General features: G+C 27.3%; 95 protein-coding genes and 2 pseudogenes (2 of these 97 cut by a window edge). 63 read left to right on the top strand and 34 right to left on the bottom strand.

Features of this window, described 5'->3' with window-relative positions:
- From BMUR_RS12020 to pyrF, 3 genes are all read left to right on the top strand, one after another.
- A protein-coding gene (locus BMUR_RS12020) for a dihydroorotate dehydrogenase electron transfer subunit (RefSeq protein ID WP_013114810.1) crosses the window boundary here: on the top strand, positions 1–687 show its 3' portion. The gene continues 87 nt to the left of window position 1, outside the view; only the last 687 of its 774 coding nucleotides appear in the window; its start codon lies beyond the left edge, outside the window; its stop codon occupies positions 685–687.
- A 15-nt stretch (positions 688–702) separates the two neighbouring features.
- The gene (locus BMUR_RS12025) at positions 703–1,614 is read left to right on the top strand and encodes a dihydroorotate dehydrogenase (RefSeq protein WP_013114811.1); all 912 of its coding nucleotides are present in this window, start codon (positions 703–705) and stop codon (positions 1,612–1,614) included.
- Positions 1,615–1,675: 61 nt separating this feature from the next.
- Positions 1,676–3,031 carry an orotidine-5'-phosphate decarboxylase gene (gene pyrF / locus BMUR_RS12030; protein ID WP_013114812.1) on the top strand — a complete coding sequence of 452 codons (1,356 nt, stop codon included), beginning with the start codon at positions 1,676–1,678 and terminating at the stop codon, positions 3,029–3,031.
- Between the two features lie 69 nt (positions 3,032–3,100).
- On the opposite strand, the gene BMUR_RS12035 is transcribed toward pyrF, so the two are convergent.
- Together BMUR_RS12035 and BMUR_RS12040 are read right to left on the bottom strand one after the other, a co-directional pair.
- Positions 3,101–3,706: a metal-sensing transcriptional repressor gene (locus tag BMUR_RS12035; protein ID WP_013114813.1), complete on the bottom strand. Its 606-nt coding sequence runs from the start codon at positions 3,704–3,706 to the stop codon at positions 3,101–3,103.
- Between the two features lie 157 nt (positions 3,707–3,863).
- Positions 3,864–5,552 (bottom strand): FAD-dependent oxidoreductase, encoded by a 1,689-nt coding sequence (locus BMUR_RS12040; protein WP_013114814.1) that lies wholly within the window; start codon positions 5,550–5,552, stop codon positions 3,864–3,866.
- 282 nt (positions 5,553–5,834) lie between these two features.
- Here BMUR_RS12040 and BMUR_RS12045 point away from each other — a divergent pair, with 282 nt between their 5' ends.
- The 7 genes and pseudogenes from BMUR_RS12045 to BMUR_RS12075 all read left to right on the top strand — a co-directional run bounded on the left by BMUR_RS12045 (position 5,835) and on the right by BMUR_RS12075 (position 13,233).
- The gene (locus BMUR_RS12045) at positions 5,835–6,032 is read left to right on the top strand and encodes a hypothetical protein (protein ID WP_013114815.1); all 198 of its coding nucleotides are present in this window, start codon (positions 5,835–5,837) and stop codon (positions 6,030–6,032) included.
- Between the two features lie 199 nt (positions 6,033–6,231).
- On the top strand, positions 6,232–6,420 hold the full coding sequence (locus BMUR_RS12050) for a putative motility protein (RefSeq protein ID WP_013114816.1): 189 nt from the start codon (positions 6,232–6,234) through the stop codon (positions 6,418–6,420).
- A gap of 196 nt (positions 6,421–6,616) precedes the next feature.
- The gene (locus BMUR_RS12055; RefSeq protein ID WP_013114817.1) at positions 6,617–7,006 is read left to right on the top strand and encodes a helix-turn-helix domain-containing protein; all 390 of its coding nucleotides are present in this window, start codon (positions 6,617–6,619) and stop codon (positions 7,004–7,006) included.
- A gap of 251 nt (positions 7,007–7,257) precedes the next feature.
- Positions 7,258–8,343: pseudogene (locus BMUR_RS12060) on the top strand (ankyrin repeat domain-containing protein).
- Positions 8,344–8,470: 127 nt separating this feature from the next.
- Positions 8,471–10,161, top strand: a pseudogene (locus BMUR_RS12065) (ankyrin repeat domain-containing protein).
- 104 nt (positions 10,162–10,265) lie between these two features.
- On the top strand, positions 10,266–11,171 hold the full coding sequence (locus BMUR_RS12070) for an Rpn family recombination-promoting nuclease/putative transposase (protein WP_041750134.1): 906 nt from the start codon (positions 10,266–10,268) through the stop codon (positions 11,169–11,171).
- Positions 11,172–11,301: 130 nt separating this feature from the next.
- Positions 11,302–13,233: a lysozyme inhibitor LprI family protein gene (locus tag BMUR_RS12075; RefSeq protein ID WP_013114822.1), complete on the top strand. Its 1,932-nt coding sequence runs from the start codon at positions 11,302–11,304 to the stop codon at positions 13,231–13,233.
- Between the two features lie 433 nt (positions 13,234–13,666).
- On the opposite strand, the gene BMUR_RS12080 is transcribed toward BMUR_RS12075, so the two are convergent.
- Together BMUR_RS12080 and BMUR_RS12085 are read right to left on the bottom strand one after the other, a co-directional pair.
- The gene (locus BMUR_RS12080; RefSeq protein WP_013114823.1) at positions 13,667–14,647 is read right to left on the bottom strand and encodes a glycosyltransferase family 9 protein; all 981 of its coding nucleotides are present in this window, start codon (positions 14,645–14,647) and stop codon (positions 13,667–13,669) included.
- Positions 14,644–15,780, bottom strand: a complete 1,137-nt coding sequence (locus BMUR_RS12085; RefSeq protein ID WP_013114824.1) for an AI-2E family transporter — start codon at positions 15,778–15,780, stop codon at positions 14,644–14,646. The genes BMUR_RS12080 and BMUR_RS12085 overlap by 4 nt, the downstream gene beginning before the upstream one ends.
- Before the next feature lie 106 nt (positions 15,781–15,886).
- Between BMUR_RS12085 and BMUR_RS12090 the strand changes: the two genes are divergently transcribed.
- The 7 genes from BMUR_RS12090 to BMUR_RS12120 all read left to right on the top strand — a co-directional run bounded on the left by BMUR_RS12090 (position 15,887) and on the right by BMUR_RS12120 (position 26,551).
- Positions 15,887–19,261, top strand: a complete 3,375-nt coding sequence (locus tag BMUR_RS12090) for a UvrD-helicase domain-containing protein (protein ID WP_013114825.1) — start codon at positions 15,887–15,889, stop codon at positions 19,259–19,261.
- Positions 19,262–19,495: 234 nt separating this feature from the next.
- Positions 19,496–20,212 carry a tetratricopeptide repeat protein gene (locus tag BMUR_RS12095; RefSeq protein ID WP_013114826.1) on the top strand — a complete coding sequence of 239 codons (717 nt, stop codon included), beginning with the start codon at positions 19,496–19,498 and terminating at the stop codon, positions 20,210–20,212.
- Positions 20,209–21,489 (top strand): DNA-processing protein DprA, encoded by a 1,281-nt coding sequence (gene dprA / locus BMUR_RS12100; RefSeq protein WP_013114827.1) that lies wholly within the window; start codon positions 20,209–20,211, stop codon positions 21,487–21,489. Before BMUR_RS12095 ends, dprA begins: the two co-directional genes overlap by 4 nt.
- A gap of 38 nt (positions 21,490–21,527) precedes the next feature.
- Complete coding sequence (gene topA / locus BMUR_RS12105) at positions 21,528–23,675, top strand: type I DNA topoisomerase (protein ID WP_013114828.1); 2,148 nt, start codon at positions 21,528–21,530, stop codon at positions 23,673–23,675.
- Complete coding sequence (locus BMUR_RS12110) at positions 23,621–24,565, top strand: N-acetylmuramoyl-L-alanine amidase family protein (RefSeq protein ID WP_041750016.1); 945 nt, start codon at positions 23,621–23,623, stop codon at positions 24,563–24,565. Before topA ends, BMUR_RS12110 begins: the two co-directional genes overlap by 55 nt.
- 54 nt (positions 24,566–24,619) lie before the next feature.
- Positions 24,620–25,948 (top strand): AAA family ATPase, encoded by a 1,329-nt coding sequence (locus BMUR_RS12115; protein WP_013114830.1) that lies wholly within the window; start codon positions 24,620–24,622, stop codon positions 25,946–25,948.
- A gap of 3 nt (positions 25,949–25,951) precedes the next feature.
- The gene (locus BMUR_RS12120) at positions 25,952–26,551 is read left to right on the top strand and encodes a hypothetical protein (RefSeq protein WP_013114831.1); all 600 of its coding nucleotides are present in this window, start codon (positions 25,952–25,954) and stop codon (positions 26,549–26,551) included.
- A gap of 15 nt (positions 26,552–26,566) precedes the next feature.
- On the opposite strand, the gene BMUR_RS12125 is transcribed toward BMUR_RS12120, so the two are convergent.
- Positions 26,567–27,649 carry a glycosyltransferase family 61 protein gene (locus BMUR_RS12125; RefSeq protein ID WP_013114832.1) on the bottom strand — a complete coding sequence of 361 codons (1,083 nt, stop codon included), beginning with the start codon at positions 27,647–27,649 and terminating at the stop codon, positions 26,567–26,569.
- Positions 27,650–28,107: 458 nt separating this feature from the next.
- Here BMUR_RS12125 and BMUR_RS12130 point away from each other — a divergent pair, with 458 nt between their 5' ends.
- The 4 genes from BMUR_RS12130 (at position 28,108) to BMUR_RS12145 (ending at position 34,071) form a co-directional block, all read left to right on the top strand.
- Complete coding sequence (locus BMUR_RS12130; RefSeq protein ID WP_013114833.1) at positions 28,108–29,493, top strand: MATE family efflux transporter; 1,386 nt, start codon at positions 28,108–28,110, stop codon at positions 29,491–29,493.
- 208 nt (positions 29,494–29,701) lie between these two features.
- The gene (locus tag BMUR_RS12135) at positions 29,702–31,636 is read left to right on the top strand and encodes a methyl-accepting chemotaxis protein (RefSeq protein WP_013114834.1); all 1,935 of its coding nucleotides are present in this window, start codon (positions 29,702–29,704) and stop codon (positions 31,634–31,636) included.
- A 12-nt stretch (positions 31,637–31,648) separates the two neighbouring features.
- The gene (locus BMUR_RS12140; protein ID WP_013114835.1) at positions 31,649–33,601 is read left to right on the top strand and encodes a methyl-accepting chemotaxis protein; all 1,953 of its coding nucleotides are present in this window, start codon (positions 31,649–31,651) and stop codon (positions 33,599–33,601) included.
- The gene (locus BMUR_RS12145; RefSeq protein ID WP_013114836.1) at positions 33,601–34,071 is read left to right on the top strand and encodes a CvpA family protein; all 471 of its coding nucleotides are present in this window, start codon (positions 33,601–33,603) and stop codon (positions 34,069–34,071) included. Before BMUR_RS12140 ends, BMUR_RS12145 begins: the two co-directional genes overlap by 1 nt.
- Positions 34,072–34,119: 48 nt before the next feature.
- Here the strand turns inward: BMUR_RS12145 and BMUR_RS12150 are convergent, their stop codons facing one another.
- The 7 genes from BMUR_RS12150 to BMUR_RS12180 form a co-directional block, all read right to left on the bottom strand.
- On the bottom strand, positions 34,120–34,341 hold the full coding sequence (locus BMUR_RS12150; protein WP_013114837.1) for a putative Se/S carrier-like protein: 222 nt from the start codon (positions 34,339–34,341) through the stop codon (positions 34,120–34,122).
- Positions 34,335–35,453 (bottom strand): aminotransferase class V-fold PLP-dependent enzyme, encoded by a 1,119-nt coding sequence (locus BMUR_RS12155; protein ID WP_013114838.1) that lies wholly within the window; start codon positions 35,451–35,453, stop codon positions 34,335–34,337. The genes BMUR_RS12150 and BMUR_RS12155 overlap by 7 nt, the downstream gene beginning before the upstream one ends.
- 14 nt (positions 35,454–35,467) lie before the next feature.
- Entirely contained in the window at positions 35,468–36,037 is a 570-nt protein-coding gene (gene yedF, locus BMUR_RS12160; protein ID WP_013114839.1) for a sulfurtransferase-like selenium metabolism protein YedF, read from the bottom strand.
- An 89-nt stretch (positions 36,038–36,126) separates the two neighbouring features.
- Positions 36,127–36,933, bottom strand: a complete 807-nt coding sequence (locus BMUR_RS12165) for a metal ABC transporter permease (protein WP_013114840.1) — start codon at positions 36,931–36,933, stop codon at positions 36,127–36,129.
- A gap of 118 nt (positions 36,934–37,051) precedes the next feature.
- Entirely contained in the window at positions 37,052–38,137 is a 1,086-nt protein-coding gene (locus tag BMUR_RS12170; protein WP_013114841.1) for a serpulina hyodysenteriae variable surface protein, read from the bottom strand.
- Positions 38,138–38,253: 116 nt separating this feature from the next.
- Positions 38,254–38,994 (bottom strand): metal ABC transporter ATP-binding protein, encoded by a 741-nt coding sequence (locus BMUR_RS12175; RefSeq protein WP_013114842.1) that lies wholly within the window; start codon positions 38,992–38,994, stop codon positions 38,254–38,256.
- A gap of 31 nt (positions 38,995–39,025) precedes the next feature.
- Positions 39,026–39,931: a metal ABC transporter substrate-binding protein gene (locus tag BMUR_RS12180; RefSeq protein ID WP_013114843.1), complete on the bottom strand. Its 906-nt coding sequence runs from the start codon at positions 39,929–39,931 to the stop codon at positions 39,026–39,028.
- Between the two features lie 181 nt (positions 39,932–40,112).
- Here BMUR_RS12180 and BMUR_RS12185 point away from each other — a divergent pair, with 181 nt between their 5' ends.
- The 4 genes from BMUR_RS12185 to BMUR_RS12200 are packed head-to-tail and all read left to right on the top strand — an operon-like array spanning position 40,113 to position 42,359.
- On the top strand, positions 40,113–40,520 hold the full coding sequence (locus tag BMUR_RS12185) for an META domain-containing protein (protein WP_013114844.1): 408 nt from the start codon (positions 40,113–40,115) through the stop codon (positions 40,518–40,520).
- Positions 40,521–40,536: 16 nt separating this feature from the next.
- Positions 40,537–40,947 (top strand): META domain-containing protein, encoded by a 411-nt coding sequence (locus BMUR_RS12190; RefSeq protein WP_013114845.1) that lies wholly within the window; start codon positions 40,537–40,539, stop codon positions 40,945–40,947.
- Between the two features lie 7 nt (positions 40,948–40,954).
- A complete protein-coding gene (locus BMUR_RS12195) occupies positions 40,955–41,683 on the top strand; it encodes an ABC transporter permease (protein ID WP_013114846.1) in 729 nt (242 codons plus the stop codon).
- Positions 41,673–42,359 carry an ATP-binding cassette domain-containing protein gene (locus BMUR_RS12200; protein ID WP_013114847.1) on the top strand — a complete coding sequence of 229 codons (687 nt, stop codon included), beginning with the start codon at positions 41,673–41,675 and terminating at the stop codon, positions 42,357–42,359. The genes BMUR_RS12195 and BMUR_RS12200 overlap by 11 nt, the downstream gene beginning before the upstream one ends.
- 358 nt (positions 42,360–42,717) lie before the next feature.
- Here BMUR_RS12200 and BMUR_RS12205 read toward each other — a convergent pair whose 3' ends face one another.
- Positions 42,718–43,392, bottom strand: coding sequence for a suppressor of fused domain protein (locus BMUR_RS12205; protein WP_013114848.1), 675 nt, complete (start codon positions 43,390–43,392; stop codon positions 42,718–42,720).
- 144 nt (positions 43,393–43,536) lie between these two features.
- On the opposite strand from BMUR_RS12205, the gene BMUR_RS12210 reads away from it, so the two are divergent.
- Positions 43,537–45,600, top strand: a complete 2,064-nt coding sequence (locus BMUR_RS12210; RefSeq protein WP_013114849.1) for a tetratricopeptide repeat protein — start codon at positions 43,537–43,539, stop codon at positions 45,598–45,600.
- Here the strand turns inward: BMUR_RS12210 and BMUR_RS12215 are convergent.
- The 4 genes from BMUR_RS12215 to mtaB are packed head-to-tail and all read right to left on the bottom strand — an operon-like array spanning position 45,597 to position 52,508.
- The gene (locus tag BMUR_RS12215) at positions 45,597–47,966 is read right to left on the bottom strand and encodes a BspA family leucine-rich repeat surface protein (protein WP_013114850.1); all 2,370 of its coding nucleotides are present in this window, start codon (positions 47,964–47,966) and stop codon (positions 45,597–45,599) included. The genes BMUR_RS12210 and BMUR_RS12215 overlap by 4 nt on opposite strands.
- Before the next feature lie 24 nt (positions 47,967–47,990).
- Positions 47,991–49,379, bottom strand: coding sequence for an SMI1/KNR4 family protein (locus BMUR_RS12220; RefSeq protein ID WP_013114851.1), 1,389 nt, complete (start codon positions 49,377–49,379; stop codon positions 47,991–47,993).
- A gap of 32 nt (positions 49,380–49,411) precedes the next feature.
- Positions 49,412–51,232, bottom strand: coding sequence for a DUF262 domain-containing protein (locus tag BMUR_RS12225; protein ID WP_013114852.1), 1,821 nt, complete (start codon positions 51,230–51,232; stop codon positions 49,412–49,414).
- 22 nt (positions 51,233–51,254) lie between these two features.
- Positions 51,255–52,508, bottom strand: a complete 1,254-nt coding sequence (mtaB, locus tag BMUR_RS12230; RefSeq protein ID WP_013114853.1) for a tRNA (N(6)-L-threonylcarbamoyladenosine(37)-C(2))-methylthiotransferase MtaB — start codon at positions 52,506–52,508, stop codon at positions 51,255–51,257.
- Positions 52,509–52,784: 276 nt separating this feature from the next.
- Between mtaB and ftsZ the strand changes: the two genes are divergently transcribed.
- Genes ftsZ through BMUR_RS12250 form a run of 4 tightly spaced genes read left to right on the top strand, consistent with a single transcriptional unit; the run spans position 52,785 to position 58,118 of the window.
- The gene (ftsZ, locus tag BMUR_RS12235) at positions 52,785–54,779 is read left to right on the top strand and encodes a cell division protein FtsZ (protein ID WP_013114854.1); all 1,995 of its coding nucleotides are present in this window, start codon (positions 52,785–52,787) and stop codon (positions 54,777–54,779) included.
- A gap of 15 nt (positions 54,780–54,794) precedes the next feature.
- Entirely contained in the window at positions 54,795–56,732 is a 1,938-nt protein-coding gene (locus BMUR_RS12240) for a tetratricopeptide repeat protein (protein ID WP_013114855.1), read from the top strand.
- A gap of 2 nt (positions 56,733–56,734) precedes the next feature.
- Complete coding sequence (gene coaE, locus BMUR_RS12245) at positions 56,735–57,355, top strand: dephospho-CoA kinase (protein WP_013114856.1); 621 nt, start codon at positions 56,735–56,737, stop codon at positions 57,353–57,355.
- Positions 57,312–58,118: an SPOR domain-containing protein gene (locus BMUR_RS12250; protein ID WP_013114857.1), complete on the top strand. Its 807-nt coding sequence runs from the start codon at positions 57,312–57,314 to the stop codon at positions 58,116–58,118. The genes coaE and BMUR_RS12250 overlap by 44 nt, the downstream gene beginning before the upstream one ends.
- 68 nt (positions 58,119–58,186) lie before the next feature.
- On the opposite strand, the gene BMUR_RS12255 is transcribed toward BMUR_RS12250, so the two are convergent.
- The 5 genes from BMUR_RS12255 to BMUR_RS12275 form a co-directional block, all read right to left on the bottom strand.
- Positions 58,187–59,245, bottom strand: a complete 1,059-nt coding sequence (locus BMUR_RS12255) for a thiamine biosynthesis protein (protein WP_013114858.1) — start codon at positions 59,243–59,245, stop codon at positions 58,187–58,189.
- 312 nt (positions 59,246–59,557) lie between these two features.
- A complete protein-coding gene (locus tag BMUR_RS12260; RefSeq protein ID WP_013114859.1) occupies positions 59,558–60,796 on the bottom strand; it encodes a hypothetical protein in 1,239 nt (412 codons plus the stop codon).
- Positions 60,797–61,197: 401 nt separating this feature from the next.
- Complete coding sequence (locus tag BMUR_RS12265) at positions 61,198–61,740, bottom strand: epoxyqueuosine reductase QueH (RefSeq protein ID WP_013114860.1); 543 nt, start codon at positions 61,738–61,740, stop codon at positions 61,198–61,200.
- An 11-nt stretch (positions 61,741–61,751) separates the two neighbouring features.
- Positions 61,752–62,984: a DUF6175 family protein gene (locus tag BMUR_RS12270; RefSeq protein ID WP_013114861.1), complete on the bottom strand. Its 1,233-nt coding sequence runs from the start codon at positions 62,982–62,984 to the stop codon at positions 61,752–61,754.
- 185 nt (positions 62,985–63,169) lie between these two features.
- Positions 63,170–63,985: an ATP-binding protein gene (locus tag BMUR_RS12275; protein ID WP_013114862.1), complete on the bottom strand. Its 816-nt coding sequence runs from the start codon at positions 63,983–63,985 to the stop codon at positions 63,170–63,172.
- A 221-nt stretch (positions 63,986–64,206) separates the two neighbouring features.
- Here BMUR_RS12275 and BMUR_RS12280 point away from each other — a divergent pair, with 221 nt between their 5' ends.
- The 8 genes from BMUR_RS12280 to BMUR_RS12315 all read left to right on the top strand — a co-directional run bounded on the left by BMUR_RS12280 (position 64,207) and on the right by BMUR_RS12315 (position 71,530).
- The gene (locus BMUR_RS12280; RefSeq protein WP_013114863.1) at positions 64,207–65,223 is read left to right on the top strand and encodes a vWA domain-containing protein; all 1,017 of its coding nucleotides are present in this window, start codon (positions 64,207–64,209) and stop codon (positions 65,221–65,223) included.
- Positions 65,224–65,271: 48 nt separating this feature from the next.
- Positions 65,272–66,123, top strand: coding sequence for a tetratricopeptide repeat protein (locus tag BMUR_RS12285; protein ID WP_013114864.1), 852 nt, complete (start codon positions 65,272–65,274; stop codon positions 66,121–66,123).
- Complete coding sequence (locus BMUR_RS12290) at positions 66,092–67,822, top strand: BatD family protein (RefSeq protein WP_013114865.1); 1,731 nt, start codon at positions 66,092–66,094, stop codon at positions 67,820–67,822. Before BMUR_RS12285 ends, BMUR_RS12290 begins: the two co-directional genes overlap by 32 nt.
- 24 nt (positions 67,823–67,846) lie before the next feature.
- Entirely contained in the window at positions 67,847–68,530 is a 684-nt protein-coding gene (locus tag BMUR_RS12295) for a tetratricopeptide repeat protein (protein WP_013114866.1), read from the top strand.
- A gap of 26 nt (positions 68,531–68,556) precedes the next feature.
- Positions 68,557–69,615, top strand: a complete 1,059-nt coding sequence (gene mnmA, locus BMUR_RS12300) for a tRNA 2-thiouridine(34) synthase MnmA (RefSeq protein ID WP_013114867.1) — start codon at positions 68,557–68,559, stop codon at positions 69,613–69,615.
- 318 nt (positions 69,616–69,933) lie between these two features.
- Positions 69,934–70,260, top strand: coding sequence for a YbjQ family protein (locus BMUR_RS12305; RefSeq protein WP_013114868.1), 327 nt, complete (start codon positions 69,934–69,936; stop codon positions 70,258–70,260).
- A 17-nt stretch (positions 70,261–70,277) separates the two neighbouring features.
- Positions 70,278–70,940, top strand: a complete 663-nt coding sequence (locus BMUR_RS12310) for an LOG family protein (RefSeq protein ID WP_013114869.1) — start codon at positions 70,278–70,280, stop codon at positions 70,938–70,940.
- A gap of 2 nt (positions 70,941–70,942) precedes the next feature.
- The gene (locus tag BMUR_RS12315; RefSeq protein WP_013114870.1) at positions 70,943–71,530 is read left to right on the top strand and encodes a hypothetical protein; all 588 of its coding nucleotides are present in this window, start codon (positions 70,943–70,945) and stop codon (positions 71,528–71,530) included.
- A 233-nt stretch (positions 71,531–71,763) separates the two neighbouring features.
- Here BMUR_RS12315 and BMUR_RS12320 read toward each other — a convergent pair whose 3' ends face one another.
- Entirely contained in the window at positions 71,764–72,699 is a 936-nt protein-coding gene (locus BMUR_RS12320; RefSeq protein ID WP_013114871.1) for an SMP-30/gluconolactonase/LRE family protein, read from the bottom strand.
- 171 nt (positions 72,700–72,870) lie between these two features.
- Here BMUR_RS12320 and BMUR_RS12325 point away from each other — a divergent pair, with 171 nt between their 5' ends.
- Positions 72,871–73,311 (top strand): RrF2 family transcriptional regulator, encoded by a 441-nt coding sequence (locus tag BMUR_RS12325; protein WP_013114872.1) that lies wholly within the window; start codon positions 72,871–72,873, stop codon positions 73,309–73,311.
- A 27-nt stretch (positions 73,312–73,338) separates the two neighbouring features.
- Here the strand turns inward: BMUR_RS12325 and BMUR_RS12330 are convergent, their stop codons facing one another.
- A complete protein-coding gene (locus BMUR_RS12330; RefSeq protein ID WP_013114873.1) occupies positions 73,339–73,995 on the bottom strand; it encodes a Crp/Fnr family transcriptional regulator in 657 nt (218 codons plus the stop codon).
- Between the two features lie 279 nt (positions 73,996–74,274).
- Here BMUR_RS12330 and BMUR_RS12335 point away from each other — a divergent pair, with 279 nt between their 5' ends.
- From BMUR_RS12335 to lysA, 7 genes are all read left to right on the top strand, one after another.
- Positions 74,275–75,804, top strand: coding sequence for a sodium:solute symporter (locus tag BMUR_RS12335; RefSeq protein WP_013114874.1), 1,530 nt, complete (start codon positions 74,275–74,277; stop codon positions 75,802–75,804).
- Between the two features lie 12 nt (positions 75,805–75,816).
- Positions 75,817–76,968: a cyclically-permuted mutarotase family protein gene (locus BMUR_RS12340; protein WP_013114875.1), complete on the top strand. Its 1,152-nt coding sequence runs from the start codon at positions 75,817–75,819 to the stop codon at positions 76,966–76,968.
- Positions 76,969–77,152: 184 nt separating this feature from the next.
- Positions 77,153–78,307: an HPr family phosphocarrier protein gene (locus BMUR_RS12345; protein WP_013114876.1), complete on the top strand. Its 1,155-nt coding sequence runs from the start codon at positions 77,153–77,155 to the stop codon at positions 78,305–78,307.
- A gap of 14 nt (positions 78,308–78,321) precedes the next feature.
- Entirely contained in the window at positions 78,322–79,017 is a 696-nt protein-coding gene (locus BMUR_RS12350) for a metallophosphoesterase (RefSeq protein ID WP_013114877.1), read from the top strand.
- A 19-nt stretch (positions 79,018–79,036) separates the two neighbouring features.
- Positions 79,037–79,321, top strand: coding sequence for a hypothetical protein (locus tag BMUR_RS12355; RefSeq protein ID WP_013114878.1), 285 nt, complete (start codon positions 79,037–79,039; stop codon positions 79,319–79,321).
- Positions 79,322–79,393: 72 nt separating this feature from the next.
- Positions 79,394–80,302 (top strand): divergent polysaccharide deacetylase family protein, encoded by a 909-nt coding sequence (locus BMUR_RS12360; protein ID WP_013114879.1) that lies wholly within the window; start codon positions 79,394–79,396, stop codon positions 80,300–80,302.
- Between the two features lie 37 nt (positions 80,303–80,339).
- Positions 80,340–81,578: a diaminopimelate decarboxylase gene (gene lysA, locus BMUR_RS12365; protein WP_013114880.1), complete on the top strand. Its 1,239-nt coding sequence runs from the start codon at positions 80,340–80,342 to the stop codon at positions 81,576–81,578.
- A gap of 129 nt (positions 81,579–81,707) precedes the next feature.
- Here lysA and BMUR_RS12370 read toward each other — a convergent pair whose 3' ends face one another.
- Positions 81,708–82,130 (bottom strand): metal-dependent transcriptional regulator, encoded by a 423-nt coding sequence (locus BMUR_RS12370; protein WP_041750135.1) that lies wholly within the window; start codon positions 82,128–82,130, stop codon positions 81,708–81,710.
- A 241-nt stretch (positions 82,131–82,371) separates the two neighbouring features.
- Here BMUR_RS12370 and BMUR_RS12375 point away from each other — a divergent pair, with 241 nt between their 5' ends.
- From BMUR_RS12375 to BMUR_RS15100, 7 genes are all read left to right on the top strand, one after another.
- On the top strand, positions 82,372–83,055 hold the full coding sequence (locus BMUR_RS12375; protein ID WP_013114882.1) for a response regulator transcription factor: 684 nt from the start codon (positions 82,372–82,374) through the stop codon (positions 83,053–83,055).
- 7 nt (positions 83,056–83,062) lie between these two features.
- The gene (locus BMUR_RS12380) at positions 83,063–84,820 is read left to right on the top strand and encodes a sensor histidine kinase (protein ID WP_013114883.1); all 1,758 of its coding nucleotides are present in this window, start codon (positions 83,063–83,065) and stop codon (positions 84,818–84,820) included.
- Positions 84,821–84,901: 81 nt separating this feature from the next.
- Entirely contained in the window at positions 84,902–85,111 is a 210-nt protein-coding gene (locus BMUR_RS12385) for a cation transporter (RefSeq protein ID WP_013114884.1), read from the top strand.
- Complete coding sequence (gene ruvA, locus BMUR_RS12390) at positions 85,112–85,696, top strand: Holliday junction branch migration protein RuvA (RefSeq protein ID WP_013114885.1); 585 nt, start codon at positions 85,112–85,114, stop codon at positions 85,694–85,696. It begins immediately after the preceding gene.
- 85 nt (positions 85,697–85,781) lie between these two features.
- Positions 85,782–86,285 (top strand): GNAT family N-acetyltransferase, encoded by a 504-nt coding sequence (locus BMUR_RS12395; protein ID WP_013114886.1) that lies wholly within the window; start codon positions 85,782–85,784, stop codon positions 86,283–86,285.
- A 1,481-nt stretch (positions 86,286–87,766) separates the two neighbouring features.
- On the top strand, positions 87,767–89,560 hold the full coding sequence (locus BMUR_RS12400) for a phosphoenolpyruvate carboxykinase (GTP) (protein WP_013114887.1): 1,794 nt from the start codon (positions 87,767–87,769) through the stop codon (positions 89,558–89,560).
- Positions 89,561–90,435: 875 nt separating this feature from the next.
- Entirely contained in the window at positions 90,436–90,909 is a 474-nt protein-coding gene (locus BMUR_RS15100; protein WP_244833452.1) for a hypothetical protein, read from the top strand.
- 75 nt (positions 90,910–90,984) lie between these two features.
- On the opposite strand, the gene BMUR_RS12410 is transcribed toward BMUR_RS15100, so the two are convergent.
- Positions 90,985–92,160, bottom strand: coding sequence for an ankyrin repeat domain-containing protein (locus BMUR_RS12410; protein WP_013114889.1), 1,176 nt, complete (start codon positions 92,158–92,160; stop codon positions 90,985–90,987).
- Positions 92,161–92,320: 160 nt separating this feature from the next.
- Here BMUR_RS12410 and BMUR_RS12415 point away from each other — a divergent pair, with 160 nt between their 5' ends.
- The 6 genes from BMUR_RS12415 to BMUR_RS12440 all read left to right on the top strand — a co-directional run bounded on the left by BMUR_RS12415 (position 92,321) and on the right by BMUR_RS12440 (position 102,949).
- The gene (locus BMUR_RS12415; protein WP_013114890.1) at positions 92,321–92,986 is read left to right on the top strand and encodes an L-fuculose-phosphate aldolase; all 666 of its coding nucleotides are present in this window, start codon (positions 92,321–92,323) and stop codon (positions 92,984–92,986) included.
- Between the two features lie 747 nt (positions 92,987–93,733).
- Positions 93,734–94,813, top strand: coding sequence for a glutamine-hydrolyzing carbamoyl-phosphate synthase small subunit (gene carA / locus BMUR_RS12420; RefSeq protein WP_013114891.1), 1,080 nt, complete (start codon positions 93,734–93,736; stop codon positions 94,811–94,813).
- Positions 94,806–97,997, top strand: coding sequence for a carbamoyl-phosphate synthase large subunit (carB, locus tag BMUR_RS12425; protein WP_013114892.1), 3,192 nt, complete (start codon positions 94,806–94,808; stop codon positions 97,995–97,997). The genes carA and carB overlap by 8 nt, the downstream gene beginning before the upstream one ends.
- Positions 97,998–98,111: 114 nt before the next feature.
- Complete coding sequence (locus BMUR_RS12430; protein WP_013114893.1) at positions 98,112–98,735, top strand: Pr6Pr family membrane protein; 624 nt, start codon at positions 98,112–98,114, stop codon at positions 98,733–98,735.
- Between the two features lie 506 nt (positions 98,736–99,241).
- Positions 99,242–101,284 carry a GTPase ObgE gene (gene obgE / locus BMUR_RS12435; RefSeq protein ID WP_013114894.1) on the top strand — a complete coding sequence of 681 codons (2,043 nt, stop codon included), beginning with the start codon at positions 99,242–99,244 and terminating at the stop codon, positions 101,282–101,284.
- A 45-nt stretch (positions 101,285–101,329) separates the two neighbouring features.
- A complete protein-coding gene (locus BMUR_RS12440) occupies positions 101,330–102,949 on the top strand; it encodes a gamma-glutamyltransferase family protein (protein WP_013114895.1) in 1,620 nt (539 codons plus the stop codon).
- An 80-nt stretch (positions 102,950–103,029) separates the two neighbouring features.
- Here BMUR_RS12440 and BMUR_RS12445 read toward each other — a convergent pair whose 3' ends face one another.
- From BMUR_RS12445 to BMUR_RS12465, 5 genes are all read right to left on the bottom strand, one after another.
- Entirely contained in the window at positions 103,030–103,467 is a 438-nt protein-coding gene (locus BMUR_RS12445; protein ID WP_013114896.1) for an RbsD/FucU family protein, read from the bottom strand.
- Positions 103,468–103,546: 79 nt separating this feature from the next.
- Positions 103,547–105,328, bottom strand: coding sequence for an L-fucose isomerase (locus BMUR_RS12450; RefSeq protein ID WP_013114897.1), 1,782 nt, complete (start codon positions 105,326–105,328; stop codon positions 103,547–103,549).
- A gap of 35 nt (positions 105,329–105,363) precedes the next feature.
- A complete protein-coding gene (locus tag BMUR_RS12455) occupies positions 105,364–106,386 on the bottom strand; it encodes an ABC transporter substrate-binding protein (protein WP_013114898.1) in 1,023 nt (340 codons plus the stop codon).
- Positions 106,387–106,414: 28 nt separating this feature from the next.
- Positions 106,415–107,632: an ABC transporter permease subunit gene (locus BMUR_RS12460; protein WP_013114899.1), complete on the bottom strand. Its 1,218-nt coding sequence runs from the start codon at positions 107,630–107,632 to the stop codon at positions 106,415–106,417.
- Positions 107,633–107,675: 43 nt separating this feature from the next.
- Positions 107,676–109,172, bottom strand: a complete 1,497-nt coding sequence (locus BMUR_RS12465; protein WP_013114900.1) for a sugar ABC transporter ATP-binding protein — start codon at positions 109,170–109,172, stop codon at positions 107,676–107,678.
- 241 nt (positions 109,173–109,413) lie between these two features.
- Here BMUR_RS12465 and BMUR_RS12470 point away from each other — a divergent pair, with 241 nt between their 5' ends.
- The 3 genes from BMUR_RS12470 to fucO all read left to right on the top strand — a co-directional run bounded on the left by BMUR_RS12470 (position 109,414) and on the right by fucO (position 112,747).
- Positions 109,414–110,826: a rhamnulokinase gene (locus BMUR_RS12470; protein ID WP_013114901.1), complete on the top strand. Its 1,413-nt coding sequence runs from the start codon at positions 109,414–109,416 to the stop codon at positions 110,824–110,826.
- A gap of 30 nt (positions 110,827–110,856) precedes the next feature.
- Positions 110,857–111,525 (top strand): L-fuculose-phosphate aldolase, encoded by a 669-nt coding sequence (locus tag BMUR_RS12475; RefSeq protein WP_013114902.1) that lies wholly within the window; start codon positions 110,857–110,859, stop codon positions 111,523–111,525.
- Between the two features lie 73 nt (positions 111,526–111,598).
- On the top strand, positions 111,599–112,747 hold the full coding sequence (fucO, locus tag BMUR_RS12480; RefSeq protein ID WP_013114903.1) for a lactaldehyde reductase: 1,149 nt from the start codon (positions 111,599–111,601) through the stop codon (positions 112,745–112,747).
- Between the two features lie 73 nt (positions 112,748–112,820).
- On the opposite strand, the gene BMUR_RS12485 is transcribed toward fucO, so the two are convergent.
- On the bottom strand, positions 112,821–113,579 hold the full coding sequence (locus tag BMUR_RS12485) for an MBL fold metallo-hydrolase (protein ID WP_013114904.1): 759 nt from the start codon (positions 113,577–113,579) through the stop codon (positions 112,821–112,823).
- 320 nt (positions 113,580–113,899) lie between these two features.
- Between BMUR_RS12485 and BMUR_RS12490 the strand changes: the two genes are divergently transcribed.
- Positions 113,900–114,313 (top strand): flavin reductase family protein, encoded by a 414-nt coding sequence (locus BMUR_RS12490; protein ID WP_244833454.1) that lies wholly within the window; start codon positions 113,900–113,902, stop codon positions 114,311–114,313.
- Positions 114,314–114,320: 7 nt separating this feature from the next.
- Here BMUR_RS12490 and thpR read toward each other — a convergent pair whose 3' ends face one another.
- Entirely contained in the window at positions 114,321–114,866 is a 546-nt protein-coding gene (gene thpR / locus BMUR_RS12495; protein ID WP_013114905.1) for an RNA 2',3'-cyclic phosphodiesterase, read from the bottom strand.
- 35 nt (positions 114,867–114,901) lie between these two features.
- On the bottom strand, positions 114,902–115,343 hold the 3' portion of the coding sequence (locus BMUR_RS12500; RefSeq protein WP_013114906.1) for a hypothetical protein. 155 nt of this gene lie beyond the right edge of the window; only the last 442 of its 597 coding nucleotides appear in the window; its start codon lies off the right edge, out of view — the gene reads right to left on this strand; it ends in the stop codon at positions 114,902–114,904.

Genomic DNA, 115,343 nt, shown 5'->3' on the forward strand with positions numbered 1-115,343 from the left:
AAATATTCAAAAGCAGGGCAATTTTTCATGCTTAAAAGTAATACCTTTTTAAGACGTCCTATAAGTATTCACTATATTGATAATGATATATTAGAGTTTTATTATCAGGTAAAGGGTGAAGGCACAAAGTATTTATCGCAATTAGAAAAAGATGATATTCTTAATATTCAAGGTCCTTTAGGAAATGGATTTGACATATCTTTTAGAGATAAAAATATACTCCTTGTAGCTGGAGGAATGGGAATAGCACCTTTCAAACTTTTGATAGAAAAATTGTTAAACAATAATAACTCTATAACTTTAATAATGGGCGGAGCTAATGAAACTGCTATAAAAATAATAACAAGATTTGATACAAGCAGTGTTGACTTACACATTACAACTGATGACGGCTCTGTGGGTGATAAATGCAATACGGTAGATAAAACAAAAGAATTATTAAAGCAAAAAAGTTTTGATATTATATATACATGCGGACCTACTGTTATGATGAATGGAATAATGAATATAGCTAATGAAAATAATATACTTTGCTATGCTTCACTTGAAGAGAGAATGGCATGCGGAGTTAATGCATGTTTGGGATGCAATATAGAAATAAAAGATAATAATTCAGAAAGCGGATATACATTAAAAAAAGTTTGTCATGACGGACCAGTATTTGATTCTAAATTATTAAATATTTAAATAACGGATATTATTATGAGCAGATTGAATATAAATTTTTTGGGTAAAGAATTAAAAAATAATGTTATAACATCTTCAGGCTGTTTTGGTTTTGGAGAAGAGTACAGTAATTATTTTGATATTAATGAGCTTGGTGCTGTTAACTTAAAAGGAATAACTTTAAATAAAAAAGAAGGCAATAAAGGTACACGCATAGCAGAAACTCCATCTGGAATGATAAACTGTATAGGGCTTGAAAATCCGGGTATAGAATATTTTAAAAACAATATAGTTAAAAATATCAAATATAATTCTCCTATAATATTAAATATAAATGGTGCTGATACTGATGAATATGTTAAAGTAGCTGAAATAGCAAATGAAATAGAAAGAGTTGATTTTGTAGAGCTTAATATATCATGTCCGAATGTGAAAAATGGAGGCATGGCTTTTGGTGCAAGCTGTGAGAGTGCTGAATCCATTACAAAAGCTGTAAAAAAAGTGCTTAATAAAAAGCCTTTAATAGTAAAACTCTCTCCGAATGTAACTGACATAGCAAGCATAGCAAAAAGTGTTGAATATGCAGGTGCGGACAGTGTATCTTTAGTTAATACATTTTTGGCCATGAAGATAGATACAAAAACTAAAAAACCTTTGCTTGGTAATATATTCGGAGGTTTATCAGGTTCATGTATACGCCCTATAGCTGTAAGAATGGTTTATCAGGTATACAAAGCTGTAAAAGTACCTATTGTTGGTATGGGAGGGATTAGCAGTTATAATGATGCTTTGGAGTTTATAATTGCTGGGGCTTCTTTGGTTTCTATAGGGGCTGGTATATTTTCAAATCCTACTCTTCCTATAGAGGTTATTAATGGAATAGATAATTACCTTAAAGAAAATAGTATAAATAATGTAAAAGACCTGATAGGGGCAGCTCACTCATAAAATATAATAATATTTTGATATATACAAATTGAAGATATATAAATTATAAAGGATAAATCTTATGATAAAATTGACTGATAATCCAAAAGAGAGATTAATTATAGCATTAGACTTTAATTCTATGGGAGAGGCAGCTAAACTTATAGATGAGCTTGGAGATGAGGCGGTATTCTATAAAGTGGGACTTGAACTTTTCTTATATACTAAAGGAGAAATAATAGAGTATTTGGCGAGCAAAAATAAAAAGGTATTTCTTGATTTAAAATTCCATGATATACCTAATACTACAGCTATGGCTTCTCTTTTTGCTGCAAAACAAAATATATTTATGTTTAATGTTCATACAAGCGGCGGAAAAAAGATGATGGAAAGAACTGTTGAGGAGATAAAAAAATTAAACAAAGATAATCTTATAATAGGCGTTACAATACTGACAAGTCTTTCTGAAAATGATGTAAAAAATATGTTCAGCTCCAATTTACCATTAACAGATTTAGCAGTTAATTGGGCAAAATTGGGAAAAGAGGCAGGACTTGACGGGGTAGTATGTTCTCCTAAAGAGGCTAGTATAATAAAAAAAGAATGCGGAGAAAACTTCAGAACAGTATGTCCGGGTGTTAGACCTAAATGGGCTAGTACTGATGATCAGGAAAGAATAATGACTCCAAAAGAGGCTATAGAAAACGGATGCGATTATTTGGTTGTAGGAAGACCTATTACAAGAAGTGAGGACAGAGTAAAAGCATGTAAAATGGTTGTAGAAGAAATTGCAGAAGGTATAGAACATAATAAAAAATTAAAGGCAAGATTAATAGCCAGTGCTTTACTCGAAACAAAAGCTGTTAAACTTAATGTTAAAGAACCATTTACTTTTGTATCTGGGATAAAAAGTCCTATATACTGCGACAATAGATATGTTATAGGTTTTCCAAAGCATAGACAGGTTATAGTTGATGCTTTTGTGAGTTTATTAAAAGATAAAGATTTTGATGTTATAGCTGGTACTGCTACTGCTGGAATACCTTGGGCTTCTTTTATCGCTTATGAGCTTAATAAACCATTATGCTATATAAGAGCAGAGAAAAAAGAACATGGAAGAGGCAAGCAGATAGAGGGTGCTGAATGTGATGGAAAAAAATTGATACTAATAGAAGATTTGATATCTACAGGCGGAAGTTCTATAAAAGCATTTGAAGCTACTAAAAATGAAGGTGCTATCGGTCTTGAGATTATATCAATATTTTCTTATGAGTTTGAAAAGGCGTACAAAAATTTTGAAGAGGCAGGTATAAAATTCTCTTCACTTTCTAACTTTACATCTCTTATGGAAATAGCTAAAGATGAAAATTATATAACAGAAGATGAATTGAATAAAGCATTAGAATGGAATAAAAATCCCGATGAATGGGGAAAATAGATTTTTAATAATGAAATGGCTTTTAGTAGATAATATTAAAAGCCATTATAAAATACAACAATAATAATATTATTTTATAAGTTTTCTCATATATCTGAAGAAATCTTCTTTTTCTTTCGGAGAAATCATACAGGTGTTTAAAAATACTTCCATAATTTCCTGATTAACACTTCCCATAGCAGCTTTGACAGCTAGCGACTGATTAAGTATATCTCCGCAGTATTCTCCTTTAGCAAGCATCTTTTTCATTCCATTAATTTGTCCTTCTATTCTATTTAATCTTATTATAAGTCTTTTTCTTCTTTCAACAGCTTCTTCTCTGTCAAATTTAGATACTTTATTACTATCTCCGAAATGTTTATTCCAAGCCTTCAGTCCGCCTTCCAAAACATAAATATTATTAAATCCTTCTTCTTTCATGTATTCAGCCGCTTTAATACTTAACTTCCCTATGGAACAATAAAGCAGATATGGGGTATTTTTATCTAGTTTAGATATTTCTCTTTTAAATGCTCTAGGCTTAAGGAAATCCATAGAAACTGAATCTTCAATCATACCCTCATAGTTATGCTCCATTTCTGTTCTGACATCAAGTATAACTACATTTGCAGTATTTTTAATGATTTCACCAGCCTCCGAAGGCGATACTATATTTAACCCATTTTCTATTACCATAATTTAAATCCTTATAAAAATCCTCTTATTATTATATTTCTATTATATTTTATATTATATAAAAAAAATAGATTTTTACAAAATATTTTTTGAAATAAAAATGCAAAATGTTATTTATTATGAATAAAAATAGCTATCTTTATCACATATTTTACAATTATTTAAAATAACCTGTTAAAATAGGTTTTCTTCCGGTAACTTTGTCATTATAATATTCATATTGAGATAAACCTACAAATCCGCCGGAAACATTAATAACATTATTAAATCCTATATTTTGAAGTATTTTGCATGCAGTATAGCTGGTTAATCCAGTTTTGCAAGTAATGTATACTGGTCTGTCTTTAGGAACTTCATTGTATCTGCTTCTTAAAGCTCCAAGAGGTATATTAACTGCTTTTTCTAAGTGTCCTACAGCAAAATCTTCTGGAGGTCTTACATCTAGGAAATAAGCATCTTTTTCCACTAATTCTCTTACTTGGCTGAAATGAACTTGTTTGAAATCTCCGTTTCTTAAATTTGAAGCTACATATCCTGCAAAGTTTACAGCATCTTTAGCAGTACCAAATGAAGGAGCATAGCATAATTCTAAATCTTTTAAATCATCTATAGTACCGCCGAATTTTATTAAAGCGGCTATAACATCTATTCTCTTATCAACATTTCCTTTACCTATAGCCTGAGCACCTAAAACTTTTCCAGTAGGAACTTCATATATGAGTTTGAAATGAAGAAGTCTTGCAGAAGGCATTATTGATACGCCGTCAAATGGTATAATTTCAACTGTATCATAATCTATATTTAAGTTCATAGCTTTTATCAAGCCCTCAGAAAGTCCAGTAGAAGCTCCGTTATATCCAAATACTTTTATAACTGATGAGCCTATAAATCCTCTATTATCAACAGTTCTTCCATTAATATGGTCAGCAACTGCCCTTGCCTGTTTTTGAGCAGGTCCTGCTAAAGCCAATTTGAAATAATCATTAAATAAAGGACTGTAAACTTCTATGGCATCGCCTACAGCATAAATATCTTTGTCATTGGTACGGTAATTAGCATCAACTTTAATTGCTTTTGTTTTTCCTAATTCTATTCCAGCTTTAACTGCTATATCAGTTTCTGGAGCAACTCCTATGGCAAGAATAACAGCATCAGCCTCTATTTTTTTACCAGAACCTAAAATAACTGTATTAGTATCAAAACTGTCTACTTTATCATTAACAATCAAATCAACACCATTATCAATTAATTCTCTATGAAGAATTTGAACCATATCATAGTCAAAAGGCTTCATTATCTGCGGCAATGCTTCTACTATTGTTACATCATATCCTGCTTTTTTTAAGTTTTCAGCCATCTCTATACCGATAAAACCTCCGCCTATAACAGTAACTTTAGCATTAGGTTTTCCATTAAGAAAATTATGTATTTTGCTTATATCAACAACATTTCTTACAGTAAATACATTAACTTTATCCATTCCTTTAAAAGGAGGTACTATTGGTTTTGCTCCCATAGAAAGTATAAGTTTGTCATAGCTTTCTTTATATTCTCTTCCTTCAGCTACAACAGTAACTTCTTTTTTTTCTCTGTCTATTGCTACGACTTCACTGTTTATTCTAGCATCTACATTGAACTGCTTTAAAAATTTCTCAGGATTCATTAAAAGCAAAGTTTCTTCATTTGGTATTAATCCTCCTATATGATAAGGAAGTGAGCAGTTTGAAAAAGATACATGAGGACCTTTTTCAAACATTATAATTTTATCCTCTTCATTTAATCTTCTAAGTCTTGCAGCAGCAGAAGCACCTCCTGCTACACCGCCTACTATTAATATTTTTTTCATTTTAAAACTCCATTATTGTTTATATACCTAGTATATGTATAATATAAAAAGAAGTCAATATTTTTATACAAAAAAACACAAAAAATAAATTAACTTCTTCTTATATCATTTAATAATATTATTAATAGAAATAAGCAGCTTTAATAAAATACTTTAAATCACAAAATAATTTTTTAATATTTTTTACATTTTTTTATTGTAAAAATTGTATTAATTTTAATAAATAATCCATATATTCCGATACTTAATTGTGTATAAATAATAAGTCTCTGGAGGTTATAAATGGGAGTTTATTCTATTTATTCATCTGACATGTTTCCATTGACTAGACATATGACTTCTGCAGGATTAAATGTTTACAACTCTTCAGCCTACGGTTCTGCTCAATCTGCTGAAAAAGTTGCAAGTATGGTAATTCCTCAAGGAGCATCTGCGGCTATTAATAACAACATTGGAAAGAGTTTAGATGTGTATGCTTAATTATTGTTCCTGACCAATTGTGTTATAAAAGATACAGTTGGTCATACAATATACATATGTAAGTGCTTATTATCATAATATATTCCGTTGTTTTTTTATTTTCTATATTTTTTATAAAATTTCCTTGATTAAATTTTTTATTGGTTTACAATTATTATATATAAGTTTTATACACTATATTAAAAAAATGGAGGACATCATGGATATTTCAGCTTATAATTCTTATTCAACAGCTATGCTTAAACAAGATATATCTCTAAGCATGATAAGAAAAACTTCTGATATGCAGGCTCAGGCAGTTGACAAAATAATGAGCAGTGTTCAGCCTCAAGCTGTTTCTGCTCCTGTAAGACCTGGTATTGGTCAGAATTTGAATGTTTATGCATAAAAAAATGATTTTGTTTAGGGGCTGCTTTTATAAAAAGGCAGTCCCTTTTTGTATTTAAATAAATATATTATATCCAACTATAAGAAGATAAAAATTACTTTTTTCCTAAATAGTCATTTTATAAATTGTTTTTTTAATTAAAATTATTATATATCATAATTAAAATTAGTAATTACTATGAAAATGGGAGTTTTTTATGATAGATACCGAAGCTGTATTAAAAAATTTAGGTCAAAATATAAGAGAATTGAGAAAAAATAAAAAGATGACTATAGATGAGCTTGAAGAAAAATCTTCGCTTTCTGGAAAGTATTTGCAGGGTGTAGAGGTAGGAAATAGAAATATATCTATAAAAAATTTAAATAAAATATGTAAGGCATTAGAAACATCTCCAGATACATTGCTTAATATGAGAACCTATAATTTAAAAAACTCAGAAGAAAAAATATTCGCTATTTCTGAAAAGCTAAAAAAATTTGAAGAAAATAAGTTGGATTTTATAGGAAGTATGCTTGATCATTTAAATAGTATAATGGCAGAGCAGGCTAAAAATGGACAAGTAAATAATAGCAGAGAAAATAAGTAATAAATATTTGTTTTATTAGTTTTTTAATAGTATTAAATTATCATCATTATAATTCATTCATTTTAATTTTAAAAAATATTAATGAAATGTATATTTTTTTATTAAATTGTTATAAAAAATGAAAACATTTATTATTATGGTTTCTAATAAGAATATATATATTAATAGATAATCTCTTTTTATAATATTCTCTAGTTGCAATTTTAACCCTTTTAATTTATTATACATAACCATAATACATACGGGGCTATATGGAAAAGTTTATTATGTTTTTATTTAATATGTGCTTAAACACTCAAATTGTTAATAAAAGCAAAGTTTCTGATCAATTAAGAGATTATGTATATGAAGGCAATATTAAAGAAGTTGAAAATATTCTTAAAAAATATGATGTTGATATAAATAATTATTATGATAAACATTTTATATTATTATCAGACGCTGTTATAAATAATAATATAGAAATGGTCTAACTTCTTTTGAAATATAAAGCGGATGTTAATACTGTAGTATATGATGGCGATACTGCATTGATACTTGCTGTTGATAATAATAATATGGAAATGGTTAAACTTCTTTTAAGTTATGGTGCTGATATTAATTATCAAGGCTTTAGAGGAATAACTGCATTATTTTTTGATTTAGAATATGATAGAAAAGAAAATATTGAAATGGTAAAACTCTTAATAAAAAATAAAGCTGATGTTAATATAGCTTATAATGGAGATAGATGAAATGAAGAAATACCTTTAATGTATGCTGCTATGAAAGGTTATAAAGAAACGGTAAAAATATTAATTGAAAATAAAGCTCTTGTAAATAAAAGAAATAGAAATAATGTTAATGCTTTGATTTATGCTTATATGTTTGGACATGATGATATAGCAGATATTTTACTTCAAAATGGTTCTGATTCTTTGGATAAAAGTTTGAATGTAGCTAATCTTAATGAAGAAACTTTGCTTAGTGATAATGCTCCTTTAATAAATGCTTCAAGAAATTCTACTAATGAAATATTTTTACAGAAGCTAATTGATAACGGTGCAGATGTAAATTATAAAAATTACAATGGAGATACTGCTTTGATATATGCTGCCCTTAAGGGTAAAATTAATTTTGTAAAATTACTTATAAAAAATAATGCAGATATTAATGTTCAAAATAGGGGCAGCATGACAGCATTAATGTGGGCTTGTCATAGAGGTGATTTAGAAATGACAAAAATGCTTTTAGATGCTGGTGCTGATAAAAGTATAAAAAAAGGTAATAGAGATGCATTGTATCATGCCAGAGAATACGGAGAAAATGAAGAGATAATAAAACTTCTTACAAAATAGTTATAGGTTTATAAAAAGTGCATGCATTATATGTATGCACTTTTTTATTATAGCAATATTCCATAATTGAAATTTTGATAATTCTAATTTATAATGCGAAAACAACAATACACACATGGAGTACAATATGAAAAATTTAATTTCTATAATTGCAGCATTTATTTTAATTACTGCTATAATTTCATGTGGAAGCAGTAACAGCGGTAATACTGAACAAACAGAAAATACTCAAACTAATCAAACTCAAACAAATGAACAAGTATATATCAATCCAACAACTACAAATGAAAATCATAATACAGATATTGATATTAATAAAACTAAACATACTAATGAATATATTCAAGGTACAGAGTTAGAGCCTATACCTACAGGATATAGTAAAATAGATGAAATACTTAATCAATATAAATATAAAGCACCAATATATGAAATATCAAAATTATTGGCAGAGGAAGGACTAGAAGGAAAAATCACTGAAATTACAAATTTTGGTGATAAATATATATATATAAAGTAGATAAAGATTCTACTCCTTTGTTTTTGGCAGTACAATTCGGATACAATGATTTGGCAAAAGAGCTTATAAAAGAAGGGGCTGATGTTAATGCCAGAGCAAGCGATATGGAAACAGAAGATGGTATTGATATGCTTTATTATGCTGTTAGAAATAATAATGTTGAAATGAGTAAAATTTTAATTGATAAAGGACTTGATGCAGGAAGAGATTATGGTTATGAATATTCTTATTATTTAACAGATGCAGCAATAAACAATAATAATCTTGATATGCTTAAAATACTTGTACAAAGCGGAGATATTGATTTAAAATCAAGCTTAATTCCTGATGCCATAGAAGAAAATAATATAGAAATGGTTAAATATTTAATATCTATAGGACAAGATGTAAATGCTCAAATATTTGCAGATGGAGATTGGATTAACTCTCCTATGAAAGTAGCAGCTCAAAATGGCAATATAGAAATAGCTAAGCTTTTAATTGATAAAGGAGTAAATTTAAACTCAAGCGATGATTATATAGGTTCAGCTATTGATTATGGTAATTATGATATAGCTAAATTATTAATAGATAATGATGTTTTTAATCTTAATACTAATACAACTAGAGAAGAAGCTATAGAATTAGCAAAGAAGCAAAAATATTATGAAATGGAAAAATTATTATCAAGCGAAGATTCTAACAATATAGACGGATATGATGAATTAATGAATGCTGTATCTAAAGGCGATATGAAAGCATTAGAAAAACTTATAAAAGATGATACTGATTTGAATAAACAATATGATAATATTACACCTCTTGGCTTAGCTGCTGCTAGAAATGATAAAGAAATGGTAAAATTTTTAGTAGAGAAAGGTGCTGATATAAATTTAGAAGATGGATACGGATATACTCCTTTAATGAAAGCAATAGATTATTATAATATTGGTTTAGCTAAAAATATTATTGATTTGAAGCCTGATTTAAATGCTATATGTTCAGCAACAGGCGATACTCCTTTAACATATTTGGTAAATGCCAACAAGTACGGCGGCGGAGCAGATCTTTGTTATTATATGATAAAAAATGGTGCTGATATAAATAAAAAGAACAAGGAAGGAAATACTCCATTAATGATTGCTGCGGCAAGTTATAGTTATGGTATTGTGGGAGTTCTTGCCAATATGGGGGCTGATTATAATATTAAAAACAAAGAAGGACAAACAGCCATTGATATTGCTTCAGCTAGAAATGATAAATCAGCACTTCATCATTTAACTAATCCAAGAGATTTAGAAAGTTATCTTAGTTACTAATAAATACTAAAAAAGTGTATGCATTATATATGTATGCACTTTTTATTATATATAATAATTTTAATAAACTTTACTTTTATAATTATTTTTTGTATAATAATATTATGAAAGATTTTAATAAGTTAAAGCAAATATTAAATGAACCTATTACAATAAATAATTTAAATAGAATTAATGATTATTTTGTACGCTATTTATTTTCGCATGATGGCAATGAAAATATAGCTTTAAATTTCATTAATGCCGTATTTAAAGATTTAAACTTTGAAACTTTTAATAAAATAGAAATACTTAATCCTTTTAATATATCAGAAAACTATGATGAAAAAGAATCAATAGTCGATATAAAAGCTACTACAGAAACAGGTATCACTGTTTTAATAGAGATACAATCAAGAGGAAATGAAGATTTTATAAAAAGAGCTTTATACTATTGGGCTTATAATTATAGTTCTAGTTTAAATAGAGGTTCTTTTTATGATGGATTAAAACCTACTGTAAGTATTAATATTACAAACTTTATACTTACAGATGAAGATAAAGTGCATAGCTGTTATGTTTTAAAAGAATTAAACAATAATAAAATTCTAACAGATCATTGTCAATTGCATTTCCTTGAACTTCCTAAATTCAATTTAAAAGATATTTCTGCAATAGAAAGTTTAGATAATATACATAAAGAATTCATTTCTTGGATAAAATTTTTTAAGGGGGAAGACATGTCTATTTTAATGAAAGAAAATACTATATTTGAAGAGGTAGAAAAAAAATGCCTCACTTTTGTTAATGATAGTCCAGTAATAGATAAATATAAAAAACGAGAAGTAGATACATATTTCTTTAATAAGAGTATGGAGTTAGATATAAAGAAGGCTAAAGAAGAAGGTATTAAAGAAGGTATTAAAGAAAATCAAATATTAACAGCTAAAAATATGAAAAAAGAAAATATAGATATTAATATTATAAGTAAAATAACAGGATTAAGTATACAAGAAATAGAAAATCTATAATAAATATAAAAGTTACAATAAAAAAGTGTATGCATTATATGTATGCACTTTTTTTGTTAAAAATATTTTTTGATTGCAATTTCAATCATTTTAATTTATGATACATAAAAATACTTATGGACGGTTTAGCATGAAAAAACTTATTTCTATAATTGCAGCATTTATTTTTATGATTGCTATAATTTCCTGCGGCGGCGGTAATAAAGAAGCAAATCAAACAGAACAATCACAAAACACTAACTCTCAAACTTCATCGGATAATCAAAAAGCAGAAGCTAAAAAAGAATTCTTTGATATGAAATATGTTTATAAAGGTGTTAGAGTAGATAAAGCTAAATTTGATGAAGAGCTTAAAAATACAAGAGAAAATAATGAATATGCAAAAAGAAATTTTGATTTTCTTAATAGGAAATTTGCAAATGATGATGAAAGAAAAAAATATTCTATAGAGTTTATATCAAATGTTAATTATGATCCATTTAGTGAAACATTCTCAACTTGGGATAGATATAATGAAGATCTTACAGATTATTATGCTGATGAATATTTATATGTAGAACAGAATTTAGCATTAAAAAAAGCAAGAGAAGAATTATTAAAATTAAATAAAAAAGATGCTGAGGTTTATTTAGCCTTATTCTTATCGCATTTTGCTTGCGATTCGCTTTATTATTTTGAAGAAGAAAAAAAGTATTTAACAGAATGGAAAAAAGTAGGCGGAAGTAATATTGCTATGATGATATCAAAGTATGATGATGATGACGCTTACAGTGGTAAAATGAAATTAGTTGATTATATAATAGAAGCCCCTGATTCTTTAAGGGCAGAAAAATTAGTTGCTGATGCTTATAACAATGGTTTAGTTAGATATATTACAAAAAATACTGGATATATAGATTTATTTAATGAAAATAATTATTCTTTAAGTTCAATTGAATTGGAAGGTACAGCTCATGTAGCTTCAGTAAATATAGTACCAGAAATAGTCAATACAAATATAATAAATAAATATTTAAAAACTTATGTTACAAACAGACTTAGCGATGATAAATTATATTTTGATGATGCGGAGTATTTTAGAAATTATTACGGAATTGATTTTATGGAGTATTATGATGGATGGAATGGACTTAGTTTTCTTGAGTTTAAGAAAAATACATTTTTGATTGAATCAAGAGCAAATATGCATTATTATAATCCTGAGTTTATGAACGAGCATATATATGCTTCATTTGAAGAGATAAAAACTTACAATTTCAGACTTGGAGATATAGACAAAGTAGAATCCGCTGAAATTAATTCAATTTCTACAAATGATTTGAAAGATTATACTAAAGGCTCTAAATTTATAAGTTTCGGTAAATTTAATGAAGAAAAATATTTGGAGTATATAGATGAAACAATGGGTTGGCGTATATATTTTCCGTCTTTCTTTTTATGCGACATCAATAATGATGGTAAAGAAGAATTAATGCTTTCAGGAGATTATGATTATGGCGGAGGAAGAGGCGGTACAGTGAATTTTACTTTGCTTTTGAAAGAGAATTTGGAAGTAGATTTTGATTCAGAAATAGGACAGCTTATTAATAATAAAGATTTTCAAGATTTAAACTGTATTCAAAAAATATATACCGAAGATGGTAAGAATAAAATATTTTTATTAGATACAAATTATAATAAAGCATTTGATATATTCATTGATAATAATGAAATAAAGAATGCAGATTATTTTGATTATATTACTTATACTTATCAGCCTAAATTGGAATGGAAAGGAAGTATACTTTACGGAGTACCTGAAGGGGCTTTAAAAACTGATGCCAGCTTTGACATGTCTAAAGCAGAAAATGCATCCGACAAAGCCATAGTGTCCGACAGAACTTTGAGAATGGCTGATAAATTAATAAGCGATGCATATTTTGCTAAAAAATCAACTTTGGATAAACAAGGTCAGGAAGAGTTATTGGAGCAAAGAAGGGCAGAAATAAAAACTATTCAGGAAGCGAAAGGTGACATTAAAGCGATAGAAACTGAGATGCTTAAGATTTTAAATTTACAATAAAACATATTGATTTATTTATTATTTCTATTAGAATAGTAAATATCACTTCGTCATAAGTTTTCCTCCTATAATATTTTAATATTTTGTAGGAGGATTTTTTATATATACCTAAATAATTATAATTTGTCAAAAATTAATTTTTTTAATTTAAAATATTTTTAAGGTCATACGCTTATTTTGGGACCAAAGGAAGTAATGTTAAGTATGGTATTGACGCAAAAGACCTGCTCTGAGTGCCTAAGGCAGCGAAATGCATAATTTTATACTGAATTGAATAATTTATACTACATATAAAATATAATTAGTGCGATTTGATAATAATTTCAATACTTGCACTTTTGCTAAACATATACGATTTTATCAAGGATATAAGTGTCTTTGACGAAGTTGCTGGGAAAAAGAACAAAATAAAAATTGACAAACTTAAAAATTTTCAGTATATATTAATAAGAGTATGTAGAATTTCTTCAGGTTCTAATTTCTTCAAACAGTCTATAGTTTTGCAGCCTCTTTTTATATATTCACAGTGAAAACTTTTTATGGTGCTGCAGTATTTTTCTCTTGCCTCTACATTAAAAGCCTTACTTCCTCTCGCTCCATAAATGGCTGGAAGAGTATCTCCGAATATACCTATGGAATATATATTACATGCATTAGCTATATGAAGCGGGGCACTATCGCCTCCTATCAGAGCATAAGAATGTTTTATTACAGATATGAGTTCTCTTATATTTAATTTTCCTGTAAAGTCATCTTTAATTATATTTCCTAATTTGCTTTTCATATTATCAGCAAAACCTATATCATCTTTAGAGCCTATTAATATTATAGGAACTTTTTTTTCTTTGTAGAACATCTCTATAAGTTTAGAAAAATTTTCATAACCGTATCTTTTGCTTATCCTAGTCGCTCCTCCATGTACGAGTAAAGCATTTTGATAATTTTTCATTTTATTAATACCAAAATTATTTTCTTCTTCATTTAAGAATATTTCTGTATTAATTCCGTCATCATCTATATTAAGAGGTTTAAGTATAGAGAGTATAGTATCAACAATATGTCTTTTATGTTTTTTCCAGGAAGTCTTTTTAGTGAGAAGAAATCCCCGGCATTCGCTGTTTACTCCTGCTCTTACAGGTATTTTAGCTTTATATAGTAATGAAGCTCCGTAAAATGCTGTTGTAGCAGTTAAACCTATATCATATTTTTGTTTTTTTATATATTCTAATACATTATCATCTCTCACTATTACATTATTTATATATGGATTTTCTTTTAATATATCAATTCCTTTTACTCCGTTTACAACATCAATAATGCTGTCTTTATAATGCTTTTTTACAGCTCTTATAAGCGGAGTAATAAATATAGTATCTCCTATATAATTCATTCCTATAATTAATATTTTTATCATTTTTTATTAACTCTTAAAGTATTTTTCCTTCTTATTATGATTTTTTCTTTTTTTGCTTCCAGTATTCTTTCTTCATTGAATATTTTCATAATTTCAAAGAACAGTATAAAAGTCAAAGGTCCTAGTATAATTCCAGACAGCCCAAAGAATAAAACGCCTCCAAGTATAGCAAAGAAAATAAATAAAGGGTGAAGTTCTATTCTGTTTCCAAGAAGCAGCGGACGTACAAAGTTATCAGGTATTGTGATAAAAAACCAAGAACAAATAACAAATATTATGGCTTTTATTAATTGTCCGTTAATAATAAAAAGAACTCCTAAAGGAAGCCATATTATAGTAGTTCCTATTATAGGCATAAAAGAAGCTATTATAGTAAGAAATGCAAATGTAAAGGAATTAGCAACTCCAAATACACTGTATACTATAAAAGCACAAACTCCCTGAAACAATCCTGTAAATAAATTACCAAATACAATACCTTTTATTCCTTCAGACACTTGTTTTATCAGTCTATCAAAATATTTTCTTTCTATAGGAACTAATGTTCTTACCTGTTCCATTAAATATTCTCCGTCTATAAAGAAAAAGAACAAAGAAAACATCATAAATATAAATGAGCTTACAAAACCGCCTGTACTTTTTAATAAACTAGCAACATTTTGTGTTAAATATGAACTTATAAATGTTAAATTAGAAAGTGATGAGTCTTGTATTCTTTTTAATATAGTTTCCATAGAAACATCTATAGGAAGACTTTTTAAGAAATTATTTATATTGGAGTTTCTTAAAACTTCATTAACATCAAGATTCATAAAATATTTTATTCCTATATTTGATATATCTATAAGCTGAACTATTATAGTATATGCCAATATACTTGTAGGAACTAAAAATATAATTAAAGATGTAAGTGAAAACAATAAAGCAAGAGTATTTTTTTTTATAGCAGATAATTTATCTTTTTTCTTATAGCTTTTTCCCATAGCTTTTATAAATAATGGATTTAATACTACATAAAAAACCACTGCAAAAAATATAATCATGCCGAATGGTTTTAATAGTTTATACATTATAAATATAGATAAAAATATAAAAGCTATAAAAAATATATATCCGATATTGTTTTTATTCATATTGTCTCCGAAATCTAATTAATTAGAATGTTTATCATAATATATATATCATATTTTTCAAGCATTTTAAATTTGAATTATTATGTATTCATGTTATTATATATTCATGGAATTTGCATTAAATAAACAGCAAGAGGATATAATAAACTGTTTTTTTGACAATGGAATATGTTTTGTTAATGCCTCAGCAGGTACTGGTAAAACAAGCACTATAACAGAATTATATATAAAATTGCTAGAAAATAGAGAAAAAGTATCTTCTATAGTTGTTATTACATTCACTAAAGCAGCAGCCAATGAAATGCTTCTTAGAATAAGGCTTAAAGTAAGAAATAAAATATCATTTGTAAATACAGCAAAAGAAAAAGACTACTGGCAGAAAGTCTATAAAGATATACTTACAAATGCTAAAATATCCACTATAGATTCATTTGCTAATTCTATAGCTATGGAAAATGCATTGTCTCTTGCTATGCCTCCTAATGCTTCGATTTTAGAAGATAATTCTGATATAAAAGAAACATTAAAAGATGAAATACTTAATGTACTTAATGAGGTTAGCTATAGCGAAACAATACGCACAATATACAGAATATATACAGAAGAGTCTAAAGATGATTTTGCTGATAAAATATTGAGTTTTCTTTTAAAAATAAAACCTAGACTTAAAACTATAGATGAATTTGAAAAAAGAGCATTGTCTGTTTTGAATATAGAAGGAGATTATAAAAAACTTCATAATGAAATATCTTTTTTAAGCAGTTCTTTAATCAATGATGACGGAAGCGAAAATAATACTATAAAACAATTTAAAGTATTAATATCAAATACAATAGATGCTATAAATAAATTATCAAATTTTGAAGATATAAAAAATATTAAAGAAAATGATCTTGAACATTTAATAAATTCTTTTAGCGGGGTAATTAATCAAAAAAATTCATGCGGAAGTAAGAATGCAGCATTTAGAGATGGTGTTAAGTCTTTAAAAGAAATATACCCCAAACTTTTTCATTATATAGATATAGAAAGAAATAAGGAAAAGTATATAACTGTAATAAGATTTATAAAAGATACATATATACATTTTGAGGAAGTAAAAAAAGATATCGGAGTATATTCATATGAAGATATAATGTATAAAGCTATAGAGGCACTAGAAGATAATGATATATCAAAGCGAATAAGAGATAATATTTCTACTTTGATACTAGATGAAGCACAGGATACAAGCTATCTTCAGTTTTCTTTTATAAATTTGATAGTATTTGGAAAGAAAGATATCACTCCTAATGATAAAAATCAAAAAAAATTAATGATAGTAGGAGATAAAAAGCAGTCTATATATAGGTTTAGAAATGCTAATTTTAGAGCGTTCATTGAAGCTAAAAATAATTTTAATAACTATGTAAAATATTTAAAAAATAATTATAGAAGCAATTCTATGTTAATAGAGTTTTTTAATGATTTTTTTGAGAACATAGTATTTAAAAATGATGATATAGATTATATAGAAGAGGATAATCTTCAGTATAGTAAAGAATCTAAAGATAAATCAGTATCTCTTCTTATATTAAACAGAAATATAGAAAATGAAAATATAGATTTAAATATAGAAAAAAGAACAGAATTAGAATCCTATTCAATAGCAAAATACATAAAAAAATATTATAACAATAACTATAAAAATGTAGTAATACTTCTTCAAACATTTAAAAGATTAAATGTATACTTAAAGGCATTATCTGATTTTCAAATACCTTATTATATTGACGGCGGAAATGGTTTTTATGAAAGAGAAGAGATTGTTTTAATAAAAACATTTTTAGAATATTTAATACTTAGAGATCATGCAAAATTGCCTTCACTGCTTAGAAGCGAATTATTTGATATAGATATAAACAATTTATCAGACTTTTTATTCAGCTTATTTATAAACGGGCTTGATATTAATGACTATTTTCCAAAAAATATAAATAATGAAGATAATTATAAAAAAATATCAGAAATAGCCTCTTCAAAAAGTTATTATGCTCAATTAAAGGAGGCAAAAGAGCTTTTAAACTCAATAGAGAGCAAAGTATCTATGATGAACGCATCTGATATAATAGAGACTATATGTATTGATACAAACTTTTATAATTATTTAATGACTATGGAAGATGCTGAGCTTTCATATGCCAATATAGAAAAATTAAAAAAGATAGCCGATGAGTTTGAGAATCAGACCGGTAATAATGTTTATGATTTTGTATTAAATTTGCAGAATGCCGGAGGAAATGAAGCCTATTCTTCAATACCTAAATTATCAGTAGATGCTGTAAAGATTATGACTATACATAAATCTAAGGGTTTGGAATTTGAAAATGTATTTTTAGCTGGAATGGGTCATTATATGTCTCCTAAATATAAAGATTTTGATTTTATAGAGGATTATCCTTTTATAAGACTTCCAGTATATGAAAAAAATAAATATTATACATTAGATTTTTCATTCTTTGATAAAAGCTATAATGCTGAAAGTGAAGAGGCTGAAAAAAAAAGACTTCTTTATGTAGCTTTGACACGTGCTTCTAACAATTTAATACTTTCAGGGGAGCATTCAAGAGGAAATAGCTACATGTCTTATATCAATAATTATATTTCTTATGATGCTAAAAAACATCACACTGATATAAAAAGTGAAGAAAATGATGATTTTGTAATAGAAAATAGTTTGACTAATAAATTTATTAATTCATATTTATACGGAATTGCCTTTGAGCCTAAAGATATAGTTAATAATACAGAAGCGGATATAGAAGATATGGTAAAAAAAATGGAAAGTATCAAAGAAAATAAAAATGAACTAAAAGCTAAAACTATATCAAATATTATGCCTTCTTTGAGAAATAAGTATGATAATCATTATAGTGATTTTGATATATCAAGTCTTCTTGACAGGAAAATATTAGAGCTTGAAAATTATATAAATAATGATGAAGAAGATTATGATGATGAAAATGTATTATTTATATCATTTAAAGATTTGGGTATTATAATACATAAAATGCTTGAACATTTTGATTATAATAAATATCTTAAAGAAAAAGATTTATATTTAGAAAAAGTTAAAACATTTGTGTTAAAAAGCAATATTCAGTACAATCAAAAGCAGTTATCTGATAGTTTAGATACAGCATTTAAAAAGTTATTTGAAAATGAACATATAAATAATATATTAAAAGGCGATGAAGAGATAGTATCAAGAGAGCATACATTTCAGGACTATGACGGAGAATATAGAACTACTGGAAAGATTGATATTATAACAAAGAATAAAAATGGAGAGTATTTTATTTTGGATTATAAAGTATCTAAGTTTAGCGAAGAGAGTATAAATTTTTATAAGCCTCAATTAGAAAGCTATAAATATATGTTTCAAAAGTCTTTTAATATAGATGAAAGCAAAATAAATACTGGTATTATATTCTTAAAATAGATATTTATTATATGTAAAAATAAATAATTTATAATTTTTATACAGAAATATTTGCAGTATATTTAAATTTAATAAAAGTCTGAATGATGCTTAATATTAGCTAATAATACGGAAATATAGTGTTTTTATATATTATCTTTGCATATTTTTATCAATTATATTCTATTGTATTAATAATTTTCTTTACTTTTTTCTATTATAATGTATATATTATAATTATAAGGAAAAGAATTAATGAAAAAAAGTGTAAAATATTTTTTATTATTAATAATTTGTTTTGTATTAATGATATCATGTAATACTCAGGTTTTTCAAAACAGGTTTAAATTAAATAAAGCATATTCTCTGTATGAAAAAGGAAAAAATGCAGATGATGATAAAGCCCTGCTTGATATAACTTCTACATATAATGATATTATTAATCAAAAAATATACGCTCAGGATAGGCTTGCTGCAGTATACCGAACATTAGCAGAGAGAAGTTTGGTAAAACAGCAGTACGGCTATTCGGCAAAATATTTTTCTGAAGCATTAAAAATACTTCCTAACAGTCCTTATTTAAGATACGGTCTTGGTATATCTTATGCTAATTTGGCAGAGAGTGCAGATACTGAAGAGAAGAAAACAAATTTTTTACAGAGAGCTGAAAATAATATTAATTTTGCCATTAGTAAAGATCCTAATAATGCTAACTATTATGCAGCTTTAGCATCTTTGAAAGGCTTGCAGCAAAATGATTATGAAGCAGCATTTGAAAGTATAAAAAAAGCAGTGGAGATGAATCCCAATAATGTAGACTATTTATTTATATTGGCTAGAATACAGTACAGCAGGGGGAATTATAATGAGGCGATAGCTGCATATAGGAAAATATCAAATATTGCAGCGGAAAATAATATAAAACAAACTGCATTAAATAACATTAATCAAATAATAGGACAGCAAAATTGAGTACAGATAATAATGATATCAAAACATATTTGATTGCCTTAAATCAAATTGATAAAGTAGGAGATAAAAGAATATCTGAGCTTATTAACCATTATGAATCTGTAGAAAATATTTTTGAAGATAAAGAAGAAAATATAAAAGATTTGCTTAAAAAGAAATTCAAATCTCAAATAGGAAATTTTTATAAAAATGAAATATTAGATAAAGCAAATGAAATAGTAAATAAATCAAGAGATTACGGGATAGGGATATTAAGTTTATTTGATGAAGAATATCCTTTTAACTTAAAACAAATAGATAATCCTCCTTATATACTTTATTACAAAGGAGATTTAAAAAAGTTAAGAAGAAATGCTATTGCAATAGTAGGAACAAGGGAGCCTGCTAATGAAAGCCGCAAATATTCCTTTGAGCTTGCAAGTAAATTATCTTCTTTAAATATTACTGTAGTATCCGGAATGGCTAAGGGGGTAGACAGAGAGGCACATCTTGGAGCGATATCATCTCTTGTTAATACTGCTGCTGTTTTGGGAAACGGAATAGACACTGTTTATCCTTCTGAAAACTTAAAAATATATAATAAATTAATAGAAAAAGGCATAATAGTAAGCGAGTTTGAAATAGGAAGAAAACCAGATAGAATGAATTTCCCTAGAAGAAACAGAATTATATCAGGGCTTTCATATGCTGTTGTTATGGTTGAAGCAGCAAGCAAGTCTGGTGCTTTGATTACAGTTGATTATGCTCTTAATCAGGGAAGAGATGTTTATATAGCTCCTTATGATGAGAAAAATAATGCTTATTTCGGAAATCATAAATTATATAAAGATGGTGCTAAAATAGCATATGGAGTACAGGATATATTAGAAGATTTTGATTCTATATTTTCAAACGATGATGATTATTTGAAAATGAAATTAAAATATTTTGAAGGCGGAGATATAAGTAATAAATCCAAAGAAAAAAATAAAAAAGAAGAAAATAGAGAGAAAAAAGAAAATAAAAAATATAAAGAACAAACTGCAGAAATTAATAAAAAACATGACAAAAAAAATGATAATAAAATTAAAGAAAAAAATAATGAACTTATCAGTAATTTGAATAATGAAGAAACTTCGCTTTACAATATAATAAAAAAATCGGATAAAATACATATAGATGATATAGTAGAAGAGAGTAATATAAAAGTGCATACAGCAGCATCAGTTTTAATGCAGCTTGAAATTAAGGGTATTATAAAACAGTTATCTGGAAAATATTATACTATAGAAAAATAAAAATTATAACTTTTTAGGATATTAAAGGAGATTTAACTATGTCTGATACAACAACAGAAGCAAAAGTAAAAAAAACAGCAGGCAGAAAATCTAAAAAAGAGTCTAAGAAGAAGAAACTTGTTATTGTAGAGTCTCCTGCAAAAGCTAAAACTATTAACAGATATTTAGGATCTGATTATCTTGTAATGTCATCAATGGGGCATTTAATAGACTTGCCTAGAAGCAGACTTGCTATAGATGTTGATCATGGATTTGAACCTGAATATATTACAATAAGAGGAAGAGCTAAAATATTAAATGATTTAAAAAAAGAAGCTAAAAAGGCAGAAGAAGTTTTACTAGCAGCTGACGATGATAGAGAGGGAGAAAGCATTGCTTGGCATATAGGAAATAAAATCAGAGGAGTAAACTCTGCTGTACCTATAAAAAGAATAGTTTTTCATGAGATAACTAAAGATGCATTAAAAGAAGCAATAGATCAGCCTAGAGATATAGATATTTCAAAAGTAAATGCTCAAAAGGCAAGAAGGGTATTAGACAGGCTTATCGGTTATAATCTTAGTCCTTTGCTTTGGGAAAAGATAAAAAGAGGACTTTCAGCCGGACGTGTACAAAATGTTGCTCTACTTATAATATGCAATAGAGAAGATGAAATTGAAACTTTTGTTCCAGTAGAATATTGGACATTCGGAGTATTTTTAAAGCATAAAAATAAAGAGTTTTTAGCAGATCTCCAGAAATATAAAGGGGAAAAACCAGATTTAAAAACAAAACAAGATGTTGAAGATATAATGGAACATCTTAAAGATAAAACATATACAGTTTCAAGCATAGAGGTAAAAGACAGACTAAGAAATCCAACAGCCCCATATACTACAAGTAAACTTCAGCAGGCAGCGAGCAGTGCATTAGGATACAGTGCTTCAAAAACTATGCAGGTGGCTCAGTCGCTTTATGAAGGGGTAGATATAGCAGGAGAGGCAACAGGGTTAATAACTTATATGCGTACTGATAGTGTTAGAATATCTCCAGTGGCACAGGAACAGGCAAGAGAGTTTATAGGAAAAGAGTATGGAAGTAATTATTTGCCTGCAGAACCTCCTGCATACTCAGTAAAAAAGAATGCCCAAGACGCACACGAAGCTATAAGACCTACTAATGTATTTTTAACTCCAGACAGCATTAAAGAATATTTAAAAACAGATCAATATAAACTGTATAAACTTATATGGGAGAGATTTGTATCTTCTCAAATGCTTCCAGCCAAAATGAAAAATACAAGAGCTATTATAACAGCAGGCGACTGCGAGTTTTCATTATCTTCATCAAAAATAGAGTTTGACGGATTTATGAAAGTTCTTACAATAGATAAAGAAGATAAAGAAAAGGCTTCAAAAATGCCTAATTTGTCAAAAGATGATGTTTGCGAATTTGTTGAAAATAATCCGCAGCAGCATTTTACAACTCCTCCTCCTAGATATACTGATGCTTCTCTCGTTAAAATATTAGAAGAATCAGGTATAGGAAGACCTTCTACTTATGCTCCTACAATAAAAACTATCATATCAAGGCACTATGTACAGAGAAAAGGTAAGCAGTTAGTACCTACAGAATTAGGTAAATTAGTTAATGAACTTATAAGCGAAAACTTCCCAGAACTCGTTAATATTAACTTTACAGCTGATATGGAAAGTAAACTTGATAAAATAGAAGACGATAATATAGAATGGAATAATATATTAAAAGAATTCTATCCTCATTTTTTGGATACATTGAAAACAGCTACTGAAAATATCAACAATATGAAAGACTTTTTCAATGAAGAAACAGATTTTATATGCGAGAAATGCGGTAAGAAGATGATTAAGCGTTTGGGAAGATACGGGTATTTTATAGCATGTTCCGGATTTCCTGAATGCAAAAACACTAAAGGTATATCATTCGGTATTTGTCCTAAATGCGGAGGTGATATAACTTTGAAACGTTCAAAAAGAGGAAGAGAATTTTACGGCTGTTCCAATTATCCTAAATGCGATTTTGTAAGCTGGGATAAACCTCTTCAAGAGCCTTGTCCTAAATGCGGAGGACTTATGGTTGAGAAGAATATTAAAAACAAAGGATTGTTTAAAGTTTGTATCAAGGAAGATTGCGGTTATTCAGAGGAGATAAAAGAAGACGAAGAATAACATTAATTTTTATTTTGGTATTAATTCTATTTAATACATGCTTTTTATACAGTCAGAATAATGACAAAATAAAGTTAAACAATTTAAATATAAAGCCTGAAGATTTAAAAAATGCTTTTAATCCTGCTGTAAATAAATTTAATGAAAAAACTATATCTACTATTATAATAGACCCCGGACATGGCGGAAAAGACCCCGGAGCCATTGGAGTAAATAAATTGTTTGAAAAAGATGTAGTTTTGTCTTTTTCGCTTGAATTAAAAAAAGAGTTAGAAGAATTACTTCCAGATGTAAGAATAGTTTTAACGCGTACTAATGACATATATCCTACACTTGAAGAGCGTTTTAAGATAGCAAATGAGGCTGCTAAAATAAATACTGATAAATCCAAAAATGCATTATTTGTGAGTGTGCATGCTAATGCATCTTTTAGTACTAGTGCCAGAGGTTTTGAGGCTTATTTTGTAAGTGCTCAGGAATCAAGCGAATATGCTAGGGCAGTGTCTATGTTTGAAAATAATGCCTTAGTAAAGTTTGATAATATAGATACTTCAAGATACGAAAATGATTCCTCACAGATAACACATAATTATATGCTTATAGAGCAGTATCAAAAAGAAAGCCGATTATTAGCAGAATCAATTACAGAAGAAGTGCTTAAAGTATCTGGGGTAGCAAGGAGAACTAAACCAGTACAGAATGCTTTATTTTATGTATTAAAAGGTGCTATTATGCCTTCTACTTTAATAGAGTTAGGTTTTATTACCAACCCGGAAGACGCCAAACTTATGAATACAAAAGAGACAAGGCTAAAAATGGTAAAAGCTGCTGCCAATGGTATAAAAAAATATATAGAACTCTTTGAAAAAACTAAAGGTTTTACAAAATAATTTTTTGAATATATAATAATATCATAAATCATTTAATAATAACTTGGAATAAATATGGAACTTCAATTAAGAAATATAGGAATGATAAAAGAAGCTGATATAGTATTAGATGGGCTTACTTTGATAGCAGGAGAAAATGATACGGGAAAAAGCACAGTAGGAAAGGCTTTATATGCTGTAGTTGCTGGGTTGAATAATGCTGAAAAAAACTATAAAGAATATGTTGAAGAAATAAAAATATATCCAATAACAAGAAATATAATAAGAAAATTAGAAAATGAGTTTATAAAAAAAATGAATGATAAAAACTCTTTGGTTAGAAAAAATAAATTAGATATTAATGATTTTCAAGAAAAAATAAATGAAATAAGAAGATTTTTTAATTTTAATACAGATAATTTAGATAAATATTATTATGTATTTGAGGAATTTAAAAATTTACTTCAAACATATGATTTATACAACTGTATAGAAGAAGATATTCAAGAATATTTTAATATATTAATAAATAAACCAAATATTAATGAAATAAAACATTATAGTGTTAAACAGCATATATTAAATGAATTAAAAAATAATATACAATCTTTTAATGCTGAAAAATCAAATATATCTATATTGGAAGATAATAATAAAATTATAAATATAGATATTATCAATAATCAATTTAATGATGATGAATTGATAGGAAATGTATATGCATCTGACATAACATATATAGAAACTCCATTTATATTTAATATGATAGAAAATAATATTTTTTATTATAAATTAAGAAACTATAAGGTTGATAATCATTTAGTAGATTTAGGAACAAAAATAATTGAAAATAGAAGAAAATATATAACAGACAATAATTATTTTCTTTTTGAAGAATTAAATAAAACAAAAAAATTATCAGATAGTATACAAAAAAATATAAATGGCTCTGTAGAATATGACAGAAGCAAAGATTTAATTTTATTTAAAAGAAATAATAACTATATAGAACTTTCAAATACTGCAGTTGGTATAAAATCTTTCGCTATAATAGATTTGCTGCTTAAATCTGGTATTTTTAATGATAAACATATTTTGATACTTGATGAGCCTGAAGTACATTTGCATCCTAAATGGCAGATTGAATATGCTAAACTTATGGTTAAAATGGCTGAAGAATTGGATATACAAATTTTAATAAATTCTCATAGTCCTTATTTTATAGAGGCTATACAAAAGTATTCTGAAAAGTCAGAAAAAATTGCTGATAAAACTAACTTTTATTTAAGTGAAAAACAAGATGATGGTTATGCTTTGATAAAAAATGTTAATGGTAATTTGAAATTAATATATGATACCTTATATGAAGCATATGATATTTTAGACAAGGATATGCTTAATTGAATTATGATTGATTATAATGAAATAAAAAGAAGATTAGAAAATAATTATAAAGATTGCTATAGCACTATAACAGAAATTTCTTCAGATAATAGAGATAAAAACAAAACAATATTATTTATTGTAAATAATAAAATATCGATTAACTTTGATGCGAAATTATCAAAAAAATTTAAATCTGAAAATGAGACTCAAGGAAATACTGAATTCAAATCTGTAGATATGCTGCATATAAAAAATGATACCATAGATTTAATTGAGTTTAAAAATATTACAAGTAAAAAAGATAATTATTATAATAAATTAAAAGTTCAAGGAATAGAAAGTTTAATAGTATTATTTAAATTGTTAAAAAAAGAGAAGTTAATAGAAACATTTAATCAGTTATTTGATTTTAATTTTATTAAAATCAATTACTATATAATAGTACCAGATGATTTATCACCAAATCAATATTCAGATAATAATAGAAATAGAAACAGATTGCAAAAAATATGTTTATTTTCAAGATTAGAAAGTGAGTACAGCGGTAAATTTTTTTATGATGTATCATCATATACGGCAAACTCATTTAATAAAAATTATATTGATGTGTATATAAATTGATCTAATATTTTATAATCAGCATTTCTCAAAGTCTTCAAGAGTTTTTTTGAACTTTTCTAAATCTATAGAAAAATTATATCTATCTCTATCCTTTATATTGTAAAAATAATGTATATTTTTAGGATTATCTTCTACATACTCAAAGTATTTCATCCCTTTTATATTGCATATATATCTATGACAATCCTCATAACGTACATTAGCTACTATACCAAGTACAGAAGTTTTATCATCACAGCATACTATATTAGTTAATCCGCTTCCCAAAACAGATATTATTTTTTTAGCTTTATTAAATAAACAAAATTGTTCTGCTATAGAATAGTCTTCAGGATATATAACTTTATATCCCAAAGGTAGAAGTACATCAAGTAATTCTTTCTCATTTATAATATTTCTAGTTTTTACTTTTTTACGGCTTATATATACTTTATCATGAAATTCAATATTACATTTATTTAATAATCCTTCAGTAAACTCTAAAAACTTGTCGCATTCCCATTTAAAAGGTTTTGAAGGTACTAAACAAGGAAAAGAACTAAAAAATAAATGTTCGCATTCTATCTTTTTTTCATCTGGAACATTAATAACATTTTTAACTCCGAATAATTCAAGACTTTCTTTATAAAATTTAGCTTTACAGCCTTCACTTATAATAAAATTATCTATTTTATCAAATAATCCAGAATCTTTTAGTATAAATAATCTTGATAATATATCATGAACCCAATGTCCGTAATATTCCTGAGCCGCAGATTTTAAAGCAAAAATATTACCTTTAATTCTAATTTTTCTGCGTAAATTAAAAAATAGAAATCTCCCTGATAACTGTGCACTAGGTTCTATCATATCATCATGTAAATTATCTTTTATCAATTTGTCATCTTTAGTAAATATGAATCCGCAGTCTGAATAAATTACAGCATTCTTTATAGAACATATATAATCAATTTTATTAGATGAGTTATATTGTATAGGTATATAATTTGTATATTCTGAATCTTTAGCATTAATTGATTTTTTTTTCAAATCGTCAGATATTTTTTTGGATAACTTATTTCTTATACTAGAATGCAATAATTTATTAAATATAGGCATTATTGCTCCTAAAGACTTTATTAAAACTTATTGAATTAAAAATACTGCTAAAAAAATATTTTATATAATTTTCTAACTTAATATAATATTTTACAATTAGGTATTGTATGATATAAAAATTAATAATATAAGAAATTAATTTATTTAGATGCGATGCGATGCGATGCGATGCGATGCGATGCGATGCGATGCGATGCGATGCGATGCGATGCGATGCGATGCGATGCGATGCGATGCGATGCGATGAACATGTAAAAATCCTATATATTAATTATTTTTTAAGAATTATTTAATAATATACATTAATTTGAAAAATTGTCAATAAAATACATTATTTTAATATTTTATTTATTTTACTTTTATATAAAAAATTATTAAAACATATTGACAAATATATAATTAATTATATATTACTTCACGTTTTTATTTATCAGAATAATTTTTTTAGAGATTATATTATGAATTCTATTAATAAAAAGAAAACACTCTTTGGAAATTTTGACTTTTATAAATTATGCATATCTATTGCAGTACCGGTAATGCTTCAGCAGCTTATAATGGGTATGGTATCATTAATAGATAATTTCATGGTGGCAGAACTAGGCGATATAAAAATGGCTGCCGTAAATGTATCTAATCAGTTAAACTTTATATATCTTGTTATACTCAATACCTGTTATGGGGCAGGCGGAATATATATGGCTCAGAATAATGGGGCTGATAATAAAGAAGGTATGCAGCAGGCTTTCAGATTTAAAGTTATACTTCCGCTTGTTATTTCTATTATCTATATGGTATTAATGCTTATTAATCCGGAAATATTTATGCGTTTAATGACTAGAGGAAATACTTCTCAGGAAGCTATACTTGTATCAAGTACAAAATATATGAGTATAATAGCTTTTACATTTATACCAATATCTATATCTGGTGCTATAGGTTCTTCATACAGAGAAATAGGAAAACCGCATATACCGCTTATAATATCTGTTATAGCTACATTATGCAATACTCTTGGAAACTATATATTAATATACGGTAATTTAGGAGCTCCAAGACTAGAAGAGAGAGGGGCTGCTATCGCCACACTCATAGCTAGAATAATAGAGATGGTACTATTCATAGCTTATATAAAACTCCATAAAGAGAAGTTTTATGTTAGAACTAGAGAAATATTAAAAGTAAAATTAAATGTATTTTATTCTATGCTCAAAAAATCTAGTTTGATATTTTTAAGCGAGATAAGCTGGGGTTTAAGCGAGATGTTTATGACAGCACTTTATAATAGTAGGGGAGGGGCTGAAACAGTTGCTGGAATGGCTTCTGGTTTTACAATAGCTAATATATTTTATCTTGTGTTTCAAGGTGTATTTGTTTCTACTATGGTTATAGTAGGCGGTACACTTGGAAGAGGGGAGCTTGAAGAGGCTAAAGATAAGGCAAGGTGGATTATGAATGGTGCTATTATAGCTGGTTTGATTGTAGGGCTTGTACAAATGTCATCAACTTTACTTATTCCAGTAATATTCTCAAAACTTACTGCTGATGCCCAAGCAATTACTAGAAATTTAGTTATATTAATATCATGCTATATGCCGGTATGGACTTATATTAATTCTCAGTTTGCAGTTTCTAGAGCTGGAGGAGATACAGTATTTGGTTTTGCTGTGGATGTACCTGTATCTTTATTTATGTTTGCTCCTTTGGCTTTGATACTTGCTAAATTTACTTCTGTAGGTCCTGTTGCTATGTTTGGTATAGCAAAATTAACTGACTTTGCTAAAATTACAATAGGTGTAATAATGCTTAAAAAAGAAAGATGGGTTAGAAAGCTTACAGAGTAAAATATTTTCGTATTTGTATCAAAAAATAATGATAAAATATACAGTATGTAATGCTGAAAATTATTGCAAGCTAGGTAAATACTTAATAAACTAATTCCGATTATATAAACGATATTTTATTTTTTAGTTAATTTTATTTTTTTCATACTTTTAATATCTTAAAATTAACTTATAATATATTGTAAATTGATTTAATTGTAGAGGATTTATGAATTACAATTTTTCTCTTATAACATTAGAATTAGGAATTCCAGTTATAGCAACTATTATATCTATTGTAGGTATAATATTATATGCTTATATATATTTTCAATTGTATGAAGAAACGCAGGCTATTATATTGTCTTTAGGTTTTTTATGTTTTGTATTTTCTGCTTTAGAAGCAATAAATATAATCATATCATTATATAGTCCTAATCACCCATTAACATTAAATTTATATAAATTTGAGCAATTAGCCTTATCTCTTACTATTATCCCTTGGCTTGCCTACATAAGAACCCAGCTTACATTAAGTGAGAAATTTCATTTTGTATTAGATAAGCTTTATATAGCAATTGTATTTATATTTATATTATTGTCTGCTATAGCCTTATTATATCCTCAGGCTTTTATATCTTCTAATAATCCTATAACTACTTTAAATGATACTATGAAACACAGTATAAAAAGCAGAGGAGAGTTAGGTCCTGTATATGTTTTCAGAGATTTTATATTTACAATATATTGTTTTGTTATTATATGTGCTTTTATATATGAAATGACTGTAAATAAAAAAGTTAAGAAAAATATACATTTTCTTGTTTTAATATCATTAATCTCTTTGGCATTTTTTGATGATTTTAATGGCGTATCAATATATAGAGAATATTCAAGTAATTTTTTGTTTTTTTCAAATTTAACTTTTTCAAGAATCACATTAGTATATGCTGTATTTAATGTTATAATGATATATTTTTCTGTAAGCAGATTTATTTCAGCGATACATAGGAAAACTACTCAGTCTTATGATTTGGAAAGCATAAAAGCTCAGGATTCTATTATTATTAATACAGCAATAAACACTTCTGAAAAATTATCAGAACTAAAAGATAATTTTGCAGACTCTGTAAATAATTTGGTAAGCAGAGTTGAAAACACATATTCAACAATTAATAATTTGAAAAATGATATAAATAAGGTTATAGAGTATACTAATGAATTTATAACTATAGAAAATTTCCAAATTAATGATGGCAAAATCAATGTAGATAAAATTAACGAATTAGTAGAGACTTATCCTAATTTGCAGATATCTGTAGAACTGCAGAAGAAAGCACTTGAAGAATCAAATTTAAAACTTCAGGAATCTGTAGAAAAAATATATAAGCTTCAGGCAGAAAGCAGAGATACAGTGAGTTTATTTGAAGATTTCCAAAAAAAACTTGAAGAGGAAAAAAATAATTTTATTAAAGAGTTTAGTAAATCAGAATCTTTTAATCAATTAAGTTTTCAAATTAATAGAATTATTTCTTTTATGACAAATATGTCTGATAAAACTAAGACTCTTGCCATAAACTCAAGTATACAGGCTTCAAAGGCTGGAGAATGGTATAATAATTTTTCTGTTGTATCTAAAGAGGTAGCAGAATTAGTATTTGAAACTTCTGATGCTACAAATAATATGCAAAAATTATTGTTTCAAATAGAGGATATATTTAAAAAGTTTAATTATTCAAGCAATAATATTACTAATAATGTATCTTTGCTTATAGAAGAGATGAAAAATCATTATGACAGGCTTAATAAATTTAATAAAAATATGGAAAAACAAAATGATTACAATATGAATATAATAAAAAATACTGATAAGATGTATAATTCAATATCAAATATGACTAATATTATTATTAATGAAGAGAATGATTTTCTTAATATAAAAAGCAAGATAGAAGAAATTAATGCTTATATATTGGATATATCAGAAAAAGCTTCTATAGAAAATAATGAGGTAAAAAATCTTATGAGAGATATGAATAAATTATTGGCTACTTCTAATGATTTAGAATCTGTTACTAGCAAACTTAATGAGGAGATGAAAAGATTCTTAGAATATACTAATGATTTAGAAGATAAGGTTGATGAATATTCTAAAGTAATTTAATAAGGAACAGATATGAATATATTATCAAATTTAATATTAGGATATAATATAACAATACTAAAATTATTAGTGCCTATTATTGGTATTTCTTTAATGTCCGTATTTATTATGTTATATTTATTACTTTCTATTAAAACGAAAAAGGCTATATATATTACTATTTCTGTTACACTTACATTTATACTCATTTATAATATTATATCTCTTATTATAATATTTTTTGAATTGTATGGTATCAATAAAACTATAGCTTTGAATATGTATACTGCCAATAGTATATTAATACTGATTGCTGTAATGCTTATGCCTATAAATACAAAGAGTTTTATATCTGGGAATAAAACTTTATCAAATGTAAATAATGTAGTTTTTATAACTGGTATAGTTTTATCGGTTGTATTAATAATTTTTACTATAATATATCCAAGCAGATTTTTGTCAGTTACTATTAATTATTATGATTCTTCCAGCGTATCATATTTCTTAAGACCTAGAGGTTTATTTTTCTTACTTAGAACTTGTATTATATTATTTGTATTTTTTGTAATGTTTATATCTTCTTTATCAGATATGATAATGAATTATAATTATAAAGTAAATATACCTATGATTATAGCAAATTCAATATCATTAATTTTAATAGTAAGATATTTATATGTGGATAAAACTTTAAATGGTCTTGATTATGATAGAATAGGGCTTGCTATAATAATATCATCTTCTTTTAGGTCTATATCAATATTTTCTTCATTTGCCAAAAATGCCCTTGATTCTATAAAGAGAGAGAGTATATTAAATAATAAACTTCATCTTAATTTAAAGACATTAAATAATATAGATAGAATCTCAGAGGAGCTAAATAATATAGATAAAAATTTAATGGATACGTCTATGTTTGTATTTGAGATAGATAAAGAAACTAAAGATGCATATAATATTATTAGTTCTAAGATAGATGCTATATTAGATGCTAATGATAAATTAATAGAAGCAAAAAATAGTAAGAAAAATCTTATTAAAGACGGATTAAAATATACAAATACCATCTTTACATTTTTTGATAAATATAAATCTCAAATGCAGGAACATTTTAGAGTATTAAGCCAGACAATATCAAATTTGAAAGAATCTGATTTTTCTAATGAACAAATAATGACTTTAAAAAATGAGTTAAGACTTATAAAAGAAAGTTTAATTGAAACATCTAATAGATTTCTTTCTATTATATTAGAATCAGCAGATCAGTTTAAAGATGTAAGCACAATAACAGAGGCAATATACAGCACAATAGAATATATAAAAGCCATTACAAATAAAACAAACCTTTTATCCATAAATGCCGGAATACAGGCATCTAAAGCTGGTTTTTATGGAAAGAGTTTTTCTGTTGTGGCAAAGGAGATAGGTGCTTTATCTTTTGAAATATCTAAAGGAACAGAAGCAATAGAAAAAATGCTTACTGATATATTTGCAGGACTTGTTGTAATAGAAAACTCTTCATTTTATATACATGATCACTGCAAGATTATTTCAGAAGAGGTAAGCAGTATTGCAGAAAATATAGACAATCTTATTAATGAAATAGAAAATGATATCAGCAGCGATTCTAAAAAGTTGAGTAATTTTAAATCTTTAGAGCAGTATAATGAAGTTATGTCTAATATTTTGGTAAATCAGAATTTGATAGTTTTATCTATAAAAGAAAATATTGCTGCTATGCTTGATGTTCAGAATAATTTAAATGCAAAAATAGAATATCAAAATCAAGATGTATATAAAATATTTAATAATTTTAATACTATAATAAAAACTAAAGATGAGCTTAACGATATAACTAAAAAAATAGGAAGTTATTCTTCATTTTCTCATACTGATATAGAGGCATTATCAAATATTATAAATACACATAGAAAGAAGAGCAGCTTCACATTTGCCCCTATTATAGCATTACTAAAGAAATCATAATGATTAATATTGATACATTATTGATTATAATATTGACCATATTATTTATATATGGTTTTAAAAAGGGACTTATATCTATTATTATACCTATTGCTGCTGTGATAGTTTCTTTTATAATAGCTCCTATTATATATAATCATATGTCGAAATATTTTGATCATTCTATTATTTTGAAGATTATATCTTTAATAGTTACTTACTCTGTTATAAGGATAATACTTTCAAAGGTAGAAAAAAGTGTAAAAGATATTTTGAAAATAATATATTTATCTTGGGTTGATAGGATTATTGGTGCTGCTATAGTTTTATTTGCTGCATGCATTATTATTTATTTTTTATCTTCGATAATTATGTATTATCTTCCGGAATATTTTAATTATATAGAAAAATCAAAAGTGATTAATTTAATATTTGAATTATTTAAAAATAATTATATATCAGATTTTATTAATAATAGTGATATATTATAAAATTAAATGCTTATTTTTGTAATAAAAACCAAGCATTTAAATATTTTGTTAATTTTCAGTATCTTTTACTTTTACAACCAAACCAGCTGCCTCAAGCAATGATACAATATATACTTTATCATTATCCTCTATATCTATAGCCATATTGCATACACCGAATACAGGCTCAGGTGCAGGTCTTACAACTACTTCTATTCCAGCATCAAGCAAAATTTTTTCTGCTTTAATTAAATCTCTAGGTGTTTGTAAATAACAAAAACTCTTTACCATAATTCATTTCCTAATGTATTGATTAAATATTTTAAATCTTCTTTTGTAGTATACGGTGAGAAAGAAAATCTTATAGCACCATTATCATTTTTATAAAAATTATGTGCTAAAAAAGCACAATGAAAACCATATCGGCATTCTATATTATAGTCTTCATATAGTTTATGAGCTAAATCTGACATACTTATAGAATTAGTAGTTATAGAAAATACAAACCCCTGCGTATTTTTATTTTTAGACCATACAGTTTTATATTTCTTGAGATTTTCTATTTTGTTTATTGTGTCTATCAAATCTTCCGTAGTAATATTCCAATCAGGTCTGTGTTTTAGTGCCGCCAAGAGTCCTATAATTCCTACAGTATTGGGAGTTCCTGCTTCATATATTTCCGGTACACTATATGGGGTTTCATATCCATCTCCAAAACCGCCTCCGAAGTATGCAGGATTTAGGTTTTCTGGATTTTTCACATAAAAACCGCCTGTTCCGGTAGGTCCTAAAAGTCCTTTATGACCAGTAAATGCTATAAAATCAACATTCCATTCATCAGCTTTTATTTCATGCACTCCTACTGCCTGAGTAGCGTCAGCAAGCATCGGTATATCGCCTATGGTTTCTTTAATTTTAGCTATAGGCTGTATTACTCCGCTTATATTACTCTCCATATTAACTATAACTAATGATATTTTCTCTTTTTTTATTATACTTTTAAGAGCATCTGTATCTATTATACCGCCTTCTATTGAAGGTATTATTTTATATTCCACATTATTATTTTTATTTAACTTGTATACAGGTCTAAGCACTGCATTATGCTCCAAAGCAGATATCAATATTTTACAATCATGCAGGTTCAAACCTATAAGTATATCATTTACAGATCTAGTAGCCCCAGAAGTAAATATTATATTGGCGTCATTTTTAGTGCCTATAAATTTTTTAGCTAATATTTCTCTGCATTCTTCTATCTTCTGAGTGGTTTCTTTTCCTCTTTTTGTGTTAACTCTTCCGTAAGTGCCGCCTACATTCATTATAAAATTATACATCTCTTCGGCAACTTCCTTAGGTTTAGGAAAACTAGTTGTAGAATTATCAAAATAATAATTTTTCATAATAAAAATAAGTTTTATGCCCTTATTACAGCAGAAGCATTAGCCATAGCCTCTATAATTCCAAGCATATTGGTTTGCTCTTCTACTTTAATTCCTTCTAATTCATAAAATTTAACACAAGTACCACAGAAAAATATTTTTATTCCTGCATCTCTTAATTCCTGAAGTAAAGTTTTATAAGGCTCTTCAATACCCAAATAAACTCCGCCGTTATAGCAATATAAAGCTTCAGGTTTTGGATTTGCATCTTTTAAAGCACCTAAAAATGCCTTTAATAATAATTCTCCAAGCTCATCATTTCCAAGTCCCATAACTTTTTTATCAACTACTGCTATTACAGGTCCTGATGATTTTTCTTTGCTGTTATTTAATGACAATTCTTTATTTTTTACAATTTTAAAGTTTTGACCTTCATTAGTGTATGTTATGCCATTATTTTTTAAGAAGTCTGTGATATTGTGAAAAGCAACATCATCATCTATAAGAACTTCTATTTCTTCGTTTAATGCAGCATTGTTTAGAGCAGTTTTAGTTAGAATTAATGGTTTTGGGCAAGGCACGCCTCTAGCATCTATAGTTTTCATAATCTTACTTCCTTAAATAATTTTGTAGATAATGATAATAATAATATATCAAAATTACTTTATTGTCAATTATGTATTATAAACTAATATTATTTCTTAAAAGACGGTAATGATTTTATCAAAAGTATGGCTATAAAAGTTATTATGCTTATCAAAACTATGGTAGCACCGGGTTTTAATCCTTTATAGTATGAAATAAATATTCCTAGTATTGTAAAAAATAAATTGAAAATCACAGCATAAATAATAGTTTTTTTATAGCTGTTTGCAATCTGCATAGAGCATGCAGCAGGAACTACCATCATTGACGATACTATTAAAGAGCCTATCGTTCTTGCTGATATTGATACGGCGGCAGCTGTAAGTATTGTAAATATGAAGTTTATCCTATTAACTGGAACACCTGATAATTTAGCTAATCTTTCATTAAATGTTATATAGAAAATCTCTTTATATAAAAGTATAAAAACAAGTATAGATATTAAACTTATTAATATTATTAACTTTAATTCAAAATCACTTATAGCTACTATACTTCCGAATAAAAAACTGTTAAAATTAGCATTGTTGGAAACAAACCCTGAGAGTACTCCTGCAATTCCTATTGATAAAGACATTATAATTGATATAGACATTTCTCCATATTTTGATATTTTTTTTCTGATAAACTCAATGGATAAAGCCGCCAATATACAAAATACAATTGAGGCTGCTATAGGATTAATATTAAATACAAGCCCGAAAGCAACACCTGCAAGAGAGGTATGAGATATGGCATCTCCTATCATAGAAAGCCTTTTTAATACAACTACAACACCTATGCATGGTATAATTACAGCAAGCATAATACCTACTATAAAAGCCTTACGCATAAAATCATACTGAAATATTTCCATATAAGTTTTCCAAAAATCAATGATAATTGAAGATATTATACTATAATTATTTTAAAATGAAAGTTTATAAAAGGGCTTATTTAAATATAAGCCCTTAATATAATAAAATTATATATTATTATTCATTACCAAAAGAAGGTAAGTACCAAGTGATTCCAGTAGTAGTTTCAAAATATACAGGTATAGAATTTCCGTTTGGAGCATAATCTCCATTAATGTCCATCTCAAAATACCATTCTAAATCTTCAACTGGAGTAATATAAAGCTCAGTATATGCAGACCAAGCTAAAGCATGAATTAGACCAGAACCTTTAAATCCCTCATCAATAATAGAGTATCCCAAACCCGGTTCCATATATAAAGTAATTATATCGCTGCTCGCTTCTAATCCTAAAGTAGGAAGTATTGATAATTGATAAGTCTCTCTTTCAAGCAAATCAGTACCTACACTTGTTGGTATTATTACACTGTCTGAATATACTTCATAACTTCCTAAAGTTTTTCCCTTAGCACCTAAAGAAGTATCATAAGTAACTTTAATAAACGGAGTAAGAGAAACGTTTCCAACTACTGCTCCAAAATATAGTCTGAAATCAAAACCGAATGATGAAGCTGTGTATGTAGAATAGGTATCTTTAGTCTGATTAATTCCGTATTTTAATGTCAATCTGAATTCTTTAAAAATATCTGAATCACTATAATATCTTATTTGCGGGTCAAGGCTTATACCTGTATATTTATAATTATTAACGTTAAATAGAGAATCTGTTACAGCAATTTGTACCGGAACTACTATTCTTAGGTTATTGTTTAAGGCATTAACAGCCAAAACAGGAGTATGTATACCAAAATTTTTATGCGAATTTAGAATTTCATCTATTAACGGCATAGTGTAATTGTATCCTATACCTATGCCTATCAAGTCTGAAGTATATCCTATACCAGCAGATATAGTTGCATCCAAATTAAAATTATTATCTGAAGAAACTAGTATTGAGCCTAAATAACCAGTATTAGCTCTAAAACCAAATGTACCTTTAATGGTATCATTTCCTAATGTAAAGCCTAATTGATCCATTCTGGCTCTGAATTGATTTCCATCTGTGAGAAAGTCAATCCAATCATTATTATTGCCGTACATACCAAAAACTAATGCATTGCTTATAGATAGTACAGCAATTACAGTAAATAAAACTTTTTTCATAGTTTGAATTCTCCTAAAAAAATTTAGGAAATTATATATATTATATACTAAAAAATCAAATTTATTTTACATTAAAATATATTTTTGTTAATTAATATTATAAAATGTAATCAAAATCAGCATGAACAAGCATTATCACTATTAGGGTGTTTATGCTTATGAGAAAGCTCTATATCTATTTGATTCTTTTCAAGTTCTATTAAAGTACCGTCCTCAAAACAAAATATTCTATTTGATATTTTTGACATTCTTTCCACATCATGTGTAACCATTATTATAGATACATTTTCATTTTTATTTAAATTATAAAGTATATTGTATATTAGTTCTGTTGTTTCTCTGTCAACTCCATTAGTAGGTTCATCGAGTACAAGCAAATTTGGTTTTGATATTAAAGTTCTTGCTAAAAATACTCTCTGAACCTGACCGCCTGAAAGTTTATATATCATTCTGTCTTTATAATTTTCCATACCCAAAAGTTTTAAGGCTTCTATAACTTTATTATGATGTTTTTTATTAGGAAATCTAAATAACCCTATATCAGCAAAATTATTAGACATTACAATTTCATAAACTGTTGCTGGAAAATTCATTATTTTAGAATATGCATTTTGTTCTAAATATCCGATTTTTTTCCAATCTTTAAAATTATTTATATCTTCTCCGTATAGTTTTATACTTCCTTTATATTGATGAAGTTCGCCTAGTATAAGTTTTAATATAGTACTTTTTCCAACTCCGTTAGAGCCTATTATAGATACAAAATCACCTTTATTTATATCGAAACTTATGCATCTTAATATGTCCTCTGAAGTATATCCAAAATGTACATTTTTAAACTCTATAACTTTATCCATAATATTATTCTTTATATTTATATTTGATATCTTATTGATTAAGACCGTTAGTTAATGATATAAGATTTTTTTCCATTACAGAAAAATAGTCTTCGCCATTTTTTATATCTTCTTCGCTTAAAGATTCTATTGGGTTTAGAGTGTATGTTAAAGCTTGAGTTTCTTTAGCTATAGAATCCACCAATTTTGAACTTGAAAACTCTTCATAAAATATAGCTTTTATATTATTATCTTTCATAAAACTTATTGTTTCTGACATAGCTTTAGGGTCAGCTTCATCTCTTGCAATAGCCACCTGATTTAAAGAATATTCTTTACAGAAATGACCGAAAGCAGGGTGTGTTACTATAAGATTGGTGTTCTTTATATTAGATAAATTATCTTTGAATTTTTTATCAAGCTCATCTAAACGTACAGCGTATATATTGTAATTAGAATTATAATAGCCGGCATTATCTTTATCTATTTCTGAGAGAGCATTTTTGATATTTTCCATTTGTTTTTTTGCTTTTATAGGAGAAAGCCAAAAATGAGGGTCTAATTCTTCTTTTTCTATACCATATGAAGTTTCTAAATAATTTAAATCATTTATACTTTCTTTTACAGTATCAGCCCAATGTTCCATTCCGCCTCCGTTATATACAAAAAGGTCTGCTTTAGTTAAATTACCCATATCTTTTGAAGTTATTTCAAAGTCATGAGGTTCTGAACCTGATGAAGTCATGTTATAAACATCTGCTTTTTCTCCGCCTATTTTTTTAGCAAAGTCATATATAGGGTATATACTAGCATAAATCTGAAGTTTTTCAGCATTTGATTTTGGCTTATTTATTACGAGATAATTTTCTTCTGATTGACTGTTATTATCTTTTTTGGCATTATTATTACAGCTAATAATTAATATTAATATAAAAATAGTTGTTATAATTTTATTCATATGTTAAAAATCCTTTAATAAATAATTGATAAATATTATTTTAATATTATAATACTATAATTGTCAAATTTCAACATGTTTTAAAGCACTAACATTTGGATAATATATAAAAATACATATTTAAATATAAAAACTTTTTACCGACAATAATAACAGCATTATAAATTAAATTAGGATAATTATGAAGTATATTGTACAGGTTTTAGCTATATTATTAATTATATTATCTTGTTCAACTACAAAATCTGTTACCCATACAGAAATTAATACTGATGATAGTCTTAATGGAAGAAAATTTAAATTGATAAGTATTTATCCGGAAATGAATATCACTATAGAGTTTACTCCAGACACTATTTTTGGATTTTCTGCTGTTAATAATTATTCATCATCATATATGCTTGACGGTGATATATTTAATGTATTATCTATATCTATGACAAAAAAGACTGGAAGCAGAGAGAAAATTGCAGCTGAAATTGAATATCTTAATATGCTTAAAAATGCAACTTCATATGAGATTAAAGGAAAAAAATTAACAATATATACATTGTTGTCAAATAATAATTTAGTGTTTGAAGAAATATAATTATTGGGATATTTTAATGGTAAGAAATTTTGTATTAATATTTAGTTTTATTATGATAATTTTTATAAGCTCCTGTGCTTCATCAAAGAAATCAATAGCAGTATCTACAAGTACGCTTAATGGAAAAACATTTCAGCTTACTAATATGTTTGAAGGAAGAGGTATTACTATATCTTTTTATAATGAAGAGTTTTACGGATACAGCGGTTTTAATACTTATTTAGGAAAGTATGAAATGAGAAGAGGCGATATGATTATATTTAAAGATATGGTTGTTACAAAAATGGGCGGAGAATCAGAAGCTATTGAGGCAGAGAGACAATATATTGAATTATTAAATAAAGCATCTTCAATAGAGCTTACAAGCAATATGCTTACCATAATAACATTAGATGAGGAAAGACTTGTATTTAAAAGAATAAAATAAAAATGAAATGAATAATAAAAAAATTATATATATATTATTTGGTATAATTATCTTTATTTTGTTATGGTGCTTTATTTCTATTAAAATCAATTCTGAAATAATATTTCCAAATATATTTACAATAATAAAAAAGTTAGGTGATATTGTATTAGAAAAATCATTTTATAAAGATTTGATGTATAGTATAGTTAGGGTATTTGCGGCATTTATTTTGTCATTTTTGTCTGCTTTTTTATTCGGGGTATTATCGGGTATATTTTTACCTTTAAGATATATACTTATGCCTATAATAAATTTTATACGTACTATACCTACAATACCTCTTATATTAGTTGCTGTAATATGGTTTGATAATGATACTGTGCCTATATTTGTATCTATGCTAGTTATATTTCCTATAATATATGATGCTATTACTAACGGCATTATAAATGTTGATAAAAATCTTATAGAAATGTCTTTGTCTTACAATGTATCTTTAAAAAATCAGATAATTAATCTTTATATACCTTATATAAAACCTTATGTTTTAACTGCTTTATCACAGTCTATGGGTATTACTTGGAAAAGCATATTAGCGGCTGAAATATTGGCACTTCCTAGCTTTGGTATAGGAAGCAGACTTTATGAGTCGCATTTATATTTGGATACTGTAAGTTTATTTGCCTACTCTCTTATTGCTGTGATATTTAATGCTGTTTTGGAAATCATTATAAGGATTACTCATGACAGATAAAATATTTAAATTAGAAAATATAAATCTATCATATAAAGATTTAATAGTGTTTAAGAATTTCAATATAGATTTTCATTTAAACAGTATAAATATAATATTAGGTTCTTCAGGTTCTGGAAAAACTTCACTTTTAAATATAATCTCTTCACATATCGCTAAAGATGATAAAGCATTTGTATATCAGGATCCTAGACTTCTTAATTATTTTAACTGCTACAAAAATATAGAATATGTGCTGAAAGATAAAATAAAAGAGAAAGATAAAAAAAACAAAATAGATAAACAAATAAAATATGCTTTAGAAATGGTAGGGCTAACAAAAAATATATATTCAAAACCAAGCGAATTAAGCGGAGGAATGAGGCAGAGATTATCACTTGCAAGGGCTTTAGCCTATGATTCAAATTTTATACTTATGGACGAGCCATTACAGGGGCAGGATATAAAAAAGAAGAAAGAACTTATTGATATAATAAAAAAAATACAGCTAAATACAAATAAAACTTTTTTCTATGTTACTCATGATGTATCTGAAGCTGTTATGCTTGGAGATTATTTGTATGTGCTTTCAAATAAATACGGATATACTAAACTTATATATGAAAGAGAAATAAAAAATAATTATTTAAATAGTGCATTACAGTCAGAATTAATAGAGGTTTTGATTGATAGCTAAAAAATTTATTTTTTAGCTATATACTGTAACAATTTTATTTTGTTAACTTATGCATTTTATACATAATTATTAACTTTTTTCATGGCTTCTCCAAAGTTTTACCATAGGCAAGCTTCATGAAAAACGTAATTATGAGAGCTTTATGTTTTATATGTATGTATTAAATTTAGCATATAACATAAATTTAAACTACCCATAAAGATAGACTTCGTCAAATGCAGTTCTTTTGGTTCTTTCATACAACGCCGCCGGCTGATAGACGTCATAAAAGAACTTGGCTATAAGGCAAAGTCACAAATATTAAAAACAAAATATAACTTTATTTTTTACAAACTTGTTTATGTGTATACTGCAATATTCACAATAAAGAAGCCCTGTTGTAATCTGTTATATCCGTTCCTATTTTTTGAGCTAATTCTTTTACTGTTATTTTTTTGTCATATATAGCATTAAGTTCGCTGTCAGTTGCTCCGACAAGCTCAACAAAAATAACTTTTCCATTAGGTGTGTCTATTTCGCCTGCTTCATCTGGTATCGTTATGAATCCAGTTATTTTAGATTTTTGTTTTGAGTCTATTCCTTCTTTTTGTTTAGTCCATATATATTGGTATGGATTGAATATTGATCCGCTTTCAAATACATATCCTGCCAGTTGCTGTAAAAATCCTACTGCTGACTTTATTTCATCATCTGAAGCGTCTTCGTCTTTGGTATTATAAGCTTGTTTTTCATTCATTTTTAATTTAAAAGTAAGTTCAAAACCAAATCCGCTGTATTCTTTATCTTCAGATTCTTTTTCATAAAGTTCACTAAATCCGTAAGTAACAAAATGATAATATCCATCACACCTGTAAACGCTTACTCCGTCAAGAGGGTCTTTTCCTCCAAGTTCATAGCTTATTATAGGTCTGTAGTGTAAAGGCTCTTTTTGTTCTTTGTATATTTTTTCAAAAGTTTTAGTTATGGCATCAAAACCAGAAGTGTTTATTTCTTCGTTATTTAAATCATTATTGTTTAAATTTTCTTTGCTCATAATATTCTCCAATTATTATGTTAATTATTAAAATTTAGTATAACAGATAGAATTTATATATCAAGATATTTTCATTATTACTGCTTGAAAAATTATAAAAATATTCTAATATACAAATTATAAATTGATATTCAGGATAAATGAATGATAAAAAAAGAAGTACAGCAATTATTTGAATTAGGAAAAAATGCTTTTAAAGAAAAAAGATATGAAGAGGCTATTTATAACTTAGAAAAGATAATTGATATTTATAATAAAGATTTAGTTTTTTATTCTGATAATGAATATATTATTTATAATGAAGATGATACTGATAATATACATGCTCTTTTGGCTAATACTTATTATAATATAGGAGCTTCCAAGCATAATCTTAAAAATTATAATGAGGCTATAGAATATTTTAATAAGACTTTAGAATTGGATTCTTCTTTTTTTGATGTTTATTACAGTAGGGGAGTAGCTGAGTATCATTTGAAATTTTACGAAAATGCCGTTTCTGATTTTACTAAGGCTTTAGAAGTTAATCCTAATTTGCAGAATGCATATTATATAAGGGCTTTATGCTATGCTAAGATAAATAAACATAAAAAGGCTATTGAAGATTTTGATACATTGCTTAACAGTTTCGATGAAATAAATTATATTTACTATTATTACAGAGGACTTTCAAAGTTTCATTTGAATTTATTTGAAGAAGCTGTAAAGGATTTTGATATTGCTGCCTACTATTTACCTAATGAAGGATATATTTATTATGATAGGGCATTAAGTTATTCTAAATTAAATATGTTTGATAAGTCTATAAGAGATTATACAAAGGCTATAGAAATAAATAAAAATGAGATAGACGCTTATTATAATAGAGCTTCATCATACTGTGAAATAGAAGAATATTACAAGGCAATAGAAGATTATAATAAAGTTATAGAATTAAATCCTGATGATGATGAGGCTTATTATAATAGGGCTTTAACATACTCAAAAATAGAAGCATACGATAAGGCAATAGAAGATTATGATAAAGTTATAGAATTAAATCATAATGATAAAGAAGCTGTTTATAATAGAGCTTTATGCAAACAGAGCGTGAATTTATTTGAAGAGGCAATAAAAGATTTTAATGCTATAATTAATTATGATAATATATTTGTTTATTATAATTTGGGTATTTGTTATTTGGAATTAGAGAGATACGAAGAATCTGTTAATAATTTTGATCTATTTATAGAGGTTAATCCTGATTTTGCTGATGCATATTATTATAGAGGAAATGCCAAGTATGGTTTAGGATATTATGATGAGTCTATTGAAGATTATAATAAAACTTTGGAATTGGATAATGTTTATATAGATGCTTATTATGAAAGGGCTAAGGTAAAAATTGAGCTTAGCATGTATGATGAAGCTATGAAAGATTTTGACGAAGCATTATTTTATATAGAATCAGATTCTGATAGAGCTTATTTATATACTTTGAAAGCAACTTTAAATGAAATATCAAAAAAATATGATGATGCTATAGAAAATTATACTAATGCTATAGAACTTGGAAATGAATGTTATTATAAAATGGCTATTGCCAAACATAATGCAGGATTAATAAAAGATGCTCTTAATGATTATAATAAGGCTATAGAATTAGAACCTTATAATTATGAAATATATGGTTATAGGGGAAATGCTGAACTTGATTTATATTTATATAAAGAGGCTATCGAAGATTTTAATAAAGCTATAGAGTTAAATCCAAATTATGATGAGGCATATTATAATAGGGGTATTGCAAATGAGGCATTGAAAAATTATGATGAGGCTTTTAGAGATTATGAAACTACTGTGAAATTAAATCATAAACATGATTATGCTTTTAATAATTTGGGAAGCTGTTATGTAAAATTAAAAGAATATGACAAGGCATTAGAAAATTTTTATAAAGCATTAGAAATAAATTCTGAACTTGCCATTCCTACTAACAATATAGGAGAGGTGAAATCAAGATTGGCTTTAAAAGAAAAAAACAATATAGAAAATTATAATAAATTAAATAGTGAAGCATTAGAATATTTTAATAAATCATATCAAACAGCTTTAAAAAATAATGATGAATATGAAATAAATGCAATTATGGATAACATGAAAGAATTAGCCCTTGAAAATATAGATCCTGCAATAGAGTTCTTAAAAAATAATAATATTGATTATTAAAACGTTTCTGTTAATCTTAAATCCCATATTAAGAGTATAAGCCAAGTATATATAAATCTGTTACTTGAATTATTGAACTCTATATTAATTTTTATTTTATCATTATAATTGGTTTCAGTATTGATAATTTTTGTTTTTATATAAAAATCTTGATTATTGTATGAATCTTTATAAGAATATCCGTTAATTTCATAATAACTTTTATGTTCCATATTCATATCATATCTTTGAGAAAATGCTTTTATTGTACCATAGCTTATTTCTATATTTTGTAATTTGTTTAACACTTCTTCTAAATTATTTATTTGTATATTTGTAAACTGCATTATCGGCTGTGATAATTCATAGTCTTCAAGCTGTTTTTTCCATTTTGATATAATACTCTTTTCCATTTCTATAGGGCTTGATAAACTTACAAAATAATTGTCATTTATATTTACTGTATTATCATCGTAGTTTGTATAACTACCATCGTCTGAATATCTGAATGTTGTTATAAAATTATTATTTTCATCAAATAAATTCCAAACTAAATTAACAGCAAATTTATTCATTATTGGATTATCAATAAATACTTCTTTAAAAAAATTGAAATCATACTTTTTTCCTGTTAATAGAATTTTTATCAAATTTCTACTCTGATTTTTTATAATATTTGGAATTTCTTTTTTTATGTATTTAATTTCTTCTTTTATACTATCATCAAAGTTTTTAGGTATTTGTTTTAATATTTTATTTTCTTTAATATCAAAATAATCTATAGTATAATCATGTTTCAAAATTATTTTATATTGATTATTATTTATTATTTTCTCTCCGTTTCTATCAAATCCGAAATTTGGTATAGCTTTTAATCCGAATTCATAAACACTCAAATTATTTTCTTTTGCTATATCTTCAACAATTTTTTCTGTCATCTCTTTTACTTCAGATTTTTTGCTTTTTTTGAACACATTATAAAGCATGTTAATAGCATATTTACTGTTTTTATTGATAGAAAATATAATCAAACATAATTTTGAATCTTTTTCTTTTTTGTAAATCTCTCTTAATGCTTCATCGCCTCCATATATTCCATAGATAATAGCTGAGGTTTCTTTGTTGGTGTTTATGTATATTGTTTTTATTGCATTTATAAAAAATTTTTCATCAATTAAATTTATAATATAATCTATCTGTTTTATTCTGTAGGCTTCTCTTTTTAATTCTAAATATGATAAGTAAATATATTTTATTATTCTTTTATCTATATTTTCAATTTTTATATCATCTATAAATTGTACTTTTTTATCATCTTTTTTATTATAGTTTTTATCTATATAATTATAAACCTCTTCTATGCTATTAAAACTTTCAATATAATTTGGTATTAACTCTTTTAATTCATTATAAAAATTATTTATTAAATATCTTTTAAGAAAATTAACTTTTTTATTTTTATGATTTTCTATAATTTCATATATCTTTTTTACATTGTTTTTTATAAAATCATTTAAATTATTTTTTTCTTCTTTATCCAAAGTCAATGCATATAAATAAGTCTTGAATTTAAAAGTTAATTCTAATGCAGAATCTTTATTAAAATTACTCATATCTGAAAGATTATCAATATTCCAATCATCTAAATTTTGATTGAATGCTGATGTATTTGAAAACATACTTCCTGCATCTTTTAATTTTTTTGTATTCCAATTATTAATAGGTCTATTAAAATCTCTTGCAAACATAAACATGCATCTCATATTAGTAACGTTACTTACATTCCAATTATTAAGAGACTGATTAAATGCATAAGCCAATGAAAACATACCAGACATCTCTTTCACTTTAGAAGTATTCCATTTAAATAAAGGCTGATTAAATTTATGAGCAGATGAAAACATATGATTCATATTTTCTACATTACTTACATTCCAGTCATTTATATTTTGATTAAAACTTTCAGCACAATGAAACATATCGCTCATACTTTGAACTTTACCTACATTCCAATTATCAAGAGGCTGATTGAAACTTTTAGCATTCATGAACATACTATTCATATTTATCACATTACTTACGTCCCAATCATTCAAAGGTTGATTAAATTTTTCAGCCAAGAAAAACATATAAGCTGTATTTTTTACTTTAGAAACATTCCATTTACTAATATCCTTATTAAAATTCCTATTAGCAGAAAACATACCAGCCATATTTTCTACATTAGAAGTGTCCCAATTCTCTATACCATCATAATTATCTCTATTAAAAAAATCGAATAAGTTTGCCATATCAGTTATTAAGCTGGTATCAATATCACCTAAATAAATACTTTCATCTGTTATTAAATCTTTTAATTCTTTTTTGGAAGTAGGCTTGTATTTCATCTTTATTCCTAATGGTATATTATTTTAATAATTAAATATTCTTTTTGAAGTATTGCTAATAAAGTCAATTATGTATTTATCTTGAGGCTCATTTACTTTATAATATTCTAATAATTTTTGATATTCTGTTTTTATTGTGTTTATTATTTCTTTTTTATATTTTTTATTATTTTTCAAAATATTTTCTAAGTATGATGTTGTATTTCTTATTTTTTCTGTGTTTTTATTTGAACATGCTTTTATAAATTCGTCTATATAAATATTGAATATATTATCATTTTCTAAACTGCTGATAGATAGAAGATACAATATAGTAGAGTTTCTGTTATTAATAAATATATCAAACTCGTTAAAATCGATTAAATTATTTTTATATAGATATAAAGCCATGTTTATAAAAATACTAAAGTTATTTTTCTTATTTTCTTCATTAGATAATTTTTTGTAATATTCCAATGCCAATTTTATTTCATCTGTCCAATCAAAGATTTCTTTTTTAAAATTACTTATATATAAATCAGTTTCTGCATGAACTTTGAAATATAAAACTCTAACATAAGAATCTATAATATCTTTGTTTTTAAATGCTTCTTTTATATGTTTTTCTATTTTTTTGTAATTATGATTTATTAATAAAACAGCAAATAGTAGTTTATAATTTTCATCTTTTTCCAAATTGTATAAATTATATATTTCATTTAGATATTTTTCTTCTAATAATTTGTATTTATGCATCGTTGTTATGATACTTTGTTTATTTATAAAAATTTCTTCTTTTGTATTGTTATTTAATATATTATAATAGCTTTTTATTAAATCATCAATTTCAAGTTTTAGCCTTATTCCAAAAGAACCCATATTATAATTAAGAGATGTTTCCAAAGCCCAATTTTCGTAATAATCTACAAAATTATCATAACATGTTATAAAAGGTTCTTCATAAAACTCTTCATCATAATAAACAACTTTTCCTCTATTTTCTCCAGTTACTATTAATCCTATAGAAGATGAACAGCCCAAAGTACCAAACCTTAATATTCCGTAATATTCAAAGTCTGTATTTTCTATATCATTAGCATTTCCTTCATTTACTTTTTTTGAATATTCTCTCATCAAATCTATTCTGCTGTCATATTTCAAATAATCAAAATACATATCTTCAAATTTATCCATACTATATCCATGACAAGCACCTCCGTTTCCTACTTCAGTTATAAACCAAAAATAATCTTCTGGCAGTTTGAATTCATATTTATTTTCTAATTCTATAACTTTATTTTTACTTATAGGAGGATTTAATTTATATTCATGGCTTTCTGATGCAAATTGTTTAAAGTTTTTATCGGTTTCTTTGCATTTTTTTAATAGATTAAGAATGTTTTGTTTGCGTTCATTATTCAGTTTTTTAATCATTTAATATTACTCTTCATTTTTTTGAAACAATTTTATGAGAACATATTTTTATTCCATATTATGTTAAATAATTTTATTAATAATTTGGTTCGTTTTTCTATTTCTATTTTTCCAAATTTTGAATAGTGCTCAAAATTAATATTATATTCATTTTGAAATTGTTTAAATTGCGGATTATTTTTATAAGTTATTATATTTAAAGATGAAGCATATATATTTTCTTGTGAATATTTTTTTATCTTTTCTTCATAATTACTATCATTTAAACTTGCGTTGATGCTTTTAGGTAATAATAGTAACGCTCCGATTTTATTTCTGTAATTTTCAAATTCTTCTTTACTTGAATATTCATTTTTAAACCATTCATAATGATTAGATATAATATGTTCTATTTCATAAGGATTTTTAGTTTCATTATTCATATAATTAACATAATTTTCAGGCTGTGAAATTTTTTCTTCTATAAATGAAATTATATGTGCTAAGAAATGTTTTAAATATTTTTTATTAAAATTATTTAAATATAAATTATTTAATGTTTCAGAAATATTTAACTTTAAAGTTTTGTATTCTATTTTTAAAGTATTTTTTAATACGTTTATATTAGAATTAGAGTTTCTTATATTTTTTGTTATATTAAATATAGTATATTTTATTGTATTATATGTAACTCTGCTGTAATTAAGTGTTCTTGATAAAATATAAAATTCTATAAATTTAGAAACTAATATTATTTTTTGAGATACGGTTTGCATATCATCTTTATAACATATAGAAGCAAGTAATAATTGCATTTGAAAAGTAAAATCAAGTTTATCATTATAAAATATATATTTGTATTTTTTATTATATGTACATTCATAATTTTTTATTGTTTTATATATATCAGCAAAATATAAAAATTTTTCAATAAAATCTTTATAATCTTTAGATATTTTTAATCCTAATTTATCTTTTTCATCACGAACCCATTTATGAAATTCGCCACCTATAATTTCAAAATCTTTATTTTCAGCACCTGATTTACCCTGACGAATAGTATCAGCATATTGGGATCTTAACCATACTTTTATGAATGTTTCATCTTCTTTATTATCATTTTCTTTTAAACTGAGTATTTTTTCTTTCCATTTTAAATTAAGTTCTTCTCTTTCTTTATCATCTTTTATTTCAGAAAGTATGTATCCTTTAAGCATTTCTGTAGAAGTTAAACTTAAACCTCTGTCATTCATACTTATAAATATTTTGTGAGCATCTTGTTCAGTAGAAGCAACAATTTCAATGAAAAAAAGTTTTTCTATAAGCCAATCACAAAAATGTAGTAAATTTTTTTCTGTAATATCATCTGGAAATATATCACTTATATATTGATAACCTTTATATAAATTTTTTACTGATTCATTAGAATTGATTGTATCAAATTCCTTATTGTTAAAAATTGCCTCCATACATTCTTTTCTTTCATCTATATTTATGTTAAATGATTTTATTCCAAAAGACTGAGAAAATATCATAAAAGGAATACTATCATGAGTTTCATTTATTTCTTTTAACTTATTATTAAGATAAATTAATAATAATGTTAAAGATGATAAACGCTGCTGACCATCAATTATGGCGTTTTCTCTTCCTGCTAAAACAATTGAACCCATGAAATATCCGCCATAATTTGCTACATCTTGACGCGTATGTACATCTTTATAATATTCTAAAAATTCTGATGTAATATCTTCAATTAATTCACCTATATGTTTTTCTTGCCACATATATTCTCTTTGATAATAATGGATAGTATATTTTGTATTTTGCAATAATTCTTTTAATGTTTTAGGTTTACCTTCTATTTTATTCATAATTATTATCCTTATATTGTATTCAGTTGCAGAGCATAATACCTCCTTCATATTTTAATGCCTTTACACTTGTAAGTTCTTTTTTATTTAGAGAGGATTCACTATGAAGTTTGCATTTTAAGTATTCGCCACTTGTACCTATATAGTTATTGTCTGATAAAGTTTTTTCTATGACTATTTTTAAATCTCTTCCTTCAGCATTTTTGTAATATAAATCTTTTAATTTACCATTTAGAGTATTTAATATTTTAGCTCTTTTTAATTTTGTTCTGTATCCTACTTGAGAGTCCATTTTTGATGAAGGGGTGTTTTCTCTGTTAGAATATCTAAATATGTGAATCTTTATAAATTTTGACTTTTCGCATAAATCATAAGTATCATTAAAATCTGTATTTTCTTCATGAGGAAAACCTACCATTACATCGCTGCTTATTGCCATATTGGAATTAGTTTTATATAGTTTTTCTGTAACTGAGAGATAATCTTCTCTTGTGTATCTTCTGTTCATTAGTTTAAGTATTTTGTTGCTTCCAGACTGAAGAGGTATATGTGCATGCGGACAAAGTACATCATCATTTTTAAATAGACTTATAAGGTTGTCATCAAAATAAAGAGGTTCTACAGATGAAAGCCTTATTCTAATGCCGTATTTTGAAGAATGTTCTAATATTTGAGTGAGTATATTATAGAAGCTAATTTCATTGTTATAGTTGTATGACCCCAAATTAAGACCAGTTAATACTATCTCCTTATATCCGTAATCATTAGCCATTTTTACAGCATCAAATATTTTTTGAGGCTCTACGCTTCTATGACTTCCCCTTACTCTTGAAACTATGCAGTATGTACAGAATACTTCGCATCCGTCCTGTATTTTTAAATATGCTCTGCTTTGCTCTTGAGGAAAAAATATTGGATTATTTATTTTATTTTCAGAGTTGTTATGCATAGTATTAAATATTATTTCAGAAGCCTCTTCTTTTTTTTCATTTGGTATAAGTATAATATTGTCCTTTATAATGGAAGAATCTTTATCTTTTTTTGAAACATAGCAGCCTATTAAAAATACTTTTTTTTGTGATAAATCTCCAAGTTTCTCTAAATATGCAATGAGTTTTTTATCACTGTCATTAGTAACAGTGCATGTATTTATAGCTATTGCCTCGGCATTATCTAATTCGGTGATGTTGGCACCCATATTTTTTAATTCATATGAAATTTTTTCGCTTTCATATTGATTTAGTCGGCATCCGAAAGTATGTAAATGTATGTTCATAAATTTCTCTTTTATTGTAAATAGTATTAATTCTCTATTAGTATATATTAAAATCTATAATAACTCAAATATTTTAAAAATATTTAATTAACATAATAATTTTTTGTTATATAAGAATAGAATATTCCGATTAACATAATAAGATATTTTTTTATTTTTGCTACTTGCAGAATTTGACAATTATGTTAATATAATTATGTTTATTAAATAAAATATGAGTATAGTATCAATTTTCTAAATTTGATAAATATATATTATAACTTTTAGGAGTAGGCAATGAATCCTAACTATCGTATAGAGTTGGCAGATAACAATAAAGGGAGAGAAAAAATGACATTTAATAATAGTCCTTCTTTGGATACAGTAATAAAAGTAATAGGAGTCGGAAACGGCGGCTGTAATGCTGTAAACAGAATGATAGAAGAGGGATTAGAAAATGTTGAATTTATTGCTATGAATACAGATGCTCAGGCACTTTCCCGTTCTAATGCTCCTACTAGAGTGGTTTTAGGCGACAGAATAACTCAGGGATTAGGTGCTGGTACCGACCCGGAAAAAGGTGCTGAAGCTGCAAGAGAAGATATTGCTAAAATAGAAGAACTTGTAAATGGTGCTAATTTAGTATTTATAGCAAGCAGTTTCGGAGGCGGTACTGGAACAGGAGCAAGCCCAGTTGTTGCAGAGGCAGCTAAAAAGGCTGGAGCTTTAACTATAGGTGTCGTTACTAAACCTTTTGATTATGAGGGCAAATTAAAAATGAGCCGTGCTGAATCTGGTATAGATAAAATGCTTACTGTAGTGGATTCTCTTATAATAATACCTAATGAAAACCTATATGATATGGTTGATATGGATAATTACAGCTATGAACAGGCTTTATCAGTTGTAGATGATATACTTCGTCAGGGAGTTCAGGGAATATCCGATATAATTACTCAAACTGGATTTATCAATGTAGACTTTGCCGATGTAAAAACTATGATATCTCTTTCTAATGGAAGGGCTCATTTAGGCATAGGTGTTGGAAAAGGTGATGACAGACTTCAAAAAGCTATTACTAATGCATTTGAAAATCCGCTTTTAGATGTATCAAGCATAAAAAATGCAAGAGGTATACTTGCAAATATAGTATGTCCTAAAGATTTTGCTATGAAAGAATACAGAGAAGCAAGCAAAATTATTAATAATTATGCTAATGAAAATGCTAATATAAAAATAGGTGTTTGTCCTAAAGAAGAACTTAAAGATGAAATTATTGTTACTATAGTAGCTACTGGTTTTGATGCTAATATACAAAAAGATTATGATGAAAAAAATAATGATGAAAATGCTAATGACAGATTTAATATATCAAGAAATACGTCTTATAATAACAGCTCCTCTGTTAATAATTCTAATAATTCATTATCTTCTAAATCTTCTAATAGTGAAGTCACCAATAAAAAAGAAATTGATACAGAAATAAAAAAAGAAGTTGAAGAAGTTAAAGAAAATAAAATAGAAGAAAATGAAACTTCCGATAATATAGCAGATGCTGATAATACAGTAAATAAATTATTTCAGGAAGAAAACACTAAAAAAATATATACTGATGAAAAAATTGCATCTGAAAGTAAAATATTATCAGATAATAGAACAGAAAATATTACTGAAATAGACAGCATTAATACAATAGTTAAAGAACCAGAGGCAGAAAAGGAAGTTGAATTGAATACTTCTAATAATACTCTTGAAGTAAAAGATGAGATTAAGAAAGAAGAAATTAAAGCTGATATAATAAAAGAAGAAATAGTAAAAGAACAAATAATAATAGATGAAAAAAATCCGGAACATTATAGTTTTGAGAATAAGATAAAAACTCTTAGAAAACCTCTTATAACTAAATCAAATAGATTTACTAATATGAATGAGAATATATATAGTAATGGTGAAGAGGCAGAATATAATATTAGAGAAGAAATTATGAAAGAGGAGTTTAATAGAACAGCTGCTGATAATACTCAAAGATATGAAACTAAAAGATCTACTATTCATAGCATAGCAGCCGAAAAAATAGCGGAGGAAATGCGTTTTGAAGATGAGGAAAAACATAATAACCCTCATTCTGATTACAAAAGACCGTTTGATATAGTATCAGATGATTATATGGATAAACATAATAAATTGGGTTCAAAAATGGCTATATTTGGAGAGACAGCCGTAACCGATACAGATTTGGAAAAGCCTGCTTTCTTAAGACGCCAAATACAAGCAAGAAATACTATGAGATAAGGTGTTATTTTTGATATGAAGAAAAATATTATGAAGAAAAATAATAAAAGATTATTAATAAATCTTTTTATTTTCTGTATATTTAGTTTTTCAGCTTTTTCTCAGAATACTGTAGAAAATGCTTTAAAACTATACAATGAAAGAAATTATGAAGATTCTATAAATATATTAGAAGCTCTTAATGTTAAGCCTAGTGATTTAGACGCTTATTTGCTTCTAATAGATAATTATATAAAACTTAATAATTTCTCTATGGCGGAAACCTTAATATCAGATGCAGAACGTTATCATTCAAGAAATTACAGGCTCCTTGAAAGAAAACTTACTATAGAACTTTTAAACAATAGAAACTCAGAAGCTAGAACTACTGCCAATACAATAAAGAATTTAGACAGTAAAAACTATCTTGCAAGTTATGCTGAAGGAGTATTAAGCGAAAGGGCAGGATATTATAAAACTGCTATGAGTATGTATGAAAGAGCTAGAGTTATAGACAGAGTAAGACCAGAAGCTACAACGGCTTTAGCTTATTTATATCTTGCTATAGGAAGCAATGAAACGGCTTTGAATCTTTTTAATGAAAATATGACTAATAATCCTAGAATGGCAGAGTCGTACTATCATTTGGCTAATTACCGTTATTTAAATAAACAATACAATGCCGCTTTAAATGAAGTAAATAATGCATTATTTTATTATACAAATTATAGTGATGCTGAAATATTAAAAGCAAATATATTAATTTCTTTAAATAGATATGATGAAGCTATCGCTATATTAGAATATATGCCTGATACTAGTTTTAGAAATAATTATAAATATTATTATATAGGCAGCGTTTATGAGGGAGCTGACAATTATGTAAGGGCTAAAGGTGCATATATAAATTATCTTAAAGCTAAACCGGAAGATGAGCTTGGAAGGCTTGCTTATGAAAGAGTGCTTATTCATACAAATCCTACCCCAGATTATGAAAGAGACAGAGCCGCATTATACTATGGTAATTTGGCTTCTTATTATACAAGACTTGCAGATAATGTAAGAGCTCAGGCTTATTTAAAACATATGTTGAGATTAAATCCGGCTAATACTTATGCTAGATTAATGCTTTCTGATGTATATAGAAGAATGGGTTTGGAAGAGAAGTCTTTGGAAGAATTGGAAATAGCTAAAAATGTAAATCCAGAAGAGAAATCTATTATATATAAATATGACAGCTATAAAAGAAGATTAGACAAAAATATAGCGTCAAAATCTTGGGGTATAGAGCAGTACAATATAGAAAAATCAGGTTTTACTGTTGCTATAGCTGATACAATTACTGCTCAGAAAGATAGTCCTATGTTTTTGAATACTTCATTATATCAAACTTTATCATATGTATTACCTCAGTTTGGAAGATTTAATGTAATTGATATGTATACTAATTATTATGAAACTAGAGATTTATACAGAGAATTAAATACAAGAAATGCTGATTATTTTTTGAAAGGATCTGTTTTTCAGAATGATGATACTTTTACTATTATGCTTGATTTAGTTGATGTAAAAAGTGAAAAGTCTATTACTAATTTCACTATTACTACTAGAGGCAGAGAAAAAATGATGGGTGCGGCTGTTATGGCTGGAAGAGTTATCAATAATTCTATACCTTTCTATTCTAAAATAATAAAGATTCATAATGATAATATATATATAAATGCTGGTAAAATGCAGGGCATAAGCAATAATATGAATATGCTTGTATATAATACAACAGAACCTAGAACTGATTTAGCAGACAGAGGATACAACAGTTCTATAGGTATGATAAAAATTATAACAGCAGATGAAAATGTATCTTTGGCTAAACTTATAGACGGAAGGCTTTTAAATAAAATTAACTTAAATCAAATAGTTATGCCTTATATAACAAATACATCTGTTCAGAGTACAAATACAAATATGCAGTAAAAATGGATAATAATAAAAATATCATAGGTGTATACGGGCTTATATGTTCGGGCAAGAGTTCTTTTTCTAAAATGCTTGCCAAAGAGATGAATGCTTTATATATTGATGCTGATTTAATAGGTCATGAGGCATTAATAAATAATAAAGATAATATAGTAGGCGAGTTTTCATCAGATATATTAGATGGCAGCGGTAATATAGACAGAAAAAAATTAGGTGCTGTTGTATTTAATAATTTTAAAAAATTAAGAAGATTAGAAGAAATTAATTATCCTTATATAGAAAATAGAGTAAAGGAATTGATAGATTCCTCTTGCAAAGATGTTGTTATAGAAGCAGCACTTATTATGAGAAGTAAAATACGCTTTATGTGCACAAGTCTTATATATGTTAATTCTAAAACTTCTGATATCATAAAGAGAATGAAAAAAAGCAGAAATATTTCTGAACATGAAGCAAGAAAGCGTCTAAAAATGCAAAGAGATGTTAAAAATAATAAGTTCAATGCCGATATTCTAATAAACAACATGAAAGATTATAATAATTTAATTATAATCTCAAAAAAATTAGGAAGGCATTATGGAGTTAAATCAAAACACAGAAGAAAAAGGATCTTCTACTAATAATACTAATCAATTTAGCAGAAGAAAAACTCTTTATATAGTCAATTTTACACCTATAAGATTATTGGTATTTTCTATTAGTGCTGCAGCTTTGATACTATTTATTTTTGTATTAGGTTTTCATTTGGGCGGATCTAAACCTGTACAAGTGAGTAATACTTCAAGCGATTCTATTGAAGCATTAATGAGAGGAGCTGAGCAGTCTGAAAGTATGTCTACAGAAATAAGCACTGCTGATGTTCCTAATAATAATACTGCTGCTTTAAGCGAATATGATAATTCAAGCATTATAAGAGAGGGCAATACTTCTGCTGACAGATATAATGAGTATACTCAGAATTTAGCTTCAGAATTAGATGCTATTAACGAAGATATTAAAGAAAAAGAAACAGCAGGTCAAGCACCTAACACCACATACACACCTCCTCAGCAGCTTGCAAGCATAGCACCTGTTACATCGACATCAAGCTCTGCTACTACTAGAGTACCTTATACAAGATCATCATCTTCTGACTCTATATACTTTATACAAGTTGCAGTTGGTTATGATAAAGATAATACTTACTCAGCAAGAGATAGTTTGAAATCTAAATTTCCTAAGGCTTTTATTAAAGAAGAAACTATGTCTGACGGTAAGGTTATGTATAAATTAAAAGTTGGAAGATATGATACACGCGAAGAAGCTCAAAAGGCTTTGTCTGAAATAAAAAAGATACCAGCTTATAAAGATAGTTATATTTATTCCGATAAGAAAGTAAGTTAAATAAAAATATCCTAAAAGTTATAGTGGTGCCCTTATAAGTAATATTTATTTATAAGGGCATTACTATTTTATACTATTTGCTGAAACACAGTATTTTTTGCATCTTCTTTATTTATATCAATGTTTTCATTTTTATATTCATTGCCGTTTTTGTAGTATGAAGTATTTATAGATAGAGTATCTTTATCCTCTTTTGAGAAATAGCCCATTATCGTAGCTGATTTTAATACATCATCATAATTTACATTTTCAATATTATCATAAACCTCCAAATATCCGAAAGGTCCTTTATTATAATTGGGTTTTAATATTATGCAGTTTTCTCTTTTTCTTTTCTCTAATGCATCATTTTCTTTTTCATTTCTTCCTAGTATAAGTTTAAGATTTTTATTTATTCTTATATGTCTTCCTATAGCAAGATACTGCATAAGTTCTAAATTTAATATTTCCTTCCCGTTATTTGAAATTAAATCATTGTATCTTCTAGCATATCCCTTATCTACTATAGAACAGCCTGCTCCTGCGGGTTCAGGATAATCAGTTATGCCAAACTCTTTTGCTAATTGCATTTGCATATGTCTGGATCTTCCATATATATCATATAGATTTTCTCTGTTTATAAGTCCTTCTTCTTCAGCTTTTGTTATAGGCAGAAGTTTTGCAGATAATGGTCTTAACAATCTTCCTTCAAGTCCGCTTTCTCTTATTGCATTTATAAGATCTTGAGATTTCTGACTCATAGGTCTTTGCCCGCTTACTTCTCCCGTTGCTATAAAATCAAATCCTTCTTCTTCCATAATTTTTTTAGCAGTTTTAAGCATTAATATATGGCAGTCCAAGCAAGGATTAATAGCACTTCCGTAACCGTATTTAGGATTTAAAAACATATCCAAATAAACGTCTTTTAATGAAACAAATCTTATTGGTATATTAAGAAAATCTGCAGCTTTTTTAGCAGGATCTTCATTATATATATTTAAAAGCTCTTCTTTTATAACAGAATATTCCAGTCCGGTAACAAATCTCAAAGCAAGAACATCAATATTTTCTCTTTTTAATATAGCTCCCACAAGCATACTGTCTAATCCGCCTGACAATAGTAAAATAGCCTTTGCTTTTTTATTCATTATATTTTCCTTTATATATGTTTTATTATTTATATATAATAATAACTATAAAATTAAAATTGTCAAAATAATTTAAATCTTATTTTGATTATATAACTAAACAAATATAGTTTGTAAAAAAAATAATTTTTTAAATTTAGATTTGCAGGTACTTGATAATGTTAGGTAAGCAGCAATGTGGCAAAAAAGTTGATAATTATCATAAAGTACATCAGTTGATAAAATAAAATTATTTCAGCATATATACCCAAACAACTAAAAATTATAAAATATAATTATTTGGGTATATATTTATAAAATTTAACAATATTGCTATTTAATATTAATAAATTCTATTACATAATGAGTTAATGCTTTATTAGGTGAAATATATTCATTACCTTGTAATCCTCCCATTTTTGTTGCAACATCATAAAAGTATTGATTAACTTTATAATTAGCATCAGCTTTTATAGATTCATAGCAGGCTTGTTCTATTTCTGATTGAGGTTTGTCTGAAGCAACAGCAGCTAATGCTTTTGATAATGCATTTTGAGCTTCTGTTTTATATTTATTTATTTCTGTTTGTAATCCTGATTTAGTATATGCCCCTCCGCCATTACAATGTTCTACAAATCTGATTAAATAATCTTTACCGTCTTTTTTTACAGGCATTAACCATATTTGATGCGGAGATTGTTTTCCTATCCATACATAATTTGTATCATTTTCAATATATTCTGTGGGGTTTATTCTAAAATCAGCAGCGGTTCCTGCTGAAGAGTTTATTCCTATATCAAACATATGATGATTGTTAAAATCTTCTTCATTAAATGTGAACTTTGTTTCTAATCTTTGAGCTAACTGTTTCATTCTATCATCTAGCCTTTGTATACTGAATTGAAGTCCTCCTCCTGTGTAAACGTAAGTATAAGTTACACCGTTATCAGCAGTAATCTGCACTCTATTTAAATCTACAGCTTCCATTTTTGTAGTTCCTGCAGGCTGTGTAGTGCTTAATGTATCAGTCCAGCTTTTGAAGTCGGAAGTTTTAAAATAATTTCCTGCTGATGAGTCCTGCACATATACATATGTACCGTCTTGATATGCATTTCCTTGAGATATTTTAGCTATCCTTGTATATTCATTATTATTTCTTCCTAGATTTATATTAACTTCTTTCATTTTGAAGTTATCATTAACATCTATTTCCAATATATGACCATTGGGTTTTTCCATTAAATTATTATTAGCAATCCATATTACTTCATTATTATTATTGTAAGTATATTTATATGCTGCTGTAAGATAGTAATGCCCGTTAAACTCAAAATAATGCTCAAAGTGTCCGTAAACTACTTTACCTCCAACAGGAGTATCTGTATTATTAATTGAAGATTCAATAGGCATAACCTTAACTGTTGCATCTTTAGAAGGTATGCTCAAATTGGCTATTGGGTCTTCTACAAATTCTGTCATTGGAGGTATACTTGGATTAAATACATTTCTTCTGCAGGAAAAAGAAAATGAAATTAATAAGACAAAAGATATAATTATTGATATTTTATTCATAAATAATATTCTCCTAATATTTTTTTATATTTAATTTTTTTTGAAAAATACTTTAATACTGATGCAATAACATAGATATTATGCTTTATATTTTTTATATTTATTATATTTTTTAATTTTTGTTTTTGATAAGATTTTTTGCAATGACTATATAGAAAAGAATTTATTAATGAATATATAAAATTTGGAGTATTATCTGTTCTGTTCTGTTCTGTTCTGTTCTGTTCTGTTCTGTTCTGTTCTTCATAATTAAGATAAATAACTCCTAAAATATATACACATTTTCATCATATCATAATTTTAAATATTTTCAAGCATTTTATTAATTTGAAGTTATAAATATAACATTAAATAATTTATCAAAATTACATATCAATAGATTTAAAAACAATTATAATATTTTAACTGCGTATGCTGAACTCACACCCGCAGTAATGCTGCCTGTAAAGACCTGCATTATTCGCTATAATATTTGTTTTTTTGAATCCGTCTTTTTTCTTAAAGTCAAAGTGAAGATATTGTATTTCTTTGTATTCATCTGCTAAAGAATTGCCTATCATCTCTATAACTTTACTGTTTTTATGGGGGCTTACCGTCATTACAGTAGTAACATACTTAGCATTGATATTTTTAGCATATTCAAAAGCTCTTTTAATTCTATGCTTAAAACAAATACTGCATCTTGCACCTTTTTCAGGTTCATTTTCAAATCCTTTTATATCATCATACCAATTTGAAACAGAATTATCTTCTTCTTCAACATAAGTTTTTATTCCCAAACTATCAGCATAATTGATAAATTCATCTCTTCTTCTTTTATACTCTTCTATAGGATATATATTAGGATTATAAAAATAAAATATACTGTCATAATCTTCAAGTATAGTACGCGGATATGACATACAAACTCCGCAGCAAGTGTGAACTACTAATTTTTCTTTCATAAATAATTATTCTACCTCTTATTTGCTTTTAAAGTAATAGTTTTATCATCAAAGCTGCTTATTATAATTTGATATCCCATGCTTCCAGCCTTTGAATTGATATCAACAGCCAAATCTCTGCTGCTTCCTATATAAGTAACAACATATTTAGATGAAGAGCCTGATACTCCTCTGTTGTAAACACTTTTTAAGTTTCCTATATTTTTCTTTAATGCCTCTTCAAAACCTATGGAATCATTAAAATCAAGCCCATTAACATATATAGTGTATTCTGTTCCATTTTGAACTTCACTCTGCCATTTTTGTACTATTTGATTAACAAAATCATCTGATATATAGTCGGCAGATTTAACTAATGCAATAGAATGAGCGTCTTTATCGCTTCCTCCTACACCGCCTGCCTGATGAGTAGCACGTGCTATTGTACTGTAATCGGATATATTAACAGCAGTAATTGCAACATCGCTTCTGTAGCTTTTCATAGCAGTACCTTTTATAGAAGTAAAGAAAGAAGCACCAGCTTTTCCTAATATTACTATTTGTGCACCTGTTGCATTAGCTATTTTTTTTATAGAGTCCGAAGAGCGGGAAGTATCTTCATATGTTATATTTTCTTTTCTCATGGCATTTTTTAGAGATGAAGCACTTACAAATTTAAATCCTTTTTCGCTCATATTTTTTTCAAGCTCTGTATTAAAAGATTCGCTTAAATTACCAGTTTCATCTACTACAAGCGTAACTATAAGAGGCATATTTTTTCTGTCCATAAGTATGCCCATAGCCTGCAGATTGTCCTGAAGCATATCTACACCAACAGTAGCCTCTATTTTTGAATACCATACACTTCCGCTTTTTGCAATATTAATAACTTTATATGATGATATATAACCTGTAGTATTATCATATATTTTTGAGCTTATAAGTTTATTATTTTCTACTAATGTACTTCCCTGTACTATGGAACCCACTGCCTGTTCTACAGCATTTCTTTTAGCACTTTCTATTGATCTTTCTATGGCATCAGCTTCGCCTCTTCCGTCAGCAGAGGCAAATCCTTCAGCAGTTATCTTTGTTGTTTTTCCGCCTTTAAAATCCGGATTTTTCCAGTTATTAACTATTCCTATTTCTCCTGTATCTTCTCCTACATATACGCCGCTTGATGAACTGTTTGATGTTGTGGCACAGGAGATAAAAAATGATGATATGGCAATTATCACATATATATTTATTAATTTTATTTTCATATTTCATAAGCCTCTGTTAATATAATTTTATACTGGTTACTATTTTATAATAAAGTGATATTTTTTCAAGAAAGAATTTATTATTGCTGTACGATTTATATAATGAATAAAATTGAATTATTATTTATTATTGAGGGGAATTATCCCCCCAAATATAAAAAATAGTTAAAAAACAGAAAAAATAATTAAATGATACTTCCATCTATAGAAATAGTATATTCTTTTATAATGATGTTTTTTTGAGCGATTTCAAGAGCCTTTCTTACGACTGTTTCCACTCCTCCGCAGCAAGGAACTTCCATTCTTACTATAGTTACAGAATTGATATTTTTCTCAGTAAATATATTCGCTAGTTTGCTTATATATCCGTCTATATCTGAATCAAGTTTAGGGCAGAACATTAATAAAGTTTTGTCTTTTAAAAATCTTGAATGGAAATTAGGATATGAAAAAGGCACACAATCAGCAACTATTAACAAATCAGAATTGTCAAAATAATTGGCATTAGGATTTACTAATTTTAATTGTATAGGCCAGTTTCTTAATTCAGAATGCATTTGAACATTACTGTTATTATTTTCTCCTCTAAACTGATTTCTTAAATCTCTCTGCATACTTCCCGGACATCCGCAGGCTTTATTTTCTTCCATATTAGGCACCTCCAAATTATTATCTTTTAAGTATTTTACAGCTTCATCAAAGAGCTTATTTTCTCCATGGTCTTTTAAATGTTTTAAATGTGCTTTTATAACATTAACTCCGCCTTTAACTATATTTACCATAACTTTACTTTCATTATATTCTTCAGCTTCTCTTTCTTCTATTTCCATAGCATTTTCAGGACATGCTTTTATGCACGCTCCCAATCCGTCACAGAATAAATCGCTTATAAGTCTTGCCTTACCGTCTATTACTTGCAAAGCTCCTTCAGGACAGTCTGGAATACATATACCGCAGCCTGTACATTTATCTTCATCTATCTTTATAATTCTTCTTTTCATTAAACTTCCTTTAATATTGAATTTTATAAAGATAATAGTAGAATATTCTAACAAAAAAATCTATTGCTATGGCAACAGAGAGAATAAAATTAATAATTCTATATAAATTTATGATTAGTATTACATTAAATACATATTTATGGTTATTTATATCAAAATGATACTATTGATATTATACTAAATATAGGTATAATATTACAAATTTAAAAAATGGAAATATAATGTTTTTTGGTGATTTTAAGTTTATAGTTTTATATGTATTAATACCAGTACTTATAATATTATTTGTTATATCAAGAATGAGAGTGCATAAGGTATTATCTTTATTTACAAGAAATTTAAGTTTTCAAAATGATAAAGCTTATAAAAGAATATCAAATTTGAGGATATTTTCTATAATATTTATGATACTTTCAGCAGCTGTACTAATATTTGCATTAATGCAGCCTAAATGGGGTATAATAGAGCAGAAAATAAAAACTGATAATTATATGATAACAATAGCATTAGATTTGTCTAGGTCAATGGATGCTGATGATGTGTGGCCTTCAAGACTTGAAAGAGCAAAATTAGAAATAGAAAAATTTGTAAAAAATACTGACAATTTGGCTGTTTCATTAGTAGGATTTGCGGGAACTAGTTTTATAGCTTGTCCTTTTACTCAGGATATGGAAACTTTTTCCTATATACTTGATAATTTGAGTACGAAATCTGTTACTCTTCAGGGTACAAGAATAGCCGATGCTTTGGTTACTGCCAAAAATACTTTTAATGTAGATGCTGTAAGTAAAAAATCTATAGTATTAATAACTGACGGAGAGGATCATGGCGGTTATTTTGATGAGGTATTAAAAGAGCTTAAAGATATGAATATAAGTGTATATACTATAGGGGTTGGAACTTCTCAGGGTGCTGCTATAAGTACAGATTTGGGAGTAAGAGAAAAATCTGTTATTTCAAAAAGAGATGATAATACATTAAAATTAATAGCAGATTCTACACTTGGAAAAAGCTATATTGCAGAAAATGTTTCATTAGAAAGCATATTTGATGATATGAAAAAAAATATGGATAGTGTTTCTGCTGTTAGAAATAATAGAAGCTATAAAGAGAGATTTCAAATATTTTTGGGTATTTCTGTGATTTTTATAATGATATCAGGAATACTTAATATATTAACGCAGATAAGAATAAAACCTGAAAAAATTAGCATTAAAAAAGAAAAGTTGTATCAGTAGTATTTTTGTTATTATTTTTTATTATATTTTTTAATTAGGATTTGTATAATGAGAAAACTTGCACTATTAATTTTTATATTTATTATATCTGTAAGCTATGCATATTCGTTTTCATTAAATGAATTAACTGCAAAGTTTGATGTAGACAGAGCAAACAGACTTATGAGAAAAGGAGATTATGAGGGTGCTGTAAGTTTGTATGAAAAGGCTTTAAGCAAAGTACCTAATTCTCCGGAAATATTTTATAACATGGGTACTACTATGTCTTCTATTGGTGAATTGGACAGTGCATTACAGTTATTTGATATGGCTAAAAAAAGTGCTGCAGAAAATACAAGCAAAGATATAAAAAGTGCTATTTATTATAATTCTGGAATAACAAAGATAGAAGGGCAGGATTATCAAGGTGCTATAGATGAATTAGTAGAATCGCTCGTTAATACTCCAAATGATAATAATGCAAAAAGGGCTTTAGAATATGCTTATAAAAAATTAGAAGAACAGCAGAATCAAAATAATACAGGTCCTAGCAGTCAGCAGAATAATGAACAAAATCAAAGCGGTCAGAGTGATGATAATAATGGAAGCTCTGGCGATAATGATGAGAATAATCAAAACAATGATAATCAGGGAAATCAAAACAATCAGAATAATCAGAACGATCAAAACAACAATGATAATCAAAATAATCAGGACAACCAAAACAATAATGATAATCAAGACAATCAAAGCAGCAATAATAATCAGGATAATCAGAACAATAATAACAACAGCAATAATGATAATGAGGAAAGTAAATCTGATATTGACAGGCTGCTCGAATCTTTAAGACAGCTTAGAAAAGATAAAGACAATGGAGATCAGTATTATGGCGGAGGAAGAATTGACAAAGATTGGTAATATTATTTTAAGATATACATTTGTGATATTTTTTATTATATGCCTGCCTCTTTTTCCGCAGACTAGTATTACGGCGAAATTCTCCGATGAAAAGATAGGTGTTGGAGAAGTATTCAGTTTGTCTGTAACTATTAACAATAATTCCGGAAGAGTTACAGTACCTGATATAGACGGTTTTACATTGAGAGGTACATCTCAAAGTGTCAATATGATGTATTCTTCAGGATCATTTAAAACTATAAAAACATACATTTATACCTATATGGCAAATAAAGAAGGTGTTTATAATATAGATGATATAAGAGTAAAAGTAAATAATAATACCTATGTGGCAAATCCTGTAAAGATAGAAGTAGTTGACGCTCCTGTAAGAAACAGAGATGATAATTATACTCCAAATGGAAATCAGTTTGAAGATTTTATGAATTATGGAGATGATATATATGTTGATAATAATATAAATAAAAAAGAAGTTTATTTGTACGAGCCTGTATATATAACACAAAAAGCATATGTTCATGTTCCTGTAAATGTTTTAGGATTTTCAAAAATACCAGACAGAACAGATTTTATTTCATATTCTGAAACTTCCGAGTACAACTCTTTTACTGAGATAATAGACGGCAAAAGAGTAAGTGCTATACCTTTGAAAACAGAAGTTTTATATCCTGTTAAAACTGGAGATAAAAGAATATTAACAACTCCTTTTGTTTTTGAAAAAGAGGGCAGATTTGTTTTTAATGAGCGTGTAGAATACGGAGAAGATGAGTTTACTGTTAAAGTTCTTCCTCTTCCAGAAAGAAATGAGGGTGATAATTTTTCCGGTGCTGTGGGGGATTTTAATTTTAATACAAAAGTAAATAAAACTAATGTTTCAGTTGGTGAAGAGGTATTAATAACAATGGAAGTAACTGGAGAGGGTAATACTTCTATAATAACTATGCCTAAAATTAATGATAATATAACTAATTATTTTTCTGTATATCAGCCTAAAGTATATGAAACAAATTGGTTTGACGGTAAAAAAATGATGGGTAGAAAAGTCAAAGAGTATGTATTAGTTGCCAAAGATGAAGGAAGTTCTGTAATATCAAATATTAATTTTTGCTATTTCTCTCCTAATGATAAAAGTTATAGCAATATATATTCTAATCCTATTAGTCTTATGGTATCAGGCACAAAACAAAACTTAAGCTCATTTATTAATAATGACGGAGAAGAACTTAATATTATACCTATAAAAAATACTCTAGTTAAAGAGGATAAAGTATTTAAAATATTTAATATGAAAATTGTATATTTATATATAATAATATTAATAGCTTTATCTTTTATAATTTATAATAATAATAAATTTGATAAACTAAAACTTTTATTTTCTAATATTAAAAAGAATAAGCATTCTGAAACAGATGATATTATTAAATACTATAATGAAAATAATAGAAAAGAATACTGCAGGCTTATAGAAAATAGTTTAATTAATACTATAAAAAATAAGTTTAATATAGACTATGATAATAATATATATAATAAATTAAATGATTATATTGAAAAAGAAAAAATTGATGAAATAAAATATATAATAAATAAATGCAGATATGAGCTTTATTCTGGAAAATCATCTGATAATGAAGATTATCATACTAAAGCAGCAGAATTAATAAAATATATAAAAGATTTAAAGATAAAAAAATAAATACGGGTAATATAATAAATAAATATGAAAAAAATAATTATAATGTTTTTTATATTCCAGTCATGTTTTTTATATAGTCAGATAACTTCAAAAACTGATTTGGAAAAAATAAATAATTTATTTGAAAGTGCTAATGAACTTTATAATGAAGGCAAATATTTAGAGGCTAATTATTTATATAAAGATATAGCATCCTCAAATGTTATTTCAAAAAATTTGTATTATAATTTGGCTTCTTCTTATGCTGCTATAGGAAGCAATGGTTATGCTGTTCTTTACTATGAAAAGGCACTTAATATTTCACCTTTTGATAAAGAAATAAAATCAATGATAAGTTCAATTAATGGAAACAGTGATTATGATTCAGTGATTATTATATCCATGTATATGCTGTTAATATTGTTTTTAGTATTTTTTACAATGCTTATAGTATTATTTATTAAAAAAAAGAAAATCAATAATTTTTTAATATTGCTTTCAATAGTATTTTTTATACCATTAATAATATTAAGCAGTTATGCAAACTCTGATTATATTGTAACTATTGATAATGCTAATTTATACAGCGGAAGCAGTACAAAATCGGATATAGTTTCGCAAATATCTGAAGGAGAAAAATTAAGGGTTATTGAAGAGCATGATAATTGGTATTATGCCGAGGGCAATTTTAGGGGCTGGATAAATAAAAGCTCTGCTGAAAAAATATAGATGAATATAATAAAAGGAAATATAGTATGGAGAAAATAGCGGTTGGTATGAGTGCAGGAGTGGATTCTACTACTACAGCAAAGATATTAAAAGAAAAAGGAAATGAAGTATTTGGGGTTACTATGCTTCTTTGGAATGGAGATAAGAGAGCTCCTTTAAGCGGTTCATGCTACAGTCCTTCGCAGTTAAAGATGGTTGAAGAGTGCAGGAAATATGCTCAGGCTATAGGCATAGATTATTATGCTTTTGATGTGAGCGATATGTTTCAAAAAAAAGTTATAGATTATGTTGCTGAATCTTACAAAAAAGGACTTACTCCTAATCCTTGTATTATGTGCAATAGTCAGATTAAATTTATGGCTTTATTTGAGGCTATAGAAAAACAGGGACTAGAATTTGATAAATTTGCTACTGGTCATTATGCTGGAATAAAATATGATGAAAAAACTAAAAGATATCTATTATTAAGAGGAAAAAATTTGATAAAAGATCAGTCATATTTTTTATATAGGCTCACTCAAAATCAATTATCAAAAATAATATTTCCAATGCATGAAAATACAAAAGAAGATACTAGAAAAATGGCAAGAGAGTATAATTTGGAAGTTGCAGAAAAAAGTGAGAGTCAGGATTTTTTTGCAGGCGAGTACAGCAGACTATTTGATGAAGATAGAGAAGGAGATATCATTAATATAGATACTAATGAAATATTAGGACACCATAAGGGAATATGGCATTATACAGTAGGACAAAGAAAAGGTCTTGGAATAGCATATAAAGAGCCTTTATTTGTAGTATCATTAGACAGCAAAACAAATACTGTTTATGTTGGGAATAAAAATCATACATTTGTCAATGAAGTTACGGTATATGATGTTAATTGGATAGCAGAACCTAGGGATAAAGAGTTTGAAGCTTTGGTAAAAACAAGAAGTGCTCATAAAGGAAGTATGGCGAGAGTTATACCAATAGAAGAAAATGTAATCAATATAAAATTTTTTGAACCTACTGGGATAGTTGCTAGGGGACAGTCATGCGTATGTTATGATGAAGATGTAACTTTATGCGGAGGAGTTGTTTATTAAAGGTATGTTATCACTGATTTGTAATTTACTATTTATATATATAAACAATTTATATCTTGCTAATATGTATTAAATGCGGTTTAATACAATAGATTTCTTTTAAAAGTATAATCTTTTCACAGAGTAAATCGTGTTGTGGGTAATCTTTGATATTTTATACAATCATACTTAATGATAGATACTTCGGTTGAAGTAGTTCTAAAATTAGTTTTGCTTCTAATATTATCTTAAAATTATATTTAATAAAAATCTTTAAGTATATTTACAGTTTTCCGACAAATTAACATAATATTTTAAAGAATTATAAGGAGGAATGAAATGAGTTCTGATATTAAAATGTTTTCTGTTGATTATTTGCCAAGCAATTATAATTATGAATTATTAGGTTTAGTAAAAGGAAATGTAGCTCAAGCTAAACATATAGGTAAAGATTTGCTTGCAGGATTAAAAAATATAGTAGGCGGAGAGGTGGAAAGTTATACAGAAATGCTTAGTGAGGCTAGAGAAATAGCTACAAAAAGAATGATAGAAGAAGCTAAAAAATTAGGTGCTAATGCCATTATAGGTATAAATTATTCATCATCGTCTGTAATGGAAGGAACTACAGAAGTTATAGCTTATGGTACTGCTGTAATAATAAAATAAAATATATCGGAGAATGTATGAGAAGAGAAACTTATGAACTTCAGAATTCTGATATGCCTAATGAATCTTGGCGTATATTTAGAATAATGGGCGAATTTGTAGAAGGTTTTGAAACTATGTCTTATTATAAGAATGCGGTTTCAATGTTTGGAAGTGCAAGAACTTCAGAAAATCATCCGCATTATAAATTAGCTTATGAAACAGCTAAATTATTGGGTGAAAATAAATATGATATAATAACAGGAGGCGGTCCCGGTATTATGGAGGCCGGCAATAGGGGAGCTTTTGATGCTGGTTCTGGTTCTATAGGATTATGCATAGAACTTCCTTTTGAGCAGAAAACTAATCCTTATGTAAAAGAAGAACTTAAATTCAGATATTTTTTTGCAAGAAAGGTTATGTTTTTAAAATATGCTAAGGCTGTTATAATATTTCCGGGCGGATTTGGTACTATGGACGAATGGTTTGAAACTTTAACTTTGATACAGACTAAAGTTCTTCAAAGAATGCCTCTTATTGTTATGAATAAAAATTATTATTCTGACCTTATTGAATGGCTAAAAAAAGACATGGTTAAAGAAAGTTATATAGATATTTCTGATTTAGATTTAATGCAGTATGCTGAAAAGGCAGAGGAAGTATTGGATATTATTAACGGTTTTTATAAAGATAGTAAATAGAAATGAAATATATAATAGTAATTTTATTAATAAGTGCTAATATCATGTTTGCACAATTGCCTGAACTTTTTGAGCTTAATGGTTATAAAGATTTAAAATTTGGCATGAGTATTGATGAGGTTAATAATAAAATTACTAATTATAATTTAAATGTATATGCTGATTTTTTAGAATCATTTGAACTTAAAAATAATAGAGTTATTAATATATATAAAAATGATACTGAAAAATTAGCGTATTATTTATATTTTTATAATAATGAACTTTACAGAATAGAAATATGCAATCATATAGGGGATATTTATAATAATCCTTCATTTTATAATCCTGCCTCTTTAGCAGAAATTGATGATATAAAAGAAAAACTCAAATTTAAATACGGTGAAATAACAAAAACAGATGTAAAATATTATTCATTCAATAAAAAACCTTTTGAAGAATATACTATATGGTGGTCATCGGATTTGGCTAGTGTGTCTTTGTATGTAAAACCAGATTTGGATAGTTTGGATAGAGTTATTAAACTTTATTCTTACAGGATATCTTTTTATGATGAGATAAGATTGAAAAATATATATTCATCAAATTAAACTTTTTATAAATTTTAGTTTACTAAAAATTTTTAAGTTTGCTAATAGGTTTATTTAACTTTTTCTCTGCCGCATACTTAATCGTACTTAAAATAACTAATATTTACTTTAGCAAATTTAAAAATATAATATTTTAAACTTACAGCGTAAAATAAAAAACGCACATTTAAAATATTTTTAAATGCACGTTTTTTGAGCTACTATGAACGAAAAAATTATATATGAACTAAAAATTATAATTGAACTTTTTTAATTAAACTAGTAGAAAGTTCTGGTATATATATAACATTATTAACTAAATCTATATCAGCAACACCGCTTAAAGAACCTTCTATTTTTTCTAATTGATTTTTAGTAGCTAAATCAAATACATATATGCATGCATTGTTATTAGCACCGTCTACGCCCCAATCAGAAACATATAATTTACCATCAGCAATAGCTATACCGTCTAAAGCACCAGCACCTAATACTGAAGCTGTCCATTTAGTTAATCCAGTACCGTCTATATTTAAAGTATAAATATCTCCGCCATTAGGATCTCCTCCGAATGTACTTCCAGCTATATATAATACGCCGTTATCTAAGAATATTCCATTAGCACCAACTACGCCTGTTACTGATGAAGCTATAGATAAAGCAGAGTTATTATCAACTTTTATAAAATGAACTGTAGAAGCACCTGTATCAGTTAGAGCTACAGTTGTAGGGTCTATTACTACTGTATCATTTAAGAATTTAGAACCTTCTATAGGAAGTTTAGTAATTATTTTATTTTCTTTGATATTAGCTAATACCAAATTTCCAGTTAAAGAACTGTCATTAACTTGGTCTGGTATAATAATAATATCATCAGTTAAGAAAGAAAAACCTTTAGGGCTGTCTAACTGACCTTCAAAAAGTTTTTGAGGGTTAGAGCCGTCTTCGTTAGCTACGATTATAAATCCGTCTGCTGGTGCATTAGGATCTCCTAAATTAGCTATATATAATTTTCCATTTCTGAATTTTACACTTTCTGGTGCAGCTGCTCCTTCAACATTTATGGTAACAGCTTCTTTTTTAGCAGCAGTATTTGAAGCAGTGTTATTGTTTGTTTTATCAGCATTATTTGAACATGATAGAGCAAATATGAAAGCAGATAAAACTATAGCATAGTAAAGCTTATTCATTTTAAAGTTCTCCTTATTAGTAATTTGTTTTATTTAGGTATATAATTTTATATGTTTTTTTATATATATCAACTAAAAACTAAAAAAATATTGTTACTAAAGTTGTAACAACGTTTTTTTGTTTAATTAATTATTGACTATAAATAATTTTTATTTTATGATTATATCACTATGAAGATTAATACTAAATTATCAATAGCTGCTCATATAGTTTTATGCATAGCATTTTTTGAAAATGAAGGCACTACATCAAATTTACTTGCCAAAAGTGTAAGGACTAATCCTTCAGTTATAAGGAGAATACTATTAAAACTTCAGTCTGCTGGAATAGTAAAAACAGATAAAAAGGGAAGCAGGCTTATAAAAGATGAAGAGGATATAACACTTCTTTCTATATATGAAGCAGTATTTACAGAGGAGGAAAGGGGACTTTTTAATTTTCATGAGCCTAATCATGTATGCCCGGTAGGCTGTGCTATGTTTGATGTTTTGGGTGATGAGTTTAATAATGTGAGGCTTGATTTTGAGAAATCTATGTCAAATATAACTATAAAAAAGATAGCTGATGAGGTTAGAAATAGAAAAAAACATATTGATTTTATGAATAAATGATATGGTTATTTATTTATAAGATTTGTATTATAATTTTATAATAGTTATTTTGCTGCCGTCTAGTTTTATAATATTTTCTTTTGATAATCTGTTTAATTCTCTTGATAATGCACTTCTGTCAGCTGATATAAACTCTGCAAGTTTGTCTCTGTTATAAGGTATTACAATATTTCTGCTTTTCTGTATATTCGACATATATTTTAAATATAATATAATTTTGCTTCTCAAACTTTTCTGGCTCAGAATATCATTTTTAAAGGCTAAAAATTTATTCTTATCAGATATTACCATTAATAAATTCTGTAAAAATATGTTTTTATCATTGTTATTTGTGTTAAATATATTTTTTATATTTATTTTTAATATTTCAGTTTTATCTAATGATATAGCCTGTATAGATGATATTTTATTAGCAGAAAATGCTAATGCTTCTGCAAATATATCTCCATAATTTAATATATTCACTATATTTTTTCTAGTATCATCATATTCTTTTGAAATTTCTACTTTTCCTTTTAAGATAATATATATGCTGTCAATTTTATCTCCTGCATCTATTATAATATTATCTTTATCAAAATACTTTTTTTCAGATTTGAAATCTTCTAACAGAACTATTATCTGTTTATCATTCATATTGCAAAATAGATTTGATTTTTTTATTATGTCTATATATTTTTCCATATTAAAAACTAATATTTTTTATATATAGTAATATTTTTTTATAAAAAATCAATATGTATATAAAATTTCTGTATTATGTGTGTATTTTTTATATTAATATTATTAAATGTTATTACTTAAAGTATTTTAGCATATATTTTTAGTTAGAAATTTCATTTTTTTTATGGTGAATTGTATTAAATTGTAATATTTTCTATTTTTTAATTGACATTATAAATTTATTTGACTATAATATAATTGTTCACGTGAACAAAATATTATTTATAGGAGAACAAAACTATGGCTTGGCATTGGTTTGACTGGGTAGTCATCGGACTATACTTTGTTGTAATGTTTTTAATTGGTATGTTCTTTGCCAGAAGAACAAAATCAACTGATGATTATTTCAAAGCAGGCGGAAGGGTTCCTGCTTTGGTAACAGCTATGAGTATTTACGCTACAGCTTTATCATCTATTTCATTTATAGCTATACCTGCTTCTGTTTATAATAACAGTTGGCTTTTAGGTATGGCTCCGTTAGGTATTATTTTAATAGTATTATGGGTGGCTCCTACATTTGTACCATTCTTTAGAAGAGTTAATGTTACTACAGCTTATGAGTATTTAGGAAAAAGATTTAATAATTCTTTCAGATTAGTAGGAAGTTTAACATTCATACTTTTTCACGTTGTAAGAATGGCTATAGTAATTTATCTTCCTACTTTGGCTATACAGCAGGTACTTCCTTCTCTTAATCCTGTATTAATAACAGTTATTGTATCTATATTCTGCGTTGCTTATACTTCTATGGGCGGTATAGAGGCTGTATTATGGTCTGATGCTATACAAACTGTTGTACTTCTTTTGGGAGCTTTCCTTATTATTATAGTAGGTTTTGCATCTGCTCCTGAGGGAATAGGTCAAGGTTTTCAGCTTTTAGCTGATGATGGAAAAATTATAACTCCTGATTTCTTTACTTTTGATTTGTTTAAAACTAGTATATGGACTATCATAATTGGAGGGTTTGTTAACTCTATTTATTCTTATATAGGAAGCCAAGATATAGTTCAAAGATACGCTACTAATAAAGATGAACATGAAGCTAAAAAAAGTTTGTATATGAATATTCCTTTACTTTGTACTAGTATAGTAATATTTATAGGTATGGGTTCTGCTTTGTATATTTATTTTCATTTCAAAACTCCTTTGCCTGAAAACGTTAATGGTAATGCTATACTTCCTTATTTTGTAGTAAATGCTTTGCCTGTTGGTATATCCGGACTTGTAATAGCTGCTATATTTGCTGCTGCTCAGTCTACAGTATCATCTAGTCTTAATTCTGTTTCTACTTGTATGACTGCTGATATATTAGAGTTTTTAAAACCGGGTATGGAAGATGCTTCTAAATTAAAATTTGCAAGATTATCAAGCTGGATAGTAGGTATATTCAGTACTTTGCTTGCTATATACTTTATATATAATGGTCAGGGCGATATGTTCTTATATTTCCAAGCTATAACAGGTCTTTTAGGCGGTCCTATAGCTGCTGTATTCTTGGTAGGTATATTCTTTGATAAAATTGAAACTAAAGCTGTTTGGATAGGATTTATACTTTCTGTTATAGTGGCATTCTATATAAGCGATCCTGCAGGAATGCTTACTAAATTTATACCGGGATATACTAAACCAGAAATATTTGAGTTTATGCTTTCATTTATAATTATAGCAGTTGGAGTAATAGGTTCTTTCTTGGCTTCTTTTGCCTTTGGAAAACCATCTGCAGAAAAAATAAAAGGATTAACTTATTCTACAGTTATGAAAAATAAATAATGGGGAGATAAAATGAAAAAAATATGTTTAATTTTATCTATTATATTTATAATAAGCTGTTCCGGAACTAACACAGCTAATAATAACACTAATATACTAGATTCAAAAACTGATAAAAAAATAGTTTGGGAAGTGGGAGGACATTTACCTGCTCAAACTGGAATGGATAAAAATATAGGTACAGCAGGAGTTTTATATGGTTCTTTGGCTGATAAATATATAGTTGTAGGCGGAGGTGCTAACTTCCCTGAAGAATCCGTATTAAACGGCGGAGCTAAAAGAACTTATTCTGATATCTATATGCTTGAAGATAAAAACGGCGTATTAGAAGCAGTAGAGCATATTAACTTAGAAAATGAAATAGGATATGGTGCGTCTGTAACTACTGATGATGGAATATATTATATAGGGGGATCTTCAAATCCTGAAGCTGATGATGATATACTATTTATTACATTAAAAGATAATAAATTAAATGTTGAAAAAATAGGTGATTTGCCTTTCACTTTGCAAAATGGAGCAGCTGTTTATAAAGATAGTAAATTATATATAATTACTGGTAAACAAGCAGGCAAAGGAAGTAATAAACTTTATGAATATGATTTAGCAGCTAAAGAAGCTAAAGAATTAGCTCCAGTACCCGGAGAGGAAAGCAGAACTCAGGCTGTTGCTCAATTACTAAACGGCAATATATATGTATTTAGCGGCGGTGATTTAACAGCTTACACTGACGGTTACAAATATGATTTTGCTAGTAATACTTGGACTCCTGTTGCTGAAGTAGCTCTTAATGGTGAAGGAATATCTTTACTTGGTGCTGCATCTGTTAAACTTAATGAAAGTGAAATGCTTGTTATAGGAGGATTTAATAAAGCTATTTATGATGATGCTGTTTATAATTTAGCTAATCTTCAAGGTGCTGAATTAGCTGATTTCAGATCCGGATATTTCGGAGCTGATCCTTATGAATTTAATTGGAACAGTAATATATTAATTTATAACTGCGACTCTAATACTTGGAAAACAATAGGTGAGATTCCTTTTGATGCTCCTTGCGGAGAAGGTTTGATATTAATAGGAAATAAAATATATTCTATTAACGGAGAAATTAAACCCGGAGTAAGAACAGATAAAATGTATGTTGGTACAATTATTGCTAAATAAGATGGATAAAAATAATAATAAAGACATATCCAACTAAAAAGTTTTCCATAAATAAGGGCTTATTTCTATAATTGGGAATAAGCCTTTATTATTTAATTTATTTATCTTGTTTATACAAAAAGTTATTGAAATTTTAATAAATTAATGTTATTTTATAAAAAATATATTATAAGGCTTATGTTTTATGGAAGATTTTATATCTAAAGAATTTGAATGCAGAAATAGTTTGACATCTGATAATAAAATTGTTAATTCTATCGTTGATTTTTTAAGGACTATAGATGATAAAATTGAAATAGAAAATCAAAATGGAAAAATAGTTAATGCCAAATCTTTTGTAAAAATGATGGGGATTGATATAAAATACGGATTTAGATTTAAATTATACGTTTATGGTAATGATAAAGAAAATAATCTTAAAAGAATAGAAGATATACTTGAAAAAAAAGAGTTCTATACTTTAGAAAAGATTGAGGAATTAGAAAGAGAAAAAGAAGATGAAGATAATAAATATATAGAAAAAGAAATATTATCTTTAACACCTGAAGACAAAAAAGAAATTGTAAAAAATGATATGGAAAATAAAGTAAGACTATTAAAAGAAAAAAGAGATTCTATTCATTTAGAAAGTCTGAATCTGGATAATAATATTTTGTATATTAAGGATAATGATAAAACAAAAATTGTTGATGTTATTAATAATAATATATACGATGTAATAAAGTATTTATCATCGCATTATGAAATACCTATAAATGAAATAAGAACAAAAGATTTTATTTCATATCTAATAAGTGTAGTAAAAGGGAAAGATATGAAATTCTTTTATATATATATGTTTTTTAATGACATAAAAAAATATTTTTATGATCAGTTTGATAAATTATTTATAGAAAAACTTATAGGTATAGAAGATTTGCATGAAGAATATGATACGGTTATAATTAATAATTTTGTTGAAGAAGCCATAAAAAATTTAGATTATGTTCTTGAAGATAAAAGAAAATCTGCAGATTATTCTATTAACATTTATATGATGGATGATATTAACTCAAACTCTAATAAATATAGAGTAATAAATATAGTACAGACTATAGGAAAGATTTATGAGATAAAAGGAAGTATTGTAGATAATATTATTGACAGGATAAAATCTGATTATGAACCTTCCATTAATAATAAATATAATATAGATGAGTATAGTGATAATATAAAAGAGTTTAAGGATCTTTTACAAAAAGAATTTGAAAATATTTATACTTCTAAAGTATTAGAAAAAGATATTAGTAATTTAAATATAGATTATCATAATATATTAATACTTGCAAGGAGGCTTTAAGGGAGGTTTTAAAAATGAAAATATCCGTTATAGGTGATTTGCATGGAAAAGACTGCTGGAAGAAATTACTTGAAGGAAGATTTTCTGAATTTGATAAAATAATATTTATGGGAGATTACAGCGATGACAGCTGGGTTCGCTTTGATGATGAAGAGATAATTAATAATCTTAAAGATGTGATAGAGTTTAAAAAAAATCATAATGATAATGTTGAACTTCTTATAGGCAATCATGATTTTCAGTATATAGTGGGGTATCCTACAGCAAGCAGATACAGAGAAAGTTATGCAAAAGAAATGAATAAAATATTTAATGATAATGCTAATATATTTAAGCCTATACATATAGAAAATAATTATATTTTTACACATGCTGGAATAACAAATGGCTGGATTGATTATATAAAAAATAAATATAATATAGATAATATAAATATTGATAATATTGAAAGCATTGTAAATATAGTATATAAGAATGATAAAGATGACTGTAATATAGCCTCTTTCAGACGAGGAGGATTAAGTAAATTTGCAGGTATTTTGTGGGCTGACACAGAGGATTTGACTGCTGATTCTTGGGTTGGATATAATCAGGTGGTAGGGCATAATAGGGTAAAGCCGTATAGTATTATAAAAAAAGATGATACCATTATTTACATGTCGGATCATTTTGACAGCGAACAGGATAAATTATTGGTATTAGATATATAGTTTAAGGAGTTATTAATATATGTTTCGAGATAAACCGCCTTTTTTTTATAAATGCACAAAATGCGGACATTATTTTAGTTCTGATAAAAACTTGCATGCTCCTTCTATTTTTTCTAGTATTCCATTAGATTTTGAGAATACTGAAATTTCAGAAAATGGAAATGTAATAATGAAAGTTAATTCAGATGATGATAATAAAAAAGATTCTTTTTTTACAAAAATTATAAAAAATATTACTTACCCTAAATGTCCTAAATGCAAGGAACATGCTGTTGTGAGTATTGACAATATTATAGAAAAATGATTTAACTTATGTAATTGACTTTTATTAGTATTTAGATTATCATAAAAAGTAAATATTAGTTTGTTAGTTTTTATGAAAAGAATAATTATTTTTATATTTTTATTTATTATAATTATTGTATTTTCTTTTACCTTCATTAAGGTTAAAGAAAGTTATGGTATTAGTTTTGAATATGCAGATGGAAATTATACATCTGGAGAAACTATAACGTCAAAAAAAACTAATGATGTATTTTATTCAGCAGATATTAATTCTCCTAATATATCAGAACCTATATTAGATAATATTATAAAACCCATAGAAAGCAGTAATTTTATAAGTATTATAATAGATGACAGCGGGAATACTCTTGATTATACAGAGCGATATTTTAAATTAGCTTATGAATACGGCATAACATTTGCGGTGCTTCCAGATTCTCCTCACAGCATTGATTTTTCTTATGCAGCATATAGTAATGATGTTGATGTTATTTTGCATATGCCTATGGAGGGCAGTGATTATTTCGGAGAGAAAACTATAATAAGAACTGGAATGAATAAAGATGAAGTTTTTAATTTACTGGATTATTCATTCTCAAAAGTTCCTTATGCTAATGGAATGAATAATCATACAGGCTCTCTTGCTTGTAAGGATATTAATATAGTTTCTTATATGATTGACTATGCTAAAAATAACAATAAATATTTTGTTGATTCTTATACTTCTGCAGAAAGTTTGATATATGATTTGGCATTAGAAAATAATGTAAGAACGGCAAAGAGAAATGTATTTTTGGATAATGACAGAGATTATGACAGCATAATGAAGCAGTGGAGAGAGCTAATTAAATTATCAAAAGAGTACGGTATTGCTATTGGTATAGGTCATTATCAAAGTGAAGAGACATTAAAGGTTTTGGAAAATAATATGCCTCTTCTTTATGAGTATAATATATTAAGCGTGAATATAACAGAAGTTTTAACTAAAAAACTTGAATAAATTATAAAAAATAATTAATAAAAATAGGAGCGGTATAATGATAGGCTATAAAAATAATATATTAATGTGCGAGGATATTGATATAAGAGAACTTACAAAAGTTTACGGAAGTCCTTTTTATCTTTATTCAAAAAATGACATATTACAGAAAATAAGATTTTTGAAAGATATATTTTCATCTTTAGACGATGTATTAATAGCATATGCAGTTAAGGCTGAGAATAATTTGTCTATATTAAAAATGATGGTAGAAGAAGGAATTGGGGCAGATGTTGTTTCTATAGGGGAGAGTTTAAAATATATAAAAGCTGGAGGAGATGCCCGTAATATAGTATTTTCTGGTGTAGCAAAAACGGAAGAAGAGATAAAAAAATCTATTGAGCTTAATATAAAACGTTTTAATATAGAATCAATTCCGGAAGCTGTAAGAATTAATAATATAGCTAAAGAACTTAAAAAGAGAGTAAAATGTTCTATAAGAGTTAATCCTAATGTTGATGCCCATACTCATGAAAAGATTACTACTGGTGTAAATGGAAACAAGTTCGGAGTATGTATTAAAACTATAATAGAAAATTCTAATCTTTTAAAATCATTAGATAATATAGAAATAGAGTCATTATCAATGCATATAGGCTCTCAAATGACAGATGCTGAGCCTTTTTACAGAGCAATTTTGGTAATGAGAGATTTGATTAATGAGGTTAATAGCATGGGATTTAATATAACCGATATCGATATAGGCGGCGGTTATGGGGTAAGGTATAATAAAGATCATTCTGGTTTTGATTTTGATAAGTTCAAAAATGAAAGCATAAATCTATTAAAGGAAATGAATCTTAAAGTAACAACTGAGCCCGGAAGATATTTTGTAGCAGAATCTGGTGCTTTGATAATGAGAGTAGAATATGTAAAAGAGGAGCTTGGAAGAAAGTATGTTATATTAGACGGCGGTATGAATGATTATGTAAGGGTAGCTATGTATGATGCTTATAATGAGATATATCCTTTAGTAAAAAGAGAAAGTGTATCTAATTATGATTTTGTGGGACCTATATGTGAAAGTTCTGACTTTTTTGCTTATGACAGAGAGTGTTCTGTGGTGGAAGAGGGAGATTATGTTGCATTACTTGATGCTGGTGCTTATGGATTTAGTATGTCAAGCAATTATAATTCAAGACCGCTTATAGCTCAGGTTATGGCAGATAAAGATAAGCACTATATTATACGAAAAAGACAGACTTTTAATGAGATGATAGAAAGTGAAATTATATAATTAATAAATATAGACTTATTCGCTAGAATTATATTTAATTAAAAAATAATTCTAGCGGATTTTATTTTTTATAAAATTGTTATTATTATTCAAATATAGTTTAGAACATAAAAATTTTAATATAGGCTATTAGTTTTTATTAGTATTATTAAATATATTTTCTTTTTTGCAGTATCCGCAGAGGAACTCTTTGAATTTATGTACAGTATCTCTGCTCATAGCATGCTCTATTAAGCAGGCTTCTTCATCAGCTATTTTTTCATCTACATTTAATACATTTGTAAGGAAGTAATAGAATATAGCATGTCTTTCTGCAATATCTTTTCCAATAGCTCTTCCTGATTCTGTAAGCTCTATATCGCCGTAATGTTCATGCTTTATATGTCCAAGTTTTGACAGAGTTTTTATAGCAGTATTAACACTTGCTTTAGAGCGTCCAACTACATCAGCTATATCTGTTATTCTAATGGCTTCTTTAAAATTTTTTTCTACTTCTAAGTTGTAGATAGTTTCTAAATAATTTTCTAATATAGGTGTTATATCTTGTTTCATAAATATAATTTTAATATTAAAAATATTATAAGTCAACATTTAAATTTAATATTTTTTACTTAATATTATTAATGAAAGTTATTATATTGGATAAAATACAAATGATTTTTTTAGCGGCTATAAAAAATTTTGACAAAAAATAAATTTTTATTATATTATTATTGTATATAAGCTGTATATTAATAGTATAAAATATACAGATTATATAACAAAAAATTATATTATTTTGGTAGTTTAGATTATGAATAAAGAACTTATTTACTCAGTAGAAGATGATGACAACATCAGAGATCTTATTAAGTATACTGTTGAGGAAGCAGGATATACTATAGAATGTTTCTCAAACGGTAATGACATGCTTGAGGCATTAAAGAAGCAGACCCCTAATTTGGTACTTCTTGATATAATGCTTCCAGACATAGAGGGTACGGAAATATTAAAGATTATTAGAACCGATTATGCCCATCTGCCTATTAAGGTAATAATGCTTACAGCAAAGGCTAGCGAAATTAATATTGTTACTGGGCTTAATTTGGGTGCTGATGATTATATGCCTAAACCTTTTTCAGTTTTGGAGCTTTTAGCTAGAATTAAGGCTAATTTAAGAAAAAAAGATGTTAGGCTTGATGCTGAAGAGCTTACTTTTGGTGAAATAAAACTTGTAGTGAAAAAGAGAAGCGTATTTGTAGGAGAAAGGCAGGTTGTTTTAACACAAAAAGAATTTGATTTGCTTAAACTTTTAATGGAAAATGCCAATAATGTAGTTGATAGGGAAACTATGCTTGAAGAAGTATGGGGAGTAGATCATTCTATGGAGACAAGAACTATTGATATGCATATAAAATCTATCAGACAAAAACTTGATTTAACTAAAGAAAATATAATAACTGTCAGAGGTATGGGGTATAAATTGACAGAAGTATAACAATATTATGATTAGGAATATATTTTATAAATCATTGCTTATTCTTATATTATCAAGTGCATTAATGTTTATAGGAATACTGTTTACTGTTCAATATAATAATATTATGTACAGTCAGGTTATGATATTAAACATTATGGATATGCTTGAAAAGGAAATTGATTTATATGATGTACAGACAGAAGATGCCTTTAGAAAATTTGTGCTTCAATCAGATAAAGAGGAACTTAGAATAAGTATAATATCCACTAATGGAATGGTTGTAGCAGATACTCTTACAGATACTTCCAAAAATCCTATGGGAAATCATACTAACAGAAGCGATGTAATAGAGGCTCTTCATAGTATTGAAAATAAACCTGCTTTTTCTATACATACCTCTATAAGCCAGAAAACACCTTATATGTATGTGTCAAAAAAGATTAAGGCTGATGATGACAGAGATTATATATTAAGAATTTCAATACCTATAGATTCAGTTAATAAATATTTAATAAGTTTTCTATTTACGGCCGTTATGGTTATAGGTGTTGTTATTATCATTATGGCATTGGTGCTTCCTTTGATGAGCCGAAATATAATGATTCCTTTTTATATGATAAAAGAAACTCTTGATAATATATACAATAATAAATCAGCAGCCCCCAAGAACCTGACAGGTTATAATGATATTAATACTATTCTTTATGATATTAATGAGTTAGCAGTTAGTCTTAATGAAAATATTACAGGCTATCAAACTGAAAAAGAAAAACTTAATTATGTACTTGAAAATATAGCACAGGGTATTATAGCTGTTAATAAAAATAAAGAAATATTTTTTATTAATCAGTATGCATTAGACTTGCTTGAAATATCTGACAGCAATATAAAAAAATTAAGTGAAATCATAAAAAGCAGTGAAGTAATAGAAAGAATTAATAATGCTATAGAGTTTAATAGATTTTCTAAATTTGATGTAAAAGAACATACTATGGATATAGAAATTACTATTATACCTATACGCAATAATGAAAATATATCAGCATTAATAAAATTTGAAGATGTTACAGATATAAGAAAAGTAGAGATAGAAAAGCAGGACTTCTTTATTAATGCTTCTCATGAATTGAAAACTCCTCTTACTTCTATAATAGGATACTCTGAACTTCTTATTGCTACAGGAGGAGGAAAAAATCAGGCAGATTTTATTAAACGTATAAATAATGAGGCTTTGAGAATGAAAGACCTTGTTATAGATATGCTTACATTAAGCAGAATAGAGGCTAATTGGAAAGAAACTATTGATGAGAAGATAGATATTAAAGATATTATACTTGATGTTTTTGAGAGTAATAAAATAAAGGCAGAACAAAGAGAAATAAATATAGAGCTTGATATAGAATCTGCTTTTATAATGGCTAATAAAGAAAAGATTACAGAGGTAGTTAATAATTTGGTTGATAATGCTATAAAATATACTGATGACGGCGGAAGTGTAAAGGTATTTTTAAAACAAAAAGCTGATAAGGCAGTATTTACTGTTAAAGATACAGGCTGCGGAATAGCTCCTCAGTATTTAAACAGGATATTTGAAAGATTTTTCAGAGTAAAAAATAATAAATATCTTAAAGTGCATGGTACTGGACTTGGGCTTACAATAGTAAAAAACATATGCAATTACTACAATGCCAACATACATATAAAAAGCGAGGAGAATGTCGGAACAGAGATGAGTGTTGTTTTTAATTTGTATAGAGAAGAAGCAGAAAAAATAAATAAATAATATTGTTTTTTTTGTGTTGCAAAATACCCTTATCTAGTATATAATTTTGTTAGATAATTAAAACAAAGGAGTATTAAAAAAATGAAAAATATAACTATAAAAATAAAAGGAATGGGTTGTCAAAACTGTGTTAAAGCTGTTACAGAAGAATTAACTGCTTTAGATGGTGTGAGCAAAGCTGATGTAAGTTTGGAAAAGGCATGTGCTGAAGTAGAATATGATGAGGCTAAAGTAGGCACTGATAAAATGCTTGAAGTGATAAAAGAATTAGAATACGAGCCTAGTTTATAAATGTTTGCTTTTATAGAAGGTAATGTTCAGATAATATCCGAGGGTGTCATAGCTCTTGTTTGTAATGGTGTTGGGTATGAGATTATAGTATCAAAAAAACTTGAAGTAAAAAATGATGATAAAATAAGACTTTATACTCAGCTTATACATAAAGAAGATGCTATGATACTTTATGGTTTTTTAACTAGAGAAGAAAAAAAGATGTTTTCTACACTTATAGCAGCTTCAGGTGTGGGACCTAAACTTGCTATGGAGATACTTTCTACATATTCAATTAATGATCTTATGCATATACTTTTTAATAAGGATATTAATTTATTAAAAAAAGTTCAGGGTATGGGATTGAAAAAGGCTGAGAAACTTTTATTTGAACTTAGAGATAAAATAGAAAAGATTGATATTAATATTTCTTCTTCATCTGTTCAAAACTATAATGATAATGAAAGCGATGTTATAAAGGCTTTAATATCATTAGGTTTTTCAAATAATGAGGCTGTTAAGGCTTTGTCTTCAATAGAAAATAAAGATAATATGTCGGCAGAAGATTTGATAAGTAATGCTTTAAGAAATTTAAGTTCTATATAAAAATCATTTTTAAAAATAATTGAAAATAAATAGTTATTAACATATAATAATAGTAATTGATAATTATTATTATTAGGATATTATTATGGATATAGTTGTAAAAAAGGCCGAATTAAAAGATGTTTTTGATATAAGTAAACTTCATGCCATATGCTGGAAAGATGCTTATAAAAATATTATACCCGATTCTTATTTAAAGAGAATATATTTAGATGATTGGTGTACTGAGTTTGAAGAGGGTATTAATAATAAAACAAGAGAGGCTCATATTGCCTATATTGATAATAAACCTATAGCAGTTATTTCTCATGGAAAAAGCAGATGCAGTATGGAAGGCTATGGGGAGATAATATCCTTATATGTACACCCAATATATCAAGGTTCAGGAATAGGTACTTTGCTTCTTGAACATGCTGTAAAGTACATGAAAGATTTGGGTTATACAAATATATGTCTTTGCGTTTTTGAGAAAAATGAAAAGGCAAAAGAGTTTTACCAAAAAAAAGGATTTAAAGATTCTGGGAATAAAAATAGTCTAAAAATAGATGATGAAGATATAGAAGAAAGTATTTATGTTTATGATTTGTAATTTATATTTTTTCATTTTTTATTTAATTATAATAATATAAAATATAAATCATAGTTAGTTTATCCTGTTTAATAATTTTTATATTGACTTATCATAAAAACTTTGTTAAACTAAATATATAGAGCTAGTACGAATGGCAGAAAATTTGCCGCCCACGCCTGCCGCTTGTGCGATGGATGGGATATGTGTCCTTCCTATTCTAGATTTTTTATCTAATATATTTTTATCTCTTACTTATATTGTAACTAGTTATTTAATAGTTCTATTTTTCATTGTATAATTCTAAAATCATACTATTATTATTTTATATTCTTCTGTAATATCAGTGTGGCTTGCCTTATTTTTTTCGATTATATTCTTTTTTAATAATATGGGCTTATCTTCTAAACCTTGTTTTTTCAAAAAAGATTTATACTATAGTTAGTTTATTAATGAATATTTTTAATTAATTTTCCTGACTGTCTTCTTGTTCTTTTTCTCTCTTGATTTCTTCTTTTAACTTTTTTATTAACTTCAAGTCTATAACAACATGATCTTCAGGATTTAGCGGTTTTATTAAGCCCGCATCTATATTTTTTGTCTAATTTTATTTATATCTATATTAGGATAAGGAGCATCATCAAGCCAGTGTTCCCAATATTTTTCATCTGTACTTTTAGCCATTATCTCTAACCCATTTTATTTTATAGTTAAATGTTATAATTATTTTCTGCTTCTTCTTTTATATCTTCTATAATACATTAATACATTTACCATGTGCTAAATGCTCTTCATAATCTATCAAATTACTATAAGGTTTTAAATTAATATCCCTATGTTCACTATCTATTATAAAAGTTGACGTAATATTAGTTTGATTTTCACTTTCGGCAATATTTTCTAATTTATCATTTTATCATATAGTTCATTTTCTAATCTTACATAAATACTTTTAATATTGGTTTAGCTTTATTTTCAGGGGGCAATTTTTTTTCGTACTGTCCCTTCTCTTGCCACAGTATTATCCTTTAATTATGAAAGCTACTGATAAAATTATTACAGATAAAGATAATATAATAAAACTAGCAAATCTTATATTGTTAATTATGTACCAACCTTCATTTATACAATTATTTTTGTTTAGATGTTTTTATAATCATAATTAAATTTATTATGCTTAAAATTAAAGCTGAAATTGATATTATAATGGTAATAGTTTTTAACATTTTTAATCCTCATATTAGTAATTATTTATATTATATATTATTTTTTTATAAATCTTAATAGCATATTAAAAAAATTGTATTATGTGTATAAGCATTATTATATATATTAGAATTAATATTCTTTTTCATTAATATTAATTTTTTGTGTTTTTTTGCAGATAAAAAAATATATTTTGTTATATTTATAAAATAAAGAATAAATTTATAAAAATCATTTACTAAAAAATCATTTTATTGTATAATACTTGCAACAAATTTTTATAAGGAGTAATATTCATGAAGGTTGAAGATTTAAAACATGAGAAGCTAAAAGCTTGGATTAAAGAAGTAGCAGATATGTGTCAGCCAAAAGATATATATGTATGTGATGGAACTAAAGAAGAATATGACAGCTGCATGAACGGCTTAGTAGAATTAGGTTTAGCAAAGCCTTTAACTAAAAGACCTCACAGTCACTCTTTCAGAAGCGATCCTTCTGATGTAGCACGTGTTGAAGATAGAACTTTTATCAGTTATCCAGATAAAGAAGATGCAGGTCCTACTAATCACTGGATGGCTCCAGATGAATTAAAAGGTACTATGAAAGAATTATACAAAGGCTGTATGAAAAACAGAACTATGTATGTAATTCCTTTCTCTATGGGTCCTGTAGGTTCTCCTATTGCTAAAATAGGTGTAGAAATTACTGACAGCCCTTATGTTGTTTGTAACATGCATATAATGACTAGAGTAGGTACTAAAGTATTAGAAGTATTAGGTTCTGACGGTGAGTTTATACCTTGCTTACACTCTGTGGGAGCTCCTCTTGCTGACGGTGAAAAAGATACTAAATGGCCTTGTGCTCCAATAGAGAAAAAATATATTTCTCATTTCCCTAATGAAAACTTAATTTGGTCTTATGGTTCTGGTTACGGCGGAAACGCTTTACTTGGTAAAAAATGTTTTGCTTTACGTATTGCTTCTGCTATGGCTAGAAGAGAAGGCTGGATGGCAGAACACATGCTTATCTTACGTCTTACTAACCCAGAAGGCAAAAGATTCCATATAGCTGCTGCATTCCCAAGTGCTTGCGGTAAAACTAACCTTGCAATGTTACAGCCAACAATCCCAGGGTGGAAATGTGAAACTATAGGTGATGATATTGCTTGGATGAAAATTAATCCAGATGACGGAAGACTTTATGCTATCAACCCAGAAGCTGGTTTCTTCGGTGTAGCTCCCGGTACTTCTTATGATTCTAACCCTATGGCTATGGAATCTATCAAAGAAAACACAATATTTACTAACTGTGTAGAAACAGATGACGGCGATGTATGGTGGGAAGGTATGGGTCCTGCACCTAAACATGGTATAGACTGGAAAGGTAATGACTGGACTCCAGAAAGCGGAGAAAAAGGTGCTCACCCTAATGCTAGATTTACCGCTCCTGCTAGACAATGTCCTGTAATTTGTCCAGACTGGGAAGATCCTAAAGGTGTACCTATAGATATATTCATCTTCGGCGGAAGAAGAGCTTCTGTTATGCCTTTGGTACATGAATCTTATAACTGGGATCATGGTGTATTTATGGGTTCTACTGCTGCTAGTGAAACTACTGCTGCTAATATTGGTGCAGTTGGTGCATTAAGATTTGACCCATTTGCTATGCTTCCATTTGCTGGATACAATATGGGCGATTATATGAATCACTGGCTTGAAATGGGAGATAAATTAGGCGATAAAGCTCCTAGAATCTTCTATGTAAACTGGTTCAGAAAAAATGCTGACGGTAAATGGTTATGGCCTGGATTCGGTGATAATTCAAGAGTATTAAAATGGATGTGTGAAAGAGTTGAAGGTAAAATTGAGGCTGTTGACACTCCTATAGGTAAAATGCCTAAAGAAGGCGATTTAGACCTTAAAGGTTTAGATATACCAGAAGCTGATTTCAAAGAACTTATGAGAGTTGATGTTGATGCTTGGAAAGATCAGGCTAATCAAATAGAAGCTCATTATACTAAATTTGGTTCAAGACTTCCAGCTAGACTTAAAAAACAATTAGAAGAATTAAGAGCTAGATTAAGCAAATAATTTTAGTCAATAGTTTTTCTTAAAAAATATAAGCCGATAGTTTAATTAATATTAAGCTGTCGGTTTTTTTATTGCTGTTTTATATTCAATTATTTTATGATTAATTAAAAAGTTGAAAAAACTCTAAAAATAAATATAATCTATTTCTATAAATTTTATATTATAGTTTTGTAATTATGAATACTTTTTTTAAAAAATTAAAAATATACCCGCAAAAAAATATTATAATATTAGCATTAATTTTTGTTATGCCTTTTACAATGTATTTATTATTTGTTAAAGGCATTTCTATTGATAATTATAAAATAACTCAAATAACATCTTATTTTTTTTCTTTTAAGATTTTTTATTTGTTTTGTTTTAATTTACTGTTTAATTTGAATAATAAAAAAAATACATTTATAACTTTTTTTATATTTTTGTTTATAGGCATTCTTAGTGTATTTATACCTTCCTCGGATTTTACATTTAAAGATATAATGTCTGCTAATAATAATTTTATTTTTTTTGTTCATACTATTTTAAATAAAAATCTATTTTTAGATATTATATTTTTTATAATGACTGCGTTATCATTTAACGAATATAAAAATTATAAAAATATTTCTGAAGTATTTACTTTCTCTGCAAATATGATTATATATTCTATTTTTTATTCTATATTTTCATCTATTATATTTATGATAGTTTTTGTACTTATTATAAATTTATTTAAAGATTTTTTTATCAATACTTTTTCTGATACATTTTTAATTATAAATACATTTGTATTATTTATTTTTTATATATTTGCATTTACTCCTTTTATAATTTACAACATATATAAAAAAGATATGAAGCATAAAAATATATCAATATACTTTTCAAGAATAATAATGTATATAAGTTTATATAATATAGTTAAATATTTATTTACTATGTATATGCCTTATAATAGTCCTTATGATATTAGAATCAATTTTATACTTTATAATGCAGCTCTTGCTATAGGAGCAGTAAATTTATTTTTTGTGCGTATTGATTATAAAGCAAGTATATTAACAAAGATAGTTTATATTATATTTCCTGTCATAACATTTATTTTTAATATAATCATTTTTAGCTCTCTTCTATACAGAATAAAAGAATATGGAATAAGCCCAAATAAATTAACTTTGCTTTTTACAAATATAATAATGCTTGTTCATTTTCTTTTGATAATCATTGATAATATAAAATCATTAAAAAAATTAGGCAGTATAAAAAATATAAAAAGTATTATACTAACAAATAATAGAAGCTGTTATGTATACATTTATGGGATTATAGCTTTTATAGTATGTTTTATAATGCCTTTGTTTTATAGTTAATATAAGCAATTATAATTTGTAAAGAATTAATTTTGATATTTATACTTTTCAAAGTTTCCGTAAATAACATAAAGCCTACATTTTTTTCTTATAATATTTTTTTACTATGTCAATCATTTTTTTATCTTGAATAGCCTCTGCATATTCCAAAACATTATAACTGTCTTTTATATCATCTCCATAAATATCAGGAGGATTTAATTTTATATTTAAATCCGCACCATTTTTTAATAAGTATTCAGCAACTTCATAATTATGTTGGTCTATAGCATGAAATATTGCAGTATAGTTTATATCATTAGGATAATAGTTCACATCAGCCCCATTTTCAACCAATGCCTTAACTATTTCTAAATTACCCTCACCTGCAGCAATTGCTATAGGAGGATAATAATATAAAAATTTTGTATCTAAATCGGCACCATTATCTTTTAAGAGTTTTACCACTTCAGGAGTAGATGCTGCAAGTATAGTAGCAGGAGCAACTCCGCCATCATTTGTAGCATTTACATTGGCACCATTTTCTATTAAAAGTTTTGAAGCTTCATAAGGATTTTCTCCTGTAACAGCCCAAAGTAATGGAGTATCCCCATTATCATCGGCTTTTCCATTAACATCTATTCCATTATCTATTAAATATTTCATTATATTAATATTACCTTTTTCAGAAGCATAAATAAGTGCAGATGCTCCCCAAGATGATTTTTCATTTATATCTGCATTATTTGCTACTAATAAATTAAACATTTCTTCATTGCCATTTTCACATGCAAGTATAATCATATTTTTGCCGTCTTTATTTTTTATATCTATATCAGAATTATTGTTTATTAGTAATTTTGCTATCTCTATATTATCAGTTCTTACAGCTTCCATTAAAGCATTAAATCCATCACTTGCTCTTAAATTAACTAAAGCCCCATTATCAATCAATGATTTTGCTATATCATAATGCCCGTATGATGAGGCTATCATTAAAGGAGTTGTATTAGTATAATGTGTAATATTGCCTATGAGAATTTCATCTTTTGACTGAGCATTTATACTGCCGTCGTTTATTAATTTAATCATTTCAGCAACGCCTGTTTTATTTTTATTTTTTTCTAATAGCTTTAATAATTCATCATTCGGCATTATTATTTCATTTGTCATTGATGTGTTTTTTAACTTTTCATTATTACTTTCATTTATTTGATTTGAATATAGCGATGTAATTACTGTTAATAATATAATTATAATGTTCTTTTTCATATGACTCTCCGATTATTAATTATTTTTAATATATCATAAATAATAAAAAAAATAAAGTAATGGTATTAACTTAAAATCAAATTATCATAATAGCACTATTTTTTATAAAATTATAGTTTATAATAAAATAATAATAAATAAAATATTAAGGATAAATACTATGATAAGTCAATTAAATGAATATAGAAAATTATTGTCTAATGATATAATAAAAACATGTCTTAGAATGCAAAAAGACGGTATTAATCAAGGTACATCTGGAAATGTAAGTGTACGTTTTGAAAACGGTATGCTTATTACACCTTCAAGTATGCCTTATGATACTATGAAAGCCGAAAATATAGTTTTTGTTGATGAGAACGGAAAGTCAGAAGAAGGCAAAAGACCTTCAAGTGAATGGAGATTTCATTTATCAATACTAAAAGATAATCCTGATTTTAACTGTGTTATACATAGTCATTCTATATATTCTACAGTAGTATCTATAATGGGAGTTGATTATATACCAGCCATACATTATATGATTGCTGTTGCGGGAGGAAAAATTATACCTTGTGCTGAATATGCTACTTACGGTACAGAAGAGCTTTGCAATAATATATCAAAGGCTATGAAAGGGTATAAGGCTTGTATTATGAAAAATCATGGACTTGTGGTTTCTGATTCTACTATAGAAAAAGCTTATGGTGTTTTGGTAGAAGTAGAAAATATTTCAAGGGAGTTTGTAGAACTTAGTAAAATTGGTAAGTATAATGTTTTATCAGATGAAGATATGGATATAATACTTAAAAAATTTGGTAATTACGGATTAAATGCCCAGAAATAATATTTTAAAATTAATTTAATAATATATCTTTTTTCTTTTATGAAATTAAATATATATATTATTATTTTTTTAATATATCAAACAGTATGTAATTTGTTAAAAATAAACATTGTATGCTGTTTTAATATATGATATTTCAAAATATGATTACATAGGCATTCTTTTATAAAGTGCAAATATAAAAATAATACTAAATAGTAATAATTGTGTATTACAAGTATGATAAATTACTGAATTTAGTATTAAATATAGAATTTCGCAGTCAAAGTTGGACAAAGATACAAAAAAGTTGGGTATGGTATTACTGTGAAAAACCTAGATATTAAAAATAAAATATGATTTTATTTTTGACAAATTATAATTATTTATGTATATACTAAATTTTATAATTAAAAAAATATATATAGTATTATTGTTTTATATTAATTTTTATATTTGCCATTTTGATTTATTTGACGAAAAAGCCTTAAAATGAAGCTAATAATATATTTACAAAAATATAAAATTATTTTACTTTTTATAAAAAATGATTGTAATATTAATTATATATGTTATAGTGTATAAAATTAAAATATAGAAAAGTAATATGATGAATTATAAGAAATATAAATTAAAAAAAGTTCTGCAAACGATGCAGTTTTTTATAATCTTAAAAAAGATTGGAGATTGACATTTTGTTGATTTCCAATCTTTTTTTTATTTTAATCAAAAATCTAAAAAAAATTTAGAATAATAGGAAGGCTAAAATTGAAACGTTATTTAATACTTGAAGACGGAAGTCATTATGAAGGCATAGGATTTGGTTCTGATAATTTTAGAATAGGTGAATTGGTTTTTAATACATCTATGACAGGATATCAGGAGATACTTTCAGATTTATCATACTGCGGACAAATAACTGTTATGACTTATCCATTGATAGGTAATTACGGTATAAACAGAGATGATTTTGAGAGTTTGAATCCAGCTATATTTGGATTTGTAGTTAAAGAGGCTTGTAAAAGTCCTAATAATTTCAGGAGTGCTGAAACTATAGACGAGTTTTTAAAATTAAAAAATATTCCAGCTATAGAAAATATTGATACAAGAGAGATAACAAAAAAAATAAGAGAAGCAGGCACTCTTAAAGCTGTAATGAGCGATACTATAGATAATAAAGATGATATAGTAAAAATGCTTAAAGAGACTTCTTATATGAATGATCATGTAAAAAGAGTTTCTACAAAAAATGCCTTTCCTATACCCAACAGAGGGAAGAAAGTTGTACTGATTGATTTCGGAGCAAAACTCGGAATAATAAGAGAGTTAACTAAAAGAGATTGCGATTTGGTAGTAGTACCTTATGATACAGATTATAAAACTATAATGAGTTTAAATCCAGACGGTATAATGCTTTCAAACGGACCGGGGGATCCCAAAGATGTAAAAGAATCAATTAATACCATAAGAGAGCTTATAGGAAAAGTACCAATATTTGGTATATGTTTGGGTCATCAGCTTATAAGTTTGGCATGCGGAGCAAATACGATTAAATTAAAATTTGGGCATAGGGGCGGTAATCACCCTGTTAAAGATTTGGAAACTTCAAAAGTGAGCATAACAAGTCAGAATCATAGCTATGCTGTTGAGAAAGAGAGTTTACATAATACTAATTTAATTATGACGCATGTATCTTTAAATGATGGAAGTGTAGAGGGAGTTAAACATAAAAAATATCCTGTATTTTCTGTTCAGTATCACCCAGAGTCTAATCCAGGACCTGAGGATAGTAAATATTTATTTGACAAGTTTATTAATATGATGAATGAAGGGGTAAAAAATGCCTAAAAGAAATGATATAAAAAAAATATTAGTAATAGGTTCAGGTCCTATAGTGATAGGGCAGGCTGCAGAGTTTGATTATGCAGGTACTCAGGCTTGCCAGTCTTTAAAAGAAGAGGGTTATGAGGTTATACTTATCAATTCTAATCCTGCTACTATTATGACTGATAGTGCTGTGGCAGATAAAGTGTATATTGAGCCTATTAATTTGAATTTTGCTAAAAGAATAATTTATAAAGAAAGACCAGATGCGATACTTGGTTCTTTAGGAGGACAAACTGGCCTTAATTTGGTTGTTGAGCTTGCAGAAAGTGGGATATTAGATGAATATAATGTTGAAATTTTAGGAACGGATTTAAATGCTATAAACTGTGCTGAAGACAGAGAGCTTTTTAAAAAACTTATGAATGATATTAATGAGCCTGTACCAGATAGTGTTATAGTGCATAGTGTAGAAGAGGCAGTTGCTTTTGCCAATAAAATAGGTTATCACTTGGTTGTACGTCCTGCTTACACTCTTGGAGGCACTGGAGGCGGATTTGCACGAAATGAAAAAGAGTTAATCGAAATATGCGAAAGCGGATTAAAAATAAGTCCAGTACATGAATGCTTGGTTGAAAAGAGTATTGCAGGATATAAAGAGATAGAATATGAGGTTATGCGTGATAATAATGACAATGCTATAGTAGTATGTAATATGGAAAATGTTGACCCAGTAGGAATACATACTGGAGACAGTATAGTAGTAGCTCCCTGTCAGACGTTAAGCGACAGAGAAAATCAAATGCTTAGAAATGCAAGCCTTAAAATAATAAGAGCTTTGAAAATTTGCGGAGGATGCAATGTACAGCTTGCACTTGATCCTAAAAGTTTTAATTATTATATAATAGAAGTTAATCCTAGAGTATCGCGTTCCAGTGCTTTGGCTAGTAAGGCAACAGGTTATCCTATTGCTAAGATAAGTGCAAAAATAGCTGTGGGTATGACTTTAGATGAAATACTTAATCCTATTACAAAAAAAAGCTATGCATGTTTTGAGCCTTCTATTGACTATATAGTTACAAAATTTCCAAGACTTCCTTTTGATAAATTTCCTAATGCCGACAGACAGCTTGGCACTCAGATGAAAGCTACAGGCGAAGTTATGAGTATAGGACGTAATTTTGAAGAGTCATTTTTAAAAGCTGTGCGTTCTCTTGAAATAAAATGCGATCATATAATGCACAATGATGTTTCTAATTATACTACTAAAAAATTATGGGAGCGTATAGAATTAAGAGACGATTTGAGAATATTTATTATAGCAGAACTCTTAAGAAGAGGTGAGGATATTAATGATATTATATATATTACTCATATAGACAGATTCTTTTTAGAAAAAATAAAAAATATAATTATATTAGAAGAAAAATTAGAAAATAATAAAATGAATATAGATGTATTAAGAGAATGTAAGGAGAGAGGATTTTCTGACAGCTATATATCAAAAGTTTGGGGCATTGAAGAGATTGATTTATACAAATTAAGACATGAAAATAATATAGTGCCAGTATACAAAATGGTTGATACTTGTGCTGGAGAGTTTGAAAGTGAGACTCCTTATTTTTATTCTACTTATGAAAAAGAAAATGAATCTGTAAAAAGCGGCAAAGAAAGTATAATAGTATTAGGTTCTGGACCTATAAGAATAGGGCAGGGTGTTGAATTTGATTATTCTACTGTTCACTGTGTTATGACTATAAGAGAGGCTGGATATGAGGCTATAGTGATAAATAATAATCCAGAAACAGTATCAACAGACTTTTCAATATCTGATAAACTTTATTTTGAACCTCTTACTATAGAGGACGTTATGCATATAGTGGAATTAGAAAAACCAAGAGGAGTTATAGTACAGTTCGGCGGACAAACTGCTATTAATTTGGCTGAAAAATTAGTTATGCATGGAGTTAATATATTAGGTACTTCATTAGAAAATATTAATAAAGCAGAAGACAGACATGAATTTGAAGAGATGTTAAAAGCTCTTGATATACCTCAGCCTAAAGGAAAAACTGCTTTTACAATAGATGAAGCTGTGATAATAGCTAAAGATATAGGTTATCCTGTTTTGGTACGTCCGAGTTATGTACTTGGAGGGCGTGCTATGGAGATAGTCGATAATGATGTTTCTTTAAAAATATATATGGATACTGCTGTAAAAGAGATAAGCAATAAAGCTCCAATATTGATTGATAAATATGTTATAGGTAAAGAAATAGAAATTGATGCTATTGCTGACAGTGAGCATAATGTATTTATTGCGGGTATTATGGAGCATATTGAAAGAGCTGGTATTCACTCTGGGGATTCTATAAGTGTATATCCTGCACAGACTATTTCAAAAAAAGTAAAAGATACTATTATTGATTATACCAAAAGAATAGGAGAGGGATTTAATTTTATAGGGCTTTACAATATACAGTTTATAGTTGATAAAAATGATAATGTTTATGTTCTTGAGGTTAATCCTAGAAGCAGCAGAACAGTGCCGTTTTTAAGCAAGATAACAAATGTTCAAATGGCTAATGCGGCTACTATGTGTATACTTGGGAAATCATTAAAAGAGCAAGGTTATAATAATATATACAAGGAAGAATCTAAAAATGTATTTGTTAAAGCACCTGTATTTTCTTTTGCCAAATTAAGAAGAGTTGATACTATACTTGGTCCAGAGATGAAAAGTACTGGAGAGGCTTTAGGTTTTGATGTTAATTTTGAGAAGGCTCTATATAAGGCATTGATAGCTAGCGGAGTTAAAATACCTCTTCAAGGGAATGTTCTTCTTACTATATCGGATAATCATAAAGATGAAGTATTAGATTTGGCTAAAAGATTTTCTAATATTGGTTATGGAATATATGCTACAAAAGGTACTGCCAATTTTTTAAGAAGAGAAGGTCTTTATGTTAAGGAAGTTTCAAAGATTGATGAAGAAGGTTTTGAAAATATAGTAGATACTATAAGACTTGGAAGGGTTGATTATGTTATAAATACAATAGAAACTAATAGTCAGACTCATTCTGATAGTTTGGAATTAAGAAGGGCATCTGCTGAAAATAATATATCATGCATTACATCATTAGATACGGCTTATGCTTTGCTTAGAGTAATAGAGTCTATGAACTTTAGTATAATGCCTATTGCCTGATTGTATTATAAATAAATTAAAAAAGATGAGCATATTTATTTTTTATGTTCATCTTTTTTTATTTATAAAAAGATTTATAATATTTAGTAACATTAATATTTTTATGAGTGTAGTATGTCAAATTTTTCTATAATATACAAAATAGTAATAATTATAATCGGAGCTTTTGCTGTACTTAATGGTTTTTTTTATGATAATTTTAAACTTGACATAGAAACCGCATACTACTTCACATATCAAAGCAATATACTTGTGATAATTTATTTTATTTTAGACATTTTCAATATTATAAAGAAAAAAGAAACATTTTATCCAAGATTTAAAGGTGCTGTTACTATGTCTATAACAGTTACATTTTTAGTTTATCATTTTTTATTGGGTCCAACTTCGGGTAAATTAGAAGGCATTGATTATATTAGAAATATTATACTTCATTATATACTGCCTATTATGACTATTTTTGATTATATAATTTTTGATAAGAAAGGCATTTATGAAATAGTTGATCCTTTGCTTTGGCTTATAATACCGCTTTTATATTTTGTGTTTGTACTTATAAGGGCTAGAGTTGGAAGTCCTTTTTCAGATGGAAGTTATTATCCTTACTTTTTTGTTGATATAGATAAATACGGATTTAAAACGGTATTAAGGAATGTATTTTTTATCACTTTGTTTTTTGCTTTTTTGGGTTATATAGAATATTTTATTGACATGTTATTTAGTAAACATTATAAATAATTTTACTTTTATAAATGCTGCAATTAAATTCTAAATAATCTAAAAATGTTTATAATATTTTCATTTTATATATATAATTTAAACTATATTAAATACTTAAAATTTTTAAGTTTATCAATTTCAAGTTATACAAATCTTTATTATGAACGTTTTGTAAGTATCTTCCAACATGTATTATTTATTCTTATGATATGTTGCTCAAGATTAAGTTATATATAAAAGTTTGTCTTTGGAAATTTATGGTATACTATTATATAAAATAATTAATTTATTATATATTTAAAATATATTCTATTGGTTTATAAAAATATTTTATACTATTAATAAACAATAATTACATTCATAAATAACTAAAATTTGACAAATTATGATTGTTTAAGTATAATTATTAGTTTATAAAGTATTCATTATTAATGTGTATTATTTTTTTTAATTGAAGAATACTTTATAATTTTGATATTTATTTTTATTAAAATGATAATAAATAATAGTAAAGGAATAGTAAAATGGATCAATTTATAGATGTAGTAAACTTTGAAATAGAGGCAGGACATGGAGGAGCAGGAAGCGTAAGTTTCAGACGTGAGGCACATGTACCTATGGGCGGTCCAGACGGAGGCAATGGAGGAGACGGAGGCGATGTTATAGTAAGAGTTGATGCCAGAATAAACAGTTTCGGAAAGATAAAAAGCAGAAAAAGATTCAGAGCAAGAGACGGAGAGCCCGGAAGAGCAAGACTAAGCGATGGTAAAAAAGGCGATGATGTTGTTATAAGAGTGCCTATAGGAACAGTTATTTATGATGAAGATACAAATAATATATTAGCTGATTTACTTGAGGACGGACAAAGCTATACTGTTGCAAGAGGAGGCAAAGGCGGAAAAGGAAATAAATTTTATGCCACTGCCACAAATCAGGCACCAGATTATGCCCAGCATGGTTTGGACGGTGAAAAACTCAATATAAGACTTGAAGTAAAATTAATTGCTGATATTGGACTTGTGGGTATGCCTAATGCTGGAAAATCTAGTTTGCTTGCAAGACTAACAAGAGCAAATCCTAAAATTGCATCATATCCTTTTACTACTTTAACTCCTAATCTTGGTGTGTGCTATCTGGATTATGAAAGAAGTTTTGTTATTGCTGATATACCGGGTATTATTGAAGGAGCTAGCGAAGGGGCTGGACTTGGTCTTACTTTTTTAAGGCATATTGAGAGAACTGGTGCTTTATGTTTTGTTATAGATTTAACCGATGAAGATGTAGCAGATACTTATAAAAAGTTAAGAAATGAATTAAAACAGTACAGTAAAGAATTAATAAAGAAAAAGTCTATTATTGTACTAAATAAAACTGATATGCTTGAAGAAGATGAGATAAAAGAAAAGGTCAAATCTATAGAGAAAGCCGTAAAAAAAGAGTATAAAAATAACAAAGAAACTCATTATGAAGAGCCGGAAATATTTGCTTTGTCTGTATTTAGTTTGGAAGGTGATATGCTTGATAAGGTAATAAATGCATTTTATAAAGCCAATGAAGAGAGATACGATAATACAGCCAAACAAACAAAAGAGCCTTTACTTCTTAATCAGAATAAAGATAAATCAAAACTTAAAACAAAAAGAGTATTCGGACCTGTTATGTCAAAGAGACTTGGTAATTCTTTGGGAATAGATGTTATACCTCATAAAACATGCAGTTATAACTGTATATACTGTCAATTAGGTTCAGAAGAAAATACTAGAACATCTCTTCACAATTTTTATTCGGTTGATGAGATAATTTATGAATTAAAAGAGGCTTTGCTTAATAATAAAAATATTGACTATATAACATTTGCAGGTTCTGGAGAGCCTACTTTATATAAAGATTTAAAAAAACTTATTTATGAAATAAAACAGATAACTGATATCCCAATATGTATTATAACTAATGGTTCTTTGCTATATAAACAGGAAATGCGTTCTGATTTGCTTATGGCAGATTTGGTAATACCTTCTCTTGATGCTGGAAATATTGATACTTTTAAGATAATAGATCAGCCTAATAAAGAAATTGATTTTGATAAAATGGTTAATGGTCTTATAGAGTTTAGAAGAGTTTTTAAAGGAGAGTATTGGCTTGAGGTGTTTTTGCTTAAAGGTATTAACGACAGTAAAGAAGAACTTGATGATATAATAAAAATAGTAAACAAAATAAAACCAGATAAAGTTCAGCTTGTTACAGCTACTAGAAGAACTGCCAATGAAAAAGCTAAGGCATTGAATGATGAAGAGTTAGAAAAAGTAAAAAAATATTTTAATGCCAAATGCGATATTGAAATAGATGTTCCTAGTGTATCTGACAATGCCAAGGGAAATGTAAAAAAAATTACTGAAGAAGATATAATAAATTTATTAATAAGACACCCTGATACCTCTCATATGATAGCAGTAAGTTTCAATGAAGATGAAAATAGAGTGAAGGAATTATTGAAAAATTTAATAGAAAGCGGAAAGGTGCGTGAAGAGATAGTTAATGGAGTAGTTTCTTACGCTGCTAATATTTGATATAATTTTTTAAAATGCTATTGATTAAAAAATACGGATTTTATTATGAACTTTTATGATAATACTTATACATCTAAACGTAATGTTGTATTTGGAAAGAACATAGTTTCAACAAGCAATATACTAGCTTCAGAGGCTGGAATAGAGATTATAAAAAAAGGCGGTAATGCAGTAGATGCAGCAATAGCTTCAGCAGCTGCACTTACAGTTGTTGAACCCACTTCAAATGGACTTGGAGGAGATGCTTTTGCCATAATAAATTTTGAAAATAAAATGTATGCAATTAATGGAAGCGGATTTTCTCCAAAGAATTTGGATATTGATAAAATACTTTCATGTAATTTTGATAAAATACCTTTATACGGAGTTATTCCAGTAACTGTTGGAGGCATTCCATCAGTTTGGGCTCTTCTTATAAAAAAATTTGGTAAGTTAAAACTTATTGATGTGCTTGAGCCTGCCATTAGATATGCAAAAGAAGGATATGCTATTCAGCCTCAAGCGGCACTTGATTGGAAAGAGGCTTATAATATGTATTTAAATGCTTCTGATAATTTAAAAAAAGAAGAGTTTAAATATTGGTTTGATACTTTTACTTTTAATGGAAAAACTCCAAATCTTGGGGAGATAGTAAAACTTCCATATCATGCTAAAACTTTATATGATATAGGAAAAACAGATGCAGAGTGTATTTATAGAGGAGAATATGCTGAAAAAATAGATGCATTTATGAGAAAATACGGAGGATATTTATATAAAGAGGATTTAAATGAATATTATCCGGAGTTCGTTACTCCTATAACTACTAATTACAGAGGTTATGATATTTATGAAATTCCTCCAAACGGACATGGTATTACTGTATTAATGACTTTAAATATTTTATCAAATTTTGATTTTAAAGATTTAAGCGAATTAGAAAAAGTACATTATCAAATAGAGGCTTTGAAACTAGCTTTTACAGACACAAAAAAATATGTTGCAGATATTAATTATATGAAAACTTCTATTGAAGAAATGCTTTCAAAAGAATATGCTAAAAAAAGAGCTTCACTCATAAATAAAGACAAAGCATTAGAGCCTATAAATAATATATTCTCATCAGGGGACACTGTTTATTTAGCATCTTCAGACAGTTACGGAAATATGGTTTCATATATTCAGAGTAATTATACGGCTTTCGGTTCCGGAATAGTAATTCCAGAAACAGGTATAGCTTTGCAAAACAGAGGTGCTAACTTTTCATTAGATCCAAATTCTGATAATTTTGTATCAGCACATAAAAAGCCTTATCACACTATAATACCAGCCTTTATACGCAAAGATTCAAAACTTTACGGAGCATTAGGTGTAATGGGGGCTTTTATGCAGCCTCAGGGACATGTTCAGGTTATAAGTAATTTGATAGATTATGATTTAAATCCGCAGGCAGCATTAGATAAACCTAGATGGCAGTGGGTGGGTGATAAAAATATAGAATTAGAATATAATTTTGATAATAATATCTATAAAGAACTTTCATTACTTGGACATAATATAACAAAAAAAGATTATCTTACATACTTTGGGTATTTCGGACGCGGACAGATTATATTAAAAAATGATAATGGTGTTTATTTTGCCGGCTGCGATGGAAGGACTGATTCAGCTATAGCCGTTTGCTAGATTAAATCTAAAAAAGTAAAAAAATAACAAGCCTTTAAATAAATTAAAGACTTGCTAAAAGATTTTATATTTTAGGGACATTATTTCTTGTCTGGAAAAATTACACCTTTTTTGAGTATAATATTTGCATATATTTCAAGTTCGCTTGTAGCAGCAATAGCATAAACATTTTTGCATCTGTCATAATATGCAAATCTTTCCAGATATTCATAATTTACTTTTTGATGTTTTGCTATTATATCTTTGTATTTAATCCATACATCAGGTTCTCTGCCAAAATCAGCATTAGGCTGCATTAATACAACAGGGCTTTCTACGAAAGTATCCAATGGAAATAAAGGCATAATAGCTTTCAAAACAGTAGGTATATCTATTCCGTCAAGTCTTATAATTTTTTTTACATTATAATCATGAGAAGGAAAATTACCGTCAGCAAATAAAATTTCACTGCCATGCCCCATTTCACATAATATTTTTAATAGTTCTGGTGAAACAACAGGATCTATTCCTTTTAACATATTACTATTCCTTAAAATTATTTTTACAAAAGCCCCATTTAATATTATAGTACTAAATGGGACTTAAGAAAAATTATTATTACCTAGTTACTTTTCCAAATAAAGGTCCGAAATGTTTGCATGCTCTAAAGTCAGCACCTTCAGTATCTTTTGTACCAAATGCTTTCCATGCTTTAGGTCTGAATATTCTCTCTTCGCTTACATTATGCATACTTACAGGTATACGAAGCATAGAAGCCAATGTGATTAAATCAGCACCTATATGACCATAAGCAGCAGCACAGTGATTAGCCCCCCAATCATTCATAACAGAATAAACATCTTTGAAAGAGTCTTTTCCTGTAAGTATAGGAGCAAACCAAGTAGTAGGCCAAGTAGAGTCCGTTCTTTTGTTAATAGGGTCAAATATACTGTCGTCAATATTAACAGCATAACCTTCAGCTATTTGAAGTACAGGTCCAAACCCTTTAACTAAATTAAGCCTTATAATAGTCATAGGCATTTCACCTTTAGTTAAGAAAGTAGAAGAGAATCCGCCTCCTCTGAAGTATTCTCTGTTAGCAGGTGAGAATTGAGTTGCATCAAGACATTTTTTAGCTTCTTCTTCTGTAATATTCCAGTACTCTTTTAAAGCAGGGTTTCCATTAACTTTCTGTTCTCCAGTCCAGTCTAATGAAGCAGCACCAGAGTTTATCAAGTGAATTATACCATCTTTAGCTTTTCCAGTAAGCTCTTTACCAGTAACTCTTTTAACAGCTTCAGGACTCCAATAAGTTCTAACATCAGCGAATAGTTGAGATCTACTTGTTAATAAATGAGCAAACAACATAGAAAGACCATTCAAAGAGTCATTTTCAGTAGCAACAACATAAGGTTCTCTTATACCGTTCCAGTCAAAAGATGAATTAAGAATAGCTTCAGCAAAGTCTCCGTTAGGCATAAAGTCAGTCCAATGCCTTTGTCCTTGGAAACCACCAACTATAGCATTATGACCTTGAGCTTCTTCTATATATCCCATTTCAGCTAATTTAGGATTTCCTACCATTAAATCACGCATAATCATAGCCATTTTAATTGAAGTAGCCCATTCTTTTTCTTTTTGTTCATCAGTGGCTTTTACTTTATTGTTGTCAGAGCCGAATTTACATTGTTTAGCCCATTCCCATGCTTTTTTGAACTCTTCTTTATCATATATTTCTAGTTCTAATCTTCTTTTGATTTCGCTCATATCTACAAATTCAGTTCTCATTCCTAAATAGTCAAGTAAGAATTCAGCGTCAACCATAGAACCCATAATACCCATAGCAACGTAGCCCATACTTACATAAGATTGATCTTTCATAGTAGCAACAGCAAGACCAGCTCTTACAAATCTAAGTATTTTTTCTCTAACATCTTCAGGTATGTTTTCATCTCCTGCATCCTGAACATCTTTACCGTAGATTGAGAAAACAGGAAGTCCTAATTGAGTATGTCCGGCATCAGCAGCAGCCAAATAAACAGCACCGGGTCTTTCAGTACCATTGAAGCCCCATATAGCTTTAGGTATTGCTGGGGTCATATCAATAGTTTCAGAACCATAACACCAGCAAGGTGTAACAGTAAGAGTTAGTTTCACATTATTTTCATCAAATTTTTTCTGACATCTTGCAGCTTCAGCAACACCGCCTATAGTAGTATCAGAGATTACACATTCAACTTTTTCTCCGCTAGGGTGTTTTATATTTTCTTCTATAAGTTTTGCAGCTATTTTTGCCATGTTCATAGTGGTATCTTCAAGGGATTCTCTAACCCCATTTCTTCTTCCGTCTATAACAGGTCTTATACCAACTTTTGGTAAATTATTTTGCATTCTAAACATAATTGTTATAATTCCTCCTTAAATTTTATATAATTTTATTCGTATAATAATTTAGCTATTTCAGGATCGTCTATATTAGTTTTATCATACCATTTAGCACCAGTATCTATATTAGAAACAGATTCACCTTTAGAAGCTTTATATGCTAAAGTAACAGCCTGGAAACCAATGCTGTAAGGGTCTTGAGTAACAGAACCTTGTATTATTCCGTTTCTTATAGCATCTAACTGAGGTTTTCCAGAGTCAAATCCCATAACAACCAAATCTCCGCCGTCTTGAGCATCACCAACTATAGTGTTAGCAGCACCTGCTTCAGCACTTTTATATACTACTAAGAAACCTCTTGCCATAGCTTCATTAGATAAGTATATTCCTAAAACACTTTTACCTCTTAAAGCATTAACTTCATTAGCTATATCAGCTTCATTTTGAGTAGTAGGAACTATAACCTGTAAAGCATATTTTCCTGCAGTAGCAGCGTCTCCGTCAGCTAATTCAGTAAATCTTTTTACAAAACCTTCAGCTCTTCCTATACCAGTATCAGAGTTATCTAATTGAAGAACAGCTATTTTAGCTTTATTATCAGAAGTGAATGCAGCTATTCTTGTTTTTAAAGCTTCAAACATTTTATCAGCAACTATAGCAGCAGCAGCTCTGTTATCAGTAGAAGCAGTAGCAAGTACAGCACCTTGAGCTTGGTCTGGTAATATACCAGAGTCAAAACCTATTAGAGGTATGTTTTTTTCTTTTATTCTTTTAATCTGTTCAGTAAAATCCCCTGTTACAGCAGCAAAAGCTATAGCATCTGGGTTTTTATTAATTTCACTATCTAACAAGTCCTGCTGTATTTTTGAGTCAGATTCTGTTTCAGGACCAACAAAACTTATTTTTACACCATTTTGTTTAGCAGCAGCTTCGGCACCGTCTCTAACAGTTACCCAAAACTTGTGCTGGAATCCTTTAGATACAACAGCTATATACGGATCTTTGTTTCCGCAGCTTGATAACATAACTGTTAATCCTATTAAAGTAGTAGCTAGTAATAAAATTTTTTTCATTTTATTCTCCTTGTTTTTTATTTTTTATTTATTTTAATTTTTTCTTTTCTTCTATTAAACTATTAATTTTAGATTGTACTTCTGATATCTCTTTTGAATAGTCTTTACTATTATCAGATATCATATAATCTATTTTTATTCTAAAAGATTCTATTTCTTCTTCCAACTGTTCCATTCTCTCTTTTTTTACATCTGCTTTTTTAACTTTATTAGACATTTTTATTCTATAAACATCTATAAGTACAGCTATAATAACTACTATACCTATAGTAAAGTATTGGAAGAATTGTTCTACGCCTACAGAAGGAAGTCCTACTTTTAGTACAGACATTATATATACACCTATTATTGTACCTATTATAGAGCCAACGCCTCCGGAAAGAGATGTACCTCCTATAACTACAGCAGCAATTGCATCAAATTCATAACCTTGTCCAGCTCCCGGACTTATACTAGAATAACTAGCAGCAAAAGCCAAACCTCCTATACCGCAGAAGAATCCAGCTATTGTATATGCTATTATTTTCCATTTGTTAGTTTTTATACCAGAAAGTCTTGCCGCCTCTTCATTGCTTCCTAAAGCGAATATATATCTTCCAACTATAGTTTTAGTTAATACGATTATAGATATTATAGTAAATATGGCAAGCATTATAAAACCAGATGGGAAATTAGATTCTGTTGCATTAAATAATACTCTGAACCAGCCATACTGAGGATCTGTTATAGTAGGGTAGTATATAGTCTGAGATTTTGAAACTATACCTGATAAACCTTTAGTAACCATAAGCATACCCAAAGTAGCAATAAACGGAGGCAAATTAAAATATGAAATTAAAAAACCATTTATAAATCCGCCTAAAGTAGCAACAGCTATAACTATAATAAGCACAGCCCACATAGGAGTTTGAAAATTAGTTATCATTACACCGCCTACCATAGCAGCAAATAATGAAAGTGATCCTATAGACAAATCAATACCGCCAGTAATTATAACAAATGTTACTCCTATAGCTAAAAAACCTATAAAATATGAGTTTCTTAATATCAAAGAAAATGTATCAAAAGTGAAGAAATTTCTTCCAGCTATAACAAAAAATACATACAAAATAAGAAGAGCAACAATTGTTAAAAATTTTTGAAGTCCATTCTTCTTCAAATAAATTAATATATTTCTTGTCCTTCTTCTCATTTTAGCTTTGAAACATAGCTTTCCAGTAAAAGTATTGTTTTCGATATTGTACATATGATTCACTCCATTTTATTTTATTTTTATTATAGTTATTAGTCTATCTCATAGTTGCATATTTCATAATATCATCTTGAGTAGTTCCATTTATATCTAATTCTCCTGTTTTTTTACCTTCAGACATAACAAGTATTCTGTCGCTCATTCTAAGTATTTCAACTAAGTCAGATGAGATCATTATTATAGATTTACCCATAGATACTAATTGTTCCATAAGATTGTATATTTCACTTCTAGCTCCTACATCTATTCCTCTAGTGGGTTCATCAAATATTAATATTTTACATTCTTTTATGAGCCAATTTGCTATTACTACTTTCTGCTGATTACCTCCAGATAAGTTTTTTACTAATTGATTAATAGAAGGTGTTTTTATATTTAATGATTTTACTTCCTGCTCTGAAATATCTCTTACTTTTGAATTTTGTACCATAAGCATATTAGAAAACTTATCATAATTTCCCATCATAATATTTTCAAATACTGGAAGCCCTAATGCCAAACCGTATCTTTTTCTGTCTTCTGAAAGATAACCTATACCGCTTTTTATAGCATCTACAGGGGATTTTATTGATACCTCTTTTCCTTCGACAAATATTTTTCCGCTTTCAAATTTATCAGCACCAAAAATAGCCCTTGCTGTTTCTGTTCTTCCGGCACCCATAAGACCTGCAAAACCTAAAATTTCACCTTGTTTTAGAGAAAAACTTACATTCTTAACTACACCCGGTACAACTAAGTTCTCTACCCTTAATATTTCTTTTGCATCTTTTGATACTTTGCTTTCTGTTTTAGGTGTTTCATATATAACACGTCCGACCATCAAATTTACTATTTCATCTTTATTCGTATCCTTTGTAATTTTGGTGTCTATATATTCTCCGTCTCTTATAACTGTTATTCTGTCAGATAATATAAATAATTCATCTAATCTATGAGATATGTATACTATAGAAACACCGGAAACTTGTAAATCTTTTATAATTCTAAAAAGTTCTTTAGTTTCAGATTCTGTCAAAGCGGCAGTAGGTTCATCAAGTATTAATATCTTTGAGTTGTGAGTTAATGCTTTAGCTATTTCAACAAGCTGCTGCTTTCCTACTGTTAAAGAACCTATTTTGGCAGCTGGATTTATATCTACATTCATTCCTTTAAATATTTTATCCGATCTTTTTATCATTAATTTATCATCTATGAGTCCGAATTTATTCAATGGTTCATGACCTATAAAAATATTTTGTGCTGCAGTTAAATGATTCATTAAATTTAGTTCCTGATGTACTATTGATATCCCATTTTCTTCTGCTTCTTTAGGTCCTGATACTTCTAAAGGCTTGCCAAAATATTCTATACTGCCGGCATCTTTTTTATATATTCCAGATAAAATTTTCATAAGAGTAGATTTTCCAGCACCATTTTCACCTATTAAAGCCAATATCTCGCCTTGAATCAAAGAGAAATTAAAGTTTTTTAATGCATATACACCTTTAAATCTCTTTTCTATTCCAGTCATTTTTAAAATTATGTTATCACTCATAGAATAATTTAATCCTTAAGTTAAAATTTTTCATATGATTATATTCTAGTAAAAAAAAATAGCATAATCAATATTGAAATGTTTTTTTATATAAAAAAATTATTTTATTTTTATTTTTTTTAAATTTTTATTTTTTTGTTTAGAAAAATGTTTTATTTTTTAAAAAATAAACATTTTTTTATTGAATATGAAACAAAAATATATTATATTATAAATATATTAATATAAATGGTGCAGTTATATGACTAATAACAAATTTTACTCTATAGCCTGTGATTTTGGATCATCAGGAGGAAAAATTTTCCTTTCAAAATTTGAAAATGATAAAATGACACTGGAAGAAGTGCATAGATTCTCACTTACACCTATAAGAATTAATAATTATTATTATACAGATTTTATATATATGTATAATGAGCTTTTAAAAGGCATAAAGAAAGTTGCTGATATGGGAGTGCAGCCTTCATCTTTGGGGATAAACTCTTGGGGTGTAGATTATGCATATATAAATAAAAATGGAGAGCTTTTATCAAATCCTATAAATTATAGAGATACAAGAACTATCAATACAATAAAAAAACTTGAAAAAATAGGTTTGAATGCTAAAAAATTATATGGTATAACAGGTATATCATGCATGCCTTTTAACAGCATAATGCAGATATATGAAGACATAGAAAAAAGGGCTGATATAGTTAATAATGCAGAAAAATTATTATTTACTCCAGATTTGTTCTGTTATTTTTTGACTGGAAATATTTCTTCCGAATATACAATATCCTCTACTTCACAGCTTATAGATATTAATAAAAAGAATTGGTCTTCAGAAATTTTAGAAGCAATTAATTTTGACATTAATAAATTGCCTGTTTTAATTGAAGCTGGAACTAAAAAAGGTTTATTAAAACAAGAAATAGCGGATTATTTGGGATTAAAGCCTTTTGATATTATTGCAGCAGCCTCACATGATACGGCATCTGCAGTATTATCAGCACCAATTTTTAATGATACTTCTGCTTATTTGTCTTCAGGCTCATGGTCTCTTCTTGGGGTAGAATTAAAAGAACCTATACTTACAGATGAGGCTCTTGAAAATGGTTTTACAAATGAAATGGGCTACAATAATACTATAAGATTTTTAGAAAATATTAATGGGCTTTGGACTATACAGCTTTTGCAAAAAAAATATCAAATTTCTTTTAATGATATGGAAAAACTTGCAAGAGATAATATTAAAGATGAGCATAGAATAGATATTACAGACAATAGATTTTATAATCCAAAAGATATAGAAGATGAAATACTCAATTACTATAAAGATACTAATCAGTCAGATGTTTCCAAAGATTCAAAAGGTATTATTATAGCTTCTGTATATAATTCTTTGGCTGATAGTTATGCTAAATATATTGACAGTCTTAAAAAAATATTAAATAAAAATATTGATACTTTATGTATTGTAGGAGGCGGTACAAGAGATAAATTGATATGCGAGCTTACTAAAGAAAAAACTAATTTAAATGTTTATGTTGGTCCTATAGAATGTACTGCTGCTGGAAATATATTAGCTCAGTTTAAATCTTTAGGAATATTAAAAGATACTGAAGAGATGAGAAAATTAGTTGTAAATAGTTTTGAGATAAAAAAAATATAATAATATTATTTTAATTTTTAAGGAGAAAAAATGTCTAGTTCTGATAGAAAAGATTTATCTAAAAAGATAATAGATGCTTGTTTGAGCATGAGAATAGACGGAGTTAATCAGGGTACTGCTGGAAATATAAGTATAAGATTTGAAAATGGAATGCTTATTACTCCATCTGGAATGCCTTATGAGATTATGACTCCAGAGGATATTGTTTTTGTTGATGAGAATGGAAAAGCTGAAGATGACAAAATTCCTTCAAGCGAATGGAGATTTCATTTATCAATTCTTAAAGATAATCCTAATTTCAATGCTGTAATACACAATCATGCTATATATTCATCTACAGTTTCAATTTTAAATGTAGATTATATACCTGCAATTCATTATATGGTTGGAGTTGCAGGCGGAAATAAAATACCTTGTGCTAAATATGCTACTTATGGTACTCAGGAGCTATGTGATAATATATCTGAAGCTATGAAAGGTTATAAGGCTTGTATATTAAAAAATCATGGTTTGGTAGCTAGTGATGAAACTTTGGAGAAGGCATATCATGTTATGATGGAAGTTGAAAACTTAGCTAGATTATATATTGGAGTAAGAGGCATAGGTGATTTTTCTATTTTGCCGGATAGTGAAATGGAAGTTGTTTTAGAAAAATTTAAAAATTACGGACTTAATGTAAAACATAAAAATAAAAAGTAAATTTAATCTTCTTAATTATTAAAAATAAAAAAGAAGAATAATTATAAAAAATAAAAAATAATAGGAGAGTGTTATGGCTAGATATATTTTAAATGAAACAAGTTATTTTGGCATAGGCATAAGAAGCGAACTTGCTAATGAAATTAAAGCAAGAGGATTTAAAAAGGCACTTTTAGTTAGTGATAAAGTTTTAGATTCCTGCGGTGTTCTTAAAAAAGTAAAAGATGTTTTAGATGCCGCTAATATTTCTTATGATGTATTTTTAGATATTAAACAAAATCCTACTATAAAAAACTGTAAAGATGGTTTAGCAAAATTTAATGAATCAGGAGCTGACTTTTTAATTGCTGTTGGAGGCGGTTCAGTAATGGACGTTGCTAAAGCTATAGGTATTACTAAAAATAATCCTGATTTTGCTGATGTTAAATCTCTTGAAGGAGCGGCAGCTACAAAAAATAAAAGCGTACCTATTATGGCTCTTCCTACTACTTGCGGTACTGCTGCCGAAGTTACTATTAACTATGTAATCATCAATGAAGAAGAAAATAGAAAAATGGTTTGTGTTGACCCTAAAGATATACCTATAGCTGCTTTTGTAGATGCTGAGCTTATGGCTTCTATGCCTAACAGTCTTGTTGCTGCTACTGGTATGGATGCTTTAACTCATGCTATTGAAGGTTATATTACTAAAGCAGCTCATACTATTTCAGATATGTTTGAATATAAGGCTATGCAGCTTATATCAAAACATTTAAGAGGGGCTGTTAAAGATAAAAATATGACTGATATGGACGGTATGAGTATTGCTCAGTATGTTGCTGGTATGGGATTCAGCAATGTTGGTCTTGGTATTGTTCACTCTATGGCTCACCCGCTTGGAGCTATATTTGATATACCTCATGGTGTTGCTAATGCTGTACTTCTTCCAATAGTTATGGAATTCAATATGCCTGTTTGTATAGATAAATATGTTGATATAGCCGTTGCAATGGGGGAAAAAGTTGATGGATTAAGCAAAGAAGAAGCTGCTAAACTTGCTGTTGAATCTGTTAGAAAACTTTCTAAAGATGTTAATATTCCTGCTAATTTAAGAGAGTTAAATATTAAAGAAGAAGATTTGCCTAGACTTGCAAAAGATGCTTTGGCTGATGTATGTACAGGCGGAAATCCTAGAGATGTAACATTAGATGATATACTAGCTTTATATAAGAAAGCTTATTAATAATTAATTATATATTCTTAATATTATTTAGGGCTGAAGCTTTTATATAAGTTTCAGCCTTTTATATTTTTTATTAAATTTCTATTTTAAGTCCGTCATAGGCAGGATGCATATTTGAAGGGAGCTCTCTTTCTAAATGTCTATGCAAAACATCATGCGTCATATGAGTAAAATATGCTTTTTTTACTCCGAGTTTATCTGCTATATTTACAGATTCCTGAAGTGATAAATGAGTATGATGAGGTCTGTATCTTAAGCCATTTAACACTAGAATTTCTGTTCCTTCTATTAGCTTTAAACTTTCATCGCTTATACTACTAGCGTCAGTTATATAAGTAAAATTATTAAATCTATATCCTAATATATTTAAAATTCCATGTTTTACAGCAATTGGAGTAACTTTTATATCGTCAAAAAACATTTCATTTTCTATATGATGAAATACTACTTGAGGAAGCCCGCCTCCAATTTGAACTGGATTAAAAAAATAGTCGTACTTTTCTCTAAGTGTATCCATAGTATCTTTATTGCCGTAGCAGTCTATAGAAGTATGCATTATAAAGTTTAATGATCTTAAATCTACTATTCCAGAAGTATGGTCAGCATGTGCATGAGTATAGAATACTGCATTGAGACTTCCTATATTTTCTCTCAGCATTTGCTGTCTGAAATCTGCTGAAGTATCAACTATATAGTTTTTATTATTATGCTGAATAAGTATAGATGAACGTGTTCTTTTATCTCTCTTATCTCTGCTTTTACATACTTTGCATTTGCAGCCTATCATTGGTACGCCGTCAGAAGTGCCAGTGCCCAAGAACGTTATTAACATAAATTTGCACCTCCATTTATTATTATATATTTATATTATATAGTTTTTATTCTTAATATCAAGTTATTATTTTTTAATAAGCGGATATGATTTATATATATGACTTATGCATTTTATTAAAAATTATTAATTTTTATATTGTATTTACTGACAATTTTTTTTATTTTTGATTTATTATAAATAATAAGTATTTTTAAGGAGAGAAATAAAATGAAAAAGAAAATTGATGTTTTGGATTATGCTAATTATATTTTAAAAGAAATGAGAAGAGGAATTCTCATAACAACCAAGTCAAATGGAAAAGTAAATAGTGGGAAACTTTGGGAGTAGAGTGGAATAAAAATATATTTATAATTCTTATAAGAGAGAACAGATTTACAAGAACTATGCTTGATGAAAATCCAGAGTTTACAGTTAATATTGCTATGGATAAATCTGATAGAAATATTATAAAAGTATGCGGTACAAAATCTGGAAGAGATACCAATAAAGTAAAAGAACTCAATTTAACTTTAGAAGATTCAAATATTATTTCGGTTCCAGCAATAAAAGAACTTCCTTTAACTCTTGAATGCAAAGTTGTTTATAAACAGATACAGGATTCAAATAAAATACCAGAAGAGATAAGAAAGAAATTTTATCCTCAAGATGTTGAAATCAGTGCATCAGGAGCAAATAAAGATTTTCATATAGCATATTACGGAGAGATAGTTAACAGCTATATTATAGAGTAATTATAGTTTAATTTCTTAAGTATATATTAAAAAGTTCCGTATAATTTACGAAATCACTTGAATATAATGTTATTGAATTAGCTTTGAATGATAATTTACTAAAATATGAATTATTAATTTCTTCAATTTTTTCTTTTAATTTTTCATTGTTGTATACTCTTTTTACTCTTGCCAATGTTATATGAGATTTAAAATCTTTTTTGTCATATTCAAGATTTTCTATATTGTTTAAATTGTATCTCAATACTTTTACATATTTTTCTAATTCTTCACTTACCGCTTTTACAAATATAACACTTATATCTTTGAATTTATTTGTAAAGTATGAAATATTTTCAAATTTTATATTAAATGGAGTAGGGTAGGAGCTTATAACTTCTTTTTTTATTAATTCTATTTGAACCTCTTTTATATTATCAAAGAATGCTAATGTTATATGCATTTTATCTTTCGATACTTTTTTTAATTCTGCTATTTTTTCATCTATTTTTAAAATATTGGAATATTTGTTTTTTATCTCTTCATTTAAGTTTAATGCTAAAAATGCTCTCATACTATTACAACTCTATATATTTGTTTCATTTATTTTTATATATCAAGGCTTAATAGTTTAATTATCATATCCATTGTAACATCTTTATATAAAATTTTATTAGGTACTACATTTCCATTAACCTGCTTAGCATTTGTTTTTGCTTCATTAGTGTTTGCAGCAGCACTATTATCAATAAGTTCCATAATCATACTAGCTTTGTCCAAATATATTTTTTTATCATCGCTATATTTGAATGTTATATACATTTTTAAATTTAACGTAATATTATGTTCTATAGTGAAGAAATTATCTTTATAAACTATATTTCCTATAAGTCCTTCTATATTTAGATTAGAGCTTATAAAAGCTATAGTTCCAATATAATTGTACTTATTATTTTGTTCTATTTGAAACAGACTATAATAATACCAACTATTATTTTTTAATATTATCATCTCATAAGATGAGTTGTCAGTAAATCTAATCTTTCTTATA

Source organism: Brachyspira murdochii DSM 12563 (assembly GCF_000092845.1).
GTDB classification, from domain to species: domain Bacteria; phylum Spirochaetota; class Brachyspiria; order Brachyspirales; family Brachyspiraceae; genus Brachyspira; species Brachyspira murdochii.

Bases quoted from the DNA above. Each gene is read 5' to 3' on its own strand.
- BMUR_RS12025 (WP_013114811.1), top strand. From the start codon at position 703: ATGAGCAGATTGAATATAAATTTTTTGGGTAAAGAATTAAAAAATAAT.
- pyrF (WP_013114812.1), top strand. From the start codon at position 1,676: ATGATAAAATTGACTGATAATCCAAAAGAGAGATTAATTATAGCATTA.
- BMUR_RS12035 (WP_013114813.1), bottom strand. From the start codon at position 3,706: ATGGTAATAGAAAATGGGTTAAATATAGTATCGCCTTCGGAGGCTGGT.
- BMUR_RS12040 (WP_013114814.1), bottom strand. From the start codon at position 5,552: ATGAAAAAAATATTAATAGTAGGCGGTGTAGCAGGAGGTGCTTCTGCT.
- BMUR_RS12045 (WP_013114815.1), top strand. From the start codon at position 5,835: ATGGGAGTTTATTCTATTTATTCATCTGACATGTTTCCATTGACTAGA.
- BMUR_RS12050 (WP_013114816.1), top strand. From the start codon at position 6,232: ATGGATATTTCAGCTTATAATTCTTATTCAACAGCTATGCTTAAACAA.
- BMUR_RS12055 (WP_013114817.1), top strand. From the start codon at position 6,617: ATGATAGATACCGAAGCTGTATTAAAAAATTTAGGTCAAAATATAAGA.
- BMUR_RS12070 (WP_041750134.1), top strand. From the start codon at position 10,266: ATGAAAGATTTTAATAAGTTAAAGCAAATATTAAATGAACCTATTACA.
- BMUR_RS12075 (WP_013114822.1), top strand. From the start codon at position 11,302: ATGAAAAAACTTATTTCTATAATTGCAGCATTTATTTTTATGATTGCT.
- BMUR_RS12080 (WP_013114823.1), bottom strand. From the start codon at position 14,647: ATGATAAAAATATTAATTATAGGAATGAATTATATAGGAGATACTATA.
- BMUR_RS12085 (WP_013114824.1), bottom strand. From the start codon at position 15,780: ATGAATAAAAACAATATCGGATATATATTTTTTATAGCTTTTATATTT.
- BMUR_RS12090 (WP_013114825.1), top strand. From the start codon at position 15,887: ATGGAATTTGCATTAAATAAACAGCAAGAGGATATAATAAACTGTTTT.
- BMUR_RS12095 (WP_013114826.1), top strand. From the start codon at position 19,496: ATGAAAAAAAGTGTAAAATATTTTTTATTATTAATAATTTGTTTTGTA.
- topA (WP_013114828.1), top strand. From the start codon at position 21,528: ATGTCTGATACAACAACAGAAGCAAAAGTAAAAAAAACAGCAGGCAGA.
- BMUR_RS12115 (WP_013114830.1), top strand. From the start codon at position 24,620: ATGGAACTTCAATTAAGAAATATAGGAATGATAAAAGAAGCTGATATA.
- BMUR_RS12120 (WP_013114831.1), top strand. From the start codon at position 25,952: ATGATTGATTATAATGAAATAAAAAGAAGATTAGAAAATAATTATAAA.
- BMUR_RS12125 (WP_013114832.1), bottom strand. From the start codon at position 27,649: ATGCCTATATTTAATAAATTATTGCATTCTAGTATAAGAAATAAGTTA.
- BMUR_RS12130 (WP_013114833.1), top strand. From the start codon at position 28,108: ATGAATTCTATTAATAAAAAGAAAACACTCTTTGGAAATTTTGACTTT.
- BMUR_RS12135 (WP_013114834.1), top strand. From the start codon at position 29,702: ATGAATTACAATTTTTCTCTTATAACATTAGAATTAGGAATTCCAGTT.
- BMUR_RS12140 (WP_013114835.1), top strand. From the start codon at position 31,649: ATGAATATATTATCAAATTTAATATTAGGATATAATATAACAATACTA.
- BMUR_RS12145 (WP_013114836.1), top strand. From the start codon at position 33,601: ATGATTAATATTGATACATTATTGATTATAATATTGACCATATTATTT.
- BMUR_RS12150 (WP_013114837.1), bottom strand. From the start codon at position 34,341: ATGGTAAAGAGTTTTTGTTATTTACAAACACCTAGAGATTTAATTAAA.
- BMUR_RS12155 (WP_013114838.1), bottom strand. From the start codon at position 35,453: ATGAAAAATTATTATTTTGATAATTCTACAACTAGTTTTCCTAAACCT.
- yedF (WP_013114839.1), bottom strand. From the start codon at position 36,037: ATGAAAACTATAGATGCTAGAGGCGTGCCTTGCCCAAAACCATTAATT.
- BMUR_RS12165 (WP_013114840.1), bottom strand. From the start codon at position 36,933: ATGGAAATATTTCAGTATGATTTTATGCGTAAGGCTTTTATAGTAGGT.
- BMUR_RS12170 (WP_013114841.1), bottom strand. From the start codon at position 38,137: ATGAAAAAAGTTTTATTTACTGTAATTGCTGTACTATCTATAAGCAAT.
- BMUR_RS12175 (WP_013114842.1), bottom strand. From the start codon at position 38,994: ATGGATAAAGTTATAGAGTTTAAAAATGTACATTTTGGATATACTTCA.
- BMUR_RS12180 (WP_013114843.1), bottom strand. From the start codon at position 39,931: ATGAATAAAATTATAACAACTATTTTTATATTAATATTAATTATTAGC.
- BMUR_RS12185 (WP_013114844.1), top strand. From the start codon at position 40,113: ATGAAGTATATTGTACAGGTTTTAGCTATATTATTAATTATATTATCT.
- BMUR_RS12190 (WP_013114845.1), top strand. From the start codon at position 40,537: ATGGTAAGAAATTTTGTATTAATATTTAGTTTTATTATGATAATTTTT.
- BMUR_RS12195 (WP_013114846.1), top strand. From the start codon at position 40,955: ATGAATAATAAAAAAATTATATATATATTATTTGGTATAATTATCTTT.
- BMUR_RS12200 (WP_013114847.1), top strand. From the start codon at position 41,673: ATGACAGATAAAATATTTAAATTAGAAAATATAAATCTATCATATAAA.
- BMUR_RS12205 (WP_013114848.1), bottom strand. From the start codon at position 43,392: ATGAGCAAAGAAAATTTAAACAATAATGATTTAAATAACGAAGAAATA.
- BMUR_RS12210 (WP_013114849.1), top strand. From the start codon at position 43,537: ATGATAAAAAAAGAAGTACAGCAATTATTTGAATTAGGAAAAAATGCT.
- BMUR_RS12215 (WP_013114850.1), bottom strand. From the start codon at position 47,966: ATGAAATACAAGCCTACTTCCAAAAAAGAATTAAAAGATTTAATAACA.
- BMUR_RS12220 (WP_013114851.1), bottom strand. From the start codon at position 49,379: ATGATTAAAAAACTGAATAATGAACGCAAACAAAACATTCTTAATCTA.
- BMUR_RS12225 (WP_013114852.1), bottom strand. From the start codon at position 51,232: ATGAATAAAATAGAAGGTAAACCTAAAACATTAAAAGAATTATTGCAA.
- mtaB (WP_013114853.1), bottom strand. From the start codon at position 52,508: ATGAACATACATTTACATACTTTCGGATGCCGACTAAATCAATATGAA.
- ftsZ (WP_013114854.1), top strand. From the start codon at position 52,785: ATGAATCCTAACTATCGTATAGAGTTGGCAGATAACAATAAAGGGAGA.
- BMUR_RS12240 (WP_013114855.1), top strand. From the start codon at position 54,795: ATGAAGAAAAATATTATGAAGAAAAATAATAAAAGATTATTAATAAAT.
- coaE (WP_013114856.1), top strand. From the start codon at position 56,735: ATGGATAATAATAAAAATATCATAGGTGTATACGGGCTTATATGTTCG.
- BMUR_RS12250 (WP_013114857.1), top strand. From the start codon at position 57,312: ATGGAGTTAAATCAAAACACAGAAGAAAAAGGATCTTCTACTAATAAT.
- BMUR_RS12255 (WP_013114858.1), bottom strand. From the start codon at position 59,245: ATGAATAAAAAAGCAAAGGCTATTTTACTATTGTCAGGCGGATTAGAC.
- BMUR_RS12260 (WP_013114859.1), bottom strand. From the start codon at position 60,796: ATGAATAAAATATCAATAATTATATCTTTTGTCTTATTAATTTCATTT.
- BMUR_RS12265 (WP_013114860.1), bottom strand. From the start codon at position 61,740: ATGAAAGAAAAATTAGTAGTTCACACTTGCTGCGGAGTTTGTATGTCA.
- BMUR_RS12270 (WP_013114861.1), bottom strand. From the start codon at position 62,984: ATGAAAATAAAATTAATAAATATATATGTGATAATTGCCATATCATCA.
- BMUR_RS12275 (WP_013114862.1), bottom strand. From the start codon at position 63,985: ATGAAAAGAAGAATTATAAAGATAGATGAAGATAAATGTACAGGCTGC.
- BMUR_RS12280 (WP_013114863.1), top strand. From the start codon at position 64,207: ATGTTTTTTGGTGATTTTAAGTTTATAGTTTTATATGTATTAATACCA.
- BMUR_RS12285 (WP_013114864.1), top strand. From the start codon at position 65,272: ATGAGAAAACTTGCACTATTAATTTTTATATTTATTATATCTGTAAGC.
- BMUR_RS12290 (WP_013114865.1), top strand. From the start codon at position 66,092: ATGGCGGAGGAAGAATTGACAAAGATTGGTAATATTATTTTAAGATAT.
- BMUR_RS12295 (WP_013114866.1), top strand. From the start codon at position 67,847: ATGAAAAAAATAATTATAATGTTTTTTATATTCCAGTCATGTTTTTTA.
- mnmA (WP_013114867.1), top strand. From the start codon at position 68,557: ATGGAGAAAATAGCGGTTGGTATGAGTGCAGGAGTGGATTCTACTACT.
- BMUR_RS12305 (WP_013114868.1), top strand. From the start codon at position 69,934: ATGAGTTCTGATATTAAAATGTTTTCTGTTGATTATTTGCCAAGCAAT.
- BMUR_RS12310 (WP_013114869.1), top strand. From the start codon at position 70,278: ATGAGAAGAGAAACTTATGAACTTCAGAATTCTGATATGCCTAATGAA.
- BMUR_RS12315 (WP_013114870.1), top strand. From the start codon at position 70,943: ATGAAATATATAATAGTAATTTTATTAATAAGTGCTAATATCATGTTT.
- BMUR_RS12320 (WP_013114871.1), bottom strand. From the start codon at position 72,699: ATGAATAAGCTTTACTATGCTATAGTTTTATCTGCTTTCATATTTGCT.
- BMUR_RS12325 (WP_013114872.1), top strand. From the start codon at position 72,871: ATGAAGATTAATACTAAATTATCAATAGCTGCTCATATAGTTTTATGC.
- BMUR_RS12330 (WP_013114873.1), bottom strand. From the start codon at position 73,995: ATGGAAAAATATATAGACATAATAAAAAAATCAAATCTATTTTGCAAT.
- BMUR_RS12335 (WP_013114874.1), top strand. From the start codon at position 74,275: ATGGCTTGGCATTGGTTTGACTGGGTAGTCATCGGACTATACTTTGTT.
- BMUR_RS12340 (WP_013114875.1), top strand. From the start codon at position 75,817: ATGAAAAAAATATGTTTAATTTTATCTATTATATTTATAATAAGCTGT.
- BMUR_RS12345 (WP_013114876.1), top strand. From the start codon at position 77,153: ATGGAAGATTTTATATCTAAAGAATTTGAATGCAGAAATAGTTTGACA.
- BMUR_RS12350 (WP_013114877.1), top strand. From the start codon at position 78,322: ATGAAAATATCCGTTATAGGTGATTTGCATGGAAAAGACTGCTGGAAG.
- BMUR_RS12355 (WP_013114878.1), top strand. From the start codon at position 79,037: ATGTTTCGAGATAAACCGCCTTTTTTTTATAAATGCACAAAATGCGGA.
- BMUR_RS12360 (WP_013114879.1), top strand. From the start codon at position 79,394: ATGAAAAGAATAATTATTTTTATATTTTTATTTATTATAATTATTGTA.
- lysA (WP_013114880.1), top strand. From the start codon at position 80,340: ATGATAGGCTATAAAAATAATATATTAATGTGCGAGGATATTGATATA.
- BMUR_RS12370 (WP_041750135.1), bottom strand. From the start codon at position 82,130: ATGAAACAAGATATAACACCTATATTAGAAAATTATTTAGAAACTATC.
- BMUR_RS12375 (WP_013114882.1), top strand. From the start codon at position 82,372: ATGAATAAAGAACTTATTTACTCAGTAGAAGATGATGACAACATCAGA.
- BMUR_RS12380 (WP_013114883.1), top strand. From the start codon at position 83,063: ATGATTAGGAATATATTTTATAAATCATTGCTTATTCTTATATTATCA.
- BMUR_RS12385 (WP_013114884.1), top strand. From the start codon at position 84,902: ATGAAAAATATAACTATAAAAATAAAAGGAATGGGTTGTCAAAACTGT.
- ruvA (WP_013114885.1), top strand. From the start codon at position 85,112: ATGTTTGCTTTTATAGAAGGTAATGTTCAGATAATATCCGAGGGTGTC.
- BMUR_RS12395 (WP_013114886.1), top strand. From the start codon at position 85,782: ATGGATATAGTTGTAAAAAAGGCCGAATTAAAAGATGTTTTTGATATA.
- BMUR_RS12400 (WP_013114887.1), top strand. From the start codon at position 87,767: ATGAAGGTTGAAGATTTAAAACATGAGAAGCTAAAAGCTTGGATTAAA.
- BMUR_RS15100 (WP_244833452.1), top strand. From the start codon at position 90,436: ATGTATATAAGTTTATATAATATAGTTAAATATTTATTTACTATGTAT.
- BMUR_RS12410 (WP_013114889.1), bottom strand. From the start codon at position 92,160: ATGAAAAAGAACATTATAATTATATTATTAACAGTAATTACATCGCTA.
- BMUR_RS12415 (WP_013114890.1), top strand. From the start codon at position 92,321: ATGATAAGTCAATTAAATGAATATAGAAAATTATTGTCTAATGATATA.
- carB (WP_013114892.1), top strand. From the start codon at position 94,806: ATGCCTAAAAGAAATGATATAAAAAAAATATTAGTAATAGGTTCAGGT.
- BMUR_RS12430 (WP_013114893.1), top strand. From the start codon at position 98,112: ATGTCAAATTTTTCTATAATATACAAAATAGTAATAATTATAATCGGA.
- obgE (WP_013114894.1), top strand. From the start codon at position 99,242: ATGGATCAATTTATAGATGTAGTAAACTTTGAAATAGAGGCAGGACAT.
- BMUR_RS12440 (WP_013114895.1), top strand. From the start codon at position 101,330: ATGAACTTTTATGATAATACTTATACATCTAAACGTAATGTTGTATTT.
- BMUR_RS12445 (WP_013114896.1), bottom strand. From the start codon at position 103,467: ATGTTAAAAGGAATAGATCCTGTTGTTTCACCAGAACTATTAAAAATA.
- BMUR_RS12450 (WP_013114897.1), bottom strand. From the start codon at position 105,328: ATGTTTAGAATGCAAAATAATTTACCAAAAGTTGGTATAAGACCTGTT.
- BMUR_RS12455 (WP_013114898.1), bottom strand. From the start codon at position 106,386: ATGAAAAAAATTTTATTACTAGCTACTACTTTAATAGGATTAACAGTT.
- BMUR_RS12460 (WP_013114899.1), bottom strand. From the start codon at position 107,632: ATGTACAATATCGAAAACAATACTTTTACTGGAAAGCTATGTTTCAAA.
- BMUR_RS12465 (WP_013114900.1), bottom strand. From the start codon at position 109,172: ATGAGTGATAACATAATTTTAAAAATGACTGGAATAGAAAAGAGATTT.
- BMUR_RS12470 (WP_013114901.1), top strand. From the start codon at position 109,414: ATGACTAATAACAAATTTTACTCTATAGCCTGTGATTTTGGATCATCA.
- BMUR_RS12475 (WP_013114902.1), top strand. From the start codon at position 110,857: ATGTCTAGTTCTGATAGAAAAGATTTATCTAAAAAGATAATAGATGCT.
- fucO (WP_013114903.1), top strand. From the start codon at position 111,599: ATGGCTAGATATATTTTAAATGAAACAAGTTATTTTGGCATAGGCATA.
- BMUR_RS12485 (WP_013114904.1), bottom strand. From the start codon at position 113,579: ATGTTAATAACGTTCTTGGGCACTGGCACTTCTGACGGCGTACCAATG.
- thpR (WP_013114905.1), bottom strand. From the start codon at position 114,866: ATGAGAGCATTTTTAGCATTAAACTTAAATGAAGAGATAAAAAACAAA.